The sequence below is a fragment of the Streptomyces capparidis genome, from assembly GCF_054782095.1.
In genome coordinates this window covers 115,344-200,856 of record NZ_BAAGTD010000009.1, presented here as the reverse complement: position 1 = coordinate 200,856, position 85,513 = coordinate 115,344, and the positions used below count along the sequence as shown (strand labels likewise).

61 protein-coding genes and 1 pseudogene are annotated in these 85,513 nt (G+C 73.2%); 31 read left to right on the top strand and 31 right to left on the bottom strand.

The genetic code is table 11. From position 1 onward, the window contains the following. Positions 1–118: 118 nt before the first annotated feature. Positions 119–934, top strand: a pseudogene (locus ACYVO2_RS10560) (IS5 family transposase). A gap of 585 nt (positions 935–1,519) precedes the next feature. On the opposite strand, the gene ACYVO2_RS10555 reads toward ACYVO2_RS10560, so the two are convergent. Then, positions 1,520–8,104, bottom strand: coding sequence for a polymorphic toxin-type HINT domain-containing protein (locus tag ACYVO2_RS10555; protein WP_461007407.1), 6,585 nt, complete (start codon positions 8,102–8,104; stop codon positions 1,520–1,522). A gap of 116 nt (positions 8,105–8,220) precedes the next feature. After that, positions 8,221–11,814, bottom strand: coding sequence for a laminin G domain-containing protein (locus tag ACYVO2_RS10550; protein ID WP_461007406.1), 3,594 nt, complete (start codon positions 11,812–11,814; stop codon positions 8,221–8,223). A 311-nt stretch (positions 11,815–12,125) separates the two neighbouring features. Here ACYVO2_RS10550 and ACYVO2_RS10545 point away from each other — a divergent pair, with 311 nt between their 5' ends. Beyond that, positions 12,126–12,455, top strand: coding sequence for a hypothetical protein (locus tag ACYVO2_RS10545; protein WP_461007405.1), 330 nt, complete (start codon positions 12,126–12,128; stop codon positions 12,453–12,455). Between the two features lie 712 nt (positions 12,456–13,167). Here the strand turns inward: ACYVO2_RS10545 and ACYVO2_RS10540 are convergent. After that, positions 13,168–14,010, bottom strand: a complete 843-nt coding sequence (locus tag ACYVO2_RS10540) for a helix-turn-helix transcriptional regulator (RefSeq protein WP_461007404.1) — start codon at positions 14,008–14,010, stop codon at positions 13,168–13,170. 257 nt (positions 14,011–14,267) lie between these two features. Between ACYVO2_RS10540 and ACYVO2_RS10535 the strand changes: the two genes are divergently transcribed. Both ACYVO2_RS10535 and ACYVO2_RS10530 read left to right on the top strand, forming a co-directional pair. After that, positions 14,268–15,305, top strand: coding sequence for an aldo/keto reductase (locus ACYVO2_RS10535; RefSeq protein WP_461007403.1), 1,038 nt, complete (start codon positions 14,268–14,270; stop codon positions 15,303–15,305). An 810-nt stretch (positions 15,306–16,115) separates the two neighbouring features. After that, positions 16,116–16,706: a dienelactone hydrolase family protein gene (locus ACYVO2_RS10530; RefSeq protein ID WP_461007402.1), complete on the top strand. Its 591-nt coding sequence runs from the start codon at positions 16,116–16,118 to the stop codon at positions 16,704–16,706. A 128-nt stretch (positions 16,707–16,834) separates the two neighbouring features. Here ACYVO2_RS10530 and ACYVO2_RS10525 read toward each other — a convergent pair whose 3' ends face one another. Further along, the gene (locus tag ACYVO2_RS10525; protein ID WP_461007401.1) at positions 16,835–17,521 is read right to left on the bottom strand and encodes a helix-turn-helix domain-containing protein; all 687 of its coding nucleotides are present in this window, start codon (positions 17,519–17,521) and stop codon (positions 16,835–16,837) included. A 63-nt stretch (positions 17,522–17,584) separates the two neighbouring features. On the opposite strand from ACYVO2_RS10525, the gene ACYVO2_RS10520 reads away from it, so the two are divergent. Beyond that, entirely contained in the window at positions 17,585–18,388 is an 804-nt protein-coding gene (locus ACYVO2_RS10520) for an NAD(P)H-binding protein (RefSeq protein WP_461007400.1), read from the top strand. A 420-nt stretch (positions 18,389–18,808) separates the two neighbouring features. Then, positions 18,809–19,864 (top strand): LLM class flavin-dependent oxidoreductase, encoded by a 1,056-nt coding sequence (locus ACYVO2_RS10515; RefSeq protein ID WP_461007399.1) that lies wholly within the window; start codon positions 18,809–18,811, stop codon positions 19,862–19,864. Between the two features lie 212 nt (positions 19,865–20,076). On the opposite strand, the gene ACYVO2_RS10510 is transcribed toward ACYVO2_RS10515, so the two are convergent. The 5 genes from ACYVO2_RS10510 to ACYVO2_RS10490 all read right to left on the bottom strand — a co-directional run bounded on the left by ACYVO2_RS10510 (position 20,077) and on the right by ACYVO2_RS10490 (position 26,921). Further along, positions 20,077–22,188 (bottom strand): beta-galactosidase, encoded by a 2,112-nt coding sequence (locus tag ACYVO2_RS10510; RefSeq protein ID WP_461007398.1) that lies wholly within the window; start codon positions 22,186–22,188, stop codon positions 20,077–20,079. A 95-nt stretch (positions 22,189–22,283) separates the two neighbouring features. Then, the gene (locus ACYVO2_RS10505; protein ID WP_461007397.1) at positions 22,284–23,147 is read right to left on the bottom strand and encodes a carbohydrate ABC transporter permease; all 864 of its coding nucleotides are present in this window, start codon (positions 23,145–23,147) and stop codon (positions 22,284–22,286) included. A gap of 22 nt (positions 23,148–23,169) precedes the next feature. After that, entirely contained in the window at positions 23,170–24,117 is a 948-nt protein-coding gene (locus tag ACYVO2_RS10500) for a carbohydrate ABC transporter permease (protein WP_461007396.1), read from the bottom strand. A 14-nt stretch (positions 24,118–24,131) separates the two neighbouring features. Further along, positions 24,132–25,529, bottom strand: coding sequence for an ABC transporter substrate-binding protein (locus tag ACYVO2_RS10495; protein WP_461007395.1), 1,398 nt, complete (start codon positions 25,527–25,529; stop codon positions 24,132–24,134). Between the two features lie 363 nt (positions 25,530–25,892). Next, the gene (locus tag ACYVO2_RS10490) at positions 25,893–26,921 is read right to left on the bottom strand and encodes a LacI family DNA-binding transcriptional regulator (RefSeq protein ID WP_461007394.1); all 1,029 of its coding nucleotides are present in this window, start codon (positions 26,919–26,921) and stop codon (positions 25,893–25,895) included. A gap of 1,389 nt (positions 26,922–28,310) precedes the next feature. On the opposite strand from ACYVO2_RS10490, the gene ACYVO2_RS10485 reads away from it, so the two are divergent. After that, positions 28,311–28,487, top strand: a complete 177-nt coding sequence (locus ACYVO2_RS10485; RefSeq protein ID WP_461007393.1) for a hypothetical protein — start codon at positions 28,311–28,313, stop codon at positions 28,485–28,487. A gap of 11 nt (positions 28,488–28,498) precedes the next feature. On the opposite strand, the gene ACYVO2_RS10480 is transcribed toward ACYVO2_RS10485, so the two are convergent. The 3 genes from ACYVO2_RS10480 to ACYVO2_RS10470 form a co-directional block, all read right to left on the bottom strand. Beyond that, positions 28,499–28,912, bottom strand: coding sequence for a hypothetical protein (locus tag ACYVO2_RS10480; RefSeq protein WP_461007392.1), 414 nt, complete (start codon positions 28,910–28,912; stop codon positions 28,499–28,501). A gap of 650 nt (positions 28,913–29,562) precedes the next feature. After that, positions 29,563–30,858, bottom strand: coding sequence for an MFS transporter (locus tag ACYVO2_RS10475; RefSeq protein WP_461007391.1), 1,296 nt, complete (start codon positions 30,856–30,858; stop codon positions 29,563–29,565). After that, positions 30,855–31,391 (bottom strand): ArsR/SmtB family transcription factor, encoded by a 537-nt coding sequence (locus ACYVO2_RS10470; protein WP_461007390.1) that lies wholly within the window; start codon positions 31,389–31,391, stop codon positions 30,855–30,857. The genes ACYVO2_RS10475 and ACYVO2_RS10470 overlap by 4 nt, the downstream gene beginning before the upstream one ends. A 393-nt stretch (positions 31,392–31,784) precedes the next feature. On the opposite strand from ACYVO2_RS10470, the gene ACYVO2_RS10465 reads away from it, so the two are divergent. The 8 genes from ACYVO2_RS10465 (at position 31,785) to ACYVO2_RS10430 (ending at position 39,472) form a co-directional block, all read left to right on the top strand. Then, positions 31,785–32,375: an SMI1/KNR4 family protein gene (locus ACYVO2_RS10465; protein ID WP_461007389.1), complete on the top strand. Its 591-nt coding sequence runs from the start codon at positions 31,785–31,787 to the stop codon at positions 32,373–32,375. Between the two features lie 618 nt (positions 32,376–32,993). Then, on the top strand, positions 32,994–34,412 hold the full coding sequence (locus ACYVO2_RS10460; RefSeq protein WP_461007388.1) for an MFS transporter: 1,419 nt from the start codon (positions 32,994–32,996) through the stop codon (positions 34,410–34,412). A gap of 46 nt (positions 34,413–34,458) precedes the next feature. Beyond that, entirely contained in the window at positions 34,459–35,667 is a 1,209-nt protein-coding gene (locus ACYVO2_RS10455; RefSeq protein WP_461007387.1) for a ferritin family protein, read from the top strand. A gap of 11 nt (positions 35,668–35,678) precedes the next feature. Then, entirely contained in the window at positions 35,679–36,203 is a 525-nt protein-coding gene (locus tag ACYVO2_RS10450; protein WP_461007386.1) for a PaaI family thioesterase, read from the top strand. A gap of 7 nt (positions 36,204–36,210) precedes the next feature. Then, a complete protein-coding gene (locus ACYVO2_RS10445; protein ID WP_461007385.1) occupies positions 36,211–36,480 on the top strand; it encodes an acyl carrier protein in 270 nt (89 codons plus the stop codon). Continuing rightward, positions 36,477–38,174 (top strand): AMP-binding protein, encoded by a 1,698-nt coding sequence (locus ACYVO2_RS10440; protein ID WP_461007384.1) that lies wholly within the window; start codon positions 36,477–36,479, stop codon positions 38,172–38,174. The genes ACYVO2_RS10445 and ACYVO2_RS10440 overlap by 4 nt, the downstream gene beginning before the upstream one ends. Before the next feature lie 4 nt (positions 38,175–38,178). Continuing rightward, on the top strand, positions 38,179–38,775 hold the full coding sequence (locus tag ACYVO2_RS10435) for a DUF6125 family protein (RefSeq protein ID WP_461007383.1): 597 nt from the start codon (positions 38,179–38,181) through the stop codon (positions 38,773–38,775). A 7-nt stretch (positions 38,776–38,782) separates the two neighbouring features. Next, entirely contained in the window at positions 38,783–39,472 is a 690-nt protein-coding gene (locus ACYVO2_RS10430) for a 4'-phosphopantetheinyl transferase family protein (protein WP_461007382.1), read from the top strand. 84 nt (positions 39,473–39,556) lie between these two features. Here the strand turns inward: ACYVO2_RS10430 and ACYVO2_RS10425 are convergent, their stop codons facing one another. Then, complete coding sequence (locus ACYVO2_RS10425) at positions 39,557–40,024, bottom strand: hypothetical protein (RefSeq protein ID WP_461007381.1); 468 nt, start codon at positions 40,022–40,024, stop codon at positions 39,557–39,559. Positions 40,025–40,771: 747 nt separating this feature from the next. Here ACYVO2_RS10425 and ACYVO2_RS10420 point away from each other — a divergent pair. Together ACYVO2_RS10420 and ACYVO2_RS10415 are read left to right on the top strand one after the other, a co-directional pair. Continuing rightward, positions 40,772–41,473 carry a GNAT family N-acetyltransferase gene (locus tag ACYVO2_RS10420; protein WP_461007380.1) on the top strand — a complete coding sequence of 234 codons (702 nt, stop codon included), beginning with the start codon at positions 40,772–40,774 and terminating at the stop codon, positions 41,471–41,473. Positions 41,474–41,701: 228 nt separating this feature from the next. Next, the gene (locus tag ACYVO2_RS10415; protein ID WP_461007379.1) at positions 41,702–42,136 is read left to right on the top strand and encodes an HIT family protein; all 435 of its coding nucleotides are present in this window, start codon (positions 41,702–41,704) and stop codon (positions 42,134–42,136) included. Positions 42,137–42,568: 432 nt separating this feature from the next. Here ACYVO2_RS10415 and ACYVO2_RS10410 read toward each other — a convergent pair whose 3' ends face one another. After that, entirely contained in the window at positions 42,569–43,429 is an 861-nt protein-coding gene (locus ACYVO2_RS10410) for a GNAT family N-acetyltransferase (RefSeq protein WP_461007378.1), read from the bottom strand. Positions 43,430–43,736: 307 nt separating this feature from the next. Between ACYVO2_RS10410 and ACYVO2_RS10405 the strand changes: the two genes are divergently transcribed. Continuing rightward, a complete protein-coding gene (locus ACYVO2_RS10405) occupies positions 43,737–44,741 on the top strand; it encodes a WD40 repeat domain-containing protein (RefSeq protein WP_461007377.1) in 1,005 nt (334 codons plus the stop codon). A gap of 113 nt (positions 44,742–44,854) precedes the next feature. Here ACYVO2_RS10405 and ACYVO2_RS10400 read toward each other — a convergent pair whose 3' ends face one another. Genes ACYVO2_RS10400 through paaA form a run of 9 tightly spaced genes read right to left on the bottom strand, consistent with a single transcriptional unit; the run spans position 44,855 to position 52,422 of the window. Continuing rightward, positions 44,855–46,114, bottom strand: a complete 1,260-nt coding sequence (locus tag ACYVO2_RS10400; RefSeq protein WP_461007376.1) for a kynureninase — start codon at positions 46,112–46,114, stop codon at positions 44,855–44,857. Continuing rightward, positions 46,111–46,959: an alpha/beta hydrolase family protein gene (locus ACYVO2_RS10395; protein ID WP_461007375.1), complete on the bottom strand. Its 849-nt coding sequence runs from the start codon at positions 46,957–46,959 to the stop codon at positions 46,111–46,113. The genes ACYVO2_RS10400 and ACYVO2_RS10395 overlap by 4 nt, the downstream gene beginning before the upstream one ends. After that, the gene (locus tag ACYVO2_RS10390) at positions 46,949–47,797 is read right to left on the bottom strand and encodes a tryptophan 2,3-dioxygenase (protein WP_461007374.1); all 849 of its coding nucleotides are present in this window, start codon (positions 47,795–47,797) and stop codon (positions 46,949–46,951) included. The genes ACYVO2_RS10395 and ACYVO2_RS10390 overlap by 11 nt, the downstream gene beginning before the upstream one ends. Positions 47,798–47,822: 25 nt before the next feature. Further along, the gene (locus ACYVO2_RS10385; RefSeq protein WP_461007373.1) at positions 47,823–48,599 is read right to left on the bottom strand and encodes an SDR family oxidoreductase; all 777 of its coding nucleotides are present in this window, start codon (positions 48,597–48,599) and stop codon (positions 47,823–47,825) included. A 34-nt stretch (positions 48,600–48,633) separates the two neighbouring features. After that, entirely contained in the window at positions 48,634–49,770 is a 1,137-nt protein-coding gene (locus ACYVO2_RS10380; protein WP_461007372.1) for a 2Fe-2S iron-sulfur cluster-binding protein, read from the bottom strand. Between the two features lie 10 nt (positions 49,771–49,780). Continuing rightward, positions 49,781–50,293 (bottom strand): 1,2-phenylacetyl-CoA epoxidase subunit PaaD, encoded by a 513-nt coding sequence (gene paaD / locus ACYVO2_RS10375; protein WP_461007371.1) that lies wholly within the window; start codon positions 50,291–50,293, stop codon positions 49,781–49,783. Further along, positions 50,290–51,063 (bottom strand): 1,2-phenylacetyl-CoA epoxidase subunit PaaC, encoded by a 774-nt coding sequence (paaC, locus tag ACYVO2_RS10370; protein ID WP_461007412.1) that lies wholly within the window; start codon positions 51,061–51,063, stop codon positions 50,290–50,292. The genes paaD and paaC overlap by 4 nt, the downstream gene beginning before the upstream one ends. 25 nt (positions 51,064–51,088) lie before the next feature. Next, positions 51,089–51,400 (bottom strand): 1,2-phenylacetyl-CoA epoxidase subunit PaaB, encoded by a 312-nt coding sequence (gene paaB / locus ACYVO2_RS10365; RefSeq protein ID WP_461007370.1) that lies wholly within the window; start codon positions 51,398–51,400, stop codon positions 51,089–51,091. After that, the gene (gene paaA, locus ACYVO2_RS10360; protein ID WP_461007369.1) at positions 51,397–52,422 is read right to left on the bottom strand and encodes a 1,2-phenylacetyl-CoA epoxidase subunit PaaA; all 1,026 of its coding nucleotides are present in this window, start codon (positions 52,420–52,422) and stop codon (positions 51,397–51,399) included. The genes paaB and paaA overlap by 4 nt, the downstream gene beginning before the upstream one ends. A gap of 324 nt (positions 52,423–52,746) precedes the next feature. Here paaA and ACYVO2_RS10355 point away from each other — a divergent pair, with 324 nt between their 5' ends. The 3 genes from ACYVO2_RS10355 (at position 52,747) to ACYVO2_RS10345 (ending at position 55,284) form a co-directional block, all read left to right on the top strand. Then, positions 52,747–52,995: an acyl carrier protein gene (locus ACYVO2_RS10355; RefSeq protein WP_461007368.1), complete on the top strand. Its 249-nt coding sequence runs from the start codon at positions 52,747–52,749 to the stop codon at positions 52,993–52,995. Further along, the gene (locus ACYVO2_RS10350; RefSeq protein WP_461007367.1) at positions 52,995–54,479 is read left to right on the top strand and encodes a class I adenylate-forming enzyme family protein; all 1,485 of its coding nucleotides are present in this window, start codon (positions 52,995–52,997) and stop codon (positions 54,477–54,479) included. The genes ACYVO2_RS10355 and ACYVO2_RS10350 overlap by 1 nt, the downstream gene beginning before the upstream one ends. 142 nt (positions 54,480–54,621) lie before the next feature. Then, positions 54,622–55,284 (top strand): 4'-phosphopantetheinyl transferase, encoded by a 663-nt coding sequence (locus ACYVO2_RS10345; RefSeq protein WP_461007366.1) that lies wholly within the window; start codon positions 54,622–54,624, stop codon positions 55,282–55,284. A 49-nt stretch (positions 55,285–55,333) separates the two neighbouring features. Here ACYVO2_RS10345 and ACYVO2_RS10340 read toward each other — a convergent pair whose 3' ends face one another. From ACYVO2_RS10340 to ACYVO2_RS10325, 4 genes are all read right to left on the bottom strand, one after another. Next, complete coding sequence (locus ACYVO2_RS10340; RefSeq protein WP_461007365.1) at positions 55,334–55,528, bottom strand: antitoxin; 195 nt, start codon at positions 55,526–55,528, stop codon at positions 55,334–55,336. Between the two features lie 68 nt (positions 55,529–55,596). Then, positions 55,597–56,826 (bottom strand): crotonyl-CoA carboxylase/reductase, encoded by a 1,230-nt coding sequence (gene ccrA, locus ACYVO2_RS10335; protein WP_461007364.1) that lies wholly within the window; start codon positions 56,824–56,826, stop codon positions 55,597–55,599. An 11-nt stretch (positions 56,827–56,837) separates the two neighbouring features. Next, the gene (locus ACYVO2_RS10330; protein ID WP_461007363.1) at positions 56,838–60,725 is read right to left on the bottom strand and encodes a type I polyketide synthase; all 3,888 of its coding nucleotides are present in this window, start codon (positions 60,723–60,725) and stop codon (positions 56,838–56,840) included. Beyond that, positions 60,718–69,363 (bottom strand): amino acid adenylation domain-containing protein, encoded by an 8,646-nt coding sequence (locus ACYVO2_RS10325; protein WP_461007362.1) that lies wholly within the window; start codon positions 69,361–69,363, stop codon positions 60,718–60,720. Before ACYVO2_RS10325 ends, ACYVO2_RS10330 begins: the two co-directional genes overlap by 8 nt. A 485-nt stretch (positions 69,364–69,848) precedes the next feature. Here ACYVO2_RS10325 and ACYVO2_RS10320 point away from each other — a divergent pair, with 485 nt between their 5' ends. Next, on the top strand, positions 69,849–71,159 hold the full coding sequence (locus tag ACYVO2_RS10320; protein WP_461007361.1) for a phthiocerol/phthiodiolone dimycocerosyl transferase family protein: 1,311 nt from the start codon (positions 69,849–69,851) through the stop codon (positions 71,157–71,159). Positions 71,160–71,217: 58 nt separating this feature from the next. Continuing rightward, on the top strand, positions 71,218–71,736 hold the full coding sequence (locus ACYVO2_RS10315; protein WP_461007360.1) for an RNA polymerase sigma factor: 519 nt from the start codon (positions 71,218–71,220) through the stop codon (positions 71,734–71,736). 81 nt (positions 71,737–71,817) lie between these two features. On the opposite strand, the gene ACYVO2_RS10310 is transcribed toward ACYVO2_RS10315, so the two are convergent. Next, a complete protein-coding gene (locus ACYVO2_RS10310; RefSeq protein WP_461007411.1) occupies positions 71,818–72,990 on the bottom strand; it encodes a PAS domain-containing protein in 1,173 nt (390 codons plus the stop codon). Between the two features lie 178 nt (positions 72,991–73,168). Between ACYVO2_RS10310 and ACYVO2_RS10305 the strand changes: the two genes are divergently transcribed. Further along, a complete protein-coding gene (locus ACYVO2_RS10305) occupies positions 73,169–74,434 on the top strand; it encodes a helix-turn-helix domain-containing protein (RefSeq protein ID WP_461007359.1) in 1,266 nt (421 codons plus the stop codon). Between the two features lie 142 nt (positions 74,435–74,576). Here ACYVO2_RS10305 and ACYVO2_RS10300 read toward each other — a convergent pair whose 3' ends face one another. Next, on the bottom strand, positions 74,577–75,230 hold the full coding sequence (locus tag ACYVO2_RS10300; RefSeq protein ID WP_461007358.1) for a hypothetical protein: 654 nt from the start codon (positions 75,228–75,230) through the stop codon (positions 74,577–74,579). A 423-nt stretch (positions 75,231–75,653) separates the two neighbouring features. On the opposite strand from ACYVO2_RS10300, the gene ACYVO2_RS10295 reads away from it, so the two are divergent. From ACYVO2_RS10295 to ACYVO2_RS10265, 7 genes are all read left to right on the top strand, one after another. After that, positions 75,654–76,307 (top strand): class I SAM-dependent methyltransferase, encoded by a 654-nt coding sequence (locus ACYVO2_RS10295; RefSeq protein ID WP_461007357.1) that lies wholly within the window; start codon positions 75,654–75,656, stop codon positions 76,305–76,307. Between the two features lie 717 nt (positions 76,308–77,024). Next, on the top strand, positions 77,025–77,930 hold the full coding sequence (locus ACYVO2_RS10290; protein ID WP_461007356.1) for an NADP-dependent oxidoreductase: 906 nt from the start codon (positions 77,025–77,027) through the stop codon (positions 77,928–77,930). Positions 77,931–78,006: 76 nt separating this feature from the next. Continuing rightward, a complete protein-coding gene (locus ACYVO2_RS10285) occupies positions 78,007–79,068 on the top strand; it encodes an alkene reductase (protein WP_461007355.1) in 1,062 nt (353 codons plus the stop codon). Between the two features lie 12 nt (positions 79,069–79,080). Continuing rightward, on the top strand, positions 79,081–79,563 hold the full coding sequence (locus ACYVO2_RS10280; RefSeq protein WP_461007354.1) for a MarR family winged helix-turn-helix transcriptional regulator: 483 nt from the start codon (positions 79,081–79,083) through the stop codon (positions 79,561–79,563). A 307-nt stretch (positions 79,564–79,870) separates the two neighbouring features. Beyond that, complete coding sequence (locus ACYVO2_RS10275; protein WP_461007353.1) at positions 79,871–81,079, top strand: NAD(P)/FAD-dependent oxidoreductase; 1,209 nt, start codon at positions 79,871–79,873, stop codon at positions 81,077–81,079. A gap of 89 nt (positions 81,080–81,168) precedes the next feature. Beyond that, complete coding sequence (locus tag ACYVO2_RS10270) at positions 81,169–82,065, top strand: RNA polymerase sigma-70 factor (protein ID WP_461007352.1); 897 nt, start codon at positions 81,169–81,171, stop codon at positions 82,063–82,065. A 320-nt stretch (positions 82,066–82,385) separates the two neighbouring features. Beyond that, positions 82,386–82,787 (top strand): hypothetical protein, encoded by a 402-nt coding sequence (locus ACYVO2_RS10265; RefSeq protein ID WP_461007351.1) that lies wholly within the window; start codon positions 82,386–82,388, stop codon positions 82,785–82,787. A 250-nt stretch (positions 82,788–83,037) separates the two neighbouring features. On the opposite strand, the gene ACYVO2_RS10260 is transcribed toward ACYVO2_RS10265, so the two are convergent. Together ACYVO2_RS10260 and ACYVO2_RS10255 are read right to left on the bottom strand one after the other, a co-directional pair. Beyond that, positions 83,038–84,021 (bottom strand): D-2-hydroxyacid dehydrogenase, encoded by a 984-nt coding sequence (locus ACYVO2_RS10260; RefSeq protein WP_461007350.1) that lies wholly within the window; start codon positions 84,019–84,021, stop codon positions 83,038–83,040. A 1-nt stretch (position 84,022) separates the two neighbouring features. Further along, positions 84,023–85,474 (bottom strand): NAD-dependent succinate-semialdehyde dehydrogenase, encoded by a 1,452-nt coding sequence (locus ACYVO2_RS10255; protein WP_461007349.1) that lies wholly within the window; start codon positions 85,472–85,474, stop codon positions 84,023–84,025. Between the last annotated feature and the right edge of the window lie 39 nt (positions 85,475–85,513).

The window sequence follows — 85,513 nt, the reverse complement described above, 5'->3', positions numbered from 1 at the left end:
GACATCAGCAAGGTCCCCACCCATGACCACACCAACGACCGAGCTGGCCAACAGTCACGGCAAACACCGTTGCAGTATTAGACCGTGTCCTATGTGGTGATCGCTCGTTGGTCTCGGTATGGGGCGGGGTACGTGGAGTTGGATTCTTCCGGACGGACTGTGGGAGATCGCGAAGCCGTTGATTCCGCCGTCGAAGGTGCGGCCTCAGGACGGCGGGACGCAGGACACGCCTGATGAGACGCTGTTCGCAGCCATCGTCTACGTGCTGGTCAGCGGTTGTGCTTGGCGGGCTCTGCCGCCGTGCTTTGGGATATCGAAGTCGACGGCGCACCGCCGGTTCCTGATCTGGTCGCGGGCCGGGGTGTGGGGCCGGTTGCATGAGGCGGTGCTGCACCGACTCGACGACGCCGGTCTCATCGACATCTCGCGCGTGGTCCTCGACTCGCTCACGTGCGGGCCAAAAAAGGGGGCGAACTCACAGGTCCGAGCCCCGTGGACCGGGGTAGGCCGGGTTCCAAGATGCACGTCCTGTCGGACGCGAACGGACTGCCCCTGGTCGTCGGCGTCTCGACCGCCAACACCAACGACAGCGAGGCGCTGAAGCCCATGGTCGAAGGTCACCAAACGAGACACGACCCTCATCGCGGCCGGTACTTCAAGCCTCAGCGCCTACACGCCGACAAAGCCTACGACGTGCCCCACCTGCGTAAATGGTTACGCTGCAAGCACATCGGCGTGCGCATCGCCCGCAAAGGCATCGAGTCCAGCGAACGGTTGGGCCGCCGCAGATGGGTCATCGAGCACGATCTCGTGGCTGTCCGGCTACCGCCGGCTCAGCCCCCGCTACGAACGCGACCCCCGCAACTACCTCGCCTTTCTCGGCCTCGCCGCCGCCCTGTGCTGCTACAAGCGACTGATCCGCCTCACCACATAGGACACCGTCTAAGGCCGGGCGGCTGGAGGAAGCCGTAACCAGCTGGCGCACCACAGCCGACGCCGGGGCGGGGGCGGGGTGATCCCTCGTAGTGGCGCAGGCCCCACGCACCCCCACCCGCTCGGCAACCTCACCCATCCGCGCCTGCTCTCCTCCGGCCGGGCGGCAGTTGCGGCTTGCGCCTCGCGTCAACGTCAGCTTTTGAAGTGACGAGCGTCGGATGAACACGTCATTCCGACCCGTCGACCAAAATCACTCTCGGCGGGACTTCTGATAAGCCAAGGACATTCCGCCTTGCTGTTACGGGAATGGATGGATCAGAGCAGAGCTCTATCCATCAGTCCGGTTGATTCAGTTTAGCACGAATTCTTTCTGCTTCGGCACGAGCAGCGGCCGCTTCGGCGGTAGCTCTCTGGCGATCTTCCTGATAGATGAGAACGCCGGCCAGCGAGTCCAAAGCGTCTGCAATCCTTTCCCGCCACGCGGCAAAAGATTCAGTTTCACGCCCGCCCGGGGGCCTTTCGGATCGCACTTCTCTCAATTTTTTAAGTGCGGCGCGCAAACCGGGAGAGACAGGCACGAGTCTCACCCGCGTCCACCGATTTGAGGCAAGAACCGCTGGCAGGCAGGACATGGTGCGATCAGTACACCATGCTCCTCGATCGGGAACGAATTCCCTCTACCGCCACCACCGATCCTGACAGACTGGAACGTCGCCCCCTCTAGCGGGATGCCAGCGCTCTCGAACTGAATGGCACACCCAACTTCCCCGCACCCGCCATGGTGTCCGGAGTTAGCTACTGCTCTCGCTGTCTGCGGAGGCATTGCGCCACGGCGCGTATCCGTTGCGTAGGAGAAACGGACATGCTCTCCATCCGCCGAGGTAATCTTCGTAGCAACATTGGGACGCGATTCCGGACTCATACGCAGCGCCTCGTCTGCGAAGTCCAGCAAGTCATCATCGGCCTCCCCACAGTTGTGAACGAGTACCGGCGTGGCGCCTGCCAGCACATAGTACGTGTGCAGGTCTGCGACCGTCAGGTTGTGAACTTCTGCGGTCTGGGTCCAGCGCTCGACTGCGGTGATCTGGACGTATGCACCGGCGCTCGTACGCAGCCACTGTCCGGGCTTGAGGTCGGTGGCGTCAACCCATGAGTCGAGTTGGGGGACCCAGAACGGGTGGCCGTCTGTGGCCGTGGCCGATGCTGTGCTGGAGCCTGCGTCGCCGTCCGTGTCGATGGTGACCTGCACCAGGTTCTTGCTGCCTTCGCCGAGGATCTCGGCTGTCACGGTCTTCGCAGAGGTTTCTCCTGTTTCCGGGTCCGTGGCCAGCACTTCATCGCCGGCTTCGACGTCCTCTATGGGCTTGTTGGTGCCATCGGCCATGAGGACAGTCGTGCCGGGCACGAAGCTGTTGCCGCCGCAATCCTTCGACCTCTTCGCGGCCTTGATCACCCCTTTTGCGACTACAGCGACAACGATGTCGAACGCGAGTTTGCCTGCTCCCGCCCCGGTGCGGCCGGACGCGAAGTCGTTGTATATTTCGTTGCTTCGGGCGATCAGACCGCGGGCGGTGGCGAGTAGAGCGCCCGTCGGCTGGCTCTCGATGAAGGCGAAGTTGGCCAGGTCCGTGCAGGTGCCGTCGCCGGTCACGCAGTTGTAGGCGTCCTCGAAGGGTGCGGCGGTCGCGTCCCAGAGCGCTCCCCCGGTTTTCACCGTTTCGTCCACGATGGTACCGCCGACGTTTGAGACTCCGCGTTTGACGGCGCCCCAGACCTTGCTCGCCGCTCCTCCGCCGCCGCCTCCACCACCACCACCGCCACCGCCCTTGTGGGTGCCTCCGCTGTTGCGGCTGCCGCCCCAGCCGTTGCCTGCGGCGATGGGATCGACGTTGCCGGAGGCGGTCCAGCCGCCGGGGCCGAGGTTGCAGGTGATGCCCGTGCGGACGCAGTCGTCCGGGATCAGGCCGGTGGGGTCGGAGAAGGTGACGGGGCTGTTGTTCGCGTAGGAGTAGCCGTTGAGGGTCTGGATCTGTTCCGGGGCCAGGATGGGGTCGACGCTGATGAAGGTGCCGGTGTCCGGGTCGTACTCACGGGCGCCGATGTGGGTCAGGCCGGTGGTGGTGTCGGTGGGTTTGCCGAGGAATCCCTTGTCGTCCGGCCACTTGGCGGGCTGCGGGCCCCGGGGCGAGCCGAAGGGGGTCAGGTAGCGCTTGGTGGGGGTGTAGGCGAAGTTGGTGGGATCCAGGGCGAGGCTCATGGTGCCGTGGTGGTCCCCGGACAGGAAGGACAGCTTGCTGCCGGTGACGCCTGCCGTGGCCGTGCGCACCGCGATGGCCTGGCCGGCCGCCGCGTAGTAGCGGGTGCCGGACAGGGTCTTCACGGTGCCCTTCGTCGTGAGGCGCACCTCGGTGGATCCGAGGTAGAGCACCGTCTCGCCGTCGGCGGTGGTGGGCCTGCGGATGAGCAGGTTGCCGTCGGCGTCGTAGAGGTACTTGGTGCCTGTGGCGGGTTTGGTTCCGGCAGCGGGTTCGGTGACCTGGGCGAGTTTGTTCTCGGTGTTCCAGGTGAGGGTCTGGTCGGCTTGGGTGCCGGGGCGCTTGGTGGTGTTGCCGGAGGCGTCGTAGGCGTAGGGGCGGGACTTGGTGGAGCCCCCCGGGTAGGTGGTGTCGAGCTGGGTCAGCGGGTGGGGCTGGCCCTTGTCGGTTCCGTAGGTGTAGGTGACGGTGGTGTCGCCGGACGAGGCGTGCTCGGTCTGTGTCTTGCGCTGTCCTGCTGCGTTGTAGGTCCAACTGGTCCAGTACGGGGCGGCGACGCCGAGGTTGGCGGTGGTCCGGCCGGAGGTGGAGCAGTTGTCGGTGTTCGGGGTCCAGGCCTCGGTCAGGCGGCGGTGTCCGTCGTAGGCGAAGCACTGGTGGTCGGGCTTGCCTGTGCCGTTCAGGTCGGCCTTGTCGAAGATCGACGTAACGTTGCCGGCGTCGTCCTGGGTGTACTTGAGGTCCTGGAGGGGGTACGCGTGGACGTCGTCGGTGGTGATCGACGCCTTCAGGCGCCGGCTGCCGTCCTCGTAGTAGTTGGTGATGTACGCCTTCTTGTCCGAGTCGATCGAGGACGTGCCCAGGGTGTACTGGCGCAGGTCGCCGACCGGGGAGTACTGGGCGCCGAGGAGGTAGCCGGTGCTGCCGGTCATGCTCACGGGCATGCCGAGGTCGTTGTACTTGGTGGTGATCTTCTCGCGGGCCAGGCCGGCCACGGCGGGCTCTTCGGTGTAGTCGAGGACGCCGTCGACGCGGTAGGCGTGGAAGAACTTCAGGGTCTGCGGCACCCCCGCGGCGACGAGGGGGTCGTCCGCGGGCAGCGAGAACTGGCTCTCGGTGGACCGGTAGAGGCTATCGTACTTGTTGACCTTGCTGGTGTAGGCCTTGCCCTTCAGGCCGCCGTCGTAGCGGGTCGCGTAGTCGAGCTGCCCCTTGGCGAGGTCGTCGTAGTGCCAGGTGGCGAGCTTGTTGTCGTCTGTCTTGGACGACTTCCACATGTCGGTCCTGCGGCCGAGCTTGTCGTAGTCGTAGAGCAGGACGCGGTTTTCGGCTTCGGGGTTGGTGGTCGTCCTGGCGATCTGGTCGAGGGCGTTGTACTCCACCTTGGCGGTGCCGCTGTCCGGGTCCTTCGCCGTGGCCCGGCGGCCGAGCAGGTCGTAGGTGTAGGACCATTCGGCGTTGTCGGGGCCTGTGATGGTCTTCGCCTGGCCCGCTGGTGTGTAGGTGTGCTTCGTCCTGGCGAAGTCGGTGCCGGTGGGGGTGCTCCGCGGGTACTCGCGGCGCTCGGTGGTCCGGCCCAGCGCGTCGGTGACGACGGCGACGGCCGTTCCGCCTTCGGGCGCGCTGGTGGCCACCGTGTCGCCCAGGTAGGTCGTGGTGGTGGTCCAGCGCACCACGTTGTGGTTCTTCACCACGGCTTTGGTGGCACGTCCCGCGCCGTCGTAGGTGGTGTCGGTCTGGGTCGGAGGCTGCCCGCCGTCGGTCTCCACAAGGGTGCCCGAGGGGGAGGCGTTGTCGTGGATGTCCGCGTTGGCGGTGACGGCGAGGCCGCGGCTGTCGTAGAGCGTCTCCGCGATCACTCGGCCGCCGACGGGAGAGGGGGCCTGGACCTGCCTGGGACGAAGGAGGGAGTCGTAGATCTCGTAGGTCGTGTTGTAGGTGCTTCCGGGCTTCAGGGTGCCGGTCGCCACCCACGACACGTCGGAGTTGGTGACCTTGTAGGTGTAGGTCTGTGCGGGCGGGTTGTTCAGGATGCGGAGCAGGTTCGGCGTCCAGACCTTGGTGAGGCGGCCCAGGCCGTCGTACTCCATCTCGGTGAGCTTGTTGTTCGGGTCGGTGACCGTGAGGGGGAGCCCCCAAGCCGGGTCCAGGACGGTTTTCGTGCCGTGTCCCAACGCGTTGGTGGTCTTCGTCTCGGTGACCGGTCCGGACTCGGTCGGGGTGTAGGTGGTGCCGGTGGTGTTGTCGGCGGCGTCGGTCACGGACGTGATCCGGCCGAGCGGGTCGTAGCCCTTCTTGCCGATGGTCTGCCAGGTCGGCCCGTTGTCCGCCGTGTAGCCCTTGGCCCGGCCCGACCACCGCGGCTCTCCCTTGGTGGGGATCTGGTCCGGGCTCCAGGTCTCGGTGTCGTAGGCCGTCGCCGTGTCGGAGATGACGTCTCCGGGTCGGGAGGAGTCCGCGGGCAGGTCGAGGTCGCTGTCGGCGACGGAGCACTTCTGGGCCACGGTCCGGGTGCGGGAGACCAGCGAGGTCAGGCCGTCGTCGTTGCGGGCGTACCAGGTGCGGGTGCAGGTCTCGTCGCCGTCACCCGGGTTCCCGCTGTCCTCGACGGTGATCGGCATGCCGTGGTCGTCGTACGTCATGGAAACGGTGCGGACGCGATCGGCGGGGTTGAGGCCGCTGGTGATGCGCGTGCGGGTGTGCACGGCCTTGGTCCGCACGTAGTACGCCTCGATGTCGGCGTAGGACTTGTGCTGGGTGGCGGTGGTCTTCGACCACGGGTCGTTGATGACGCCGGACACCTCTTGGTCACCGTTGTCGGTGACGGATTCGCGGGTGAATCCGGCGTACTGGTCCGAGTCGGTGATGCCCGGTGCCTTGATGCCGGTCACAGTCGCGGACCGTTTCTTGTCCGGGTCCAGTTGCCTGTCGCCGTCCATGCCGCGGAGGTAGACGGTCACGGTCTTGGACTGGGTGCCCTCGGCGTCGCCCACCAGGTGGGTGACCTTCTGGAAGCCCCGCCAGATCGACCAGGTCCGCTCCTTCTGCGGGGTCATCGGGTCTTCGTTGTAGCGCCAGGCGCCGCCGCCGTCGTAGAGGTAGGTGTGGCTGACCGCGGGTGATCCGCCGTGCGGGGCGTGTTCACGCACTGAGGTGACCGGATACTTCTGGAACCAGTCGAGCTTGGGGTTCTCTTCGCCGTTGGGGGACCAGTAGACCGGATAGCAACTTCTGGTGTTGGAGTCCGGTGACGGCATGGTGGTGCCGGCGACGCAGTCGGCGGGCCGGTAGTCGATCACGGTCTGCGCGCCGGTCTCGGAGGTGATGGTGTGCAGGCGCGGCTTGTCGAGGGAGAGGATGTCGTCGCTTCTGCCGTCGACGCGGTTGGTCAGGAACTGGTGGCCGAACTTGACCGGGTCCAGGCTGATATCGGATCCGTGCTTGCCCGTGTGCCGGATCTCGTCCAGCCAGAGCGACTGGTCGGTGGAGTCGCCGGTGTCGCCCGGGTCGAGGTAGAGGTGCTTCAGGCTCCACGTGTCGACGGGCAGGTAGCCCGGGATCACCGCGGTCGCGTCCCAGAAGTAGGTGGTGATGCCGGTCAGGCGCTTGCGGGTGAAGAAGGTCGGGCTGACGTTGCCCTCGCACTTCTTCCCGTCGTCGCAGACTGAGTCGAAGGGAACGTCCGGCCAGTTGTCGCGGTGGGCCTCGTCCAGTTTGTCGCAGCCGGTACCCGAGGCGATACAGCGTTCCGCCGTGGTGAAGACGACCTTGTTGGACGCGCTCGGCGTGGCGGAGAAGAGGGCTTCCTTGCGCTGGCCGTAGCGGATCTCCCGGAGGTGGCCGCCGCGGACGTAGTCGGTTCCGGGTTCCTCCTTGCCGTTCTTGGCGTAGTTGTTGTGCTCGGCCTCGTACCAGTAGGTCATGGCGTTGCCGTGCGTGTCCTCGACGAAGTCGAGGTTCCAGCGCCATGCCTGCTTCTTGTCGCGCTCGGCGAAGGTGGAGCCGGAGTCGTAGCCGGGCTCGTCCTCGTCGTCGCCGAAGACGGGCACGGTCCACACGGACTCGGTGCGGTCGTCGCTGCCCGCGCCGTCGAGTTTGTCGAGGCCGAAGACGTACTTGGTGCCGTCGCCGGTGACGATCGTCCAGTGCTCGCCGTTGTCGTCGCCGTTGTCCGCGCCGGTGGAGTGGATCACCTTGGAGGCGTCGTCGTTCTTCAGGCGCCACTCGCCCCTGGTGTCGTCCTTGACGAGTTCGCTTGCCTTGCCGTTGAGCACGAGAGAGGCGTTCTCGTACTTCCAGCACAGGTCGTACTTGTCCTCCTGACCGTCGTCGTCGCAGGAGCCGTACTTCCGCTCCACGTAGGAGGAGGTGAGATCGAAGCCCTCGCCCACCCAGGTCGTTTGGTTGTTGGAGCTGGAGGTGCGGCCGTCGACGCTGCCCGAGTCGTAGGAGATGGACAGCCCAGGCTTCGGCCCGGCGGCGGCCGGTGGCGTGTTGATCGGGTAGGACCAGGTGAAGGTGCCGGAGGAGCCTCCGGCCTCCCAGGTGGAGGACGAGGACAAGGGCGTGGCCTGGTAGTCGCCGCCTCCGCTCTTTCCCGTCGCCGCGGTGGCGGTGACCTGGCGTCTGGAACCGGCGGCCTGGTCCTCGCGGGCGCGTTCGGCGGCGGCTCTGTCGGCGGCCTCGGTCTTGCGGACGATCTCCGCTATCTCGTCGTTCGCGTCGGGGACCACGGGAACGACCTTGTCCACACGGGGGGCCGGGAGGTCGGGCTTGCCCAGGGGACCGGCGACCGCTTGGAAGGCCACGGGTGACAGCAGACCCGGCAGCAGCGACAGCCCCGCCACGAACGCCCCGCGTCCCAACCAGCGCCGTCTGTCGTCGCGGCGCCCAGCTCGCTTCGCTGCCTTCATGTCTCCATCCGTGGGGAGTGGATCTGCGTGTGGAGGGAATGCCGTACGAGGGTCCCGGGCGGGCGCGCCCGTCGTCGCACCCGCACGCCCGGGTTCCGGCGTCCGGCCGGCTGCGGTCAGCCGGTGCCCAGGACCTGTTCGGGTATCCGGTCGGGTGCTGTGGCGCCGGCCCAGATGCGCACTTCCTCAAGCGCCCCGGGCAGGTACCTGCCGACGGCGCCACCTGTCGTGCCGCGCCCCACTGACAGTTCACCGGTGCCTTGTTCCGCTGCCGCGAAGCCGGCTTGGTCCGTGTCGTCCTGGAGGTCGTGCTCCACGACGAGGTGCAGCTTGCCCGGGAGTTCCTCGTCCCCGCTCGCCGCCGGTTCGGACGCGTCGTACACGCCCGTGACCTGGACCCAGGTGTCCAGTGCGGCAGGCTCCTGGGCTGCCGCCCGGGCGGTCCTCACCGGTTTCCCGGTGCCGTCGACATCCGTGCGCGTGAACTCCCACACGCCCACGGAGCCCGCCACCTTCCGGTAGGCCAGCGCCCACGAGGTCTCACCGCCCACGCGTTGCCCGACGATCTGAGCGGTGTAGCCGTCGGGCTTTCCGGCGAGCGACGCCGAGTCCAGGCGTACGCGTGCCGTCACGGTGAAGGAGCCGGTCTCGTCGACGACAGGACCTGTGGTGGCGGCATATCCGGCTGTTCCGTCCAGGAGCAGGGCGTTGTCGTCTCCGTCCACCCGCGCCCCGGAGGTGGACAGGTCCAGCGCCCCCACGGGGTAGGAGGATCGTTCCGGGATCGTGTCGGCCGTGGCGGCCGAAGCGTCCCAGAACGCCACGAGCTCAGCGGACGGGACGTTGTCCTGGAGGGCTGCGGCGTCGTCGCGAAGCTGTGTGTCGGTCAGTACGCGCTGCCAGATCTGGACCTCGTCCAGCCGCCCGCGGAAGTGGTCCGTGTACAGGCCGCCTCCCTTCGCGCGGCCGATCTGGAGGCCCTCCGTCGCCGTCCAGGGTTCGTAGGTGGATGCCTGCCGGGAGGCGACGACGGGGGCGCCTTGGGGGCGTCCGTTGACGAAGAGCTGGATGGTGTCGTTGGCCTTGTCGGTGTCGCCCTGGGTGTCGAACACACCGGCCAGGTGGGTCCACACCCTCAATGGCGGGTTCTGAGCGTCCGCCTGCGAGCGGATGTAGACCGGGCCGTCCTTGTCCTGGTCGGTGCGGTTGAAGATCCACCTCTTGCCGGCCGACGAGTAGTAGAGGGTGAAGGCCGAACCGCGGGCTCCCGGCTCCGAGAGCACCGCGCGGTTCTCGGAGGCATCGGTGAGGTACGCCCAAGCCGAGATGGTGAACGACTCCCGGGTGTTGAGGGCGGGTGTGGACGTGGCGGCGTAGCCGGCTTGGCGGGTCGTGTCGCTGGTGTCGTTCAGCCACAGCGACTGGTCCTGCTCACCGCGGCGGCCCATCACGGACCAGCCCGCGCCCGTCGTGTGGAGCGTGGCGTCATGCCTCGCGCCGGGCCCCGTCGCGGTGTCCACCGCCTTGGTCCCGCCCGATCCGTCGATGTCGTCGTCGAAGTGCCAACGGCCCACCGCGTCAGCGGGAGGCGCGACCTTGAAGGTGAACTCCTGGATGAAACCCCAGCGGCTGCGCACATCCTTGGCCTGGACGGTGAGCACCTGGGTTCCGGACAGCGCGGGGGTGATGCCGACGGTCGGATTGGCGCCGGTGACCTCCTTCCACGCCGTGCTGGTCAGCAGGCGCCAGCGGTAGCCGGTGATGTCGGTGTCCGCGGGGTTCGGCTTGAAGGTGAACTTGCCCGGGACGCCGGGGCCGCCCTTGCCCTCGCAGAGGTTGGTCGTGCACTCGGTGTAGGGGCCGTTCGAGATGATCTGGGGTTCCTTGGGCGCCGTGGAGTCGACCTTGAAGTAGCACCAGGAGGAGTACGAGGACCGAAGGTCACCGGATTTGCCGCCGTAGACCCAGTGCGACTGGGTGCGGGCCCGGTACCGGTACAGCGTGCTGTCGGCGAAGGACTTGGTCCGCACCAGTTCCAGGGTGCCGTCGGGGTCCCAGCCGGTCTCGGGGCGATGGTTCCTCCAGTCGGGCTTCCAGCCGTCCGCCGTGCTCTTCTCCACTTCGAACTCGGCGCGCAGCGATCCCCGCTCCTCGCCCTCCGCGGGCTGGGTCTGTGTCTGGACGCGGGCGCGCACCATGGGGTCGGGGCGGGTGACGATCAGCGGGTCGGTGGAGGGGCGGCAGTAGGCGGTGCTGCCGTTGCCCGGGATCACGCCGGTGTCGGTGGGGGTGCCGGGCCGCTGGACGTAGTTGACCTTCAGCTCGGCGTTGTCCTCGAAGCGCTTCCACGCGGTGGGGTCTTCCTCGTCCTTGGCGCGCAGCATCAGCGTCAGCCGGGAGATCTTGCCGTCCGCGAAGGCGCGCACCGTGTTGGCGAGGTTCTCGTCCGCCTCGTCGGGGTTGTCGTTGAACTCCAGCCAGGCGTCCGGCTGCTCCGGGGAGCAGTTCTTGCCGCGGCCCGCCGAGACGTAGCGGTCGCCGATGTGGTCCAGCGTCTTGGGGCCGGGCCAGCGGGTGCCCTCGGAGATGTTGTCGGTGCGCTTGAGGTCCACCCACGCCGGGTTGCAGTCGAAGGACCAGGTCTCGTGCGCCCGGAAGGTGGCGTCCAGGACGTATTTGCCGCGCAGCTTGGTCGGCGCGAACTCGAAGTACATGCGGTCGACGTAGCCGGGGCCGCAGGAGTAGCCGCCGGCGGTGCCGCACTTGCCGACGCCCAGGTCGCCGTCGAACTTCCAGTGCCGGTCGCCGTCGGAGGAGATCTTCGTCCACTCCGAGCGGCCCAGGCCCACGGAGGGGTCGATGTAGACCGGGTAGACCGTCTCCTCGCCCCGGAGCACCTTCGGGTCGGGGACGACGGAGATGGCGCCCTCGTCGACCGCGACGGGGAGCGTGGCCACGGCGTCGCCCTGGGTGGGGCCGTCGGCGGGGTGGCGGTCCTCGGTGTCTTGTGCGGCGCCGGTCCGTGCGATGAGGGGGCCGGGGCCGGTGGCGGTGTCGCCGGCGGAGTCCCACATCTGGCCGGCCGGGCCGACCAGGACGGGGTTGCCGTCCTCGTCCACCGCGCGCACGCCGCCGCCCGCGCCGGGCATGAGGGTGAGGCCTTCGCTGCGGGCGGACAGGGAGACCTGCCCGAGCTGCGGGTTCTGCGCCGCCTCGGGCGTGTTGACCACCAGGACCTCGCGGTAGCCCTCGGCGGTGGCGGTCAGGCGCAGGTCCACGTCCGGCAGGACGTTCGGGTAGGTGGCCGACGCTCCGTCCAAGGTGGGAGCGGGCAGGGGGCCCGGCCAGCCCAGGGTCAGCGAGCGACCCTGGCGGTCCCCCAGGCGGAGCAGGTCCGCGCCGTCGCCGCCTGCGGAGAAGATCAGGTCCGCGACGGCGGCCCTGGGTGCCACCGTGCCGTCGGCGCGGCGCTCCAGGGTCAGGTCGATCTCCCGCCACGTGCCGTCGGATGCCCTCGTGCGCTGCGGTGTGGAGGACTGGACGAGGGTGTGGGTCCCGTCCGGGTTGGCGAACGTCTGCGAGTACTCGGAGCGCTGCTCGAGCACCTCCACCTGTTCGCCCGCCGCCCGCTCGGAGGCGGAGAGCGGCGCGGACGGTGCCGCGGCGGCGGACGGCGGCGCCGACGGGACGACCACCGTCCCCGCGGCCATGGCCAAGCTCAGCAGGACGCCCCTGCGGCGTCTGCTTGTGGGAGCGTTCCCATACGAAAAGCGCGCAAGGCGCGACTGCCCCACCCCAGCCCCTCCCCAGGACTCACCGTGCGCAGGTGATCACCCAGGAGGATGACCGCGAGGGAGTCAACCAGTCACAGAGCGACACGTCCAGACCAATCAACCCGAACAAAGATTCACCAAACGGGCGGGGGGGGGCGCCTGTGCTCGCGTGACGATGCCCACAGTTTGGACACACTCTTCGTCGTTCGCCCACTCTCCATGAGGGCACGTTGCAGGAGGAGGTCGGTGTGGCTCTGCCGAAGAAGGGCTCGCGCAGGATCGTCGTGGACTCGGTGGCCTATCGCTGGAGGGTGCGCGGCCGGCCCACCTACGACCAGGCGATGTGCTGGTGGCCCCTGACCTATGCGGTCGAGCTCGCCGACGCCCCGGGCAGGACCCTGGTGGTTGTCTGTGACCGGCCGCACCCCGGCAACTGGTGGCGGGCCCCCACCCGGCCCGTCCTGCCCGCCGAGGTCGCCGCGACCGTCCGCAGTGCCCGCGGTGCGGGGTGGGACCCGGGGCAGCCGGGACCGCCTTACTTCCTGGACCGCTCCGCAGGCTTCGTACGCGCGCCATAACGGGCTGCTCTACCGCTCCCAACCCCGGCCGCGGCCAAACCGCGAAAAGCGGAGAACATCACCGCGCGCTGTGCTTCTTCGCTCCGCACGGCCCAGAAGTGGATGCGGACTCAAAACGGGCATCCGCCCCGCGAGGCGCACCCGGTCCGTCCCGGGGCTTCGGCGCAGGTTCCGGGTCGGGTACGGGCGGCCCCGAGGGGCGAGGGCCGGGCCGCAGACGCACGGCGAAGTGGGCCGGGCGCGGGGTGGGGCCGCGGACGGCCCGTGCAGCGCGGGCCGGGGGTGCATCTGCTGGCTGTTCGTCGCGCACCGCCGCGGGCCGGGTGGGCGGCGCGGCCCGGTCCGCGGCGGTGCGCTGGTCGGCATGTGTCCGGCTGCTGCGGTGCGTGGGCCGGCGCAGGCTCATTCGTGAGCTGGCAGATGTTGCCTCACTGCGGGTGGTGGCGGCGGGCTCGGAGCTTGTCCTCCGCTGAAGGCCACTGCCGGGTCGTTGGCGTTGGCGGCGCATGTTCTCCAGCTCTTCCGGCAGTGGGGATGCCGCTTGCTCCTGCTGTCCGGGCCAGCGCTGAGGCTCGTTACGGGGCAGCAGCTCGGGGCGATGTCTCAGGGTGAGGCCTGGCGGAGGCGGAGCGTCGCTTCGGCGTTGTGCGGGGGTGGCCGCACTGGGGCACTTGGATCTGCCCGCGGGTGTCGACGGGCCCGGCGTGGTCGTTCAGCTACGGGTCAGGTCCTGGAGGCCGACCACGCGCAGCAGCTTCAGTCGCTCGTGGGAGTCGCTGCCCGGGCGGGCGGTGTGGACGATCAGTCGCTGGTCGTGCTCCGGGGTCAGCAGCACCTCGCAGTCCAGCTCCAGCGGGCCGACGACCGGATGCAGGAAGCGCTTGACGTCGGTGCGGCGGATGGCGACGTCGTGGGTGTCCCACAGTGCCGAGAACTCCTCGCTGCGGGTGCGGAGCCGGTGTACGAGCTCCGCCAGCCGTGCGTCGTCGGGGCGGCGGGCGAGTGTGGCGCGCAGATCCGCCACCGCCGTGCGGGCGGCTCGGTCATGGTCCTCGGCTGGGAAGAGTTCCCGCGCGGACGGGTCCGTGAAGTAGCGCCAGGCGATGTTGCCCTCCGGCTCGGGGCGGGCGGACGCGTCACCGTGGAGCGCCTTGGCCATCGCGTTCTGCGCGAGGATGTCGCCGCGGTCGCTCACCACCTGGGCGGGAGTGTCGGTCAGCCGGTCGAGGACGAGGAGCAGGCCGGGGCGGACGTGCTCCGTGGCCGGACGGTTGCGTGAGGGCTCCTCGCCGGCCAGATGGAAGAGGTGGTCGCGTTCGTCGCCGGTCAGCCGCAGTGCGCGGGCGACGGCGGCGAGCATCTGGCGGGACGGGCGTGAGCCCCTGGCTTGCTCCAGCCGCGTGTAGTGGTCGGTGGACATGCCCGCCATCTGCGCCACCTCCTCGCGGCGCAATCCCGGGGTGCGGCGCCGCGCGCCCTGCGACAGCCCCACGTCGGCAGGGGCGAGTCGGGTACGGCGCCGGCGCAGGAAGTCGGCCAGTTCGGTTCTGTCCACAGCCCCACCATGCACCGCGACGCCGGACGCATCCAGGGACAGCCCGTCCCCGGATAAGAACGTCTCTCCCGCCGGCGCCCGCGCCACCGCACGCTGGAGGCCGGCTCGGCGGACCGGCGGCGCCCGCGGGTGAGATGAGACGAACACCGTGCCGCGTGCCACGTGCGGCACCCGCACGAGAGCCGAGACCGCCGTTCGCGGGTTCGCCGACTTCCGAACAATCCGGATTTTTTTCTCGAAAGAAGGGCAGGGTTCGCATGCGGTACCGCACGCTCGGCCGGACCGGTATCAAGGTCAGTCCCTATGCGCTCGGCGCGCTGATGTTCGCCACGTCGGTCGGCAACCCTGACCCCGACGACTCGGCCCGCATCATCCACAAAGCCTTGGACGCGGGCATCAATCTCATCGACACCGCCGACGCCTACGGCGACTCCGAAGACATCGTCGGCAAGGCACTCAAGGGGCGACGGGACAAGGTCGTCCTCGCGACCAAGGTGAGCCGCCCGATGGGTGACGATCCCAATCAGCAGGGCGCCTCGCGGCGCTGGATCATGACCGCGGTCGAGAACTCGCTGCGCCGCTTGCAGACCGACCACATCGATCTCTACCAGATCCAGCGGCCCGACCCCACCACGGACATCGAGGAAACGCTGTCCGCGCTCTCCGACCTGATCCGCAGCGGGAAAGTCCGTGCGATCGGTACCTCCACCATGCCGCCGTCCGACATCGTCGAAGCCCAGTGGGTCGCCGAGCGGCGCGGTCTGGCACGGTTCCACACCGAGCAGCCGCCGTACTCGCTGCTCAACCGCGGCATCGAACGCGAAGTGCTGCCGATCGCGCAGCGCCACGGGGTGGGCACGCTGGTGTGGGGGCCGCTCGGGCAAGGACTGCTCACGGGACGCGTCCGCAAGGGCGGGCAGAACGAACTGCGCCGCGCCGGCTTCTTCAAGCACCTCAATGACGAGCACCGCCTCGACGCCGTGGAGCAGTTCGTCTCGCTCGCCGAGGAAGCGGGCTTGCCGCTGACCCACCTCGCCATGGCGTTCGCGATCGCCCATCCCGGCGTGACCAGCGCGATCGTCGGCCCGCGCACGATGAGCCACCTCGACGACCTGCTCGCCGGCGTCGACGTGGCACTCACCGACGACATCCTCGACCGGATCGACGAGATCGTCCCGCCCGGCACCGACGTCGGCATGCTCGACCAAGCCCATGTGCCGCCGGCTCTCCAGCAGACGCACCTCCGCCGCCGACCCGTCAGCGAACGCACCGCCGCACACCCTCACGCCGCCTGACCTCCAACGGCCTGGGAGGTCTGACGTATCCCGCCACCGGCGCCAGGCCCGCCGACGCCTTCCGGAGCCGCTGCTCGGCGTGGCCGAGCAGCGGCCCGGACCTGTCGACGGTTTCCGAGACAGGCACGATCACGCGTGAACCTGGCTTTCGGGTGCTGGCGCGGATAGTGCGACTTTCGCGGCCAGGCCGCCCAGGAGGTAGGCGTACTTCGCCCTGCGGGCTGTGGGTGGGGGGACACGCCCGCGCATCGACGACGCAGCAGGTCGCCCTCGGGGGGTAGCGGTGTCGCTGTGCATGGGGATCCCAGTGATCCTCGCGACGGCGAACACCGTGCCGTGACAGGCGAGGTTGAGGATGGTGTCGAGAACGCCAGTCGGCATGGTGTGTGCGGCACCGCAGTGGTTCGGGTTGAAGCTGCTCCCCCGCTGCCAAGGGGTACCGGTGGTGCAGGTATGCCGTGTTGTCTGCCGTGTCGCCGTCCGGCGCGGCCAGGATGCGGCGCGCTATCTCGGCATCCTGACGCTTGGGCGGAGGCCTGCCGTCAACGGCCGCAGGCTCTCCCGGCTTCCCGGCTCACCGGGAGCGGGCGTCCTCCAGTTCATCGCCGGCAAACGCACTTTCGGCGAGCGGCTGAAGGCCGACCGTTCGGACCTGCGGTTCCGAGACCGGCGAGTCGGCAGCCTTGGAGTCCGCCTCACCGAGCAGGGACCACCGGTCTGGTCCTGTCCGGCCTAGGCCGTGGATGTCAGTGCCGCGGTCCATACTCGTGCCGCGGAGCCTCCCGGGCACCGCAGTACGAGGGGAGCGACATGGCTGAGGTGCTGGTCTTCCACCATGGGCAGGGGTTGACCGCCGGTGTTCGCGGTTTCGCCGAGCAGCTGCGGCGGGCCGGACACACCGTCCACGCTCCTGATCTGTACGAGGGGCGGGTATTCGGCAGCCTTGAGGAGGGCGCCGCCCATGCCGAGAGCGTCGGGTTCGACACGATCATCGCGCGCGGAGCCGCCGTCGCCGAGGGGCTTCCCGCGGAGCTCGTCCATGTTGGCTTCTCGCTCGGCGTCCTGCCGGCGCAGAAGCTGGCCCAGACCCGTCCTGGGGCGAAGGGTGCGTTGTTGCTCGAGGCGTGTGTCCCGGTCTCGGAGTTCGGCGCCGCCTGGCCCCAGGACGTCCCGGTTCAGATCCACGGCATGGACGCGGATCCGTTCTTCGCCGGGGAGGGTGATGCGGACGCCGCCCGGGCGATCGTCGAGACGGTGCCGGATGCCGAGCTGTTCCTCTACTCCGGCGACAGGCACCTGTTCACCGACAGCAGCCTGGCGTCCTACGACGAACAGGCCGCGATGCAGGTGAACCATCGGGTGCTCGACTTCCTGGACCGCATTGGGAGCTTGCGCGGATAGGCGCGATGGGGCCCTCGGGAGGGGAAGAAGAGGCACAGGGCCTGGTGATCATGGGGTTGTGGGGCTCTGTGATCACCGGGGGGCTGTGCCTGCCTTGGTGTCTTGGCTGACCGAACCTCTGCGTCGGCTCAGGCGGTGCACGGAGTTGCGGCGGGACGCCGACCAGCGGTGAACGCGGCCGGCGGGACACCCATGAAGTGGTGGAACTCGGCCGTCATGTGCGACTGGTCGTAGTAACCCGCCGTCGTGGCGATGTCCGACCACCGGCCGGCATCGGCCGCGAGCACGGTGCGAACGCGGTCGATTCGCGCGAAGTGCTTGGGGGACAAGCCGGTGCCGGCGGTGAACAGGGCGTGCAGGCGGCGCTCACTGATGTGCAACTGGGCCGCGGTCGTGGCGACAGTGGCGCCGACCAGTAGGCGTGCCGCCTCTTCGAGCCGCTCCGAGGGCTCCGGGCGGTTGGCCAATGCTTTTTCGAGGGCGGTGATCGGGTCGGCGGCGAGCTGGTCGACGTCCAGGCCCGGTAGTTCGCGGAGCGGCAGGGCCCGGTCGGCGAGATCACGCAGCGGACGGCCGAGCAGGGCTTGGGCACGTCCCGGCCGCATGCGAACCCGCACGCACGAGTGGCCGGGCGCGCCAACGTGATAGGCGGCCCGGGTGCGGGGGCCCATGACGATCAGCTCACGCTTGTCGCTGCGCAGGAGAAGTGTGGTGGCGTGATCGGGCACATCGACCGCCGCCGAAGCGTCCGCCGTGGCGACATCGATCCCGGCCACCCAACGCAGAAGGTCAGGTGGCACGGCGAGAGAACTCACGGGGTCCACGATAGTGCCGAAACTTCCTATCAGGCGGTGTGAGAGCGCTGTCATCGTCGGGACATGATCCTTGTTACCGGTGCCACCGGCACCATCGGCAGTCATGTCGTCCGTCTGCTCACCGAGCGGGGCGTGCCGTTCCGGGCGATGTCCCGCCGCGAGCGGCCCGGCGGGGTGCGGGCCGACTTCGACGACCCGGCGTCGCTGGCGCGCGCGGTGGCCGGCGTCGACACGGTCTTCCTCGTAACCGTGCCCCCCGTGCCGACCGCGGACCACGACATCGCCCTGGTCACGGCCGCGCGGGCGGCGGGCGTCCGTAAGATCGTCAAGCTGTCCGCCATCGGCAGCGGCGAGCGGTTCGACGGGACGACCGTCGGCGCGTGGCACCTCGCCGCGGAGGAGGCGATCGAGGCCAGCGGGCTCGCGTGGACGATGCTCCGCCCGCCGAGCTTCGCCTCGAACTTCTTGTGGTACCGGGCGCTGATCCAGGTCGGAGAGCCGATCCCGAACCTGGTCGCCGCATCCCGGCAGGCCGTCGTCGACCCGAGGGACGTGGCAGCGGTCGCCGTCGCGGCCATCACGAGCGACGCGCACGACGGGCAGCGGTACGACCTGACCGGGCCGGAGCTGCTGACATTCGCAGACCAGGCGGCGATCCTGGAGCGCGTGCTGGAACGCCCGGTCGGGATCACCGACACGGATGCGCTCGACCAGTTGCCTGCCGGGATGCTCACTGGCATCCGCTGGGCGCGCGCCGGCGGTGCGGCCTACGTCACCGACCACGTGCCGCGAGTGCTCGGCCGACCGGCGGGCACGTTCGAGCAGTGGGCACGCGACCACCGGGAGGCGTTCGCGGCAGTGCCGTGACCCGCCGCCGCCGACTGCCGCCAGGCCCTCTGCCCAGGCCGTCCAGCGGGTCCAGGGTCGGGGCGAGCGGCGGTGGATCTTGGGACGAGGATCGCCCAGTGCTCGGCCTGGTCGCGGTCCGCGGCCTGGTCCACCGCCCGGTCGAAGACCTTCCGGGTGTCGCAGGCGTCCCGCACGGCATCGAGGCGGCGCGGCAAGCGTCACGGCGCCGACGGCCGGCGGACCTGTTCGGGCAGGCCCCTGGCCGCCGGCGCGCCGGGGATGTCGTCCTGGAGGGGCCTGGACGGCCCGCGCCGGCAGGTGCGCCGTCTGGCGCCGCCCGGCGATCCGCGCGAGTGGTATCACCCGCTCCGCTCCGCGCCATCCCCGGGACCTGTCAGTATGAGCAGTTCGATCGGGTTCTCGTGGGTTGGAGGTCGGATGCGTGCAGGTGTCGTGGTCGCCGCGCAGCCTGGTGTGGAGGAACTCGCCGTGCGGGCCGAGGAGTTGGGCCTGGACAGCTTTTGGGTGAACGACACGCCGATGGTCCATGGTGACCCGTTCGTCGCCCTGGGTCTGTGTGCGAAGGCCACTCGCCGCATCAGGCTCGGCATCGCCGTGACCTCGCCGGCGCTGCGGTCGGCCCCCGCCGCGGCGAGTGGGTTCGCCAGCCTCAATGCCCTGGCGCCGGGCCGGATCGTCTGCGGGGTCGGCACCGGGAACACCGCCCGGCGCACCCTGGGCATGTCGCCGACCACGGCGGCCGCGCTGGAGGGCTTCACCGCCGCGTTGCAGGATCTGTGTGCCGGACGCTCGACCGAGTACCGCGAAGGTGACCGGGTCCGCGACGTCCGGTTCCTGCACAGCGGGGCGCACGTGAACACCACCGATCCGATCGAGTTCGTGGTGGCCGCGCTGCACGGGCCCAAAGCGGCCGCCGTCGCGGGCCGCCGCGGGGCCGGCCTCATCTCCTTCGGTCTGCTCGACCCCGCCGCCTGGCGGGCGCTGCACGACGCCCGCCGCCACGCCGCCCGGGGCGTGCCCCGCGAACCCGACTCCCGCGGGGACTCCTATCTGGTCACCGCGCTCCACATCCTCGACGAGGACGAGGACCGCCACAGCGACGCGGCCCGGGACGCGACCGGTCACCTCGTGCTGTCGCTGCTGGCCTTCGCCGCCGACACCCCCGCCGTCGCCGGGCAGCTCGGCCCCGACGAGGGCGAGGCGGTGCGCCGGTTCCTCGACCGGCGTGGCACCACCGCCACCGCGCCGGACCGGTACACCAAGCTCTACCCCAACTACCTGGGGCGCATCGCACCGCAGGACCGGGACCTGGTCCTGCCCTCGCTGATGAACGCCCTGGCCCTCGTCGGCACCCGCGACGACCTTCTGGGCCGCATCGCCGCCCTGGAGCAGGCAGGCGTCGACGAACTCCTCATCCAGCCGGTGATCGACCCACCCGCCGAGATGGCCCAGCTCGCCCGGCTCCTCACCTGAGGGGTCGGAACACACCGGCCACTGTGGCCGGACGGCCGCGGGCCCGGGCCTTGTCGTCCTCACGGTCGAAGGCGGGAGGCCGTCCGGCTTTCCTCGTCGTCTGCGGTTGGCGGCCTGGGAGGGCCGGCGGTGCCGCCCCGGACCGGCCGGGCCCGTGAGTGTTCCGGGCCCGGCCGTCGCGGTGCGGGGCACGCCTCGTCCCCGTGCCCGTCCTACTCCCCGGTCGGGACCTGCTCCTCGGTCAGGACGCGGACGTCCCACGGGCCCAGCCGCAGCTCGCCGCCCGCCGCGTACGCGGTGCCGGTGAGCACGTCCCGGACCGGCGCGGGGACGGTCACCGAGGTGTCGTCCCACGACCAGTTGTGCACGAAGCGGACCCGGCGGCCGTCCCGCGCCGTGGCTCCGGTCGAGGTGACGGTCGGCTGGGGCAGCCTCCAGTCGGGGGTGCCCGGGGGGACGGCCGGGGCCGCCCACCGCAGCAGGGCCTCGGCGAGGGCGGGGTCGGGGACGGTGCCGACGCAGGTGATCCGGCCCGCGCCGTACCGTCGCGTGGTCGCCGCGGGCCAGCGGCCGAAGTGCGGGTGGTCGTAGTGGGCCAGCGCCCGCGCGTCCTCGGGGCGCAGCCCGTCCACCCAGCGGGTGGCGTGGGCGCCGTCGGGCACGGTGAGCGGGCCCCCGTCGGCGGCGTGGACGGGCAGCGGCCCGGAGAGGTTGCTGAACTCGTCGTAGCTCACCCCGGCAGCGTCGGCGAGCCTGGCGGGCATGACGTCGGTGCGGGCCCGTGCCTCCGGGTCGCCGTAGGCGGTGCGGGGCCCCAGCAGCAGATGGCCGCCCGCCTCCGCGTACGTCCGCAGCCAGTCCAGGGTGGCGTCGGCGGCGGCGTACAGCCCCGGGACGATGAGCAGGGGCAGGTCCCTGGCGGTGGCGGCGGCCTCGCCGAGCTGCCCCGGATGCAGGATGCGCGTCTGGAGACCCGCGTCGAACGCCCCTCGGTAGAACGGGTCGGTCAGGTGCTGGTACGAGCGCTCGTCCGGGCCCCCGTCGGGCCGGGCCAGGGGCGGGTGGCCTTGCAGGGCCCACTTGGAGGGGTTCGAGTACAGCAGGGCCACGTCCGCGTCCGGGGTCAGCGAGGAGACCAGGGCGCCCGCGGTCTCCAGCTCCGCGCCGAGCGCGGCGAGCTGCTCGTAGACGCGGCCGAGGCGTCCGCTGTGCGGCAGGATCCCGCCCCAGTAGGTCTCGGCGCCGAAGTGCAGGGTGTGCCAGTGCCAGTACTCGATCATCGAGGCGCCCCGGGAGACCAGCGCCCAGGCGGCCTGGCGCCACTGCCCGTCGTAGGCGGGCCGGTTGTCCCAGGGGGAGCCGATCGCCTGGGCGTTGGTCTCGGTGACCAGGAACGGCTCCTGCCGGGAGGCGTACATGCGGTCCGCGCTCTGGTAGAGCGCCCAGGTGCCGCGGGTGGTCCAGCCCTGGTCGACGCCGCCGGGGTCCGGGAGGGCCAGGGCGTCCTGCATGGCGTAGTACGGGTTGCCCGCGGTGATGTCCAGGCGGCGGGTGAGCGCGTCGTCCTCCACACCGGGGCGTTCGTAGGAGATGCAGGTGGTGACGAACTGGTCGGGGCGGGCGTACTCCCGCACGAGGTCGGCCTGCCAGGCGATGAACTCGGTGGTCTGCCGGGCCTGGAAGCGCCGCCACGCCAGGTCGTACTGGGGCTGGACGTTGCCGTCCGGGGTCCACAGGTCGGCCCAGGTGGACAGCCGGTGCGACCAGTACACCAGGCCCCAGGCCCGGTTGAGCTCCTCCACGTCCCCGTACCGCTCGCGCAGGTCGTCCACGAAGCGCTGGAACACTCCGTGGTTGTACAGCAGTTCGGGGCCGGGCTCGTTGTCCACCTGGAAGCCGATCACGGCGGGGTGGGAGGCGTACCGGCCCACGACCTTCCGCACGACCCGCTCCGCGTGGAAGCGGAACGCCGGGTGGGTGAAATCGGCCTCCTGGCGGGCGCCCCAGGGGATCCGCCGGCCCGTTCCCCGTTCCCCCGCTATCTCCGGGTACTGCCTGGCCAGCCACGGAGGCACGGCGTAGGTGGGCGTTCCCAGGACCACGCGGATGCCGCGCCGGTGGGCCCCGTCGAGGACGGGCTGGAGCCAGTCGAGGTCGAAGCGGCCGTTCGAGGGCTCCCAGGTGGACCATACGGACTCGCCGACCCGGATCACCGAGAACCGGGCCCGTTCCATCAGGTCGAGGTCCTCTTCGAGCCGGTCGTGGGGCTGGTACTCGTGGTAGTAGGCGGCGCCGAAAAGGACGCGGTCGGGCAGGTCGTACAAGGTGACTCCATCTCTGACGGGCGGACGCCGGAAGCGGACGCGCCCGGGGGGACATGGTGGAGAGGGGCGGCCGGGCGGGGGGCGGGGGCCCCGCCTCAGCCCTTCACGGCCCCGGTGGACAGCCCTTCCAGTAGCTGCTTGCGCAGCAGGACGAAGAGGGCGATGGCGGGTACGACGGCCAGCACGGAGCCCGCCATCACCAGGTCGAACTGGCGGTTCTCCGCCCGGAAGAGTGTCTGTAGGCCCAGGGGCAGGGTGTACTGGTCGCTGTCGGAGACGAGCACGAGCGGCCACACGAAGCTGTTGTAGCTTTGCAGGAACGTCCAGACGGCGAGCGCGCCGAGCGAGGGCCGCAGCAGGGGCAGCACGATCCGCAGGAATATCCCGAACTCCGTGCAGCCGTCGATGCGGGCCGCCTCGATGGTCTCGTCGGGGACGCTCTGCACGATGTACTGCTGCATCATGAAGATCCCGAACGCGGGCGCCACCCAGGGCACGACCAGCGCGAACCACGGGCTGCCCAGACCGGTCTTCACCACGACGACGAACAGCGGCACGAGGATCACCGAGAACGGGATGGACAGCGAGCTGAACATCACCCCGAACAGCAGCCGTCGGCCCGCGAACCGGAACTTGGCGAACCCGTACCCCGCCAGCGCGCAGACGAAGACGGACACGACGGTGGCGGCCAGGGCCACGACGGTGCTGACCAGGAACCACCGCAGGAACGGCTGGTCGGTCAGCAGGGCACGGTAGTTGTGCAGGGTGGGCGAGTCGGGGATGAGCTCCGGCGGGTAGTTGAAGATGTCGCCGCGCGGCTTGAACGATCCGCTCAGCGCCCAGACGAGCGGGGCGCTGAACGCGAGCAGCAGGACGGTGAGTCCGGCGTAGAGCACGGCGCGCGGGGCCGCGCCCACGGTGCGCCGCCCGGCGCGACGGGCGAGGGACGGTGCGCTCATGACGTGCTCCCGTTCTGTCCGGTCACGACGCCCTCCCGATGCCCAGGAGGCGGTTGAACAACTGGCTGAGGCCGAAGACGAGCGCGAACAGCACCACTCCCGCGGCCGCCGCGTACCCGAACTGCTGCCGTTCGAAGGCGGCGCGGTAGATGAAGATGGCCACCGAGATGGTGCTCTCGGAGGGGCCGCCTCCGGTGAGCAGGAACGGTTCCTCGAAGATCTGGGCGGTGCCGATGAACGACGTCACCACCACGAAGGCGGTCACCGGCTTCAACGCGGGCAGGGTGACCGAGAAGAACGTCCGGATCCTGCCCGCCCCGTCCAGCGCCGCGGCCTCGTACAGCTCGCGCGGCACGTTCCGCAGCCCCGCCAGGAAGAAGATGGTGAGGTAGCCGGTCCAGCGCCACACCATGATCAGGGCGATGGTCGCCTTCGCCATGGTCGGGTCGCCGAGCCAGTCCACCCCGCCGACGCCGAACAGGGCCTTCAGCAGCGCGTTCATCAGGCCGAACTGCCGGTCGAAGATGAGGCCGAACATCAGGGCCACGATGATCGGGGAGACCACCATCGGAATGAAGTAGGCGGTGCGCCACAGGTCCCTGGCGCGCAGCCCCCGGCTGTTGAGGGCCTGGGCGATCAGCAGGGAGGCCGGGACGATCACCACGAGGCCGACCAGGACGTAGACCGCGGTGTTGCCCAGAGCACGGTGGAAGCTGGGGTCGGTGAGCAGGTGGCGGTAGTTGCGCAGGCCCACCCAGCGGGGCGAGCCGAGGCCGACCCACTCGCACATGCTCAGGTACACCGACACACCGATGGGAACGAGCATGAACAGCGCGTACAGGACGTAGAAGGGAGCGATGAACAGGTAGGGGTGCAGGGAGCCGCGCCGTCTTCCCGGGGCGGCGCGGAGCGTGCGCGGGCGCAGCTTCGCCAGTCTGCGGTGCGGCCGTCCGGCCAGGGCAGTGGTCATGGTCGTCTCCCGGTCTAGCGGCCGGCCTGGTCGCGGAAGTCCTCCGCCGCCCGGCGCAGGGCGTCGCGCGGCGAGAGGTCGCCCCGGTAGGCGCGCAGCAGGTAGCCGCCGAGGACGTCGTTGAGGATCGACTGGTCGGGGCTGAGGTAGACGGCGGGGATGTCGTCCAGCAGCCCGTTGTAGACGTCGAACAGGCGCTGGCCGCCGCAGAACTCGTCCTCGGTAGCGGTCAGCTTCGGGTCCTCGTAGACCGAGGCCCGGGTGGGCAGGTAGCCCAGCTCCTGGTAGCGGCGCACCTGCCCCTCGTGGGTGAGCCAGGTGTTGAGCAGGAACGCGGTGCCCGCCCTGGTGTGGGGCTTGCCGGTGAGCACGCCGAAGCCGGTGCCCCCCGCGGTCGCCGTGGCGTGGCCGCCGCCGGAGAAGCGCGGCATCGCCCGGACCCGCCACCGGCCCGACTGTTCGGGGACGTTGGGTTTCAGCCCGAACGTCTCGTACCAGGTGGCCATGTGCAGCCCGGCCACCTTGCCGCTCTTGAGCGCGGCCTGCATGCTCGCGCCGTACATGTCGGTGACGTCCGTGACGAAGCCGCTCCGCAGGCCGTCGCGGATGAAGGTCAGGACCTCCTCGGCCTCGGGGGAGTCGACGACGCACTGCTGGTCCCGGTCGAAGAAGGCGCCCCCGCGCTGGAGGAGCAGCATCTGGAACGAGGACGTGACCTGCCCGATGTCGCCGCTGCCGGTGGCGACCACCGTCAGCGCGACGCCGTGCCGGTCGTGGGCGCGCGCGCCCACCTCGGCGAACTCCTCCCAGGTGGGGGTGTCGGTGGGGATGCCGTACTCGGCGAAGAGGTCGTCGCGGTAGTAGTAGACGACCAGGGGCGTGTCGGAGTCGAGGGCGTACAGCCTGCCGTCGCGGGAGTAGGGGGCGGTGCGGGACGGCAGCAGGTCGTCCCGGATGTCCGCCACGTCGTCGGTGAAGTCGTGGAGCAGCCGTTCGGCGATGTCGCCGCGGAGCATCCGGGGGAAGGAGCCGATCTCGAAGCTCACCACGTCGGGGGTGCCGCGCCCGGCGACGGCCTGCGCGAGCAGCTTGGTGACGACGTCGTGGGCGCCGGCCCGGGTCACGTCCAAGTGGTAGCGGAAGTCGGTGCGGCGGTCGGCGTCGGCGATGCCCTTGGTGAAGAAGTCCTGGTAGCCCTGGTCGTGGGTCCACATGGACAGGGTTACGGGGCCCGAGGTGGGCTCGGGCCCCGTGTCGTCGCCGCAGGAGGTGAGGGTGCCGAGGCCGGCGAACAGGCCGAGGCCCAGGGTGCCGCGCAGCAGGGCGCGCCGTGGGAACGGGGACGGGGCGGGAGGTGCGGGCGGTGGTCCGGGCGGCGGTGCGGGTGACGGTGCGGTGGTGTGCGGGGTCATGCGGGGACTCCTCCCTGGGACGGGAAGGCACGGGTGGGTGCGGGCGGGTGCGGGCGGGAGGGTCCGCCGCTCGGTCGCGGCGGGGGTCCGGGGCCGGGCGACGGCCGGGCACACGGACGGGGCCTGCGGGCGAGGGGGAACGGCGGACGGCTCCGGGGGGAGCGGGCGGGACCGGCCGGTCCGCCGGTGTCCGCTGCACGCTATCCATGGTTCGGGATATCGATCATTGTTCGGCATGTCGGCCACGAGGGGGTGGAGATGGACCGACGACGGCGGCCGGCCGTGGTGCAGGGCACCGGTCCGCGCTGACGGAGGCCGGTTGGACGAGGCGGGTGGACGGGGTGTGCCGGAACGGTGCCGCGGTCAGCGGCCGTCGGAGGGGTGGCCCGGCGGCGCGGTGGAGCCGCGCAGGGACACATGGGTGGGCAGGGGGTGGGAGCCGTCAGGCGCCGGGCGCCCTTCGACCTGGGCGAGCAGTGCCTCGACGGCGCGGGTCGCGACGGCGTCGAAGTCCTGCCGGACCGTGGTCAGCGGCGGGTTCAGATAAGCGGCGACCGGGATGTCGTCGTAGCCGACGACGCTGATCCGGCCGGGCACGGGGAGGTCCGCCTCGTGGAAGGCCCGCAGCGCTCCGATGGCCATCTCGTCGTTGGCCGCGAACACGGCGGTGACGCCGGGGGTCCTGGCCAGCCGGAGTCCGGCCGTGTAGCCGGACGCCGGTGTCCAGTCGCCCTCCGGCGGCAGCGGCGGTTCAGGGGCGCCCGCAGCCGTGAGGGCCTCCCGCCAGCCGATCAGCCGGTCGCGGGCGGACCACCAGTCCTGGGGGCCCGGAATGTGCCACACGGTGCGGTGGCCCAGGGACAGCAGGTGTTCGGTGGCGGCCCTCGCCGCGGCGACGCCCTCCGCGCGGACGGAGGTGAGGCTGACGACCGGCACGTCGATCCCTGACGGCGGCGACGTGCCGTCGTCCACCGGATCCGAGAGCACGATGCCGTCCACTCCCTGTTCGAGCAGGGCTTCCATGGCCTCGGCGTAGCCTCCGCGCCGGTGTTCCAGGGTGCTGGCCAGCGTGAAGGAGTATCCCGCGCGCCGTGTCACGCGTTCGAGCGCGATCAGCAGCGACGACGGGCCGTACAGGGCGGTGCCCATCGAGACGACGCCGATCTTGTGGTGCCTGCCCCTGATGAGGGCCCGCGCGGCGTTGTTGGGACGGTAGTCCAACTCGCGGATCGCGCGCAGCACCCGCTCCCGGACATCGTCGCTGACGTACTGCTCCCCGTTGACCACCCGGGAGACCGTCTTCTGCGACACCCCGGCGAGCCTGGCGACCTCCGTCATGCCGGGTCCGCGCGGCCGGCGCCCGGGGGTGCCGGTGTCCGTGTTCCTGGGCATGGGTCGATCCCTTCGAGCTGCCGGGACGCTGTTCGCTGTTCCTGACTACGTAGTCATGACTACGTAGTCAGGCCAGTGTTCGCGCAAGCCCGACATCCGTCAAGGCATCGGTCACGATGAACGTGGCGGCTCCGGACGGAGCGGGTCCCCGGGCGCGGACACGCCCGGGGATCGTCCGGTCCGGCCGGCGCGCCGCCCTCACCGATCCGCGCGAGGGGGCGGACCGCGGCCCGGCCGCCGGCGGCCGCCGGGCCAGGGCGGAGCATGAGCCCCATGGACGGCCTGCTGCGTCTCGGCCGCACTCCCGAGGAACTGGACCCGCCCCGATGGGCGGCTCCGGCGGCCGGAGCGACTCACCTGCTCCGCGCACGGTGCACGGGTCGCGGCGCGTGCCGCTGGGCGCGCTCCGTCCGGCGGACCTGCGTACGCTCATCGCCCAGCGGGTGGCACTGCCGCACATCCAGGGGACCGCCCCCGCAGATCCCTCCGATGCCCGCCTGCCTGGACGCGCTCAGCGCCTCCCGCACCGCCTCCGGCTCCCACGCGGGCAAGGTGAGCAGGACCAGCCGGTCGGCGGTGGGAGGGCTCGGGCAGGGCGGGCGCCAGGGGCGTGGGGGGCCGGTGGGCCGGTGGTCGGTGACGGCGGGCGGCGGGCGGCGGGCGGCGCCAGCCGGTCCTCGCCGGTCGTTTCGGCGGCCTCGGCGGCGGAGGCGAGCATGGACAGCGCGCGCTCGTGAGTCCGACCACGCCCCTCCCCCGCCGCCGGAGCCTCGGCCCCTCCGGCCCGCGCCGGGGGGAAGTCCCGGCCGGGCAAGCGGCGCGGGCGGCGAGATGCACCACAATCGTCTGGGCCGACTCGTCGGCGGCACGGCAGCCGACGACGGGCCGGTGGTGGAGAGGCTGCTCACCCGCCAACAGGCCGCGCACGCCCGCGCCGTGCTGGACTACGCCGCCGTCCACGCCCCGTACCCGCGGGCCGAGATGCGCATCGCTGTGCTGGTGCTCACCCTGCGGGCCGCGCGCGACGGCACCGGGAACGTCGTCGGCGTCGCCATCACCGTCCCCACCCTCCCCTCCTGTCCGAGCAGCCCCGCCCGTTCGCCTTCGGCAAGACCACCCGAACCCGGCTGCTGGCCCAGCACACCGCGGCCCACACCGCCCCGACGGGCAACTCGGACGGCTCGAGGACGGTGGGCCGCACTTGGACCGGGCCGCGGCGTTCCGTCTCCTGCCACCCGAACGGCTTGCCGGGGCTCGCCGAGCTTCTCATCGGCGCAGACTGGCTCACTGAGGCCGGCACCTCCGAGGGGTGGCTGCGCGGTCGGCTCACCGAGCGCATTCAGCCGTTGGGCGGGCTGCTGTGAGCGAGCATCTCCGAATCGGCGGCAGATGGTCAGGTCCGCGTGGGCGTGGGCGTGGGCGTCGGTGAGGAGCGGGGCGGCCTGCCGGATCGCGCCGATCAGGCAACGGCTGCGCTCACCGAGCACTTTCTCCGAGTCCGCCATCGAGACGTTCCTCCCGGCCGACGCGGAGACGGTCGCCCACTTCGGTCGTTGCGGCCGCTGATGTCGTAGCCGTCAGCCTTCGGCGCGCAGCGCCATGTGCTGGAGGGCGGCGAACCCGGCGACGGTGAAGGCCTGTGCCGGGATCCACACACTCCCGGCCGTGCTGGCGTCGAACCAGGCGAACAGCGCGAGGAGGCTCACCACCGCCCAGGCGAGATTGCACTCGATCACTCCCTTCACGGCGAGGACCGGGGGCCTTCTCCGGGCCGCCACCGAGCCCACCCCGGCGCCGAACAGCACCAGGAACGCCCCGAGCCCGAGCAGCAGTCCGGAGTTGACCCCGAGCAGCCGCCCGAGAGGGCCGGACGCGGCGAGGTAGGCCACGCCGTTGGCGGTGGTGACCACGGCGTCGAGGGCCAGGAAGCGGCGCAGCAGAGTGACGGGCTCGTTGCTGCGCCCGAGGGAGGTGATGAAGGTCGCGGACATGGCTGATAGTCCTCCGGCGTTGGGGGCGGGCGCGCTGAAGTGCGCTGGTCGGGGCCCCGGTCCCGGCCGGGGTGCGCTGCTCGGGACCCGGCACCGCAACCATGCCGGGCGGCGCGGAACGGGTCGATTACCCCCGAGGTAAGTGCCACTGTGCCCGTCAGCGGGCACAGTGATCGCGCCACGCGGGGATCAAAGGTGAGGACCCGGTATCGGGCAGACCCAGCACCTCCCCGTGCGTTGGCGCCGCAGCCCGCCACACGCCCACCCACCGACCCGGTGGCGGCCGCCCGGCTGCGCCGGGTCCTCACCGCACGGAACGCCCAGCACCCGGTGGACCGCAGGCGTCTGACGCCTCGGTCCGGCGCAGGACAAGAGGCAGCCTGGGCAGCCGAACCTTCCGGGTCTCGCCGGACGCGGGCAATGCACAGTCGAAGGCCGACGTGTCAGGCTCCTGATCCAAGAGGTCATACAGACCCGGTGGGGGCGGTGATCGGAGCGCGGAAGGATCGGTGAGTCGCCGATCCCCGCACCATGTCCATCCCCTGTGACGGCGCCCTGGGTGGAGGACGCCGTCACAGGGCATTGGCGTGCAGCCGGGGAGCCGGTTGTCGCGAGGGTCGGGAGCGGCGTGTCCCGGTGCGGCGCAGGGGTCACAAAAAGTCGGGAGCACTCGCCTGGGCGGGGTCCTTGGGTGCCGGGTGATCTGGGACTCCGGCCGGGGTGGCGGCACGCAGCGCCGCTTCGACCCGGCGGTTGCTGGTCATGGATGCCGTGATGGCCGTCATCGCCAGCAGGAGGACGGCGGCGGCGTAGAGCGGGGTGCGGATGTCGTAGGTGGTGGCCAGCCAGCCGCCGAGGAAGGCCCCGATGGGGGCGGCGCACATGGCCAGCATGCGGGAGGTGGAGGCGACCCGGCCCATGAGGTGGGCGGGGACTATCGCCTGCCGGAGGGAGGGCCCGAGCACCATCGTGGCGCCCATGCCGGCCCCGCAGACGGCAAGCGCCAGCCCGGCCACGTACGGGTTCGGGGCAGCGGCCAGGCCCAGGATGGCCAGTCCTTCGACCGCGGCGGTGCAGGTGAGTGCGGTGCCGGTGCCGAGTCGTCGGCCGAGGTAGGAGGCGACGCCTGCCCCGAGCAGGCCGCCGGTGGCCTCCGCCGTGAGGAGCAGGCCGAAGCCGTAGGTGTCGATGCCGAGGCGGTCGTGCGCGAAGAGGGCGAGGACGGTCTCCACAGCGAGGAAGGCAACGTTCCCGACCGCCGGGCGGAGCGCGAGCCCGAGCAGCAACCGGTCCCGGAAGACGTACGAGGCCCCGGCCCGCGCCTGTTGAAGCAGCGAGTCACGGGCCTCCGGCGCGGGCCGGGGCATGGCGGGCAGCGTACGTACGAGCAGTGCGGAGAGGATGAACGACACCGCGTCGGCGAGCAGTGGAACCGCCCGGCCGAGCGCGAGCAGCGCGCTGCCCGCAGGCGGCCCCGCGAAGCCGGACATGGCGGTCTGGGCGCCGCGCAGGCGGGAGTTGGCGCGCTCCAGGAGTGCGGGGTCGCGGCGGAGCAGATCCGGCAGATAGGCCGTGGCGGCCGTGTCGAAGAAGAGTCCGCCGAGGCCGAGCAGGAAGGCGACGGCCGCGAGCAGCGGAATGCTCAGCACGTCGAGCACGGCCGCCGCCGCCGGTATCGCGAGCAGCACCGCACGCGCCGTGTCCGCGACCCACATCGTGCGCCGCCGGTCCCAGCGGTCCACCAGCGCACCGCCGAGCACCCCGAAGAGCAGCCACGGCAGCGTCCCGGCGGCCGTGACGAAGGCGAGCGCCATCGGGTCCCGTGTCAACGTCAACGCGAGCAGCGGCAGCGCGGCATGCGACACCCCGTCACCGAGCGAGGACACCGTCTGCGCAGTCCACAACCGTCCGAACCCGGTCGGCAACTTCCCTGCGTCCGAGGTCACTTGGTGCCCCTCTCGGCCTGTTCGCGCGGTGCCGGGTGGAACAGTGCGAAGACCAGTGATACGTCCGGCAGCGACGAATCGGACAGCTCCCGGTACTCGTCCGCCAGTGCTTGCAGTCGCGCCCCCAGCTCCGCGAACTGCTCGTCGGTGAGCCGCAGATGCGCCATCCGCACGTGCCGCTCGTCCACCGGCGACGCCTCCAGGTCCGCCACCGCATGGCGCATCAGCACATCGGGCCCTCCCTCTCCCGGATCCGGCAGCGCGATCGCCCGCGCGGCCATCGCGTAGTACCGCTCGGTGACACCCCGCACCTTCCGCGTCCGTACCACCTTCACCAGGCCGGCCCGCTCCAGCAGCCGTACGTGATAGCTGGAACTCCCCTTCGCAAGGCCCACCCGCTCGGCGATCTGCGTGATCGTCGCCGGCTCGAAGCGGAGCGCGGCCATGATCCGGTGGCGCGTGAGATTGGAGACGGCGCGCATCTGCTCGTCAGTGGTGACGTGAAACGTCTCGGGAAGATCGTCGGTAGGCATGCGGGCAATGGTCAACGATCCTTGACCATTGAGCAAGGGGTTTATGCGCGGCCCTCCGGGAGCTGCTGTCCGGCGTGCGAGACGTTCCGCCGAAGCCCTCGCAGCGCTCCCGATCCGGGGGCTGTTGAATCGCCAGGCCCGGCAGAGCAGGGATCGGCGGCACGGTGACGGACTCCCCCGCCTTGGCCGCCTGCCAGGGCCGCCAGGGCCGCCAGGGAAAGAACGAGTACCTGACCGGTGCCGCGGGAGGCCTCGTGTTCGTGGTGGACGCGCGTGTCCGGGGCGGTGTGCGGTCGGCCGGGTTGGCTCGGCGGTGGCGAGGACGCCGCGTCTGCTGGGTGATCGCGCCGTCCCGGCGGCCGTGGCCCTTCGTGGAGCCCGGATAATGTCCGCGTGCCCGACAGCGTCATCGCCCCCGTCCCCGAGTCCTGGGCCCGCATCGACGGCTGGCTCGCCGCCAACGCCCCGGCCACTTTGGCCGGGCTGCGCCCGCCGGCGGATCCCGTCTCGCTCGCCGCCGCCGAACGTGAGCTGGGCATGCCGCTGCCCGCCGACCTGGCGGCCTCGCTGGCCTGCCACGACGGTGCCGAGCCGGAGTGCGGGCTGCTGCCGCATCTGATGCGTCTGCTGCCGGTCGGGATGGTGGTGGAGCAGTGGGAGCTGTGGAACGAGGTCACGGACGAGCTCCACGACGGCGAGGAGCCGTGGGGGGTGGAGTGCGGGGAGGTGCACTGGGACCGCCTGTGGGTCCCGGTCACGTTCTTCCAGGGGGACCTGGACGTGATCGACATGCGCCCAGGTCCCGGGCAAGGGCGCGTGGGGTTCGTTCCGCACGACGGTCCCGGTTCGTTCGACGGCGCCTGGCCGTCGTTCGGCGCCTACCTGGCGGCGGTCGCGGACGCCCTGACGACCGGCCGCATGCCGGACCCGGCCCCGTTCGACGAGCCCCGGGTCACCCCCGACGGCCGACTGACCTGGGGCTGACCCGGGGCCGGGTCGCCCTTGGGGCAGGCGGGCTCTCTGCACCACGCGGTGGGTCCTCGTGTCCCACCGTCACGCCCGGATGACCGCGTGCGGCGGCGGCTGCTGATCGAACGTGTGCGATCCGGTCGGCCGGTGGCACACGTAGCCGTCGATATTCAGCCGCATCCCATCAAGCGCGGGTGCCGCCGCCGACCGGATGCGCGCCGCGCGTCCGCGGGCCGCTGACGGGCGGTCACGCGCGGCGCGGCCCACCGGCCCCGGCCCACCGGCCCGGGATCTCCACGGTCCGCACCGATCGCACACCCGCGTGCGAACCACCCGACCCTCCGGTATGCGAAACATTCCCGCAACACGGTCGCGGAGTTTCCCGGAGCTGCGGACAACCGCCTTTCCCGAATGATCCATCCCGGGAAAGACGGCCCTTATTTCCGGGCCGCTGGACGGAATTCTTTATTCTGTACGCCGACGGACGACCCGCTGAAAAGTCAGCGTTTTTGCAGGTCAGACCTGCTACGCAGGGGGTCGGGCGCGGAATCCGCGCCTCCGATTCGATGCCCGGAATCGCAGTCCGAAAAACACGCCTTGTTTCTCCACCGGTGCGGCCAGTAGCGTTGCCGCATGCTGGCTCCGGGTCAGGCCCGTCTGGTCCTTGTCATTCTCTCGCTCGCCGCGTTCATGGCCGGTCTCGATCTCTTCATCGTCAACGTGGCCTTTGCCGAAATCGGCCGCGATCTCGACGGAGTGTCCCTGTCGGACCTCTCCTGGGTGCTCAACGGGTACGCGATCGTCTTCGCGGCCCTGCTGGTGCCGTTGAGCAGGCTCGCCGACCGGTTCGGCCGCAAGGGCGTCTTCCTGGCCGGAGTCGCGCTGTTCACCGCCGCCTCCGCGGCCTGCGCCCTGGCCACGTCGCTGTGGGCGCTCGTCCTGTTCCGGGTGCTCCAGGCCGCGGGCGCCGCGGCGCTCACCCCGGCCAGCCTCGGCCTGCTGCTGTCCGCGTTCCCGCCCGAGCGGCGCGTGGGCGCGGTGCGGGTGTGGTCGGCGTCGGGCGCGGTGGCCGCGGCGGCGGGGCCGGTGCTCGGCGGGCTGCTGGTGGAGGTGTCCTGGCGCTGGGTGTTCCTGGTGAACCTGCCGGTGGGGCTCGTCGCGCTGGCGGTCGCCGCCCGGTGCGTGCCCGACTCGCGGGACGAGTCCGCCACCCGCCTGCCCGACCTGCCCGGGGCGGCCCTGCTGACGGCGGCGATCGGCCTGCTCGCGCTGGGCCTGGTGCGGATCAACGACTGGCCGGCGGCCCGCACCGCCGCGGTGCTCGCCGCCGCCGTGGCCGGGGGCGGCGCCTTCTGGTGGCGCTCGCTGCGCCACCGCGCCCCCGTCATCGAGCCGGCGCTGCTGCGGGTGCGCACGTTCGCCTGGTCCAACGCGGCGGCGCTGCTGTTCAGCGCGGCGTTCGCGGCCAACCTGCTGGCCGCGGTGCTGTGGGTGCAGGACGTGTGGGGGTACTCGGCGCTGCGCACCGGCCTGGCGATCGCGCCGGGGCCGCTGATGGTGCCGCTCGCGGCCGGGGCGGCGATGCGGCTGGCCGTCCGGGTCCCGGTCGGCCGCACGGCGGCGTTCGGCTGCCTGCTTTGCGCCGGGGGCGTCGCCTGGATGGCGCTGGCCCTCGGACGCACCCCCCACTACGCCTCCGCCCTGCTGCCCGGATGGGTGGTGGGCGGTGCCGGTGTGGGCCTGGCCCTGCCGGCCATCCTGTCCACGGCCACCGCGGACCTGCCGCAGGAGCGCTTCGCCACCGGCAGCGCGGTGGTCAACATGAGCCGGCAGATCGGCAGCGTGCTCGGCATCAGCCTGATGGTGGCGCTGATGGGCACGCCGCTCGGCTACGACGCGACGCACACCGCGTTCGTCCGCATCTGGACCGCCGTCGGGCTGCTCATGGCGGTCAGCGCCGCGGCCTGCGTGGGCATGAGCCCGCGGCCTGCCGCCGCCGCGCCGCCCGCGCGACGCCCGGACACGAAAGCCGGGGGCACCGCACGCCGGTGACCTCCGGACCTGGGGAAACCACACATCGGGGATGAGGAACCACCACATGAGCAACGCGCGGATCGCACTCGTCGACTGCCTGCCGGGGGCACCCCTGGCCGACAGCGTCACCCTGTCCCGCTTCGGGACCGTCGGCCTCGACCGGATGCGGTCCGACGCCTTCCAGCGGTATCTGCACGAGCAGCACACCGGCGGCGCGGAGGTCGCGGTGGTGTTCGCCGGCGGCGCCGCGGGGTCCGCGGTGCCCGAGGCGGTGCGCGGGCTGCGCGACCGGCCGGAGTTCGCCAAGACCCGGGTGTACTCGGTCGGGCCGAACGCCGGCGGTCTGGTGCCGGGCTGGACCGAGACCTACGACGTCGAGGACATCCTCGCCCCCGCGGCGCTGGAGGGCGACGCCCTGGCGGGGACGGTGGAGCTCGGCCTGCGCGCCTACCACTCGCTGGCCCAGGACGAGCTGTACACCGACTTCTACCTGGACATGACGTACAACAAGATCTTCGACTGGTTCGAGACCACGCGGTGGGACTGGAAGGAGGTCAACCTCGAGCAGCTCGACCCGCAACTGCTCAGCGAGGAGGAGGTGGACTTCCTCACCGAGGCGGCGATCATCGAGTTCGGCACCCTGCCCGGCGCGCACAACTTCCTGCGGGAGTGGGAGGGCGAGACCAGCTTCTCGTCCTGGGCGCTGATGTGGGGCGCCGAGGAGGCGCGGCACTCCCTGGTGCAGGCCCGCTACCTGGACCGCATCGGAGTGAAGGTGCGCTCCAAGCACGCCCTGTACAAGCGGGAGCCGTACCCGATGGGCAGCAGCAGGCCCGGCACGCTCATGATGAACATCATCTCCGAGTGCCGCGCCGCCGAGCTGTACCGGTGCCTGGCCGCGGAGGCCACGGAGCCGGTGATCAAGCGGATCTGGAAGCTGCTCAGCCGCGACGAGTCCCGGCACGCGCGGGCGTTCTTCGTCTTCAGCCAGGAGCTGTGCGACGCCAGCCGGGAGAGCCGGATCGACGCCATGAAGATGGCCTACGTCTGGCTCGCCGACCGCAGCCAGGGCGTGAAGCACCCGGCGGGCCACTTCTACCCGCACTCCACCTCCACCAAGGGCATCCGCCGGATCGAGACCATCCAGGCCGGGGCCGTGGACACCGCCGACAGCAAGGTGCTGGCCATGGTGCGCCGGCTGGCCGAGGACGACTCGATCGAGACCGCCCGCGACATCAAGCGCAAGCTCCGCTCGCTCGTGCAGACGGCCTGAGGGGGCCGTCCGTGCCCGAGTCCGAGAGCACCGAGACCGAGACGAACTGCTTCGGCTGCGCGCCGCGGAACCCCATCGGGCTGCGGCTGACCTTCGAACGGTACGAGGACGGCTTCGCCACCCGGTTCCGGCTCGGTGAGAACTACGAGTCGTTCCCCGGCGTGATCCACGGCGGGATCGTCGCCTCGATCCTGGACGAGGTCCTGGCCCAGACGGTGTACCGCCTGGGCCGGGTCTCGGCCTTCACCACGGGCCTGCGGGTCCGCTACGGACGGCCGATGGAGACCGGCGCCGAGTACGTCGCCCACGCGCGGATCACCGCGCGGGACGGCGCGTCGGTGCGCGCCTCCGGCCGTATCGAGCTGCCCGGCGGCGGGCTGGTCGCCGCCGCGGACGGCACCTTCCACCGGCTCACCGAGGGCGCGCTCGGCCAGTACGGCGAGCGCCTGCCGGCCGGCCTGGTGCGGGCGCTGCGCGCCGCCAACGGGCCGGAGGGAGCGCAGGAGACGACACCGGCGCAGACAACAGGGGGATGAAGCAGACATGGAAACCGGCCACACCGAGGCGGACGTCCAGCGGCGGGTCCGCGCGATCATCGGCGGGCAGCTCACGGTGCCCGAGGAGGAGCTCGGCCCCGACCGGCAACTGCGGTCGCTGCCCAACGTGGACTCCATGCGGGTGCTCCAGATCATCCTGGAGGTGGAGAGCGCCTTCGGCATCGAGGTGGACGACGACGTCACCTTCCGGATCGAGACCGTCGGCCAGTTCGAGGAGCTGGTGGTGCGGCTGTGCCGGGAGCGGGCCTCGGCATGAGCCTGACCGCCGCGCTCAGGGCCGTGGCCGACCGCGGGAGCGGGCACGGCATCCGGCTGTTCAACGGCGGGCGCGAGGCGGCCCGCACCGGCTTCGGCGAGCTGTACCACGACGCCGGGCGGATCGCCTGCGGGCTGCGGGAGCGCGGGGTGGCGCCCGGGGAGCGGGTGGCGCTCGCGCTGCCCACGTCCCTGGACTTCCCCCGCGCCCTGTTCGGCGTGCTGGCCGCGGGCGCGGTGCCGGTCCCGGTGCCGCCCCCGTTCCGCTTCGCTTCGCTGGACATCCACATCCACCGCATCGGTGTGGCGATGCGCAGGTCCGGCGTCACCCGGGTGGTCTCCGACGCGGCGCTTGGCGCGCTGCTCGGCCCCGCGCTCGGCGAGGCCGCGGGCGGCGGCTTCACCGTCCTGGACGTCGCGGGACTGGCCGCCCCGTCGCCCCTGTACGAGGACGTCGCCGAGGGCCACCCGGCGCTGGTGCAGTACACGTCGGGCACCAGCGAGGACCCCAAAGGCGTGGTGCTCAGCCACGGCAACCTGCTGGCGAACACCTCGGCGATCAGCCGGGCCCTGGGCCTGACCCGCGACGACACCTGTGTGAGCTGGCTGCCGCTGTTCCACGACATGGGCCTGATCGGCACGCTGCTCACCGCCGCCCTGCACGACGTGGACACCTGCCTGATGCCGCCGGAGGACTTCCTGCGCGACCCGGGCCGGTGGCTGCGGCTGCTCAGCGGACGCAGCGGCGCGATGACCGCCGCGCCCAACTCCGGCTATCTGCACGCCCTGCGCAGGACGCCCCCGGAGGCGGTGCGGGAGCTGGACCTGTCCGGCTGGCGCCTGGCGCTGAACGGGGCGGAGGCCGTGGACGCCGAGCTGATGCGGCGCTTCACCGCGCACTTCGCCCCGGCCGGTCTCCGCGGGTCGGTTTTCCTGCCGGTGTACGGGCTGGCCGAGGGCTCGCTCGCGGTCGCGTTCGCGCCCGCGGGGCGGCCGGTGCGCAGCATGTGGGTCCGCCGCGACCTGCTCGGCGACGGCGTCGTCGGCTTCACCCGGGAGGGCGCGGAGCAGGCGCGGGAGGTCGTGTCCGTGGGGCGGCCCGTCGCCGGCACCGAGGTGCGCCTGGTGGCCGAGGACGGCACGGTGCCGGACGCCGAGGGCGCCGTCGGCGAGATCGAGATCCGCGGGGCGTCGGTGATGCGCGGCTACGAGGCGGACGAGGCGGCCACGGCCCGGACCGTGCGCGACGGCGGCTGGCTGGCCACCGGCGACCTGGGTTTCCGGCACGACGGCGAGCTGTATGTGACCGGCCGCAGGAAGGAGATGGTCATCGTCTTCGGCCAGAACCACTACGCCAGCGACATCGAGGCGGTCGCCGGCCGCCTGCCCGGAATGGCCCCGCACTCGGTGCTCGCGGGCGGGGTGCGCTTCCCGGAGGGCGAGGGCCTGGTGCTGCTGGTGGAGACCAGGGAGCACGACCCCGCGGCCAGGTCGGAGCTGGTGGCCCGGGTCAGGTTGGCCGTCTCGGGAGCGCTCGGGGTGACGCCGCGCGACGTGGTCCTCGTCCGCAGGGGCTTGCTTCCCCGCACCTCCAGCGGGAAGCTGCGGCGGCACGGTGTCGAGGCCCTGTACCGGGAGCACAGCGCGCCCCGGCAGGACAGCGCCACCACCGTCGGGCGGACCACCGGGGAGTGACAGCATGAGCCAGGACAGCAGGGACGGCCAGGACGGCCAGGACGGCCAGGAGGGCCGGGAGGGCCGGGAGGGCCGGGAGGGCCGGGACGCCGCCGCCGGCGACCTGACCGCCGTGCAACGGGAGGAGTTACTGCGCAGGTCGTGGATGGCCACGGACGGCCTGTGGTTCTACCAGACCGCCACCAGCAGCGGGATCGACGGGGCGAACGCGGCCAACATCCAGGTCGTCCGCGAGTTCGGGCGGCAGGAGATGCGCCGGCTGATGCGCGCCCTCGAGGTGGAGAAGGTGGACAGCGCCGAGGAGTACCACCGGCTGTTCCGCGCGGCGGTCGACCTCTACCTCGGCTCCCTGCTGGAGGCCGAGGAAACGCTCGCGGACGGGGTGCACGAGATCCGGGTCACCACCTGCTTCGCGTACAAGGGCGTGCGGAAGGCCGGGATCGACAAGCTGTACCACTGCGGTCCCGGGGAGCGGCTGCTGGGCTGGTTGGACGCCATGGGGCTGCCCGCGGCGATCGAACCGGGGGTGGACCTGTGCCAGATGGCGCACACCGGCGGCTGCGCCTACCGGGTCAAGGTCGGGCTGCCCCAGCGGGGGTGAGGTCCGGGTGCTGGACGGCCTGATGCCCCGCCGCGCCCGCGCCGTTGTCGCCGAGGCGTTCGGGGACGCGCCGCGGGCGCGGCTGCACCCGGCCGAAGAGGCGGCGGTGGCCGGGGCGGCCCCGTCCAGGCGGCGCGAGTTCGCGCAGGCGCGCGGCTGCGCCCGCCGGGCACTCGCGGCGCTGGGCGCGCCCCCGGAGCCGGTGGCGCGCGGCGAGCACGGCGCCCCGCGGTGGCCGCCCGGGGTGGTGGGCAGCCTCACCCACTGCCCCGGGTACCGGGCGTGCGCGGTCGCCCGGAGCGCGGACGTGGCGGCGCTCGGCATCGACGCCGAGCCCGCGCTGCCGCTCCCCCGCCGGGTGCTCGGCGCGATCGCGTCGGACGCGGAGCGGGCGCAGCTCGCCGACCTCGCGCGGGAGCGGCCCGGCCCGGCCTGGGACCGGCTGCTGTTCTGCGCCAAGGAGGCAGTGTTCAAGGCGTGGTTCCCGCTGACCGGGCGGTGGCTCGGGTTCCGCGACGCCCATGTGGAGTTCACCGCGGCGCCGGGCGGCCCGCCCGCCGGCAGCGTCACTGGCGACTTCGCCGCCCGTCTGCTCGTCCCCGCTCCCGCGGTGCCCGGCGGTGCGCTGACGGACTTCCACGGCCGGTGGCGCGTCGGCTCGGGGCTCGCCGTCACCGCGGTGGTACGGCTGCTCTGACGGCCCCGCCCCCGAGCTGGGTGATCCGGGTTCCGGGGCGTGCCAGAAGGCGTCAGAACGTGGCACAACGTGTCAGAAGACGTGTCAGAAGACGAACGGTCCCGGGCTTTGCGGTGAGATGGCCTTGCACTGCACGGTGAACGTCCCGTACGTGCTCGTGATCGACGTGAACCGCAGCGCCTCACCCGGGGTGACGGTGCCCGTCAACGGGCCGGAGTCGTAGGGCTGGCCGAGCAGCGTCCAGGCCGGGTTGGCCTTCCCGCTGAAGGTGACCTCCTCACCGCTCGCGTCGGACAGCGTCAGCGTCGTCCGGAGCGAGTCGGCCGGGATGGAGTGGTGTGCCCAGACCACGGGTGTGGAGAACGTGACGGTCGCCGCCCCGCCGTTCTGCTGGGCCTGGAGCGTGGCCTTGCCCGTCCCCCAGCCCCCGCAGTCCACCTGGACGGTTGCGGTGGTGGGAGCGACGGCCGAGGCCGGGGGCGCCATGACCAGGGCGCCCATCGCCACCGCTGCCGCGCCTGCCGTGCCGCTTACAAGGGTGCTGATTCTCATACAGCTACCTTCCTGTGGTGGCTTGCGGCCTGCCGCGTCGCACTCGGTCTGCGCACCCCCGCGGGGGCGCGGGCGGGCCCCATCGGGTCCGGCGGCGCGGCGCAAGGGAGATGCCGCGGGTGGGGGCACTGGCCGGGGCCGGCTCGTGTCGGGCGATCCCGGTTCGGCTCGCCCGTACGGACGGCCCTGGACGGGCCGGTCGGCAGACCAACGACTAGTAGTTGACGTTTGAAGTATATGGAGGGGGCGAGGGCCTCCAGGGGCTACTTCACGCCAACTTGATCCGGGTTCGGCCGGACGCGCGGCCTGCTGGTCCCCACCGGGCCGCGCGTCCGGCCGACGGCGGAGACGCGCACGCCGGACGTGCTGCCCGCGCCGGGGCGGCGAGACAGCTCCGGCGGCGAGCGCGAGGGCGGCCAGCCCGCCGAAGCCGCGCCTGGACAGGGGAGGGTCGGCCGCCACCGTCCACCCCGGGGGCTTGTGCCGCGTGGCCCGCCGACGCTTCCACCGTGGACGGGGCGGCTCGTGTCGGCGCCGGGCGGTGTGCGGTCGGGGGGGAGGCGGGAGCAGGGGGGTGGGGACCGGTCGGGCCGTGCTTGTCTATGATCACCACCCGTACCCGGCCGCGCCGGGGATGTTCGGGGCGGCTCGCGCTCGCCGCGCCTGCCGACCGAAGTCGTCCCGGCGCCGAGTGGCACCGTCCGGGCGACCGGCTTCCGCGCACGGCAGGAGAGGGACGACACCAGCATGGACCGCGACGCCCTCGCGCTCGACGACCCGGTGGGGGCGTCGCTCCGCCACCACCACGCGCACCTCGCCCGCCGGCTCGGCGAAGCCGCGACCTACCTGCCGGGAGTGGCGACCTTCTCCGCGGTGTCCGCCGACGCGGACAAGGCGGGGTGGGCCGATCTCGCCCAGTTGCTGGGGCCACGGGAGTTCGCGGACATGTTCAGCTCTCCGGCCCTCCCGCCGGCGGACTGGGAGCCGGTGTTCGTCCTCGAAGGCCGCCAGATGGTCTGGTCCGGCGGCGACCGCGCCGACCGGCCCCGTGCCGCGACCGGCGCCGACGTGGTGGAACTGGGCGAGGACGACGTGCCCGAGATGCTGGACCTCGCCGCCCGGACGCGACCGGGGCCGTTCTGGCCGCGCACCCACGAACTCGGCACCTATCTCGGCATCCGCGACAACGGCACGCTGGTGGCGATGGCGGGCGAGCGGCTCCGGCCCCCGGGGTGGTGCGAGATCAGCGCCGTCTGCACCGCTCCCGAGGCACGGGGACGAGGCCACGCCGCGCGCCTGGTCGGCGCGCTCGCCGCCCGCATCACCGCTCGCCGGGAGCGTCCGTTCCTGCATGTGGCCGAGGCGAACACCGGCGCGATCGCGCTCTATGAGCGGCTCGGCTTCCGGACCCGCAAGCACGTGACCTTCCGGGGGTTCCGCACGCCGTGACGGCTGCCGGGGCACGGCTCCACGTCGTCGGCTCGCCCGCCGCAGCGCCCACGGGGTCCGGCCGAGCGGAGGGGGAAGCCGTCGTCTCGCCGGCGCACTGCGCGCCGGTTTTGACACGACAGCCCCGGCGAACGCCGCCCGGGAGCGCGCCGGGTTCCGGAGATGGCTCTCAAGGTGGCAACGGGCAACTCCTACCGTCGTGCCCGCCACGCCGGGATCGTGATGGGCATGCAGATCACACACCTGGACGGGCACGACCCCGTCACCGATGGCCCGTACGACGCGGAGCCCTGCGTCTTCTGCGCTGTCGCCGCCGGGGAGGCCCCGGCCGTCCTCGTCCGTGAGTGGCCCGACGCCCTCGCGATCCGCCCGCGCAGCGGCGGCGTGAACGGCGGGCACGTTCTCGTCCTGCCCCGCGTCCACGTCGAGAACGCCGGCACCGACCCGGAGGTGACCGCCATGGTGATGCGCCGGGCCGCCGAGCTGATGGCCGAGCACCCCGCCGCCAACATCATCACCAGCAAGGGGGAGGCGGCGACCCAGAGCGTCTTCCACCTCCACGTCCACGTCGTGCCCCGGCAGGAGGGCGACGACCTGCCCCTGCCCTGGACCCCGCGGCACACCGCCCGCGCCGCCGCCCCTCAGGACGAAGCCGCCTCGTAAGCACCACCGACACAGGCGCCGACGCACCATCGCGGTCGCCGCGCGGCATCCCCGACCGGCCGCCGCACTCCCCTGTGGGGGGAGCCGGCCAGGTCCGGGTACTCGCGGTGGACGGTGCAGGGGATGTCCTGCTCGCGCTGGCCGTCGGCCGGCGCGTTGGGGCCTGGCTGTCTGCGCGATCAGCGCCCACTCCGGCGCAGGTCGCCTCGAACGGTGGCCGGATGCCTGCATCCGTCGCCGGATCCGACGCGGCTTCCGTGACTGCCGCGACCCGCGCTTCCCCGGGCAGAACACCGCGTTCGCCGTCATCGACGACGGAAGTGGATCAGCACTTTCCCGGCGGTAGCGCCGGCCCCCATCGCCAGACCACCACGGCCAGGATCATCCGGCCCGGCTGCCATGCACGGCCGGAGTTGAAAACGAAACACCCACTCAGGAGTTCTGCATCTGCTTCACGAGTACGGCGCGGGTATAGAGCAGGTGGAATCCCTGACGTTGCACATTCTCTTGGGATTTCGAGCCCGGCTGTGTGGTGACGACGGCGATGTCGCATCCCATCGCTGCGGCATCGGCAAGCCGGGCCGCCAGGAGGGCTGTCTGAATGCCCCGGCGTCGGTGGGCCGGCGCGGTGGCCGCTCCTGTCAACTGGGCGATGCCGTCGGTCATGCGAACGCTGGCTCCCCCCACTACCGCACCGTCGCACACCGCGCTGTACCGCCTCATCCCGGCGGCACTGACCAGATCACGGACCGCAGCGGCGATCACCTCTCGTGGGAACTCCTCATGGGCGGGGACGCCTTGGGTGTCCGGGTGCGCGAAGCCGTCCGCGATGGCCTCGATCCAGTGCTCGAACTCCTCTTCGCCGCTGGGGCGGATCTCGATCCCCGCTGGTTCGAAGCGCTCATGCTCCGCGGACAAGGGGAAGCCGAGCACGTTCTCGTAGGACGTGAGCCGGTAGCCCCGCTCCGTCAGCAGCGCGCCGACCGCCGGATCGGCCAAGTGGGCCAACTCCACCTGCACAGGCGCTCCCCGGTCGGCGAAGGCGCGCTCGATCTCGTCGAGCAGGCCGTCGTCCGGTACGCCGGCGAATCCGAGTCCGGCGACCTTGTTGAGCGGCGAGTCGTCCTCGGCGAAGGACGCCACGCCGCCCATGACCGATTTCAGGAAACCCTTACCGTCTCCATGACGACGATGTGCGGCCGCACTCCCATTCGTGATGAGTTGCACTTCCGCCCGCTCGATCCGCTCAGCCAGTTCGACGTCGCAGAAAAGGGGCCGCCCAGTCGTGTCCACCGCGGCAGAGTACATGGAGAAGGATTCGAGCACATCGATTTTCCGGCGGCCTGGAAGGCAGGCGTCGGCACCCCGGGGCGCCTCCAGGCCGCTGGACGGCGGCGCAGCGCCGGCGGGGCGCCAGGCCCGGCGGGACAAGTCCGCCCGCCCCGCACGAGCCCCGGGCAAGGGGTTCGCCGCTCGACGCGGCGGAGCAAGGGCGGGCTGCCTCCTCGGCACCGGTAGCGTGCGCCGTATGACTGATGATCGAATGATGAACGGTTTTCGGGGCCACTGCCATGGGCGAGGCCGTTACCCCGTCTCGGTCATGGACCTGGACGGCGTTCCCGTGGTGGTAAGTGTGGACGAGGAAGCGGTGCTGTGGACGTGCGACCTGCGCGGCGGCGCCTGCGTCGACCGTCCCCTGGATCTCGCCGCCGCTGGGCCCGAGGACGACTGGTACTTCGAGAACGACTACTGGGAGGACGACGAGGAGTGCACGCGCGACCGGATCACGGTCGACGCGTACAACATCGCCTCACGCGTGACGGTGGCGCGGCTCGAGGGCCGGCCCGTGGTCGTGACCGGCGGCGCCCGGTACGACTTCTCCTTTCCCGACGACGGGGATTCCAGCGGCGGGATCGTGCGGGCCTGGGATCCGCGCACCGGGCGCAGGATCGGCAAGGTCATGATCGGGCACGCGCTGGGTGTCTGCTCGCTCACCACTGTTCCGTACGAGCGGGGGCTGCTCGCCGTCAGCAGTTGTGAGGCGGGCACGCTCCAGGCGTGGGACCTGGCCACCGGTGCGCGCGTGGCGGACCTCGAAGGCAGCTACAACGGGGAAATGGGCGCCGCGCTCGTCGCCGGCCGACCGGTCGCGGTCACGGGGGGTCACGACGATTTCCTGGAGGTCTGGGACCTGATGAGGGGGGAGCGGCTCGGGCAGTCCCTGACCGGTGTCGAGCCCGCGGTCGGGGCCGTCGCGATCGCGGAGGTGGACGGCCGCGCGGTGGTGGTCGCCGCCGGGGGCGGCGGGGCGCTGCACCGGTGGGACCTCGTGACGCAGCGGCCGATCGGGGCGCCCATGACCGGGCACACCGACAGCATCCAGACCCTGGGGACCGCGGTCGTCGCCGGCCGCACGGTGGCCGTCACCGGAAGCGATGACGGCACCACCCGCGTGTGGGACCTGGCCCGCGGCGAGCAGCTCGGGGATCCGTTCGTCGGCCACTGCCTCCAGACGGTCACCGAGATCGCGGGTACCCCGGTCGCCGTCACGGACGGCGACCGGGACGGCATCCGCCTGTGGGATCTGGCCCTCGCCGCCCGTTAGCCCCATGCGTACATGACCGGCCGGCGGCTCCTCGGCAGTGCGGTGCGGCGGCCGTGGGCCGCAGGGCCCGGGGCAGGGTGTGCTGAGCGGGCCGCGGCGCCGCCCGGTCCCTTTCAGGTCACCGGCCCCGCGGCCCGCGGCGCGGGGTCGTAGGCGGCGTCACGGGCGAGGTCGCGCAGGCGCAGCGCGGCCGTGAGGAGGTCCTGGTGGGTGGTGAAGAGGGCGTTGACGCCGAAGCGCAGCAGGTCGGGTGCGCGCATGTCGGCGATCACGCCCTGCTCGGCGAGGGCGACGACCAGCCCGCGGGCGCGCGGATGGCGCAGGGTGACCTGGCTGCCGCGGCGGACGGGGTCGGCCGGGGTGACGGAGGTGAAGCCGAGGGGGGTGAGGAGTGCGTCCGCGCAGCCGAGGAAGAACCCCGTCAGGGACAGGCTCTTGGCGCGGACGTCGGCCAGGTCGACGCCGTCGAAGGCGGTGAGGGCCGCCTCCAGGGCGAGCAGCGACAGGACCGGCGGGGTGCCGATGCGGGCGCGGGCGATGCCGGGGGCGGGCGTGTACTCCCGTGCCAGGGCGAACGGGTCGGCGTGGCCGGTCCAGCCGGGCAGCGGCGTCTCCAGGACGGCGTGGTGGCGCCGCGCCACGTACAGGAAGGCGGGGGCGCCGGGGCCGCCGGAGAGGAACTTGTAGCCGCAGCCGACGGCCAGGTCCACGCCGATCGCGTCGACGTCGAGGGGCAGGGCGCCGGCCGCGTGGCACAGGTCCCACAGCGTGAGGGCGCCGGCGTCGTGGGCGGCGCCGGTCAGCTCCCGCATGTCGTACAGCTCCCCGGTGCGGAAGTCGACGGGCGAGTAGCTGACGACGGCGACCCGGTGGCCCTCAACGGCGAGGAAGCGCGGGAGGTCCGCCGGCCGCACCCGCCGTACCTCCAGGTGCCGGCGGCGGGCGACCGCGTCGGCCAGGTAGCGGTCGGTGGGGAAGTGCCCGGGGTCGGTGACCAGCAGCGGGCGGTCCGGGCGGAGCGCGGCGGCGGCGTCGAGCGCGGTGAACAGTTGCACGCTGGTGGAGTCGCCCGCGACCGTCTGGCCGGGCGCGGCCCCGATGAGCGCACCGATGGTGTCCCCCACCCGCAGGGGCGCCTCCCACCAGCCGTTCGCGTTCCAGGAGCCGATGAGGCCGGTGCCCCACTGGCGCCGCACCACGTCGTCCAGGGCGGCGGGGACGGCGGCGGGCAGCGGGCCGAGGGAGTTGCCGTCGAGGTGGACGACGCCCGGCGGGAGCAGGAAGCGGGCGCGGAGGTGGGCCAGGGGATCGTCGGCGTCGAGCCGTGCGGCTCGCTCCCGCAGGTCGGCCGGGGCGGACAGTGCGGTGGTCATCGGTGTGCGGCCTCCTCGCCCGCGCGGCCGGAGTCCTTCCGGGGGAAGGCGGCGGCCATGTCCCGGAGGGTGTCGGCGACCGCGCGGGCACCGGGCGCTTCCGGTTCGATGAGGGTGTAGTGGCCGGTGCCGGGCAGGACGACCGTCCTGAGGTCCCGGTGCACGGCCGCGTAGTCGCCGAACTGGGTGAGCGGGACCTCCTCGTCGGCGGCGCCGTGCAGCAGCACGGTGGGGACGCCGGTGGTGCCGGCGTCGCGCAGCAGGGTGAGGGGGTCGACCTCCGGCAGCCGCTCCGCGAAGTGCGCCTCGCCGCCGAGGAGTTGGAGGGCGGCGTCGTCGCTGAGGCGGTCGCGGCGGGTGGCGGTGAGGTCGGTGATCGGCGCGAGGGCGAGGACGCTCGTCGGCAGGGTGCGGGTGTGCCAGCGGGAGCCGGGCGGCAGCAGTCCCCGGGCGGCGCACCACAGCGCCAGGTGGCCGCCGGAGCAGTGGCCCGCCAGGACGTAGGGCCGCCCCCGGGGCAGGGTGTCCACGACGCGGGCCACGTCGTCGAAGGTCTCGGGGTGGCCGCCCGCGCCACCGGAGCGGCGGAAGCCGGGGAGCAGCACCTCGAAGCCCTGCCGGGACAGCCAGGCCGCGAACGGGGTCAGGTGCATGCGGTCGTAGCGCCAGTAGCCGCCGTGCAGCAGGACGACCAGCGGGGCGTCGGGGTCGTCGGACGGCCAGGCGTCGTAGGACTGGTGGGGGTGGTCGCCGTAGCGGCCGTGCACCGGTGCCAGGACCGGCTTCAGGCTCAGGACCCGCCGCTCCTCCTCGGCCGCGAAGGCGGAGACGACCCTAGAGGTCACCGCGCACCTCCCACAGTTCGGGGAAGACCGGGCGGGCCGCCCGCCGCTCCAGCCAGGCGAGCCCGGCGGAGCCGGCGCTGCCGGGTTTGGCGCCCATGGCGCGGCGGACCACCAGGACGTGGTCGAAACGCCAGCGGGTGACGAGTTCGGCGATGTCGGTGAGCAGTTCGCCCAGCACCAGGTGGGGGTGGTGCGGCGGCCCGGCGTAGATCTGCCGCCACGCCTCGGTCACCCCGGGGTCACTGGTGTACGGGCTGGTCATGTCCCGTTCGCGGACGTGGAGCGGGACGGGCAGGCCCTGCCGGTGGAGGTAGGCGAGCACCTCGTCGTACAGGGACGGTTCGCGGTAGGTCTCGGCGAGCGCCTCGTGGACGGCCGGGTCGCCGCGGTGGGCGCGCAGCAGCCCGGCGGACTTGTCGCCGAGGAGGAACTCCATGTGCCGGTACATCGCCGACTGGAACCCCGACGCCTGGCCGAAGGCGGCCCGGAAGCCGTTGAACCGGGCGGGCGTCAGCGCGGCGATGGGCGCCCAGGCGCCGCCCAGAGCGGTCAGCGCGCGGCGGCTGCGCGTCAGGGCGTCCAGGGCCGCGGGCAGGTCGTCCTTGGCGAAGGCCACCCGTGCCGTGCGCCACTCGTGCACGATCAGGGTGAACCACAGTTCCATCACCTGGGTGGTGACGAGGAAGCCCATCTCGTCCGGGGCCTCGGTGAGGGGGTGCTGGAGGGAGTTGAGGACGGACGCGCGGACGTATGTGTCGTAGGGGCTGGCGCCCGCGAAGGGCCGGGTCAGGGCGTCGTCCGTCACCGGCTCGTCGAGGGCGGACGTGCGGTCGTTCATGGCATCTCCTGGGGGTGCGGACGGGTCACACACCGAGGTGGGCGCCGCCGGAGGCGTCGATCCACTGGCCGGTCACCCAGCGGGCGTCGTCGCTCGCGACGAAGGAGACGACGTCGGCGATGTCCACCGGGTCGCCGAGCCGGCCGAACACGGAGGCCTCGGAGTAGCGGCGGCGGATCTCCGGGACGGCGAGGGTGGGGTTGATCTCCGTCTCGGTGTAGCCGGGTGCGACGGCGTTGACGGTGATGCCCCGGGGGCCCAGTTCCTGGGCCAGGGAGAGGGTGAGGTAGTCGAGGGCGGCCTTGGTCATGGTGTAGGAGACGATCGGCGGGAAGGCGACACGGGTCGCGACGGAGGAGATGTTGACGATCCGGCCGCCGTCGCGCAGGCGGTCCAGGCCGCGCTGGATGATGAAGAACGGCGCCTTGGTGTTGATCGCGAAGACCCGGTCGTAGTCGGCCTCGGTCACCTGGGCGAGGGGGCGGGGAAGGGTGATGCCCGCGTTGTTGACGAGGATGTCCAGGCCCGCCGGGGCGTCCTGCTCCGCCAGGGCCGCGTCGAAGGCGGACCAGAGGGTGTCCGCGTCGCCGGGGACGCCGAGTTCGGCGTGCACGGGGAAGGCGCGGCCGCCGTCGCCCTCGATCTCCTTGACGGTCCGCTCGGCGGCCGTCCGGTCGTGGCCGTAGTGGACCGCCACCAGGGCGCCCTCGCGGGCGAGGCGGCGGCTGATGGCTCGGCCGATGCCCCGGCTGCCTCCGGTGACCAGGGCGGTCTTCCCCTCGTGGCGGGCGGTGGCGGTCATCGTGGGTCTCCTTCGCTTCAGGGGGTGTTGCGGATCAGGCGTCGAAGTCGAGGGTGATCTCGGGGGTGCGCGGCCGGGCGCGGCACACGAGGGTGTAGCCGGCGGCCCGGTCCCGTTCGTCCAGGGCGTGCTGGCCGTCGGCCGTCACCTGCCCGGACAGGACCTTGGCGCGGCAACTGCCGCACACCCCCTCACGGCAGGCGTACGGCACGTCGGGGTGGGCCCGCAGCAGGGCGTCGAGGAGGACCGGGTCGTGCGGCTGGACGGTGGCGGCACGGCGGCGACCGTCGAGCAGGGCGGTGACCCGGACCTGTCCCGTCCCGGGTGCCTGTGTGGCCGCCTGCGGTGCCGGTCCGGCCGGTTCCGGTGGCCGCCGTGCCGTCCCGCCGGTCGTGAACAGCTCCCAGCGGACGAGCGCCGGATCCGCGCCCTCCTCGGCCAGGACCCGCCGCGCGGTGTCGACGAGGCCGGGCGGTCCGCACAGGGCGTAGGCGGTGTCCGGGCCGGGGCGGGCGTCCAGGGCCGCCAGCAGGCGGCGCAGCCCGGCCTCGTCGAGCCGTCCCGCGAGCGGGCCGCCCCCGCTCCCCCGGTCCTCGCGGGTCAGCACGTGCACGACGGTGCAGCGGTCGACGAACTCGTCCTTCACCTCGGCCAGTTCGTCGGCCAGCAGGGCGTCGGCGGCGGTGCGGACGGAGTGGACGAGGGTGACGCGGCAGGCCGGGTCCCGGCGCAGCGCGTGGGCGGCCATCGGGGCCAGTGGGGTGATGCCGGTGCCGCCCGCGAGGAGGACGTGGTGGGCGCCGGGCAGCTCCGGCAGGGCGAAGGCGCCGGTGGGCGGGGAGAGTTCGAGGTGGTCGCCGGGTGCCAGGCGGGTGGCGGCGTGGGTGCCGAAGCCGTCGGGGTCGCCCCGCTTGATCACCAGGCGGAGTGTCCCGGGGGCGTGCGGGGGCGGGCAGACCGAGTAGCTGCGGCGGAGTTCGCCGTCGCCGCGGCGGTGCCGGACGACGACGTGCCGGCCGGGGCGGTGGGTGAAGACCTGGCGCAGGGCGGCGGGCACGTCGAGGGTGACGGCCACCGTGTCGGCGGTCGGGTGGCGGACCTCGGTGACGCGGAGCCGGTGCCAACGGGTGCGGGGGGAGGCGGCGGGCGGGGCGGGGGCTGCGGTGTTCACGGTGTGTGCCTCACAGCGCGGTCAGGTGGGGGAAGGGCTCGCGGCACGCCGTGCACCACAGCACCGACTGGCAGCGGGAGGGCCCGAAGGCGCTGTGCGGCCGGGTGGCCCGTGAGCCGCAGTGCGGGCAGGGCACCTCGCCGAGACCGACGGTGACCGGACCGCCGGGAGCCGGGGAGACGGGCGGGGCGATGCCGTGCGCGGCGAGCTTGCGCCGGCCCTCGGGCGTGATGCGGTCCGTAGTCCAGGGCGGCGCGAGAACCTGCCGGACACGGCCGTCGGGGTGGCCGCAGGCGGTCAGGACCTCCCGTACGGCGGCGGTGATCTCGGGCAGCGCGGGGCAGCCCAGGTAGGTGGGTGTGATCTCCACCTCCAGTACGCCGTCGGCGGCCGGGGCGACGGAGCCCACCACCCCGAGGTCGCCGAGGGCGATCACCGGCAGCTCCGGGTCCGGGAGCGCCGCCACCCGTTCGCGCACCTCCCGGGGGGAGCGGCGGGAGGTGTCCGGTACGGTCCCGCTCACCAGGTGCCTCCGGGGAACTGCCGCCGCACCGACTGGAGTTCGGCCATGAGCGGCCCGAACTCCTCGGTGTGCAGCCCCGAGCGGCCTCCCGTGGCCGACCAGGCGGGTGCGGGCACGGTGAGCCCGGCCTCGGTGACGACCTCGGTGACCCGCCCGAGCCACGTCTCGCGCAGCGGTGCCGGGGAGGGCACCGTGCCGGAGGCGGCCAGGCGGCGCAGCACCTCGTCCTCCTCGAAGAGTTCGGCGGTGTACGGCCACACCCGTTCCAGGCCGTCCCGCATACGGCGGGCGCTGTGCGCGGTGCCGCGTCCCAGCGTCACCGTCCAGCGGTCGGCGTGCAGCCGGTGGTAGGCGACCTCCTTGGCGGCGCGGGCGCCGAACGCGGCGAGGTCGGGGTCGGGGCAGTGCGCGAGGGTCTCGTAGTACAGGACGGCGTAGTGGGTGTAGGCGAGCTGCCGGGCCACGGTCACCGCGAAGTCGCCGTTGGGGAGTTCGACCAGCAGGGCGTTGGTGAACTCGCGGTCCGAGCGGCCGTAGGCGAGGTCGTCCTCGGTGCGGCCGGTGCCGTCGAGCCGCCCGGCGCGGGTGAGCAGGGCGCGGGCGTGGCCGATCAGGTCGAGGGCGATGTTGGACAGGGCGAGGTCCTCGTCGACGGTCGGCGCGCGGGTGATCCACTGGCACAGCCGCTGGCCGAGGACGAGCGCGTCGTCGCCGAGGCGCAGGAGGTGCCGGGCCAGGTCGGGGGCGACGGACGGCGGGCCGCCCGGCAGGGTGTCCGGGCGCGCCGCCGGGGCGTCACTGGTCGTGCTCACCTTCGGGGCCTTTCTCGGTCAGCGGCGCGAAGTGCTCGGGGTAGCGGTAGGGCTTGTGGCGGGCGCCCGCGAAGTACGGGTCGCGTTCGTCCGGGGAGGCCGTGTGCACGGCGTCGGAGCGGACCACCCACACCGACAGCGGGTTGCCCCGGCGCGTGTACAGGTCCCGGGCCGCGGCCAGCGCCGCGTCCGGGCCGGCCGCGCGCACCGACCCCACGTGCTGGTGGGCCAGGCCCCGGCGGGCCCGCACGAAGACCTCCCAGGACGCCGGCGCGCCCTCCCGTGTCCCGCTCATCCGTCCTGTCCTCCCCGCGCGTCCCGGGCAGCGGCGTCCTCGGCGGCGGCGTACGCGGCGGCGGCCTCGCGGACCCAGGCGCCGTCCTCGTGCGCGGCCCGGCGGTGGGCGATGCGCTGCCGCGCCCAGTGGGTGTCGTCGCCCAGTGCCCGGCGGTAGGTGTCCCAGTCGACCGGGGTGAAGTCGTAGTGGCCGCGTTCCTCGTTCCAGCGGATCGCCGGGTCGGGCAGCGTCAGGCCGAGGCGTTCGGCCTGCGGGACGCAACTGTCGACGAAGCGCTGGCGCAGCTCGTCGTTGGTGTGGCGCTTGATGCCCCAGGCCATCGCGCGGCGGGAGACCGCGGCGCCCAGCGCGGCGGTCCGCGCGTCGGCGCCGCCCGCCTCGGTGTCGGGCGGCCCGAACATCAGCGCCACGGCCGGCAGCCACCAGCGGTCGACCGCGTCCTGGGCCATCTCCTTCTGCTCCGGCGTCCCCTCGCACAGGGCGCGCATCAGGTCGTAGCCCTGCCGTACGTGGAACGCCTCCTCCTGGCAGACGCGGCGCATCGCCCGGGCGTACGGCCCGTAGGAGGTGCGGCACAGGGGCGCCTGGTTGATGACGGCGGCGCCGTCCGTCAGCCACGCGATGGCCCCGGTGTCCGCCCAGGTGAGCGCGGGGTGGTTGAAGGTGGCGGAGGGGCGCTGCTGCCCGCGGTGCAGGGCGTCCAGCAGGTCGGCGCGGTCCACGCCGAGCGTCTCGGCGGCGGAGTACAGGTACAGACCGTGGCCGGCCTCGTCCTGGACCTTGGCGATGAGGACCGACTTGCGGTGCAGGGACGGGGCGCGGGTGAGCCAGGCGCCCTCCGGCTGCATGCCGATGATCTCGGAGTGGGCGTGCTGGGCGATCTGGCGGACCAGCATGCGGCGGTACCCGTCGGGCATCCAGTCGCGCGGTTCGATCGTCTCACCGGCGGCGAGGAGCGCGTCGAAGTGCGCGAGCAGGTCGCCCTCGTCCGCGGCGGGGGCGGTGGCCGGCGCGGTCACCGGGCACCGACCTGGCGTCCGGTGACCGCCGCGGCGGTGCCGTACCGCGGGCACCGTCCGGGGGTGCGGACCCGTACCGGCTGCCTGGGCACGCGCATCACTCCTTCGGTTCGGGACCGCCCGCGCGGGGCCGGGCGGAGCGGGTGGCTTCGTTGCGGTAAGAGGCCCCCGGCGCGGCCCGGCTATCCCCGCGGCGCGCGGTTCCGGCGCGTGACAAAGCTCACGGGCCGGCCCGGGGAGTGCGGCCCGGCCCCGTCCTCCTCCTCAGGGGGTGACAGTCGTACACCGCGCGGCGGCCGGCACGCCGAGGCGAGAGGGGAAACCATGAGCACCATCAGGGAGTTGCTGGTCGAACTCACCGGTACGGCCGAGTACGCCGACCGGGTCGGCGACGACGTCGACCTGGCCGCCAGCGGCATCGATTCCGGGGATCTGGTGCGTCTGGTGCTGCTCGTCGAGCAGCGGCTCGGCGTGGAGATCACCGCCGAGGACGTGGAGGGGCTGCGCACGATCGCCGATTACGAGCGTTTCGTGGCCGAGCGGGCGGTCGCCGGCGCGAGCGGCGGTGCGTGATGTGGCTGACGCAACTGCTGGAACGCAACCGCCAGTGCTGGCCCGACCGGACCGCCCTGGTCGACGAGGAACGCAGCGTCACCTGGGCGGAGTTCCACGACCGCACGCTTGAGCTGGCGTACGGGCTGGCCGAGTCGGGCATCGGGCGGGGTGACCGGGTCGCCGTGCTCGCCAAGGACCGGATCGAGGTCCTGGAGAGCTACTTCGCGCTGGCCCGGCTCGGCGCGCTGTTCGTGCCGCTGAACCACAGCCTGGCCGAGCCCGAGGTCGCCGGGATCGTCGAGCGCGTCGGCGCGGTGGCCGTCATCGGGGAGTCGGACCTGCTGGACCGGCACCCGGAGCTGCCGGCGTCGGTGCGGATCCGGCTGGCGCTGGACAAGCCCGCCTTCGCGGCGCTGGGCACCCTGGCCGAGGCGCGGGAGCTGCCGCGGGTCGCCGACACCGACCCGATCGCCGTGCTGCACACCTCGGCGACCACCGGGCAGGCCAAGGGGGTGACCGTCGACAGCGGGTCGTTCCGGGCGATCGCCCTCGGCTGGCTGGTGATGGCCCGTCCCACCGACGGCATCGTCATGGTCAACTGCTGTCCGCTGTACCACGGCAGCATGGTGGTGTCCCTGACCTACCTGGCGGCCGGTGCCACGGTCGTGCTGATGCCCGGCTTCACCCCGCAGCGGGCGCTGTCCGCGGTGGAGCGGCACCGGGCCACGCACATGTGGCTGGTGCCGCAGATGCTGCGCTTCATGCTCCAGGCCAAGGGGTCCCACCGCACCGACCTGTCCTCACTGCGGGAGGTGCTGTACGGCGCCGCCCCCATGCCGCTCGACGTCTACGCCGACGCGGTCCGGCGGCTCGGCTGCGGGTTCCGGCAGGTGTACGGCATGACCGAGGTGGGCGGTCCGTTCGTCACGCTCGGTCCCGACGAGCACCCCGCCCCCGGGGACGTCACCGCCCGCATCCCGTGCGGCCGGGTCGTGCCGGGCATGTCCGCCCGCGCGGTGGACGAGGGCGGCCGGGAGGTGCCGTGCGGCGAGATCGGCGAGATCGTGGTGCGCGGGCCGGGCGTCATGCAGGGCTACTGGAACGACCCGCGGGCCACCGCCGAGATCACCCTCGACGGGTGGATCAGGACGGGCGACCTCGGCTTCGTCGACGGCGAGGGGCGCATCAGCCTGGTGGACCGCACCAAGGACGTCATCATCCGCGCGGGCCAGAACGTCTACCCCTCGGAGATCGAGCGCGCCCTGATGACCCATCCGGCGGTCCGGGACGCGGCGGTCGTCGGGATGCCCGACGAGGACTACGGCGAGGTGCCGCTGGCGTACGTCGCCCTGGAGCCGGGCGCGGAGGCGGGCGCGGCGGCGCTGCTCGCGCATGTCGCGGGGCTGCTCGCGCCGTACAAGCGCCCGCGGCGGGTGGAGTTCGTCGAGCAGGTGCCGCGCAACCCCGCCGGGAAGATCGTCAAGAAGCTGCTGCGGGTGTGAGCGCGTGCGGCGGGCGGCGATGAGCCCACGCCCCGCGCGGACCGGGCCGGCCGGGACGGAGACGTCGCGGCCGGCCCGGGGCGGTTCTGAGGCCGCGTGGGCGGCGGCGGGCAGTGAGCCCGCACGGGCGGCGTGCGGTGACGTGGCCGCGCTGCGGCCGTCGCTGGCCGCCGCCGGGCTCGGGCTGGGCGTCGCGGCCGTCTGCGAGCCGGGTCCGGAACCGGCCGGGCCCGCCGAGGCCGCCGCGGCGGCGTCGATGCCGCCCAGGCGCCGGCTGGAGTTCCTGGCCGGCCGGCGGGCCGCCCGGCGGGCGCTGCGCGCGGTGGGGCTGGAGTGCGGGGAGATCCCCAGATCGGGGCGGCTGCCGGTGTTCCCGCCCGGCCGGGCGGCGTCGATCTCGCACAGTGCCGGGATCGCCGTCGCCGTGGCCCGCGCCCCGGGCCGGGACCTGCCGCTCGGCTGCGACCTGGAACTGCGTCCCCTCCCCCGCGGCGCGGCCCGTCTGGTGCTGCGCGCGGACGAGGAGGCGCTGCTCGGTGCGGGGGCGGGGGCGGGGGCGGGGGCCTGGTCGGTGACGGAGCTCTTCTCCGCCAAGGAGGCCGCCTGGAAGGCCCTCGTCGGGCCGGACGCCGAGCGCCCGGCCGGACCGGTGGGGAGCCTGCGCGACCTGCGGGCCCGCTCCGACGGGGACGGTCTGCGCGTCTGCCCGCGCACGGAACCCGCACACGCGGTGCGGGTGCGGGTGGTGCGCGTCGGGGCGGGCGTGTTCAGCTACGTCGTCGGCCGGGTCGGCGCCGCGGGCTGAGCGGGTCTCCCGTCCCCGTGCGCCGGGGGCGGGAGACCCGCGCATCGGGTCAGCGCCGCGTGCCGCCGCCGTCCCGGTAGGAACGCCGTACCGCGTCGGCGGCCTTGTCGGTCCTGGCGTCGTACTTGTTGCCGGTCCGCTCGTCGATCATGCGCTCGACGCGCGACACGCCCTTGTCGGCCTGGTCGGGGTGGCCCTTGGCCATCCGCTTGGCCTTGTTCATCAGGTCGCCCAGCTTGCCCATGGGGAGTACCTCCGGAGGTGGCGTGTGCGTCGTACTCTGCCGCGGGTACCCCGCTGAACGGGGGTGAATCACCCCCGGTCGCCCACCCTGGCGGCCATGTTCCCCGCCGGGTGGCGGTTGTCGTGGATGAGCTGGTGGGCGAGGCCGATCTCCTCGAAGTCGAAGGTCTGGGACAGGCAGGGGTCGATGACGCCCTGGTCGATCAGCCGGGTGACTTCGCGTGCCTCGCGGGCGGTGGCGACGTGCGAGCCCTGGAGGCGCTTCTGCCGCATCCACAGGAAGCGCAGGTCGACGTCCCCGTTGTAGCCGGTGGTGCCGCCGCACAGGACGACCATGCCGCCGTTGTCGCACAGGTACAGGGACGTGGGGATGGTGTCGGCACCGGAGTGCTCCAGCACGATGCGCGGGCTGCGGCGCTCGCCGAGCACCTCCCAGAAGGCCCGGCCGAAGGCGCGGGCCCCCGACAGCCAGCGGCCCATCGCCTCGTCGTCGGAGGTGTCCGGCAGCCGCCCCCAGTGGTCGAACCGCCGCCGGTCGATCCAGCCCTCGGCGCCCAGCTTGAGGCAGAACTCGCCGCGCTCCTCGCTGGAGACGACGGCGACGGGGATGCCGCCGACGTGCCGCACGAGCTGGATGGCGATGCAGCCGAGGCCGCCGGCGCCGCCCCAGATCAGCACCGGGTCGCCGGGGCGCACGGTGTGCGGGGGCCAGCCGAAGAGCTGGCGGTAGGCGGTGGCGGCGGTCGCCATGTAGCAGGCGGCCTCCGCCCAGGACAGCCGGGCGGGCTTGGGGTGGCACATGTAGTCGTCGACGACGGCGAACTGGGCGAAGGAGCCGTAGTTCTCCTCGTAGCCCCACACCCGCTGGCTGGCGGACCAGGTGGGGTCGCCGCCGAGCCGGATGTCCTCGGCCCTCTCGTCCCAGCGGTTGGCGAGGACCACGACCTCGTCGCCGAGCCGCACCCCGCGGACGTCCTCGCCGACCGCCCAGACGATCCCGGAGAGGTCGGAGCCGCCGATGTGGAAGTCCTCGGTGGCGCCCGCCTTCCGCCGGGCGGCGATCACGTCGAGCGGCGAGCCCAGCGCCGCCCAGACGTTGTTGTAGTTGATGCTGGCGGCCATCACCTTCACCAGGACCTGGCCGCGGCCCACGGGCGGGACGTCGACCACCTCGGTGCGGAAGGCGTCGACGGGCTGTCCGTAGCGCTCGGGGCGGATGAGCGAGGCGTACATCTTCGTCGGGACGGTGCCGATCTCGGGCGCGTCACCGAGTTCATAGAGGTCCTGGGTCGCTGTCACGCTGGTTCTCCTCAACGGGGGTTGCAAGGGGGCGGAGGTATGGAGGCCCGGTCGCCGGGGCCGCGCAGGGCCTTGGCGACCGCTTCGCCGATGCGGGCGATCGGTTCGGGTTCGGTCATCTCGTAGTGGCCGCAGGGCACGTGGTGGTCGTGGAGGGTGCCGTCGATGTGGGGCCGCCAGGAGTCGGCCTTGCCGGGCAGCACCGCCAGGTCCGCCGGGAAGTCGGTGGGCCGCTCCCGCGCGGCGCTGAAGAACAGCACGTCGCCGCGGTAGACGCCGGGGGCGAACTGGGGCGCGATGCGCAGGTTGTTGCGCATGACGGCGGCGATGGCGGCGGCCTCGGCGCGGGTGACGGGCACGCTCGCCGGGTCGGCGGAGACGCGGGCGTCGATGCGCTCCAGGACGGTCTCCACGGCTGCCCCCGGGTCGGCGGGGAGCCCGGCCACCCTGGACAGCAGGGCCGCCACCTGGCGTTCGGCCGCGTCGGGGTCGTGGGCGGTGCCGTGCGGCTGGGGGGCGTCGAGCATGGCGAGGAGTTCCACGCGCTCGCCGTCGCGCTGGAGGGCGCAGGCCATGGCGTGGGCGACGAATCCGCCGTAGGACCAGCCCAGCAGCCGGTACGGACCGTGCGGCTGCACCTGGCGCACCAGGTCGAGGTAGTGGGCGACCATGGCGGTGGCGTCCGGCGCGGGCGGCCGGGTGCCGTCGAGGCCGGCCGCCTGGATGCCGTAGACGGGCTGGTCGCCGCCGAGGTGGGGCAGCAGGCCGGTGTAGCGCCAGCAGACGCCGGCGCCGGGGTGCACGCAGAACAGGGGCGTGGCGGTGCCTTCGGCGCGCAGCGGCAGCAGCGGTCCGAGCGCGGTGGGGGCGGTCCGCGGCGTCTTCCCTTCCTGCTCGCCGGCGGCGGCGAGGACGCCGGCCACGGTGGGTGCGGCCAGCAGGGTCGCCGCCGGGACGTCGAGGACACCGGCCTGGCGCAGCCGGCCCACCAGCAGCACGGCGCGCATCGAGTCGCCGCCGAGGTCGAAGAAGTTGTCGTGCAGGCCGACGCCGTCGATGCCGAGGGTGTCCTCCCAGAGCCGGGCGACCTCCCGTTCGCGTTCGGTGCGGGGCGGTACGTGCTCCGTGGCCAGCCGGGGCCGCGGGGTGCGGCCGGGGGCGGTTCCTTCCGCGGCCGGAGTGTCATCCGGGGTGGGGCGGGTGCCGGGGGCGTCGATCCAGTGGCGTCGGCGTTCGAAGGCGTACGGGGGCAGCGGGGCCCGCCGGGGCGTGCCCGGCACCGGGGGCAGGGCGCTGTCCACGCCCGCGCTCCACAGCCGTCCCAGCGCCTCGGCGAGGACGAAGCCGTCGGACGCCGCGGCCTTGGCGTGCCGCATGGTGGTCACCGTCACCGGTGCCGCGTCGGCGAGCCGGCCGGTGGCGAGCTTGGTCAGGGTGTCGCCCGGCCCGATCTCCACGAGGACGGGGTGCAGGCGGTCCCACAGGGCGGCGATGCCGTCGGCGAACCGCACGGTGTCGCGGGTGTGGTCGAGCCAGTGGCGTACGGAGGTGGCCTGGGCGTCGGTGACCCAGGTGCCGGTGACGTTGGTGACGTACGGGATGCGCGGCGGGCGCAGGGTGACCTGGCGCAGGTGGGTCTCGTAGGCCGGCAGGACCGGGTCCAGGACGTGCGAGTGGGCGGCGACGGGGATGCGCAGGCGGCGGAACGGGACGTCCCGGCGGGTCAGTTCGGCCTCGAAGCGCGCGACGGCGTCGAGGTGGCCGGCGACGGTGCAGGCGCCGGGGCCGTTGACGGCGGCCAGGGACAGGTCCGCGTCGAGCAGCGGGCGGATCTCCTCGGCCGGGGCGGCGACGCCGACGGTGGCGCCGCCGGCCGCGCCGATGAGCCGGATGCGTTCGGTGACCAGGGGCAGCATGTCCGCCAGGTCGATGACGCCGGCCAGGCAGGCGGCCGTGTACTCGCCGAGCGAGTGGCCGATCAGCGCGTCGGGGCGGACGCCCGACTCGATGAGCGTGCGGGCCAGGGCGTACTCGGTGACCACGAGGCCGAGGAACGCGGCGGTGTCGTCGGGCCGCCGCTGCTCGAAGAGGGCGGTGCGCACGTCGGTGCCGAGGACGGGCCGCAGGACGCGGGCGCACTCGTCGACGGTGTCGCGGTAGACGGTGTGGTCGCGGTACAGCTCCGCGCCCATGCCCGGGTACTGGGTGCCGCCGCCCGGCAGCAGGAACGCCACGCGGGCCGGATCGTCGGGCAGCGGCGGGGTGGCGGGGGCGGCGGAGCGCAGCGCGCCGAGGGCCTCGTCGCGGGTGGCCGCGGTGACGGTGAGGCGGTGGCGCAGCGCGGGCCGGTCGGTGCGCAGGGAGTGCGCCACGTCGTCCAGGCGCAGGTCCGGGTGGCGTTCGAGGTGCCGGGCGAGTGCCTGGGCCTGGCCGCGCAGGGCGCCGGCGGTGCGCGCGGACAGCGGCAGCACCAGGCGGCGGCCGTCCGCGGGCGGGCGGGGGGTGTCGGGGGCGGTGGGCGGGGCCTCCTCCAGGACGACGTGGGCGTTGGTGCCGCCGATACCGAAGGCGCTGACGGCGGCCCGGCGGGGGTGGTCGCCCCCGGGCCAGTCCTCCAGCGCGGTGGGCACGCGGAACGGGCTCGAGTCGAAGTCGATGAGCGGGTTGGGGCGGTCGAAGTGCAGGCTCGGCGGGATCTGCCGGTGTTCCAGGGCCAGTACGGCCTTGATGAGCCCGGCGATGCCCGCGGCGGCGCCGAGGTGGCCGATGTTGGTCTTGACCGACCCGAGGGCGCAGAAGCCGGTCCGCCGGGTGCTGTGCCGGAACGCCTCGGTGAGCGCGGACACCTCGATCGGGTCGCCGAGCTTGGTGGCGGTGCCGTGCGCCTCGACCAGGCCGATGGTGCCGGCGTCCACCTCCGCCTGGGCCTGCGCGGCGAGGATGACCTCGGTCTGCCCGGCGGCGCTGGGCGCGCTGAAGCCGACCTTGCGGCGGCCGTCGTTGTTGACGGCGCTGCCGCGGATGACGGCGCGGATGCGGTCGCCGTCGGCGAGGGCGTCCTCCAGCCGCTTGAGCACGACGGCTCCGACGCCGTCGCCGGAGGAGGTGCCGGCTGCGTCGGCGGCGAAGGCGCGGCAGTGGCCGTCGGGCGAGAACGGGCCGTCGGGCACGTGGCGGTAGCCCAGCGCGGCCGAGGGGTTGAGGGAGACGGCGGCGGCGAGCGCGGTGTCGCAGCGGTGGTCCAGCAGGTCCTGGCAGGCGGTGTGCACGGCGACCAGCGCGGTGGAGCAGGCCGTCTGGAGGGACACGCTCGGTCCGGTGAGGCCGAGTTCGTAGGAGACGCGGGTGGCGAGGGTGCCGAGGGAGTTGGCGGTGGCCGCGTGGACCAGCTCCACCGAGCCGGGCCGGCCGGCGTGGCTCGGGTACACGTGGGACGGGTAGTAGCGGCTGTCGCCGGCGCCCGCGTAGACGCCGAACCCCTCGGCCGTGCGGTCGCCGCCGAGGCAGCCGGCGTCCTCCAGGGCGTGGTAGGCGGTCTCCAGCAGCAGCCGCTGCTGCGGGTCGACGACGGCGGCCTCGGCGGGGCTGTAGCCGAAGAAGCCGGAGTCGAAGCGGTCGATGCCCTCGACGGCCGACACCATCCGGATCAGCGTCGGGTCGCCCAGGTCGCGCGGGTCGCCGCCGGCGGCGAGGAACTCCTCGTCGGTGACGGGCCGGATCGCCTCCCGTCCGGCCGCGAGGTTGTCCCAGAAGGCGTCGAGGTCGTCGGCGCCGGGGAAGCGGCCCGCCATGCCGATGACGGCGACGGCGGGGAACTCGGGGAACTCCTCGTCGTGGGGTGCGCTGGTGTCGTGCACGGCCTGTGCCTCGTCCTCTCCCGGCTCGGTGGTGTCAGGCACGGCCCCGGTCCTTGCCGTGCCGTGCGATGCGGCGCGCGCGGGCGGCGCGCTGCCGCTGTGCCTGCTCCTTGGCGCGGTCCTGGCCGCCTGCCTCCTGCCGTGGCGGCTGTTCGGCGACCGCCGGGGAACCGGCCCCCGCGGCCGACAGGTGGCGCGCCAGGTCCCGGACCGTGGGGTGGGCGAACAGGTCGACCACCGACAGGTCGGTGCCGAAGGCGCGGTTGACGGCGGTCTGGGCGGTGACGAGGAGCAGCGAGTTGCCGCCCAGGTCGAAGAAGTTCTCGTCCCGGCCCACCCGGTCGCGGCCCAGCACGCCGCACCACACCTCGGCGAGCCGGCTCTCCAGCCGTCGCGACTCCTCCCCCGCCTCCGCCTCGTCCGGGCCTGCGGTGGTGCCCGCCGAGCGCAGCGTCCACGCGCCGTCGGACAGGCCGGCCGCACGGGCGCCGTCGGCCGCCGCGCGGTACAGGGCGCCCAGGTCGGTGCCGTCCGCCAGGTGGACGCGGGCGGCCAGGCGCCGCGTCTGGCGCACGGGGGCGACGACGTGGCTGCGGACCCAGGGGGCGGTGCGGTCGGCGCCGATCAGCAGGTGGGGTTCGTCCAGGGTGCGGGCCAGGTCGAACGAGCGCAGCGCGGCGGGCGCGTCGAGCAGCCGGTAGCCGCGGGCCTCGGTGAGCGCGGTGAGTCCGTAACCCCGGCTCATGCCGCGCTCGCGCCACATGCTCCACGCCAGCGACTGCGCGGGCAGGCCGAGGCTACGGCGGTACAGGGCGAGGGCGTCCAGGTAGGCGTTGGCGGCGGCGTAGGCGGCGTTCATGGCGCCGCCGAACCAGCCGTTCACCGAGGAGAAGGTGGTGAAGGAGGTGACCGGGTGGTCGGCGGTGAGCCGGTGCAGCGTCCACGCGCCGCGCGTCTTCGCCGCCAGGGCCCGGCGCCAGGTGGCGGCGTCCAGTTCACCCACGGGGCGTTCCACGAGCGTTCCGGCCAGGTGCAGCACCGACGCCAGGGGCACGCCCCACGCCTCGCCGGCGGCCTCCACCGCGGCCCGTACCCGGTGTTCGTCGGTGACGTCGGCGCGGGCGTGGCGGACCTCGCCCAGCTCGCGCAGGCGGGGCAGGGCGTGGGCTTCGGCTTCCGGGGCGCGGCCCACGATCAGCAGCCGGGTGCCGGGGGTGCGCAGCAGGTGGGCGGCGATCTCGGCGCCGACGCCGCCCAGGCCGCCGGTGAGGAGGGTGAAGCCGTCGTGCGCGGGCGGCTCGGCGCGGGGCGGGGTGTCGGGCAGGGCGGCGAGGCGGCGCACGTACCGGTGTCCGTCGCGGTACGCCACCTCCGCGCCGTCCGCGGTGACCGTCGCCTCGGCCGTCAGCAGGGGCAGCGGGTCCGTGCCGTCGTCCGGCGGGAGGTCCAGGTGCGTGCCGCGCAGCCGGCCGAGCTCCTCGGCCAGCGACTTGAGCAGCGCGCCCGCCATGGCGTGGGCCGGGGACGGGCGGTCGCCGGGGCGTACGGCCTGGGCGCCCTTCGTCACGTACACGAGGTGGACGGGGCGTCGCGGGCCGGGCCGGGCGGCGAGGGCGCGGGCGAGGGCGAGCACTTCCTCGGCGCCGGTCGTGTCCTGCGGCGCCGGCTCCGGGGCGGGGGTGCCGCGCAACCCGTCGAGGTGCAGGACGGTGTCGACCGGCCGCCGGTCGTGCTCCAGTTGCCGCAGCAGCTCGGCGTAGTCGGCCTCCTCGGCGGGCCGTACGCGGTGGTGCGCGGCGTCGAGCCGGGCGTACGCCGTCCCCTCGCCGACCACCGTGCACAGGCCCCCGCCGGACCGCAGTACGTCGGCGAGCCGTTCCGCGAGCTCCCGGACCCGGGGGTCGCCGCCGGCGAGGACGAGGGTGTGCCGGCCGGGTGGCGCCGGCCGGGCCCCGGGGCGTTCCGTCCGCTGCCACACCGGCCGCAGGAACCAGTCGGGGACGGTGGCGGCGGTGCCCAGCAGGAGCTGGGTCCGGCGGACCTCGTCGTCGAAGGCGCCCGCCTCGAAGCCCTTGCGGAGCCTGGTGCGCTGGATCTTGCCGATCTCGGTCTTGGGGATCGCGTCCCGCTCGACCGGGATGAGGAAGGTCGGGCTGACGCCGATCTCCCGGGTCACCTTCCCGGCGATCCCACGCAGGGCATCGGCGGTGACCTCCGAGGTGAGGTGGAAGAAGAGCGCGAGTTCGTCGGTGGGCGACGACGGATCGGAGCGCACCGCGACGGCGGCGGTGAAACTGCGCTCCACGTACGGCGTTTCCTCGACGCACGCCTCGATCTCGTGGCTGTAGTGGTTGACGCCGTTGACGATGATGACGTCCTTGGCGCGGCCGGTGATGTACAGCTCGCCGTCGCGCAGATACGCCAGGTCGCCGGTGTCGAACCAGCCGTCCTCGGTGAACGCCTCCGCGTTGGCGCCCGGGTTGTCGTGGTAGCCGCCGGTCACGGAGGTGCCGCGGACCTGGAACCGGCCCGCCTCGCCCTCGGTGAGGAGCGTGCCCCGCTCGTCGACGACCCGCATGGCGAATCCGGGGTAGGGCAGGCCGCAGCTCACGAACGTCCCCTCGTCCGGGACGGGTTGGGCGGGCAGGACGGCGTCGGTGACCACGGAGCAGGTCTCGGACATGCCCCAGCCGGGGTGCATCACGTCCTGCGGCAGGCCGAACGGCTTCAGCGCGTGCAGGAACCGGCGGGCGGCCGAGGCCACGACGACCTCGCCGGCGTTCATCACCAGCCGCATCGGCGACAGGTCCCAGGCGCGGTCCGTGAAGCGGTGGGACTGCTCGGCGAGGAGCCCGAAGGCGAAGTTGGGCGCCCAGGTGACGGTGACCCGGTGCCGGTCGGCGAGGTCCATCCAGCGCAGCGGGTCCTGGAGGACCCAGGAGGTGGGGGCGTGGATCTGTCGGCAGCCCAGGTACACGTCCCGCAGGTGGAACATCACCACGCCGGTGACGTGGTCCAGGGGGATCCAGTTGAGGGAGACGTCGTCCGCGCCGAGGCCGTTGATCTGTTCGGTGGCGGCGGAGCGGGTCAGGACGTTGCGGTGGGTGAGGCGCACCGCCTTGGGCAGGCCGGTGCTGCCGGACGTCATCAGCATCAGCATCAGGTCGTCCGGCCCCGCGGGGTGCCAGTCGTGGTCCTCGGGCGCCTCGCGCAGCGCGTCGGCCGTGGTGAGCCGCAGGCCGGGCCAGTCCTGGCGGGCGGCCACCGCGCGCAGCCCGGCCTCGCGGCCGGCGGAGCACACGATCCAGGGCCGGCCGAGCATCCGCCAGATGCCCTCCAGCTTGGTCAGGGCCGCCGACGGGGTGTCGTAGGAGGCGGGGACGGTCAGCGGGACGGCGACGAAGCCGCCGAGGACGCACCCCCACAGCACGGCGAGGAAGTCCTCGGTGGCGTCGCACTGGAGGACGACCCGGTCGCCGGGGCGCAGACCGGCCCGGCGCAGACCGGCGAGCACGCGGGAGGCCTCGGGGATCAGGGAGGCGTAGGTCCGTCGGTGTTCGCTGCCGTCGGCGTGGACGTGGACGATGTCGCCCCGGTCCTGTGCGGCGGCGCGGCGCAGGGCCTCGGCCCAGCCCGGCACGGACGGCTCGGTGAGGGCGGGCCCCTCGCTGAGGGCCGGTACGGCACGGGCGCCCTCGGCGCGGGCGGCGGGAGCGGGGTCCGCGGCCCGGTCGGGCAGGCCGGTGTGGCGCCGGTCCAGCTCCTCGGGGGTGTTCTCCACCGTCACGTCGGCGGTGGTGACGCCCGGGACCCGGGTCAGCCGCTCCCGCCAGGCGCCGGCCGCGGCGCGGTCCACGGCGGGCAGGGCGCGCAGCGCCGCGGTGTCGACGGTGCCGTCCTCGGCGCGGGGCAGCGCGTTGACCGCCGTGACGCGGACGGTGCCGTGACCCGCGCGGTCCAGGAGCTCCTCGACGCGTTCGGCGGCGTCCGCCCGCCCGGGCACCACGTACAGGCGCGGTGGGGCGCCGTCGCTGCCGGGCAGGGCGCGGGCGTCGCGGATGCCGGGCACGGACAGGGCCGCGTCCTCCAGTTCCGCGGGGTCGGTCGCGGCCGGGGCCGGGGTGCGCTCGGGGAGCGCGGGCAGCTCGCCGACGCGGGTGCCGGGCTCGGCGGTCACGGTGCGCAGGACGTCGTGCAGGGCGCGGGCGAACGCCTCGGCGGTGCCGGTGTCGTACAGGTCGGTGGCGTACTCGAGGTGCAGGGTCAGGCCGTCGGGGGCGCCCTCGGGGGTGTGGCGTTCCAGGACGTCCACGAAGAGGTCGAACTTGGCGGTGCCGGTGGCGGTGGGCCGCAGCTCGGCGCGTGCGGCGCCGTCCAGTCGCAGGACGGCGGGTTCGTTGTTCTGGAGGGCCAGCATCACCTGGAACAGGGGGTGCCGGCCGGGTGTGCGGGGCGGGTTGAGGTCGTCGACCAGCCGGTCGAAGGGCAGGTCCTGGTGGTCCAGGGCGGCCAGGTCGGCCGTGCGCAGCCGGGCGAGGAGGTCCCGGAAGGCAGGGTCGCCCGAGGTGTCGGCGCGCAGCACCAGGGTATTGGCGATGAGCCCGATCAGGGGGTCGAGGGCGGGTTCGGTGCGGCCCGCGACGGGGGTGCCGAGGACGATGTCCGCACCGGCGCCGCAGCGGGTGAGCAGGGCGCTGACGGCGGCGTGCAGCACCATGAAGAGGCTGGCGCCCTCGCTCTCGGCGAGGCGCAGCAGGGCGCGGTGCAGGCCGGCGTCGAGGGTGGTCCGGACGTGCGCGCCGCCGCCGCGCGGTGTGGTGGGGCGCGGCCGGTCACCGGGCAGGGTGCACTCCTCGGGCAGGCCGTCCAGCGCGGTGCGCCAGTGGGCGGTGAGCCGCTCCAGTCGGCCCGGTCCTTCCGGTTCGGGGGCGAGCAGGGCGCGCTGCCACAGCGTGTAGTCGGCGTACTGCGCGGGCAGCGGCGGCCAGTCGGGGGCCCGGCCGGCGCGGCGGGCCGTGTAGGCGGTGCTCAGGTCCTCGGCGAAGGGGCGCAGCGACCAACCGTCGGCGGCGCTGTGGTGCAGGACGAACAGCAGGGTGGAGCCCAGCACCCAGACCGCAAGGGGGCTTTCGGCGGTGAGGTCGAAGCGGTGCCGCAGCGCGGCGGTGACGTGGGCGGCGGTCTCCGCGGCGGGGCAGTCGACGTGCCGCAGGACGGGCCGCAGCTCCCCCGGCGGCAGGATGCGCTGGTACGGGGCGCCGTCGTGTTCGGCGATCACCGTCCGCAGGATCTCGTGCCGGTCGGCGAGGTCGCCGAGGGCCGCCCGGAGCGCGTCGGTGTCGAGACCTGCGTCGGGATCGGCGTCGGGAGCGGCGTCGAGCGGGACGAGGAGCGGGATGTTGTAGGTGGCCGCTCCGTCGTCGAGCCGGTTCAGGAACCACATGCGTTCCTGGGCGTACGACAGCGGCACCCGCGCCGGGCGTGCGGCGGCGCCGAGGGCCGGGCGGGGCGGGGCGGCGTCCGCCGGTACGTCGAGCCGGCGGGCGAGGGCGGCGGGGGTCGGGGTGTCGAACAGGGCGGTGATGGGGATCTCGGCGCCGGTCTCGTGCCGCAGGCGGGCGAGCAGGCGGGTGGCGAGCAGGGAGTCGCCGCCGAGGTCGAAGAAGTTCACGTCGGTGCCCACGGTCCCCCGGGGGAGTTTCAGCACCTCCTCGAACAGGTGGCACACCAGGGCCTGCCGCGGTGTCTCGGGCCGGGTGCCGGTCGCGGCGGCGGCGAAGTCGGGGGCGGGCAGGGCCCGCACGTCGAGCTTGCCGTTCGCCGTCAGCGGCAGCGCGTCCACCGGGACGCAGGCGGCCGGGACCATGTGCTCGGGCAGGTGCGCGGCGGCGTGGGCGCGCAGTTCGGCGGGGCCCGCCGGGGTGTCGCCGGCCGGGACGGTGTAGGCGACGAGGTGCAGGGCGCCGTTCTCGGAGCGGCGGGGCACGACGGCGGCGCGGGTGACGCCGGGGTGGGCGGCGAGGACGGCCTCGATCTCGCCGGGTTCGACGCGGAAGCCGCGGAGCTGGATCTGGGCGTCGGCGCGGCCGAGGTGGTCGAGGGTGCCGTCGGGGCGGCGCCGGGCCAGGTCGCCCGAGCGGTACATGCGGGTGCCGGGCGGGCCGTAGGGGTCGTCGAGGAAGCGGTCGGCGGTCAGGTCCGGCCGGTTCAGGTATCCGGCGGCGACGCCGGCGCCGGAGACGTACATCTCGCCGGTCGCGCCGGGCGGCACCGGGCGTCCCTCGGCGTCGAGGAGGTGGACGCGCAGGTCGGCGAGGGGGGTGCCGACGACGCTGCCGCGGCGCGGGTCGTCCAGGTCGGCCCGGGTGAGGCGGTGGTGGGTGACGTGCACGGTGGTCTCGGTGATGCCGTACATGTTCACCAGCGCCGGACGGTCCAGGCCGTGCCGGTCGGCCCAGGGGCGCAGCCGCGCCGGGCGCAGGGCCTCGCCGCCGAGGACGACGTACCGCAACGCCCCTGAGCCGCCGCCGCGTTCGAGGTCGGCGTCGATGAGCTGCTCGAACGCGGAGGGCGTCTGGTTGACGACGGTCACGCCCTCGCGGTGCAGCAGCTCCAGGAACTCCCGGGGCGAGCGGCTGACCGCGTACGGGACGACGACGACCCGGCCGCCGTGCAGCAGGGCGCCCCAGATCTCCCAGACGGAGAAGTCGAAGGCGTAGGAGTGGAACAGCGTCCACACGTCGTCGGCGCGGAAGTCGAAGTGCTCGGCCGCGGCGGCGAAGAGGCGGACCACGGCCGCGTGCGGGACGGGCACGCCCTTGGGGCGGCCGGTGGAGCCGGAGGTGTGGATGATGTACGCGATGTCGGACGGGCTCGTCCGCCCGTGCCGGTCGGCGTCGGTGAGGTCGGCGGCGGAGCGGCGGGCCAGGTCCGCGGTGACCTGCCCGTCGTCCAGGCGGACGACGGGCAGCGCGTCCCCGGCGAGGTGGGCGTGGGCGTGCTCGGTGACGAGGACGACGGGGGCGGCGTCCTCGACGACCAGCCGCAGCCGTTCGGCCGGGTGGCCGGGGTCGAGGGGCAGGTAGGCGGCGCCGGTCTTGAGGACGGCCAGCAGGGCCGGCAGCAGATGCCTCCCGCGTTCCAGGGCGAGGGCCACCACCCGGCCGGGGCCGGCACCGTGGTCGGTCAGCAGCCGGGCCAGGCGGTTGGCCCCGGCGTTGAGCTCGACGTACGTGAGGCGTTCGTCCCCGCAGGTGACGGCGGTCCGCTCGGGCACGGCCGCCGCCCGCTCCTCGAACAGCTCGGTGAGGGTCCGCCGGACCGGAAACGTGCGCACGGGGGCGTCCCGGGGGTGCTCGCCCGGCAGCAGGACGTCCAGGTCGCCCAGCGCCGTCGCCGGGTCGGCCTCGGCCAGCCGGCGCAGCAGCGCGCGGAACCGGTCGCGGTGCAGGGCGAGTTCGTCCTCCTCGTACAGGGCGGGGTTGGCGTCGAGGGCCAGCCACAGCCCGCCGGAGGAGGCGCCGGGCCGCACCGAGATCTGGAGGTCGTCGACGGCTCCGCCGGACAGGTGGTGCCAGGTGGTGGGGTGCCCGCCGAACACCGGGGACTCGTCGAACGGGACGATGTTGAGCACCGGCCCGTACAGCCGGCGTCCGGTGCCCAGCAGGCCCAGGTCGCGGCGGAGGAACTCGCCCCGGTACCGCTGGTGGCGGCGCAGCGCCCTCAGTTCGTCCGCGACGGCTCCCGCCAGCTCCGCGAGGGGCGTGTCCGGGGCGGCGGCCACGCGCAGCGGGAGGACGTCGGAGGCGGTGCCGGGGGTGCGCAGGGCGGCGCTGCCGAGACGGCTCATGGTGGCGAGGCCGAGCACCAGGTCGCGGGCGCCGGTCATCCGGTGCAGATAGGCGGCGGTGGCGGTGGTCAGCAGGTCGGCGCGCCGGACGCCGAGGCGGGCCGCGGCGGCGTCGAGGGCGCCGGTCTCGGCGGGTGTCAGCTCGGCGGTGCGGCGCAGGAAGGGCGCGGTGGGGGCGGCCGTACGGGAGGTGAGCCGGGCGGGCTCGGGCAGACCGGCCAGGTGCCGCGCCCAGTGGTCGCGGTCGCGGGCGTACGCGGCCGACGCGCGGTAGGCCGTCTCCTCCTCCTGGAGCCGGCCGGCCGGCTCGAACCCGGCGGGCTCCGGCTCGCGTCCCTCGGCCAGCGCGTTGTACGTGTCGGCCAGGCGCCGTCCGAGGAGCTTGTAGCTGTAGCCGTCGAGCAGGAGGTGATGGGCCCTCAGCAGCCAGAGGTGGCGGTCGGGGGCGAGGGTCAGCAGGGTGTGCGCGAACAGCGGGCCCTTTTCCAGGTCCACGGGCGTCGCGAGGTCGGCGCGGACGTGCGCCCACGCCGCGGCCTCGGGGTCCTCGGCGTCGCTGGCGTCCACCCGGTGCAGGGGCCAGTCGTCGGCGTCCGCGGCGGGGTGGCAGCGGGGCCCCTCGTCGGTGTCGGCGAACCGCAGGGCGAAGGTGTCGGCCGCACCGACGACGCGCCGCAGCGCGGTCTCGAACAGGCCGGTGTCGAGGGGGCCGTGGACCTCCACCGCCTCCGCCGTGTTGTACGCGGCGCTGTCCGGTGCGAGCCGTCCGGCGTACCAGAGACCCTCCTGGGCCCCGGACAGCGGTCGACGTTCGTCCTCCTGGAGTGACATAGCACAACCCTCACGTGGCAAGCCGTAATGTCCCGGACGGCGAAGGCCCGGCCGGATCGGACGGGTGCGGCCACCGCTCCGTGCCGCCCTCGCGTGCCGGTACGCGCCGGGCGGGCCCACGGGTGGAAAGGGGAGGTCGCACGCCGGGGGCGGGGGCGATCGCGTCGCCCGGCCCCGGTCTTCCGGCACAGCACGGTGGGCCACCGCGACGGGCCGGGTCAAGCGGCACCCGGCTGTCCGGACGCCGATTCAGGGGTTTCCCTGAAGAATGCGTTGCCGGGGAGTGCGCGGCGCCGTTCCCACTTCCCGGCCTCCCACTTCTAGGGAAATCACGCGACTTCCCCGCGCGCCGGGTTCCGCGCTGGATTCGGCCGCGTTCCGCCGTGCACTCTCGGAAGGCCCCGCCCCCCGCGGACAGCCGCGGCGGCATACCGATCGCGGGCCGTAGGACCCCCGCAACGAACGACGGAAAGAAGGCTGACGGCATGCACCGTGCGCTGTGTCCGGTCGAGACGCTCTACGTGGGCCAGAGAAGCAGGGCCGTGCTCTCCTGCGCCCTGCGCGGACCCGTGGACGTCGCCGCGCTGTCGGCCGCCTACGACGCCATGACGGAGGTCCATCCGGGGCTGCGGTCACGCATCGAACAGGACGGCGCGGGCCACGTCCTGCGCCTCCTGGACGAGGACGAACGGCCCCGTCTGACCGCCCGGTCGGGCGACGAGGAGGAGGCCTACGCGGCGGAGCTGAACAGGCCCCTGCCGGTCGGGGGTCCGCTGAGCCGGGCCGTGCTGGTCAGCGCTCCGGACGGGGAGAGCCACCTGTTCGTCCTGGTGATCGACCACACCGTCACGGACGGCCACAGCAGCATCGCCCTGCACAACGCGCTGTGGGACCGCTACCGGGCGCTGGTCGACGGGGAACCCGCCGCCGAACCCGCGGCCGAGCCCTCCGGGCCGCGCTGGCCCGAGCCCGTCAGCCGGCTGCTGCCCCCGGCCGACGAGGCCGACACGGCGAAGTACCTCGACGGCCGCCTGGCGGAGGTACGGCGGCACCCGGTCGCGCTGGTGCCGTACGACACCGCCACCGGCGAGGGGACCGGCCCGGAGGGGCACATCGAGGTGCGCCGGCTGACCCTGGACGCGGACCTCACCGCGCGACTGCGCCGGACGGCACGCGACGCGGGCGTCTCCGTGCACGCGTTGGTCGCCGCGACCCTGCTGGCCACGGCCAGGCGGCGCCTGGACGGCGACGGCCCCCGCACCCTCGGCTGCCTCTCCCCCGTCGACCTGCGCTCCCGGCTCTCCCCGCCGGTGCCCGCCGCCGCGCTGGTCCCCGCGGTCACCACCCACCTCCAGACCCTGGACGTGGCCGAGGACTCCGAGCCGCTGGAGCTGGCCCGTACCGTGCACGGCCGTCTGAGCGACTTCCTCGCCCGCGGCGACCACCTCCACGAGATGCGCATCACCCCGGAGATCCCCCGCGCTCCCGTGCTGCAACTGGCCACGGTGATCGCCACCAACATGGGCGTCGTCCCCGGCCCGCGACTGCCGGCCGGGCTGCGCGCGGTCGACGTGCGCCTGGTGCCGGCCCGCGAGCAGTACTTCCCGCAGGCGGGACGCAGCCCCGTCATGGCGTGCGTCGTCTCCTTCGAGGGCCGGCTGTCCATCGAGTTCCCGCACTCCACGGCCTGCTTCAGCCCGTCCTTCATGCGGGCGTTCCGCGACGACGTGCGCGCCGGCCTCCTCCGCTTCGCGACGGCGGCGGAACCCGGGCCCGCCGACGCGGTCACGGCCTGAACCCCCTCCCCCGCTCACGGTCCCCCCACCCGGCTGCCGTAAGGAGCCCCAGCCCGACATGTCCACCGTCAGCGAACTCCCCTGCCCCCTGACGCTGCTCCCCCGAGCCCAGTCGGGCGACGAGCACGCGATGAACCACCTGCTGACCGGCATCACCCCCTACGTCGCCCGCATCTGCCGGTCCATCACCCACGACGACGGCGCCGACGCCACGCAGGAGGCGCTGCTCGCCATCTACCGCGGCCTGCGCTCCCTGCGCGAACCGGCCGCGTTCTACGGCTGGGTGCGCTCGGTGACGGTCCGCGAGGCCGTCCGCACCGCCAAGCGCTACGGCGAGGAGCACAGTTGCTCCGAGCTGGAGTCGCGGCAGGAGGCCAACCCCCTGGACGCGGTGCACATCACCGATGTGCTGGAGCGGCTGTCCCGGGCGCACCGGCAGGTCCTCACCCTGCGGGCCTACGGGCTCAACGAGGAGGAGATGGCCGAGGTGCTCGCCCTGCCCGTGGGCACCGTCCGCTCCCGTCTCTTCCGCGCCCGCCGCCGCTTCCAGGAGGCGTGGCAGCCCTCGGCGGCGTGAGACGCCCGCCGGCGGCCGTGGCGGTGCACATGTCACCGCCACGGCCGCCGCCCGGGCTCTCCCGGTGAGCCAGGTTCCGGGCTACCGCACGCGCTCCGGGAGGACGCGCGGGGGCCACTGCCCGGCGGCGAACACTCCGAGCGCGTGCGCGCGCGCCACCAGCGCGGGGCGGTTGGGCGCGTCGAACCTCCGCAGCATCTGCCCGACTCGGTACTCGACTCCCTGACGGCTCAGATAGAGACGGGAGGCCAACTGCACCGTGGACTCGCCACTCGCGACCCCTTCCAGCACCTGCGCGTCGAGGGCGCTGAGCACCGGCCCGCCGGACACCCCGTCCGAGGTGCGGCGCAGGAGGACCACCACACCGACCAAGGCGCCCGAGGGATTCCGTACGGCGACCCCGGTGACTTCCGCGAGGAATCTCCCACCGGTTCCGTCCCGGCCCGTCACGCTTTCCGTGAAGCGCCGACGACGCCCCGCGGAAAGGGCGGTGAACTGTTCCCGGAGCCGGGCGGGAACGGGTGAACGGAGAAGGTCGAGAAGACCGTGCCCGCATATCTCGTCGGCGCTCAGGCCGAATTGCCGGGCGAATTCGGGTTCCGCGGCCGTGACGACCAGGTCCCCCGGTGAGGCGTGGGCGGCGCAGGTGCCCGCCGGCGCGGCACCGCGGGGCGCGCCGCTCCCGGCGGGTTCGCGGCGGGCGGGAGGAGCCGGGGTGGCGGCGGTCTTCTTGCGGGGCGAGGCGTCGGGGAAACTCGTGGTCGCCACGGACGTACCGTCCTTCTTCCTGCGCGGGGGGAGGGCTGGGAAGGGTGAACGAACGCGGAGCGGACCGATGCGCTGTGCCTGGGTGTCGGCGAGCGCCCGGTGACGGCGGGTGCACCTCGTCGGTGGCGGGGGCCGGGTGTCCGCGTCGTCCCGGGCGGGCCGGCGGCGGGCGCCGGGCTCCCGGGGTGGGATCAGAGCGGGCAGCGGAGCCGGCGCCGAGACGGCCGGCAACGGAACGGGGACAACGCCGCGGATAACGTTGTCATAGCCACTCGATCCTGGTGGCCGGACGCGGGCCCGGACCGAAGCTGGGCAGCACGAAACCTCCACGAGACGAAGAGGGGATCGCAACGGGGGGGGCGCGACGCTTTCGAGACTAAGGGTCGACAACCCCTCTGGCAAGGGTTTGCCAAGTGACCTCGGCAACCTGTCAACGCTTCTGCGATCGGGCTTTTTTCGGGCACCGGAAACCCCCGATGCAAACATTCCCGCGGAGCCGGACACCGCCCCTCGAAGAGGCAGTTGACCTGCACTTAATGGGTTGTCGCCGCCTGCCGCGCTCCATAAAGTGGTGACAACTCCACGTGCCCGAGCGGGCAGGCCCGCACAGGGGGCGGGGGCCGGGCAGGCCCCGCCGATCGCGCCACGGAACCAAAGGGGGGAGATGCTCGAGCAGCCGCATTTCGGCCGTCGGCTGAAGAGGCTCCGGCTGGCACGGGGCCTGAGCCAGGCCGGTCTCGTCGGCGAAGGCATGTCGACGGGCTACCTGTCACGCCTGGAGTCGGGGGAACGGCGCCCCACCGAGCGCGCCGTGGCCTATCTCGCCGGCCGGCTCGGCGTCGACACCTCCGCCCTGACCGGCCCGGCGGACGGCAGGTCCCTGACCGGGGTGCTGGCCGCCGTGGCGTCGGCGCCGCCCGGCACGGACGACACGGCGGCACTCAGCCGCGCGGTCGAGGAGGACACGGGCGAGGATCCCGCCGCCCGCTGGCAGGCCCTGTGGCTGCTGAGCCGCGCCGCCGGCCGCGACGGCGACCACGAAGGGGAGCGCACACGGCTGCGCGAACTCGTCGAGCTGAGCGACCTGTTGGCGGCACCGGAGCTACGGGCCCGCTCGCGCGTGCACTATGCCCGCTGCACGCGCGCCCTGGGCGACATGCGCGCGGCGGAGCCGGCGGCGGTGGAGGCGCTGTCCATCGCCCGCGCCGCGGAACTGTCCGTCTCCGACACCCTGGCCGCGCTGACGGCGCTGATCGGCGTCGAGACGGAACTCGGGAGGCCGGAGGCGGCCGGCAGGCACGTCGAGGACATGGAACGGGACCTGCTGACCCGGGCCGCGCCCGCCCAGGCGGCCGAGGCACTGTGGACGGCCGCCGTGGTGAGCAGCCGTCAGGGCGACGACGACGCCGCCATGGCCAGGCTGGACAGGGCCCTGGATCTCCTCCGGGGCCAGGACGACCCGTCCCTGTGGGCCAGGCTGCGGGCCGCCGCCTCCGCCGTCGCGTTGCAGATGTCCCCGCCCCGGGTGGCCGCCGCCGAACGCTGGCTGGCCGAGGCCGCCCCCGTCCTCGACCTGATCGGCACCCCTCCCCAGCTCCAGGAGCTGCGGGCGCTCCAGGCCCAGCTCGCCTTCCACCGGGGCAGGCTGGACGACGCCCGCGCGCTCACCCGGGCTCTTCTCTCCGCACAGGACCTGCGCCTGCCCTACCGCGACCGGGTACGGCTGTCGGTCCTCGACGGCCGGCTGATGATCCTGGCGGGCCGCGCCGACGAGGGCACCACCGCCCTGCGACGGCTCGACGCGCAGGCGACGGAGTCCGGCAACCTCGACCTGGCGACCCACATCCGGCAGGCGTTGGCCACGACCCTGGCCGAGGTGCGCTCCCCCGGGGCGGCGCCGGAGCGGAACCGCTCCGGGCCCGGGGGGTGACGGCGGGCGCGGGTGCCGACGGGCGGTGGGGCGCTCCGATCAGGAGGCCGGCCTTGCCCGCGGGAAGGCCGGCCTCGGCCGCCGCCCCGGGATGTTGCCCGCTCCGGGGCGGCGGCCGTGTCCCCCAAGTCCCGCGTTCGTGTCATCCACCGTGCGCCGGCGCGCGGACGGCCGGCTGGGGCTGCGACGCCACCGCCGCGGCGGGCGGGAAGGTGGGGGGAACCTGGATCGGGGACCGCCCTTCGCGGTAGCAGCGTGCGATCTCGTCGTCGGCGCCCTCGACGGAGCAGTGGTCGGGGAAGCTCTCGGGGTCCCAGGAGTCGTCCTCCAGTTGCAGGCGGAGCTCGTGCCCCGTCGTCCAGGTGCCCGAGCACCAGGTGCCCGCCGTGCAACTGTGCGTTCCGGCGGTGTCCGAGGCCGAGCACTCGTCCCCGTCGTCGGAGACGCAGTTCTGCTCGTCCACGGTGATGCGCGTCGCGTCATGGCGCACGTACAGCTCCGACTCGATGGCGTAGATGTCCGAACTGCACTCGACGTGCCCCTCGGCGGCGGTGTCGACCCTGGTCAGGGTGTATGACGCGTTCCACCACCACGACACGTGGCCGTCGTGGTCCCAGGTGCACTCCACGTACTCGGCGGCCTGCGCGCGGGAGTCCGGCAGGGTCCGCAGGGACAGGGTGCGGTCCTGTGACGAGGAACCGTCATGCCGCGACTGGGAGTCGGCGGCGCGGGCCGGGGTGCCGCCCAGGAACAGCAGCACCGCCAGGGCGGCGCCTACCAGGGAGAGTGGCTTCACGATGCGTTACTCCTTTGGTGTCGATGAGGCGGGCGACGGTGGAGCGGGGCTCCCGTGGCACGGCAGGAGGTCCGGGAACCGGAGCGGTGCTGCGGCCGCGGCGCTCACCCGCTGTCCGAGTCGGCCACCGTGAAGCCCGTCGGGTTCCGGTGGGCGGCGGCGTGGAGGTGGGGCTGGGGCCGCACCGAGCCGTGAGGCGACGTCAGCCCTGACCGTAGACGGCGGGCCGCGGGAGGGGTCCCGGCGAGCGCGTCGGTGACCGGTGGCCGCTCACCACGGCCCCCGCTCTCCGCGGGCCCGACGCCGGGGGCGGGCCGGACGAGCCGGACCTGGCTCGTCGGCGGGCGGCCGCAGCGGTGGTGTCACGCGGGTCGACGAGGCGGGCGCCATCACCTGTCAGTCCCCTGGTCTAGGGTCGCCCGCATGGCCGAGCCCTCCTTTCTGACCGCCGTGCGCGAGTCGTACAACACTGTTGCCGTCGACTACGTCGAACGCGTCCCGCTCCCAGCCGAGATGGACCCGCTGTCACGCGCGATGCTGGCGGGGTTCGCCGAACTCGTGCGCACGGCCGGTCTCGGTCCGGTCGCGGACCTGGGGTGCGGCCCCGGCCGTGTGACGGCGCACCTGGCCGGGCTGGGGGTGTCCGCCTTCGGCGTCGATCTGTCGCCGAAGATGATCGGGCTGGCCCGGCGCGCCTATCCGGACCTGCGGTTCACCGAGGGCTCGATGACCTCGTTGGAGATGGGGGACGACGAGCTCGGCGGCATCCTGGCCTGGTACTCCACCCACCACACGCCCCCGCAGTGGCTGCCCACGGTGTTCGCCGAGTTCCACCGCACGCTCGCGCCCGGCGGCCACCTGCTCTGGGGAGACTATGTCGGCGATGAACGGCTGCGGCCGACCCAGGCCTACGGGCGTCCGGTGTCCTACGAGTCGTACCTTCTGCCGCTGGACCGCGTCGTCGGCCTGCTGGACCGGGCCGGACTCGTCGTCACCGCGAGACTGGAGCAGGAGCCCGGCGGACGGGTGAACCGACCGCATGCCTGCCTCCTGGCCCGCAAGCCCGAAACGGCCTGACGGGGCTTGCTCCCGTGGCGAGGCCGCTCGCGCCGGAACACAGACGATCACGGGGCGGCGGCGCAGGGGACACCGAGCCGGATCGTCGTGCTGCGACCGCGGGCGGGTACGACGGCTCCGGCACCACCGCGTTCGCGGACGTCGTGTTCCACCCCTTGGCGCTGATCCCGGTGCTGCCCTTCGTGTGGGAGCAATCCTCTCGCGGGCGGGCGAGGACTGCGCGGCCGCGGTCGGCGGCGGTGTCGAAACGGCGGTGGGGACTGGGGCTGGGGTGGGGGTGCGCTCGCAGCGCCCCTCCCGGCGGCGGGTTCCACTGCTGACGGCCTCCCGCGGCGGAGGCGCGCGGGGCTCGGCGACCGCCTGCGGCGGTCGCCGCCGGGCGCCGCGGCGTTCTTGAGACGACGCAAGGGCTCCCCGGGCATCGCCGAGATACGGGCCGGCACGGAAGCCGGACGACCCGTTCGACAGAAACCTGCCGCTCTCCGGCCTCGCGGGCCCACGCGCCCCGGGTGGTGGTGCGGCGCTCTCGACGCCTGCCTGCGCGGCGGGCCCCAGCAGGCACTTCCCGCTTCGGCCTGCACCTCGAAGGGGTCGGCACGGCCGCAGTCGATCTTGCGCGGTCCGGGAGGCGAGCAAATAGTTGGCTAGCCACGGATTCACTGCTACGGTGGTTATGTGTCCAGCCACATAGGGCGGGCGCAAAGGTTGGGAGCCGTTGTGAGAGCCATCGTTTTCGACCGCTTCGGCGGCCCGGAAGTACTGCGGGAGGCGGATGTCGAGGTCCCGCGGCCCGGCCCCGGGCAGGTCCGTGTCCGCGTGAAGGCCGCCGGGCTGAACGCGCTGGACGGCAAGATACGCTCCGGGATGCTGGAGGCCGTGTACCCGACGACCTTCCCCGCCGTTCCCGGCGGCGAGCTCGCCGGCGTGGTGGACGCCCTGGGCGAGGGCGTGAGCGACGTCCAGGTCGGCGATGAGGTGCTGGGCTGGTCGGACACTGGCTCGTACGCCGAGTACGCGCTGGCCACCACGGTGGCCCCCAGGCCCGCGGGCCTGGGGTGGCAGGACGCGGCCGCGCTGCCGGTGGCCGGCGAGACGGCCGAGCGGGTCCTGAACCTGCTGGGTGTCGCCGCCGGGGAGACCGTGCTGATGCACGGCGCCTCCGGAGGGGTCGGAACCCTGGCCGTCCAGCTCGCCACGGCCCGCGGAGCACGAGTCATCGCCACCGCGGGGCCCTCCAACCAGGACTACCTCACCTCGCTCGGCGCCACCGCCACCATCTACGGCCAGGGCCTGGTCGAGCGGGTGCGCGCGCTCGCCCCGAACGGTGTGGACGCGGTGTTCGACCTGGCCGGGAAGGGCGCCCTGGAGGACTCCATCACCATGCGGGGCGGCACCGAGCGCATCGTCACCATCGCCGACTTCAGTGCGCGACAGATGGGCATCACCTTCTCCCAGGGACCCCAGGAGCGCTCGACTGCCCGCTTGGCCGCCCTGGCTCAGGACGCCGCAGCCGGCAAGCTCGTCACCACCGTCACGGCCCACCCGCTGGGCCGGGCCGCCGATGCCCAGCGGGTCAGCGACGCCGGGCACGTGCGGGGCAAGCTCGTCCTCACCGTCGACTGACCACGCCCACACATCGCCACCCCCACCCGCTGTTCCCCGGTGACCACCCGGTCATCGCCGTACCGAAGGACCCGTCATGCTGGATTCCCTGTGGACGCCGACCACCGTCGGCGGCATGTCCCTGCCGCACCGCCTGGTCATGGCCCCCATGACCCGTGACCGCTCCACACCGGAAGGCGTCCCGACCGACCTGAACGCCGAGTACTACGCCCAGCGGGCCTCGCACGCGCTGATCATCTCCGAGGGGACCCAGCCCTCGGCCGATGGCCAGGGCTACCTCCTGACCCCCGGCATCCACAACGACGATCAGATCGCCGGGTGGCGCAAGGTCACCGACGCCGTGCACACGGCCGGCGGCCGGATCGTCATCCAGCTCATGCACACCGGACGGATCTCCCACCCCGACAACACCCCCCACGGGCGCCGGCCGGTCGCCCCGTCGGCGATCCGCCCCCAGGGCGTGATGTTCACCGCGTCCGGGCCCCAGGAGATGCCCGAGCCCCGTGCACTGTCGACGCGGGAGGTCGTGGCGACTGTCGACGACTTCAGGCGCGCCGCGGCCGCCGCCGTCGCGGCGGGGGCGGACGGCGTGGAGATCCACGGCGCCAACGGCTACCTGGTGCACCAGTTCCTGTCCGACGACACCAACCAGCGCACCGACCGCTACGGCGGCTCCCTCGACAACCGCATCCGATTCGCCACCGAGGTCGCAGCCGCCGTGGCCGACGAGATCGGCGCGGACCGCACCGGTATCCGCGTCTCCCCCGGCAACCCCTACAACGACATCGCCGAGTCCGACACCGCCGAGCTGTATCCGGCGCTCCTGGACGCACTGCGCCCCCTCGGCCTGGCCTACCTCCACGTGACGCACCTCGGCGACGACGCCCTCCTCGACATCCTGCGCACACAGTGGCCGACCACGCTGATCCTCAACCGGCCCGGCACCGATGTCCCCACCCGCGCCAAGGACATCGACAACGGCACGGCCGACCTGGTCTCCGTCGGCGCCCTCGCACTGGCCAACCCCGACCTCGTCGAGCGGCTCCGCGCCGGCGTGCCGCTCAACTCCCCCGACCCGGCCACCTTCTACGGCGGAGGAGCGGCCGGCTACACCGACTACCCCACCTACACCGGCTGAGGAAACGGAAGCATGCCCCACAACCCCACGCCCCACATCCCCACGACGGCCGGCGGCGGACCGTTGAGTTACGCGATCTTCCAGCTCGCCCGCGCCCACCGCGCCCACGCCGCCGCCCTGCTCCGCGCCATGGACCTGCACCCCGGACAGGAACTGCTGCTGATGCAGCTCCTGGACCGGGACGGCCAGACCCAGTCCGAACTGCTCGAGAGCGTCGGCCTGGACCACTCCACCGTCTCCAAGTCCCTGCGCCGTATGCAGGACGCCGGCCTGCTCGTCCGCGAACCGGCCGCACACGACCGGCGGGTCATGGTGGTCCACCTCACCGACAAGGGCCGCGCCCTGCGCGAACCCATCGCAGCCCTGTGGCAGGGCCTGGAGGAGACCTCCACCCGGAATCTGTCGGAGCAGCAGGCGCGGGCCTTCATCGACGCCGCCTACACCATCACCGAGGCGATCAACAGCCGCAAGCTGCCGCCGGAGGAGTCCGCGTAACTCCGCGGCGCGGCCGGCGGTGTGGCGGCACCCCAGGGGGCGGCGGGCCTCCGCCGCGCCGCCGGCCGGGGCGTCGGCGTCCCCTTCCTCGCGGTGCGTCCGGGGCCTTCCCCGACCGGGAGGCGCACGCCTGGGCGCACTCGCACCGGGGCGGTACTACCGGTCATGAGTGCGCGACGTCCGTAGCCGGGTGACCTGCCCAACGGGCACCGGCCCATCGTCGGATGTGTTCCGGGCCACACGTTGTCACAAGTTTGCTCCGTCCGTCGCCTTGTGTGCGAACGACCGAGCGAACGGAGCAGAGACCATGACGAAGCACACCGGCGGCCGGACGGCAGTCATCGTGATCGGCGGCGGATACGCCGGAGTCCTCGCGGCCAATCGTCTGACCCGCCGCGACGACGTGGCCGTGACCCTCGTCAACCCCCGCCCGGCCTTCGTGGAGCGCCTGCGCCTGCACCAACTGGTGGCGGGGTCCGACGACGCGGTCGTCGACTACAAGGACGTCCTCAGCGAACGCGTCCGGCTCGTGGTCGACACCGCGACCGGGATCGACCGGGAGGCGCGCACCGTCTCGCTGGCCGGCGGAGGCACGGTCGGGTACGACCACCTCATCTACGCGGTGGGCAGCCGCAGCGGCGCGCCGGAAGTGCCCGGTGCGGACACCTTCGCCTACCCGATCGCGACCCTGGAGGAGGCCGAGCGGCTGCGCCGGGCCGTGGCCGCCGCGCCCGCCGCCGCGGCGCTGACGGTCGTCGGCGGCGGCGCCACCGGCATCGAGACCGCGGCCGAGCTCGCCGAGGCGGGCCGTACCGTCACCCTCGTCTGCGGAGGACAGCTCGGCCCCTACCTCCACCCGAACGGCCGCCGCTTCGTCGCCAAGCGGCTGGCGGCCCTCGGCGTGACCGTCCTCGAGGGCCCCGGCACCAAGGCGGCGTCCGTGAAGGCCGACGCCGTGCGCCTCGCCGACGGCCGCGAGGTACGCGGCCACCTGACCATCTGGGCCGCCGGCTTCGGCGTTCCCGATCTGGCCGCCCGCAGCGGCCTCAGCACCGACGAGGCGGGCCGCCTCCTCACCGACGAGACCCTGACCAGCATCGACGACGACCGCATCGTCGCCGCCGGGGACGCGGCCTCGCCCTCGGGCCTGGCTTACCGGATGGGCTGCCAGTCCGCCGTCCAGCTCGGCCCGCACGCCGCCGACGCCGTGCTCCGCCGGATCGAGGGCGGACGGCCCGAAGCCGTCAGCGTCGCCTTCGCCGGGCTGTGCGTCAGCCTCGGCCGCGGAGCCGGCATCTTCCAGTTCGCGCGCAAGGACGACACCGCCATCCGGTTCTACGTCGGCGGCCGCCCGGGCGCGCGCCTGAAGGAGATGGTCGTCTCCCACACCGTCAAGCAGCTCTCCGACGAGGCGCACAAGCCCGGCGCACGCGTCCTGAAGGGCAAGGACAGCACCCGGCGGCAGCGCGTCGAGGCCGCGCGCGAGTCGGCCCGCGCAGGTGCCGTAGCTCCCTGAACGTCGTAGCTCCCTGGAGCGGGCGGCCCAGGCGCCGCCCGCTCCCCCGTGCCCGGACCCCGGACGGGCCGCCATGGAAGGATTCGAGGATGCAAGACCACGCCGCGGACCCGGCGACCGAGGCCTTCGTCGCCCATCGCAACCTGCTCTTCACCGTCGCCTACGAGATCCTCGGCTCGGCCGCCGACGCCGAGGACGTCCTCCAGGAGACCTGGCTGCGCTGGGCCGAGGTCGATCTGGCGCAGGTCCGCGACCAGCGCGCGTTCCTCGTTCGCGTCACGACCCGGCGGGCGCTCGACCGGCTGCGGGCCCTGCGGCGCCGCAAGGAGACCTATGTCGGCCCCTGGCTGCCCGAGCCGTTGCTCACGTCACCGGACGTCGCCGAGAACGCCGAGCTCGCCGAGAGCCTGTCCATGGCCGTGATGCTCGTCCTGGAGACCCTCTCACCCACCGAGCGGGCCGTGTTCGTCCTGCGCGAGGTCTTCGACGTCGGCTACGACGAGATCGCGGAGGCGGTCGGCAAGCCCCCCGCCACGGTCCGCCAGATCGCCCACCGCTCCCGCAAGCACGTCGACGCCCGCCGCCCTCGCCACGTGGTCTCCCCGCGCCAGGCACAGGCCGCCCTCAAGTCGTTCCTGCACGCCGTGGAGACCGGCGACCTGCAAGGCGTGCTCGATGTGCTCGCCCCCGACGTCGTCCTGATCAGCGACGGCGGCGGCGTCAGGAGCGCCGCGCTGCGGCCCGTCAAGGGCCTCGCGAAGGTGGTCCGCCTCCTCCTCGCCAGCCTCGGCGACAAGGAAGGCGCCCTCACCGGCGAGCCCACCACCGTGAACGGCGATCCGGCGCTCCTCCTGCGCCTCGACGGCAAGATCGACAGCGTCATGGCGATCCGTATCGAGGACGACCTCGTCACCGGCATCTACTTCGTCCGCAACCCCGCCAAGCTCACCCACATCGCCGCCGCCACCCCGCTCGCCCTGAGCTGACACCGGAACGGCCCCGGCCGCGTACCGCGGGGCCGGGGCAGGCGTTCCGATCCGCGGAACGCCGGGGCTCGCACATCGGACGCCAAGGGTTCCCTTGCCGGGTACGGGCTGACATCATCGCCCATGTCGGCGCGGCCACCCCTCCGCCCGCCCACCCGGCCGGAGACGGCTCCGTGGTCCCACGGGTGGCACGCCGACGAACGCCTCTTCCCACCCGTGCGCCGGCGCGGTGCTCCGCCTGCCCGGCTGACGTCCCGTCGGCCGGTCGGGGGTGCCCGGGGCGGCCGCGTGCGGACCTTTCGTCCACCCTTGGAGGAACGTTGAACGCACCGCGTACCCGCAGACCCGGACTCGCCCGGTTACTGTGCGCGCTGGCCGCGGCCACCGCGCTCGGCGCGGCCTGGACCGGCACCGCGTCGGCCGCGTCGGCGCCCGCCGTGATCGGCGCCGGAGTGTCCACCGCGGTGTCCTGGCAGCACGGCGCCGTGTCCGCCGCCGCGCTGCCGCCCCCGCACGACTCGTCCCGCGGGGCGTGCACCCCGAGCCGCAACGGCACGAAGATCGCACTCGACTGCACCATCCTCAAGGCGGACACCACCTTGTGGGTGGCCTGCTCCGGCGGCTTCGTCGAGATCCGCCACCTCCCCGTGGGCCGGATCGTCGCCGAGGGCACCTGCCCGCAGTACGGCGGGTACGCCCTCACCGCCACCTCCCCCGACTGACCGGACCCGCCGCGCGTCGGGACCCCGGCCCGGTGACGGCCGCCTCCCGGCGCGCCCCGGCCCGGGTCGGCCGTGTCGGCGCACCCCCGGAGCGTGGGAGTCCGGAGGGCGCCGGATGGCGGCACTGCCCGGACGCGCGGGCGGAGGTGCGTTCCATGGGACCGGCGGCTGCCGCCCGGCCCCAACCGGTCCACCGACGCGGGCCGCACTCAGTGCTGTTCGGGACGACGGGCAGCGTGCCGCTCGCCCTTCAGACGGGGTGCGTGTCATCGACCACGTATCCGCGCCGCTTGTCCACCACGTTGCGCAGCGGCCGGCCCTCGATGCGCCGGGTGAGGTTGTCGAGGAACACCTCGACGAGCGCCTCCCGCTCGCTCGCGGTCTCGCCCGCCGTGTGCGGGGAGATCATCACGCCGGGCATGTCCCACAGGGGCGATTCGGCAGGCAGCGGTTCCTGGGCGAACACGTCCAGGGCCGCGCCGGCGAGCCGTCCGGCGGCGAGGTGGGCGACCAGCGCCTCCTCGTCGACGAGTCCGCCCCGGCCCACGTTGATCAGCCGCGCCCCCGGCTTCATGGCGGCGAGTACGGGGGCGTCGACCATGCCCCGGGTGTCCTGGGTGAGGGGCGCGGCCAGGACGACGTAGTCCGCTTCCGCCAGGGCGGAACGCAGGGTCGTCGCACCGTGCACCGTGCCGAAGTCGACGTCGTCCGTGCGGGCCTTGCGGCCCGCGCCGCGCACGCGCATCCCGACGGCGCGCAGCAGCCGGGCGATGGCCCGCCCGATCGGACCCGTCCCCCAGACCAGCACGGTGCGCCCGGTGATGACGTCACTGGGGCGCGGACGCCACTCGCGGCGCTGCTGGTGCTCCCAGGTGCCGGGGAAGTCCTTGGCGAGGGCGAGGATCAGGCCGAGGACGTACTCGGCGGTCGGCTCCTCGTAGACCCCGCGGGCGTTGGTCAGGACCACTCCCGGATCGTCCGCCAGGGCGGGGAACAGGAAGGAGTCCACGCCCGCGGAGGCCGCGTGGACCCAGCGGGGGGCCTTCTCCGGGTCGTCGGGCCAGGCCGCGCGGACGGCCGGGGTGCTGGTCACCCAGGCCAGGAGGGCGTCGGCGCCGGGGAGGAGGGCGGGCAGTTCCTCCTCGGTGGCGTAGACGGTGTCCGCGAGGCGTTCGATGCGCGCGGTGCCGGGGGGCCGGCTGCCGCGGTGGAGGACGACGAGTCGGGCGGGCATGTCAGGCTCCGACGGGGACGGCTATGTACTTGTACTCCAAGAACTCGTCGATGCCGACGCGTCCGCCTTCGCGGCCCAGGCCGGACTGCTTGACGCCGCCGAAGGGCGCGGCGGGATTGGAGACCAGTCCGGTGTTGACACCGATCATGCCGCTTTCGAGGCGTTCGGCGACGCGCAGAGCGCGGTCGAGGCTCCGGGTGAACAGGTAGGCGGCCAGGCCGAATTCGGTGTCGTTGGCGGCGGCGACGGCCTCGTCCTCGGTCGTGAAGGTACGGATCGCGGCGACGGGGCCGAAGATCTCGGTGTCGATGATCGCGGAGTCGGGGGTGATGCCGGTGAGGACGGTGGGCGGGTAGAAGCAGCCCGGCCCCTCGGGGAGTTCACCGCCGGTCAGGACGGTGGCGCCGCGCTTGACAGCGTCCTGCACCAGGTCGTGGGCCTTGCTGCGGCCGGCGACGTCGATGAGCGGGCCGACGTCGGTGCCGGGTTCGGTGCCGGGCCCGACCTTCAGGGCGGCCATGCGGGCCGCGAGGCGGGAGGCGAACGCATCGGCGACGGAGGTGTGGACGAAGATGCGGTTGGCCGCGCAGCAGGATTCCCCCATGTTGCGCATCTTGGCGACCATGGTGCCTTCGACGGCCACGTCGAGGTCGGCGTCGTCGAAGACGACGAGGGGGGCATTGCCGCCCAGTTCCATGGAGGTGCGGATGACGGTGTCGGCGCACTGGGCCAGCAGGATCCGGCCGACCTGGGTGGAGCCGGTGAAGGACAGCTTGCGGATCCGCCCGCCGCGCAGGAGGGGTTCGACGACGCCGGCGGCGTCGGTGGTGGTGACGATGTTCAGCACACCGGGCGGCAGACCCGCTTCGGTCAGGATCTCCGCCAGGACGAGGCTGGACAGGGGGGTCTGGGGGGCGGGTTTGAGGACCATGGTGCAGCCGGCGGCGACGGCGGGCCCGATCTTGCGGGTGCCCATCGCCAGGGGGAAGTTCCAGGGGGTGATGAGCAGGCAGGGGCCGACGGGCTGACGGGTGACCAGCAGACGGTTCCTGCCGTCGGGGGCGATCATCATGCCGCCGTCGATGCGGACGGCTTCCTCGGAGAACCAGCGGAAGAACTCCGCCGCGTAGGCGACCTCGGCACGCGCCTCGGCCAGGGGCTTGCCCATCTCCAGGGTCATCAGCAGCGCGAGGTCCTCGGTGCGCGCGACGATGATGTCGTAGGCGCGGCGCAGGATCTCGCTGCGCGCCCTGGGCGCGGTGGCGGCCCAGGCGGCCTGCGCGGCGACCGCCGCCTCGACGGCACGGCGGCCGTCTGCGGGTGAGGCGTCGGCGACCCGGCACAGTTCCTCGCCGGTGGCCGGGTCGTCGACGGACAGGGTCCGGCCGGACTCGGCGTCCTGCCAGGCGCCGCCGATGAACAGTTGCTTGGGAACGTCACGGACGACAGTCATCGTGGGTGTTTCCTTGTCTGTGCGGAGGGGCCGCTGACC

Coding starts and splice junctions, on each gene's coding strand:
- ACYVO2_RS10490 (WP_461007394.1), bottom strand. CDS start 26,921: ATGCCCAGGAACACGGACACCGGCACCCCCGGGCGCCGGCCGCGCGGA.
- ACYVO2_RS10470 (WP_461007390.1), bottom strand. CDS start 31,391: ATGCCTACCGACGATCTTCCCGAGACGTTTCACGTCACCACTGACGAG.
- ACYVO2_RS10270 (WP_461007352.1), top strand. CDS start 81,169: ATGCAAGACCACGCCGCGGACCCGGCGACCGAGGCCTTCGTCGCCCAT.
- ACYVO2_RS10320 (WP_461007361.1), top strand. CDS start 69,849: ATGCACCGTGCGCTGTGTCCGGTCGAGACGCTCTACGTGGGCCAGAGA.
- ACYVO2_RS10435 (WP_461007383.1), top strand. CDS start 38,179: ATGAGCCAGGACAGCAGGGACGGCCAGGACGGCCAGGACGGCCAGGAG.
- ACYVO2_RS10350 (WP_461007367.1), top strand. CDS start 52,995: ATGTGGCTGACGCAACTGCTGGAACGCAACCGCCAGTGCTGGCCCGAC.
- ACYVO2_RS10280 (WP_461007354.1), top strand. CDS start 79,081: ATGCCCCACAACCCCACGCCCCACATCCCCACGACGGCCGGCGGCGGA.
- ACYVO2_RS10260 (WP_461007350.1), bottom strand. CDS start 84,021: ATGCCCGCCCGACTCGTCGTCCTCCACCGCGGCAGCCGGCCCCCCGGC.
- ACYVO2_RS10505 (WP_461007397.1), bottom strand. CDS start 23,147: ATGAGCGCACCGTCCCTCGCCCGTCGCGCCGGGCGGCGCACCGTGGGC.
- ACYVO2_RS10315 (WP_461007360.1), top strand. CDS start 71,218: ATGTCCACCGTCAGCGAACTCCCCTGCCCCCTGACGCTGCTCCCCCGA.
- paaB (WP_461007370.1), bottom strand. CDS start 51,400: ATGAGCGGGACACGGGAGGGCGCGCCGGCGTCCTGGGAGGTCTTCGTG.
- ACYVO2_RS10500 (WP_461007396.1), bottom strand. CDS start 24,117: ATGACCACTGCCCTGGCCGGACGGCCGCACCGCAGACTGGCGAAGCTG.
- ACYVO2_RS10255 (WP_461007349.1), bottom strand. CDS start 85,474: ATGACTGTCGTCCGTGACGTTCCCAAGCAACTGTTCATCGGCGGCGCC.
- ACYVO2_RS10400 (WP_461007376.1), bottom strand. CDS start 46,114: ATGACCACCGCACTGTCCGCCCCGGCCGACCTGCGGGAGCGAGCCGCA.
- ACYVO2_RS10535 (WP_461007403.1), top strand. CDS start 14,268: ATGCGGTACCGCACGCTCGGCCGGACCGGTATCAAGGTCAGTCCCTAT.
- ACYVO2_RS10520 (WP_461007400.1), top strand. CDS start 17,585: ATGATCCTTGTTACCGGTGCCACCGGCACCATCGGCAGTCATGTCGTC.
- ACYVO2_RS10355 (WP_461007368.1), top strand. CDS start 52,747: ATGAGCACCATCAGGGAGTTGCTGGTCGAACTCACCGGTACGGCCGAG.
- ACYVO2_RS10420 (WP_461007380.1), top strand. CDS start 40,772: ATGGACCGCGACGCCCTCGCGCTCGACGACCCGGTGGGGGCGTCGCTC.
- ACYVO2_RS10485 (WP_461007393.1), top strand. CDS start 28,311: ATGGTCAGGTCCGCGTGGGCGTGGGCGTGGGCGTCGGTGAGGAGCGGG.
- ACYVO2_RS10340 (WP_461007365.1), bottom strand. CDS start 55,528: ATGGGCAAGCTGGGCGACCTGATGAACAAGGCCAAGCGGATGGCCAAG.
- ACYVO2_RS10390 (WP_461007374.1), bottom strand. CDS start 47,797: ATGAACGACCGCACGTCCGCCCTCGACGAGCCGGTGACGGACGACGCC.
- ACYVO2_RS10440 (WP_461007384.1), top strand. CDS start 36,477: ATGAGCCTGACCGCCGCGCTCAGGGCCGTGGCCGACCGCGGGAGCGGG.
- ACYVO2_RS10285 (WP_461007355.1), top strand. CDS start 78,007: ATGCTGGATTCCCTGTGGACGCCGACCACCGTCGGCGGCATGTCCCTG.
- ACYVO2_RS10455 (WP_461007387.1), top strand. CDS start 34,459: ATGAGCAACGCGCGGATCGCACTCGTCGACTGCCTGCCGGGGGCACCC.
- ACYVO2_RS10495 (WP_461007395.1), bottom strand. CDS start 25,529: ATGACCCCGCACACCACCGCACCGTCACCCGCACCGCCGCCCGGACCA.
- ACYVO2_RS10385 (WP_461007373.1), bottom strand. CDS start 48,599: ATGACCGCCACCGCCCGCCACGAGGGGAAGACCGCCCTGGTCACCGGA.
- ACYVO2_RS10445 (WP_461007385.1), top strand. CDS start 36,211: ATGGAAACCGGCCACACCGAGGCGGACGTCCAGCGGCGGGTCCGCGCG.
- ACYVO2_RS10425 (WP_461007381.1), bottom strand. CDS start 40,024: ATGAGAATCAGCACCCTTGTAAGCGGCACGGCAGGCGCGGCAGCGGTG.
- ACYVO2_RS10515 (WP_461007399.1), top strand. CDS start 18,809: ATGCGTGCAGGTGTCGTGGTCGCCGCGCAGCCTGGTGTGGAGGAACTC.
- ACYVO2_RS10460 (WP_461007388.1), top strand. CDS start 32,994: ATGCTGGCTCCGGGTCAGGCCCGTCTGGTCCTTGTCATTCTCTCGCTC.
- ACYVO2_RS10555 (WP_461007407.1), bottom strand. CDS start 8,104: ATGAAGGCAGCGAAGCGAGCTGGGCGCCGCGACGACAGACGGCGCTGG.
- ACYVO2_RS10480 (WP_461007392.1), bottom strand. CDS start 28,912: ATGTCCGCGACCTTCATCACCTCCCTCGGGCGCAGCAACGAGCCCGTC.
- ACYVO2_RS10295 (WP_461007357.1), top strand. CDS start 75,654: ATGGCCGAGCCCTCCTTTCTGACCGCCGTGCGCGAGTCGTACAACACT.
- ACYVO2_RS10530 (WP_461007402.1), top strand. CDS start 16,116: ATGGCTGAGGTGCTGGTCTTCCACCATGGGCAGGGGTTGACCGCCGGT.
- ACYVO2_RS10405 (WP_461007377.1), top strand. CDS start 43,737: ATGGACCTGGACGGCGTTCCCGTGGTGGTAAGTGTGGACGAGGAAGCG.
- ACYVO2_RS10310 (WP_461007411.1), bottom strand. CDS start 72,990: ATGTTTGCATCGGGGGTTTCCGGTGCCCGAAAAAAGCCCGATCGCAGA.
- ACYVO2_RS10415 (WP_461007379.1), top strand. CDS start 41,702: ATGCAGATCACACACCTGGACGGGCACGACCCCGTCACCGATGGCCCG.
- ACYVO2_RS10550 (WP_461007406.1), bottom strand. CDS start 11,814: ATGGCCGCGGGGACGGTGGTCGTCCCGTCGGCGCCGCCGTCCGCCGCC.
- ACYVO2_RS10325 (WP_461007362.1), bottom strand. CDS start 69,363: ATGTCACTCCAGGAGGACGAACGTCGACCGCTGTCCGGGGCCCAGGAG.
- ACYVO2_RS10305 (WP_461007359.1), top strand. CDS start 73,169: ATGCTCGAGCAGCCGCATTTCGGCCGTCGGCTGAAGAGGCTCCGGCTG.
- ACYVO2_RS10275 (WP_461007353.1), top strand. CDS start 79,871: ATGACGAAGCACACCGGCGGCCGGACGGCAGTCATCGTGATCGGCGGC.